Source organism: Bradyrhizobium sp. S3.2.6 (assembly GCF_040546885.1).
GTDB lineage: Bacteria > Pseudomonadota > Alphaproteobacteria > Rhizobiales > Xanthobacteraceae > Bradyrhizobium > Bradyrhizobium cytisi.
Genome location: NZ_JBEPOS010000001.1, coordinates 735,696 through 848,609, shown reverse-complemented (window position 1 = coordinate 848,609; position 112,914 = coordinate 735,696). Strand labels below are relative to the sequence as shown.

General features: G+C 63.7%; 106 protein-coding genes and 1 tRNA gene (1 of these 107 cut by a window edge). 49 read left to right on the top strand and 58 right to left on the bottom strand.

Annotation, left to right across the window (positions count from 1 at the left end; genetic code table 11):
• Positions 1-85: 85 nt before the first annotated feature.
• The 5 genes from ABID58_RS03935 to ABID58_RS03915 all read left to right on the top strand — a co-directional run bounded on the left by ABID58_RS03935 (position 86) and on the right by ABID58_RS03915 (position 4,077).
• Complete coding sequence (locus ABID58_RS03935) at positions 86-1,057, top strand: ABC transporter permease (RefSeq protein ID WP_354031591.1); 972 nt, start codon at positions 86-88, stop codon at positions 1,055-1,057.
• Positions 1,054-1,893 carry an ABC transporter permease gene (locus ABID58_RS03930; RefSeq protein ID WP_354031590.1) on the top strand — a complete coding sequence of 280 codons (840 nt, stop codon included), beginning with the start codon at positions 1,054-1,056 and terminating at the stop codon, positions 1,891-1,893. The genes ABID58_RS03935 and ABID58_RS03930 overlap by 4 nt, the downstream gene beginning before the upstream one ends.
• Before the next feature lie 2 nt (positions 1,894-1,895).
• A complete protein-coding gene (locus ABID58_RS03925; RefSeq protein WP_354031677.1) occupies positions 1,896-3,515 on the top strand; it encodes an ABC transporter ATP-binding protein in 1,620 nt (539 codons plus the stop codon).
• Between the two features lie 191 nt (positions 3,516-3,706).
• Positions 3,707-3,871 (top strand): hypothetical protein, encoded by a 165-nt coding sequence (locus tag ABID58_RS03920; RefSeq protein ID WP_354031588.1) that lies wholly within the window; start codon positions 3,707-3,709, stop codon positions 3,869-3,871.
• A complete protein-coding gene (locus ABID58_RS03915) occupies positions 3,868-4,077 on the top strand; it encodes a hypothetical protein (RefSeq protein WP_148754375.1) in 210 nt (69 codons plus the stop codon). Before ABID58_RS03920 ends, ABID58_RS03915 begins: the two co-directional genes overlap by 4 nt.
• An 84-nt stretch (positions 4,078-4,161) precedes the next feature.
• Here ABID58_RS03915 and ABID58_RS03910 read toward each other — a convergent pair whose 3' ends face one another.
• Positions 4,162-4,455, bottom strand: coding sequence for a hypothetical protein (locus ABID58_RS03910; protein ID WP_187435218.1), 294 nt, complete (start codon positions 4,453-4,455; stop codon positions 4,162-4,164).
• A 229-nt stretch (positions 4,456-4,684) separates the two neighbouring features.
• Here ABID58_RS03910 and ABID58_RS03905 point away from each other — a divergent pair, with 229 nt between their 5' ends.
• The 6 genes from ABID58_RS03905 (at position 4,685) to ABID58_RS03880 (ending at position 14,847) form a co-directional block, all read left to right on the top strand.
• Positions 4,685-5,005, top strand: a complete 321-nt coding sequence (locus tag ABID58_RS03905) for a hypothetical protein (RefSeq protein WP_148754377.1) — start codon at positions 4,685-4,687, stop codon at positions 5,003-5,005.
• Positions 5,006-5,228: 223 nt separating this feature from the next.
• A complete protein-coding gene (locus ABID58_RS03900) occupies positions 5,229-5,954 on the top strand; it encodes an outer membrane protein (protein WP_354031587.1) in 726 nt (241 codons plus the stop codon).
• Between the two features lie 177 nt (positions 5,955-6,131).
• A complete protein-coding gene (locus ABID58_RS03895) occupies positions 6,132-8,273 on the top strand; it encodes a methyl-accepting chemotaxis protein (RefSeq protein ID WP_354031586.1) in 2,142 nt (713 codons plus the stop codon).
• A 133-nt stretch (positions 8,274-8,406) separates the two neighbouring features.
• A complete protein-coding gene (locus ABID58_RS03890) occupies positions 8,407-9,468 on the top strand; it encodes an MBL fold metallo-hydrolase (RefSeq protein ID WP_354031585.1) in 1,062 nt (353 codons plus the stop codon).
• Between the two features lie 335 nt (positions 9,469-9,803).
• Entirely contained in the window at positions 9,804-11,033 is a 1,230-nt protein-coding gene (gene hemA / locus ABID58_RS03885; RefSeq protein WP_354031584.1) for a 5-aminolevulinate synthase, read from the top strand.
• A gap of 304 nt (positions 11,034-11,337) precedes the next feature.
• Positions 11,338-14,847, top strand: a complete 3,510-nt coding sequence (locus tag ABID58_RS03880; RefSeq protein ID WP_354031583.1) for a PAS domain-containing hybrid sensor histidine kinase/response regulator — start codon at positions 11,338-11,340, stop codon at positions 14,845-14,847.
• A gap of 81 nt (positions 14,848-14,928) precedes the next feature.
• On the opposite strand, the gene ABID58_RS03875 is transcribed toward ABID58_RS03880, so the two are convergent.
• Complete coding sequence (locus ABID58_RS03875) at positions 14,929-15,960, bottom strand: alpha/beta fold hydrolase (protein ID WP_354031582.1); 1,032 nt, start codon at positions 15,958-15,960, stop codon at positions 14,929-14,931.
• Positions 15,961-16,882: 922 nt separating this feature from the next.
• Positions 16,883-17,554 (bottom strand): response regulator, encoded by a 672-nt coding sequence (locus tag ABID58_RS03870; protein ID WP_148754384.1) that lies wholly within the window; start codon positions 17,552-17,554, stop codon positions 16,883-16,885.
• 304 nt (positions 17,555-17,858) lie between these two features.
• Here ABID58_RS03870 and ABID58_RS03865 point away from each other — a divergent pair, with 304 nt between their 5' ends.
• A complete protein-coding gene (locus ABID58_RS03865; RefSeq protein ID WP_354031581.1) occupies positions 17,859-19,562 on the top strand; it encodes an MFS transporter in 1,704 nt (567 codons plus the stop codon).
• A gap of 68 nt (positions 19,563-19,630) precedes the next feature.
• On the opposite strand, the gene ABID58_RS03860 is transcribed toward ABID58_RS03865, so the two are convergent.
• Positions 19,631-20,104 carry a secondary thiamine-phosphate synthase enzyme YjbQ gene (locus ABID58_RS03860; protein ID WP_354031580.1) on the bottom strand — a complete coding sequence of 158 codons (474 nt, stop codon included), beginning with the start codon at positions 20,102-20,104 and terminating at the stop codon, positions 19,631-19,633.
• 146 nt (positions 20,105-20,250) lie between these two features.
• On the bottom strand, positions 20,251-20,769 hold the full coding sequence (locus ABID58_RS03855; RefSeq protein ID WP_354031579.1) for a hypothetical protein: 519 nt from the start codon (positions 20,767-20,769) through the stop codon (positions 20,251-20,253).
• A gap of 385 nt (positions 20,770-21,154) precedes the next feature.
• Between ABID58_RS03855 and ABID58_RS03850 the strand changes: the two genes are divergently transcribed.
• The 5 genes from ABID58_RS03850 to ABID58_RS03830 all read left to right on the top strand — a co-directional run bounded on the left by ABID58_RS03850 (position 21,155) and on the right by ABID58_RS03830 (position 23,790).
• A complete protein-coding gene (locus ABID58_RS03850) occupies positions 21,155-21,529 on the top strand; it encodes an AtpZ/AtpI family protein (protein ID WP_354031578.1) in 375 nt (124 codons plus the stop codon).
• A gap of 112 nt (positions 21,530-21,641) precedes the next feature.
• Entirely contained in the window at positions 21,642-22,391 is a 750-nt protein-coding gene (locus ABID58_RS03845) for a F0F1 ATP synthase subunit A (protein ID WP_148754389.1), read from the top strand.
• Between the two features lie 53 nt (positions 22,392-22,444).
• Entirely contained in the window at positions 22,445-22,675 is a 231-nt protein-coding gene (locus ABID58_RS03840) for a F0F1 ATP synthase subunit C (RefSeq protein WP_007599451.1), read from the top strand.
• 60 nt (positions 22,676-22,735) lie between these two features.
• On the top strand, positions 22,736-23,299 hold the full coding sequence (locus ABID58_RS03835) for a F0F1 ATP synthase subunit B (RefSeq protein ID WP_354031577.1): 564 nt from the start codon (positions 22,736-22,738) through the stop codon (positions 23,297-23,299).
• A gap of 5 nt (positions 23,300-23,304) precedes the next feature.
• Positions 23,305-23,790: a F0F1 ATP synthase subunit B family protein gene (locus ABID58_RS03830; RefSeq protein ID WP_354031576.1), complete on the top strand. Its 486-nt coding sequence runs from the start codon at positions 23,305-23,307 to the stop codon at positions 23,788-23,790.
• A 200-nt stretch (positions 23,791-23,990) separates the two neighbouring features.
• Here ABID58_RS03830 and ABID58_RS03825 read toward each other — a convergent pair whose 3' ends face one another.
• From ABID58_RS03825 to ABID58_RS03805, 5 genes are all read right to left on the bottom strand, one after another.
• The gene (locus ABID58_RS03825; RefSeq protein WP_148754392.1) at positions 23,991-24,644 is read right to left on the bottom strand and encodes a hypothetical protein; all 654 of its coding nucleotides are present in this window, start codon (positions 24,642-24,644) and stop codon (positions 23,991-23,993) included.
• Positions 24,645-24,802: 158 nt separating this feature from the next.
• Complete coding sequence (locus ABID58_RS03820; RefSeq protein WP_148754393.1) at positions 24,803-25,390, bottom strand: GNAT family N-acetyltransferase; 588 nt, start codon at positions 25,388-25,390, stop codon at positions 24,803-24,805.
• A 41-nt stretch (positions 25,391-25,431) separates the two neighbouring features.
• A complete protein-coding gene (locus ABID58_RS03815; protein ID WP_354031575.1) occupies positions 25,432-26,721 on the bottom strand; it encodes a M16 family metallopeptidase in 1,290 nt (429 codons plus the stop codon).
• Positions 26,718-28,136, bottom strand: a complete 1,419-nt coding sequence (gene thrC, locus ABID58_RS03810) for a threonine synthase (protein WP_354031574.1) — start codon at positions 28,134-28,136, stop codon at positions 26,718-26,720. The genes ABID58_RS03815 and thrC overlap by 4 nt, the downstream gene beginning before the upstream one ends.
• Before the next feature lie 529 nt (positions 28,137-28,665).
• Positions 28,666-29,310: a response regulator transcription factor gene (locus ABID58_RS03805; RefSeq protein WP_148754398.1), complete on the bottom strand. Its 645-nt coding sequence runs from the start codon at positions 29,308-29,310 to the stop codon at positions 28,666-28,668.
• 87 nt (positions 29,311-29,397) lie between these two features.
• On the opposite strand from ABID58_RS03805, the gene ABID58_RS03800 reads away from it, so the two are divergent.
• The gene (locus ABID58_RS03800) at positions 29,398-30,735 is read left to right on the top strand and encodes a histidine kinase (protein WP_148754399.1); all 1,338 of its coding nucleotides are present in this window, start codon (positions 29,398-29,400) and stop codon (positions 30,733-30,735) included.
• Here the strand turns inward: ABID58_RS03800 and ABID58_RS03795 are convergent.
• The 9 genes from ABID58_RS03795 to coxB all read right to left on the bottom strand — a co-directional run bounded on the left by ABID58_RS03795 (position 30,732) and on the right by coxB (position 37,814).
• The gene (locus tag ABID58_RS03795; RefSeq protein ID WP_148754400.1) at positions 30,732-31,097 is read right to left on the bottom strand and encodes a nuclear transport factor 2 family protein; all 366 of its coding nucleotides are present in this window, start codon (positions 31,095-31,097) and stop codon (positions 30,732-30,734) included. The genes ABID58_RS03800 and ABID58_RS03795 overlap by 4 nt on opposite strands.
• Positions 31,098-31,205: 108 nt before the next feature.
• On the bottom strand, positions 31,206-31,970 hold the full coding sequence (locus tag ABID58_RS03790) for an SURF1 family protein (protein ID WP_354031573.1): 765 nt from the start codon (positions 31,968-31,970) through the stop codon (positions 31,206-31,208).
• A complete protein-coding gene (locus ABID58_RS03785; RefSeq protein WP_354031572.1) occupies positions 31,967-32,368 on the bottom strand; it encodes a DUF983 domain-containing protein in 402 nt (133 codons plus the stop codon). Before ABID58_RS03785 ends, ABID58_RS03790 begins: the two co-directional genes overlap by 4 nt.
• Before the next feature lie 97 nt (positions 32,369-32,465).
• Positions 32,466-33,362, bottom strand: a complete 897-nt coding sequence (locus tag ABID58_RS03780; RefSeq protein ID WP_148754403.1) for a cytochrome c oxidase subunit 3 — start codon at positions 33,360-33,362, stop codon at positions 32,466-32,468.
• Between the two features lie 63 nt (positions 33,363-33,425).
• Positions 33,426-34,073 carry a cytochrome c oxidase assembly protein gene (locus tag ABID58_RS03775; protein WP_148754404.1) on the bottom strand — a complete coding sequence of 216 codons (648 nt, stop codon included), beginning with the start codon at positions 34,071-34,073 and terminating at the stop codon, positions 33,426-33,428.
• Positions 34,074-34,078: 5 nt separating this feature from the next.
• Complete coding sequence (locus ABID58_RS03770) at positions 34,079-34,243, bottom strand: cytochrome c oxidase system small membrane protein (RefSeq protein ID WP_148754405.1); 165 nt, start codon at positions 34,241-34,243, stop codon at positions 34,079-34,081.
• Positions 34,244-34,250: 7 nt separating this feature from the next.
• Complete coding sequence (locus ABID58_RS03765) at positions 34,251-35,195, bottom strand: heme o synthase (protein WP_148754406.1); 945 nt, start codon at positions 35,193-35,195, stop codon at positions 34,251-34,253.
• A 60-nt stretch (positions 35,196-35,255) separates the two neighbouring features.
• Positions 35,256-36,872 carry a cytochrome c oxidase subunit I gene (gene ctaD / locus ABID58_RS03760; protein ID WP_148754407.1) on the bottom strand — a complete coding sequence of 539 codons (1,617 nt, stop codon included), beginning with the start codon at positions 36,870-36,872 and terminating at the stop codon, positions 35,256-35,258.
• Positions 36,873-36,959: 87 nt separating this feature from the next.
• Positions 36,960-37,814 carry a cytochrome c oxidase subunit II gene (gene coxB, locus ABID58_RS03755; protein WP_148754408.1) on the bottom strand — a complete coding sequence of 285 codons (855 nt, stop codon included), beginning with the start codon at positions 37,812-37,814 and terminating at the stop codon, positions 36,960-36,962.
• 448 nt (positions 37,815-38,262) lie between these two features.
• Between coxB and ABID58_RS03750 the strand changes: the two genes are divergently transcribed.
• Complete coding sequence (locus ABID58_RS03750) at positions 38,263-38,796, top strand: invasion associated locus B family protein (protein WP_502916374.1); 534 nt, start codon at positions 38,263-38,265, stop codon at positions 38,794-38,796.
• Between the two features lie 272 nt (positions 38,797-39,068).
• Here ABID58_RS03750 and ABID58_RS03745 read toward each other — a convergent pair whose 3' ends face one another.
• Positions 39,069-39,293 carry a DUF433 domain-containing protein gene (locus tag ABID58_RS03745; protein WP_148754410.1) on the bottom strand — a complete coding sequence of 75 codons (225 nt, stop codon included), beginning with the start codon at positions 39,291-39,293 and terminating at the stop codon, positions 39,069-39,071.
• Positions 39,294-39,556: 263 nt separating this feature from the next.
• Here ABID58_RS03745 and tldD point away from each other — a divergent pair, with 263 nt between their 5' ends.
• Genes tldD through ABID58_RS03730 form a run of 3 tightly spaced genes read left to right on the top strand, consistent with a single transcriptional unit; the run spans position 39,557 to position 42,119 of the window.
• A complete protein-coding gene (gene tldD / locus ABID58_RS03740; RefSeq protein WP_148754411.1) occupies positions 39,557-40,984 on the top strand; it encodes a metalloprotease TldD in 1,428 nt (475 codons plus the stop codon).
• Entirely contained in the window at positions 40,981-41,757 is a 777-nt protein-coding gene (gene lepB / locus ABID58_RS03735) for a signal peptidase I (RefSeq protein ID WP_148754412.1), read from the top strand. The genes tldD and lepB overlap by 4 nt, the downstream gene beginning before the upstream one ends.
• A gap of 23 nt (positions 41,758-41,780) precedes the next feature.
• Positions 41,781-42,119, top strand: coding sequence for an MmcQ/YjbR family DNA-binding protein (locus ABID58_RS03730; RefSeq protein ID WP_354031570.1), 339 nt, complete (start codon positions 41,781-41,783; stop codon positions 42,117-42,119).
• Positions 42,120-42,225: 106 nt separating this feature from the next.
• On the opposite strand, the gene ABID58_RS03725 is transcribed toward ABID58_RS03730, so the two are convergent.
• The 3 genes from ABID58_RS03725 to ABID58_RS03715 all read right to left on the bottom strand — a co-directional run bounded on the left by ABID58_RS03725 (position 42,226) and on the right by ABID58_RS03715 (position 44,942).
• Positions 42,226-42,804, bottom strand: coding sequence for a PAN domain-containing protein (locus tag ABID58_RS03725; protein ID WP_354031569.1), 579 nt, complete (start codon positions 42,802-42,804; stop codon positions 42,226-42,228).
• 166 nt (positions 42,805-42,970) lie between these two features.
• Positions 42,971-44,341 (bottom strand): glutamate--cysteine ligase, encoded by a 1,371-nt coding sequence (locus tag ABID58_RS03720; protein ID WP_354031568.1) that lies wholly within the window; start codon positions 44,339-44,341, stop codon positions 42,971-42,973.
• 103 nt (positions 44,342-44,444) lie between these two features.
• Positions 44,445-44,942: a MarR family winged helix-turn-helix transcriptional regulator gene (locus ABID58_RS03715; RefSeq protein ID WP_128968787.1), complete on the bottom strand. Its 498-nt coding sequence runs from the start codon at positions 44,940-44,942 to the stop codon at positions 44,445-44,447.
• A gap of 126 nt (positions 44,943-45,068) precedes the next feature.
• Between ABID58_RS03715 and gstA the strand changes: the two genes are divergently transcribed.
• Complete coding sequence (gstA, locus tag ABID58_RS03710) at positions 45,069-45,683, top strand: glutathione transferase GstA (RefSeq protein ID WP_354031567.1); 615 nt, start codon at positions 45,069-45,071, stop codon at positions 45,681-45,683.
• A gap of 231 nt (positions 45,684-45,914) precedes the next feature.
• Positions 45,915-46,223: a hypothetical protein gene (locus ABID58_RS03705; protein WP_354031566.1), complete on the top strand. Its 309-nt coding sequence runs from the start codon at positions 45,915-45,917 to the stop codon at positions 46,221-46,223.
• A gap of 453 nt (positions 46,224-46,676) precedes the next feature.
• On the opposite strand, the gene ABID58_RS03700 is transcribed toward ABID58_RS03705, so the two are convergent.
• The 4 genes from ABID58_RS03700 to ABID58_RS03685 form a co-directional block, all read right to left on the bottom strand.
• Complete coding sequence (locus ABID58_RS03700) at positions 46,677-48,893, bottom strand: FAD-dependent oxidoreductase (RefSeq protein WP_354031565.1); 2,217 nt, start codon at positions 48,891-48,893, stop codon at positions 46,677-46,679.
• Positions 48,894-48,912: 19 nt separating this feature from the next.
• A complete protein-coding gene (locus ABID58_RS03695; protein ID WP_354031564.1) occupies positions 48,913-50,121 on the bottom strand; it encodes an acetyl-CoA C-acetyltransferase in 1,209 nt (402 codons plus the stop codon).
• A gap of 70 nt (positions 50,122-50,191) precedes the next feature.
• Positions 50,192-51,982: an acyl-CoA dehydrogenase C-terminal domain-containing protein gene (locus tag ABID58_RS03690; RefSeq protein WP_354031563.1), complete on the bottom strand. Its 1,791-nt coding sequence runs from the start codon at positions 51,980-51,982 to the stop codon at positions 50,192-50,194.
• A gap of 38 nt (positions 51,983-52,020) precedes the next feature.
• Positions 52,021-52,407 (bottom strand): nuclear transport factor 2 family protein, encoded by a 387-nt coding sequence (locus ABID58_RS03685; protein ID WP_148754422.1) that lies wholly within the window; start codon positions 52,405-52,407, stop codon positions 52,021-52,023.
• A 204-nt stretch (positions 52,408-52,611) separates the two neighbouring features.
• Between ABID58_RS03685 and ABID58_RS03680 the strand changes: the two genes are divergently transcribed.
• The 4 genes from ABID58_RS03680 (at position 52,612) to ABID58_RS03665 (ending at position 59,060) form a co-directional block, all read left to right on the top strand.
• Positions 52,612-53,199, top strand: a complete 588-nt coding sequence (locus ABID58_RS03680; RefSeq protein ID WP_354031562.1) for a PadR family transcriptional regulator — start codon at positions 52,612-52,614, stop codon at positions 53,197-53,199.
• Between the two features lie 358 nt (positions 53,200-53,557).
• The gene (locus tag ABID58_RS03675; protein ID WP_354031561.1) at positions 53,558-57,067 is read left to right on the top strand and encodes a hypothetical protein; all 3,510 of its coding nucleotides are present in this window, start codon (positions 53,558-53,560) and stop codon (positions 57,065-57,067) included.
• Between the two features lie 308 nt (positions 57,068-57,375).
• Positions 57,376-58,293, top strand: coding sequence for a sulfite exporter TauE/SafE family protein (locus ABID58_RS03670; RefSeq protein WP_148754425.1), 918 nt, complete (start codon positions 57,376-57,378; stop codon positions 58,291-58,293).
• Entirely contained in the window at positions 58,290-59,060 is a 771-nt protein-coding gene (locus tag ABID58_RS03665) for a TIGR02186 family protein (RefSeq protein WP_148754427.1), read from the top strand. Before ABID58_RS03670 ends, ABID58_RS03665 begins: the two co-directional genes overlap by 4 nt.
• 140 nt (positions 59,061-59,200) lie before the next feature.
• Here ABID58_RS03665 and ABID58_RS03660 read toward each other — a convergent pair whose 3' ends face one another.
• Entirely contained in the window at positions 59,201-59,974 is a 774-nt protein-coding gene (locus tag ABID58_RS03660) for an MBL fold metallo-hydrolase (protein ID WP_354031560.1), read from the bottom strand.
• A 13-nt stretch (positions 59,975-59,987) separates the two neighbouring features.
• Positions 59,988-60,896, bottom strand: a complete 909-nt coding sequence (locus ABID58_RS03655; protein WP_354031559.1) for a DMT family transporter — start codon at positions 60,894-60,896, stop codon at positions 59,988-59,990.
• Positions 60,897-60,994: 98 nt separating this feature from the next.
• On the opposite strand from ABID58_RS03655, the gene ABID58_RS03650 reads away from it, so the two are divergent.
• Positions 60,995-61,855 (top strand): LysR family transcriptional regulator, encoded by an 861-nt coding sequence (locus tag ABID58_RS03650; protein WP_354031558.1) that lies wholly within the window; start codon positions 60,995-60,997, stop codon positions 61,853-61,855.
• 114 nt (positions 61,856-61,969) lie between these two features.
• Here the strand turns inward: ABID58_RS03650 and pdeM are convergent, their stop codons facing one another.
• From pdeM to ABID58_RS03630, 4 genes are all read right to left on the bottom strand, one after another.
• Positions 61,970-62,668 (bottom strand): ligase-associated DNA damage response endonuclease PdeM, encoded by a 699-nt coding sequence (gene pdeM, locus ABID58_RS03645; RefSeq protein WP_354031557.1) that lies wholly within the window; start codon positions 62,666-62,668, stop codon positions 61,970-61,972.
• A 155-nt stretch (positions 62,669-62,823) separates the two neighbouring features.
• Positions 62,824-65,388, bottom strand: a complete 2,565-nt coding sequence (locus tag ABID58_RS03640; protein ID WP_354031556.1) for a ligase-associated DNA damage response DEXH box helicase — start codon at positions 65,386-65,388, stop codon at positions 62,824-62,826.
• Between the two features lie 50 nt (positions 65,389-65,438).
• On the bottom strand, positions 65,439-66,668 hold the full coding sequence (locus tag ABID58_RS03635; RefSeq protein WP_354031555.1) for an ABC transporter substrate-binding protein: 1,230 nt from the start codon (positions 66,666-66,668) through the stop codon (positions 65,439-65,441).
• 118 nt (positions 66,669-66,786) lie between these two features.
• Positions 66,787-67,713 (bottom strand): class I SAM-dependent DNA methyltransferase, encoded by a 927-nt coding sequence (locus tag ABID58_RS03630; protein ID WP_354031554.1) that lies wholly within the window; start codon positions 67,711-67,713, stop codon positions 66,787-66,789.
• Between the two features lie 64 nt (positions 67,714-67,777).
• Between ABID58_RS03630 and ABID58_RS03625 the strand changes: the two genes are divergently transcribed.
• The 5 genes from ABID58_RS03625 (at position 67,778) to ABID58_RS03605 (ending at position 73,118) form a co-directional block, all read left to right on the top strand.
• Positions 67,778-68,815 carry a ligase-associated DNA damage response exonuclease gene (locus tag ABID58_RS03625; RefSeq protein ID WP_148754513.1) on the top strand — a complete coding sequence of 346 codons (1,038 nt, stop codon included), beginning with the start codon at positions 67,778-67,780 and terminating at the stop codon, positions 68,813-68,815.
• Positions 68,812-70,470, top strand: a complete 1,659-nt coding sequence (locus ABID58_RS03620) for a cisplatin damage response ATP-dependent DNA ligase (protein ID WP_354031553.1) — start codon at positions 68,812-68,814, stop codon at positions 70,468-70,470. The genes ABID58_RS03625 and ABID58_RS03620 overlap by 4 nt, the downstream gene beginning before the upstream one ends.
• 205 nt (positions 70,471-70,675) lie before the next feature.
• Positions 70,676-70,978 carry a DUF6460 domain-containing protein gene (locus ABID58_RS03615; RefSeq protein ID WP_148754443.1) on the top strand — a complete coding sequence of 101 codons (303 nt, stop codon included), beginning with the start codon at positions 70,676-70,678 and terminating at the stop codon, positions 70,976-70,978.
• A 78-nt stretch (positions 70,979-71,056) separates the two neighbouring features.
• Positions 71,057-71,791 carry an MBL fold metallo-hydrolase gene (locus ABID58_RS03610; protein ID WP_354031552.1) on the top strand — a complete coding sequence of 245 codons (735 nt, stop codon included), beginning with the start codon at positions 71,057-71,059 and terminating at the stop codon, positions 71,789-71,791.
• 1 nt (position 71,792) lies between these two features.
• Positions 71,793-73,118 carry an MATE family efflux transporter gene (locus ABID58_RS03605; RefSeq protein ID WP_354031551.1) on the top strand — a complete coding sequence of 442 codons (1,326 nt, stop codon included), beginning with the start codon at positions 71,793-71,795 and terminating at the stop codon, positions 73,116-73,118.
• 130 nt (positions 73,119-73,248) lie between these two features.
• Here the strand turns inward: ABID58_RS03605 and ABID58_RS03600 are convergent, their stop codons facing one another.
• Together ABID58_RS03600 and ABID58_RS03595 are read right to left on the bottom strand one after the other, a co-directional pair.
• Positions 73,249-74,346 (bottom strand): quinone-dependent dihydroorotate dehydrogenase, encoded by a 1,098-nt coding sequence (locus ABID58_RS03600; RefSeq protein ID WP_148754449.1) that lies wholly within the window; start codon positions 74,344-74,346, stop codon positions 73,249-73,251.
• Positions 74,343-74,687: a DUF952 domain-containing protein gene (locus ABID58_RS03595; protein WP_148754451.1), complete on the bottom strand. Its 345-nt coding sequence runs from the start codon at positions 74,685-74,687 to the stop codon at positions 74,343-74,345. The genes ABID58_RS03600 and ABID58_RS03595 overlap by 4 nt, the downstream gene beginning before the upstream one ends.
• A 282-nt stretch (positions 74,688-74,969) precedes the next feature.
• Between ABID58_RS03595 and ABID58_RS03590 the strand changes: the two genes are divergently transcribed.
• Positions 74,970-75,623, top strand: a complete 654-nt coding sequence (locus tag ABID58_RS03590; protein ID WP_148754453.1) for a S24 family peptidase — start codon at positions 74,970-74,972, stop codon at positions 75,621-75,623.
• Positions 75,624-75,749: 126 nt separating this feature from the next.
• Here ABID58_RS03590 and ABID58_RS03585 read toward each other — a convergent pair whose 3' ends face one another.
• The 5 genes from ABID58_RS03585 to ABID58_RS03565 all read right to left on the bottom strand — a co-directional run bounded on the left by ABID58_RS03585 (position 75,750) and on the right by ABID58_RS03565 (position 80,134).
• Entirely contained in the window at positions 75,750-77,393 is a 1,644-nt protein-coding gene (locus ABID58_RS03585) for a lysine--tRNA ligase (RefSeq protein ID WP_354031550.1), read from the bottom strand.
• A 185-nt stretch (positions 77,394-77,578) separates the two neighbouring features.
• Positions 77,579-78,490, bottom strand: coding sequence for a transporter substrate-binding domain-containing protein (locus tag ABID58_RS03580; protein WP_354031676.1), 912 nt, complete (start codon positions 78,488-78,490; stop codon positions 77,579-77,581).
• A 205-nt stretch (positions 78,491-78,695) separates the two neighbouring features.
• Positions 78,696-79,286 carry an SCO family protein gene (locus ABID58_RS03575; RefSeq protein WP_148754456.1) on the bottom strand — a complete coding sequence of 197 codons (591 nt, stop codon included), beginning with the start codon at positions 79,284-79,286 and terminating at the stop codon, positions 78,696-78,698.
• A gap of 24 nt (positions 79,287-79,310) precedes the next feature.
• Complete coding sequence (locus ABID58_RS03570) at positions 79,311-79,505, bottom strand: hypothetical protein (protein ID WP_354031549.1); 195 nt, start codon at positions 79,503-79,505, stop codon at positions 79,311-79,313.
• Between the two features lie 107 nt (positions 79,506-79,612).
• Positions 79,613-80,134, bottom strand: a complete 522-nt coding sequence (locus tag ABID58_RS03565) for a Clp protease/crotonase-like domain-containing protein (protein WP_354031548.1) — start codon at positions 80,132-80,134, stop codon at positions 79,613-79,615.
• A 251-nt stretch (positions 80,135-80,385) separates the two neighbouring features.
• Here ABID58_RS03565 and ABID58_RS03560 point away from each other — a divergent pair, with 251 nt between their 5' ends.
• From ABID58_RS03560 to ABID58_RS03550, 3 genes are all read left to right on the top strand, one after another.
• A complete protein-coding gene (locus ABID58_RS03560; RefSeq protein WP_354031547.1) occupies positions 80,386-82,059 on the top strand; it encodes an FAD-binding dehydrogenase in 1,674 nt (557 codons plus the stop codon).
• Between the two features lie 99 nt (positions 82,060-82,158).
• Positions 82,159-82,509 (top strand): RidA family protein, encoded by a 351-nt coding sequence (locus ABID58_RS03555; RefSeq protein WP_148754464.1) that lies wholly within the window; start codon positions 82,159-82,161, stop codon positions 82,507-82,509.
• A 154-nt stretch (positions 82,510-82,663) separates the two neighbouring features.
• Complete coding sequence (locus ABID58_RS03550) at positions 82,664-83,029, top strand: nuclear transport factor 2 family protein (RefSeq protein WP_354031546.1); 366 nt, start codon at positions 82,664-82,666, stop codon at positions 83,027-83,029.
• Positions 83,030-83,123: 94 nt separating this feature from the next.
• Here the strand turns inward: ABID58_RS03550 and ABID58_RS03545 are convergent, their stop codons facing one another.
• From ABID58_RS03545 to ABID58_RS03490, 12 genes are all read right to left on the bottom strand, one after another.
• On the bottom strand, positions 83,124-83,972 hold the full coding sequence (locus ABID58_RS03545; protein WP_354031545.1) for an amidohydrolase family protein: 849 nt from the start codon (positions 83,970-83,972) through the stop codon (positions 83,124-83,126).
• A 3-nt stretch (positions 83,973-83,975) separates the two neighbouring features.
• Positions 83,976-84,953 carry an aldo/keto reductase gene (locus tag ABID58_RS03540; RefSeq protein ID WP_354031544.1) on the bottom strand — a complete coding sequence of 326 codons (978 nt, stop codon included), beginning with the start codon at positions 84,951-84,953 and terminating at the stop codon, positions 83,976-83,978.
• An 88-nt stretch (positions 84,954-85,041) separates the two neighbouring features.
• Complete coding sequence (locus tag ABID58_RS03535; protein ID WP_148754471.1) at positions 85,042-85,974, bottom strand: sugar-binding protein; 933 nt, start codon at positions 85,972-85,974, stop codon at positions 85,042-85,044.
• A gap of 93 nt (positions 85,975-86,067) precedes the next feature.
• Positions 86,068-87,138 carry an ABC transporter permease gene (locus tag ABID58_RS03530; RefSeq protein WP_187435226.1) on the bottom strand — a complete coding sequence of 357 codons (1,071 nt, stop codon included), beginning with the start codon at positions 87,136-87,138 and terminating at the stop codon, positions 86,068-86,070.
• Positions 87,138-87,896, bottom strand: a complete 759-nt coding sequence (locus ABID58_RS03525) for an ATP-binding cassette domain-containing protein (RefSeq protein WP_148754475.1) — start codon at positions 87,894-87,896, stop codon at positions 87,138-87,140. Before ABID58_RS03525 ends, ABID58_RS03530 begins: the two co-directional genes overlap by 1 nt.
• An 8-nt stretch (positions 87,897-87,904) precedes the next feature.
• Entirely contained in the window at positions 87,905-89,227 is a 1,323-nt protein-coding gene (gene xylA, locus ABID58_RS03520; protein ID WP_354031543.1) for a xylose isomerase, read from the bottom strand.
• A complete protein-coding gene (xylB, locus tag ABID58_RS03515; protein WP_354031542.1) occupies positions 89,228-90,682 on the bottom strand; it encodes a xylulokinase in 1,455 nt (484 codons plus the stop codon).
• Between the two features lie 125 nt (positions 90,683-90,807).
• Complete coding sequence (locus tag ABID58_RS03510; protein ID WP_354031541.1) at positions 90,808-91,851, bottom strand: LacI family DNA-binding transcriptional regulator; 1,044 nt, start codon at positions 91,849-91,851, stop codon at positions 90,808-90,810.
• 87 nt (positions 91,852-91,938) lie between these two features.
• Positions 91,939-92,403 (bottom strand): GNAT family N-acetyltransferase, encoded by a 465-nt coding sequence (locus ABID58_RS03505; RefSeq protein ID WP_354031540.1) that lies wholly within the window; start codon positions 92,401-92,403, stop codon positions 91,939-91,941.
• A gap of 10 nt (positions 92,404-92,413) precedes the next feature.
• Entirely contained in the window at positions 92,414-92,995 is a 582-nt protein-coding gene (locus ABID58_RS03500) for a helix-turn-helix domain-containing protein (protein ID WP_354031539.1), read from the bottom strand.
• Between the two features lie 163 nt (positions 92,996-93,158).
• On the bottom strand, positions 93,159-96,269 hold the full coding sequence (locus ABID58_RS03495; protein ID WP_354031538.1) for a VCBS domain-containing protein: 3,111 nt from the start codon (positions 96,267-96,269) through the stop codon (positions 93,159-93,161).
• Positions 96,270-96,666: 397 nt separating this feature from the next.
• Positions 96,667-96,740: transfer RNA gene (locus tag ABID58_RS03490), tRNA-Gly, on the bottom strand.
• A gap of 238 nt (positions 96,741-96,978) precedes the next feature.
• Here ABID58_RS03490 and ABID58_RS03485 point away from each other — a divergent pair.
• On the top strand, positions 96,979-97,860 hold the full coding sequence (locus tag ABID58_RS03485; protein ID WP_354031537.1) for a DUF3800 domain-containing protein: 882 nt from the start codon (positions 96,979-96,981) through the stop codon (positions 97,858-97,860).
• A gap of 169 nt (positions 97,861-98,029) precedes the next feature.
• Positions 98,030-99,145, top strand: a complete 1,116-nt coding sequence (locus tag ABID58_RS03480) for a hypothetical protein (RefSeq protein WP_354031536.1) — start codon at positions 98,030-98,032, stop codon at positions 99,143-99,145.
• Positions 99,146-99,154: 9 nt separating this feature from the next.
• Here ABID58_RS03480 and ABID58_RS03475 read toward each other — a convergent pair whose 3' ends face one another.
• On the bottom strand, positions 99,155-100,276 hold the full coding sequence (locus ABID58_RS03475) for an adenylate/guanylate cyclase domain-containing protein (RefSeq protein WP_354031535.1): 1,122 nt from the start codon (positions 100,274-100,276) through the stop codon (positions 99,155-99,157).
• Positions 100,277-100,282: 6 nt separating this feature from the next.
• Positions 100,283-100,843, bottom strand: coding sequence for a Pycsar system effector family protein (locus ABID58_RS03470; RefSeq protein ID WP_354031534.1), 561 nt, complete (start codon positions 100,841-100,843; stop codon positions 100,283-100,285).
• 179 nt (positions 100,844-101,022) lie between these two features.
• Between ABID58_RS03470 and ABID58_RS03465 the strand changes: the two genes are divergently transcribed.
• On the top strand, positions 101,023-101,994 hold the full coding sequence (locus ABID58_RS03465; RefSeq protein ID WP_354031533.1) for a DUF4238 domain-containing protein: 972 nt from the start codon (positions 101,023-101,025) through the stop codon (positions 101,992-101,994).
• A gap of 67 nt (positions 101,995-102,061) precedes the next feature.
• On the opposite strand, the gene ABID58_RS03460 is transcribed toward ABID58_RS03465, so the two are convergent.
• A complete protein-coding gene (locus tag ABID58_RS03460) occupies positions 102,062-102,235 on the bottom strand; it encodes a hypothetical protein (protein WP_354031532.1) in 174 nt (57 codons plus the stop codon).
• Positions 102,236-103,227: 992 nt separating this feature from the next.
• Entirely contained in the window at positions 103,228-104,880 is a 1,653-nt protein-coding gene (locus ABID58_RS03455) for a recombinase family protein (protein WP_354031531.1), read from the bottom strand.
• Positions 104,881-105,255: 375 nt separating this feature from the next.
• Between ABID58_RS03455 and ABID58_RS03450 the strand changes: the two genes are divergently transcribed.
• The 6 genes from ABID58_RS03450 to ABID58_RS03425 all read left to right on the top strand — a co-directional run bounded on the left by ABID58_RS03450 (position 105,256) and on the right by ABID58_RS03425 (position 109,660).
• Entirely contained in the window at positions 105,256-106,065 is an 810-nt protein-coding gene (locus ABID58_RS03450) for a hypothetical protein (RefSeq protein WP_354031530.1), read from the top strand.
• Between the two features lie 615 nt (positions 106,066-106,680).
• Positions 106,681-107,280, top strand: coding sequence for a hypothetical protein (locus ABID58_RS03445; protein ID WP_354031529.1), 600 nt, complete (start codon positions 106,681-106,683; stop codon positions 107,278-107,280).
• 155 nt (positions 107,281-107,435) lie between these two features.
• Positions 107,436-107,726, top strand: a complete 291-nt coding sequence (locus ABID58_RS03440; RefSeq protein ID WP_354031528.1) for a hypothetical protein — start codon at positions 107,436-107,438, stop codon at positions 107,724-107,726.
• Positions 107,727-107,775: 49 nt separating this feature from the next.
• The gene (locus tag ABID58_RS03435) at positions 107,776-108,276 is read left to right on the top strand and encodes a hypothetical protein (protein ID WP_354031527.1); all 501 of its coding nucleotides are present in this window, start codon (positions 107,776-107,778) and stop codon (positions 108,274-108,276) included.
• Entirely contained in the window at positions 108,273-109,208 is a 936-nt protein-coding gene (locus ABID58_RS03430; protein ID WP_354031526.1) for a hypothetical protein, read from the top strand. The genes ABID58_RS03435 and ABID58_RS03430 overlap by 4 nt, the downstream gene beginning before the upstream one ends.
• 2 nt (positions 109,209-109,210) lie before the next feature.
• Positions 109,211-109,660 (top strand): hypothetical protein, encoded by a 450-nt coding sequence (locus ABID58_RS03425; RefSeq protein WP_354031525.1) that lies wholly within the window; start codon positions 109,211-109,213, stop codon positions 109,658-109,660.
• Positions 109,661-110,463: 803 nt separating this feature from the next.
• Here ABID58_RS03425 and ABID58_RS03420 read toward each other — a convergent pair.
• The gene (locus ABID58_RS03420) at positions 110,464-110,715 is read right to left on the bottom strand and encodes a hypothetical protein (RefSeq protein ID WP_354031524.1); all 252 of its coding nucleotides are present in this window, start codon (positions 110,713-110,715) and stop codon (positions 110,464-110,466) included.
• Positions 110,716-110,930: 215 nt separating this feature from the next.
• Here ABID58_RS03420 and ABID58_RS03415 point away from each other — a divergent pair, with 215 nt between their 5' ends.
• A complete protein-coding gene (locus ABID58_RS03415; RefSeq protein WP_354031523.1) occupies positions 110,931-111,161 on the top strand; it encodes a hypothetical protein in 231 nt (76 codons plus the stop codon).
• Positions 111,158-112,669 (top strand): DNA primase family protein, encoded by a 1,512-nt coding sequence (locus tag ABID58_RS03410; protein ID WP_354031522.1) that lies wholly within the window; start codon positions 111,158-111,160, stop codon positions 112,667-112,669. Before ABID58_RS03415 ends, ABID58_RS03410 begins: the two co-directional genes overlap by 4 nt.
• 17 nt (positions 112,670-112,686) lie before the next feature.
• Here the strand turns inward: ABID58_RS03410 and ABID58_RS03405 are convergent, their stop codons facing one another.
• Positions 112,687-112,914, bottom strand: the final stretch of a protein-coding gene (locus tag ABID58_RS03405; protein WP_354031521.1) for an integrase arm-type DNA-binding domain-containing protein. 1,188 nt of this gene lie beyond the right edge of the window; the window shows 228 of its 1,416 coding nt (coding positions 1,189-1,416); the start codon falls outside the window, past its right edge — the gene reads right to left on this strand; its stop codon occupies positions 112,687-112,689.

Below are 112,914 nucleotides of genomic sequence, written 5' to 3'. Positions count from 1 at the left end.
CACCCCAACCCTCTCCCCGCACGCAGGGCGAGGCAGCCCACCGCCACCGCGGCTCCAGGTCACGTTACAAGATATGACTCCCTAGATGCTCTCTTTCGTCGCTCAGCGTGTCGTGAAGGGCGTGATCGTCCTGCTCGCGATCGTCGTCCTCAATTTCTTCCTGATCCGGCTTGCGCCCGGCGACCCCGCGGTCGTGATGGCCGGCGAGGCCGGCGCCAGCGACCAGGTCTTCGTCCAGCAGCTGCGGGAAAAATTCGGCCTCGACAAGCCGCTGCCCGAGCAGCTCTTCATCTACGTCAAGGGCATCGCAACCCTCGACCTCGGCTTCTCCTTCCGCCAGCAGGCGCCGGTGTCGAAGTTGATCCTGGAGCGGCTGCCGGCAACGCTGTTGTTGACGCTGACCGCGTTCGCGATCTCGCTCGCGCTCGGGGTCCTGTTCGGCACTTTCGCCGCCCGCTTCGCCGGAACCTTCCTCGACACCGCCATCACCATCTTTGCGCTGATCTTCTACGCCATGCCGATCTTCTGGGTCGCGCTGATGGGAATCCTGCTGTTCTCGGTCGCGGTCGACTGGCTGCCGAGCTTCGGTTACGAGACGGTCGGCGCCAACCTCACCGGCCTCGCCCATCTCATCGATGTCGCAAAGCACCTGATCATGCCGGCGATGACGCTCGGCCTGTTCTTCATGGCGACCTATACCCGCATGACGCGCGCCTCGATGCTGGAGGTGAAGCGGCTCGACTTCGTCAAGACCGCGCGCGCCAAGGGCCTTTCCGACGCCGTGATCCAGCGCCGCCATGTGCTGCGCAACGCGCTGCTCCCCGTCGTCACGCTCGCCGGCGTCCATGCCGGCACACTGATCGGCGGCGCCGTCATCACGGAGACCGTATTCGCTTGGCCCGGCATCGGGCGTCTGATGTACGACGCGCTGCTGCAGCGTGACTACAATCTGCTGCTCGGCGTGTTCGTGACCTGCTCGGTCATGGTGCTGATCTTCAACCTCATCACCGACCTGGTCTATCGCCTGGTCGACCCACGCATCGAATTCGCCGCATGAAACAGTTCTGGAAATCGATGCTGAAGAGCCCGAGCGGCGTCATCGGGCTCGTCATCCTGCTGCTTGCGATCTCGATTGCGGTGTTCGGGCCGTTGCTGTTCCCGAACTCGCCCTGGCGCATGGTGCAACGGCCGTTCCTGCCGCCGTTCACGCTCGCGACCGTACCGCTGGGCACCGACGCACTTGGCCGCGACGTATTCGCCGGCATGATCTTTGGCGCACGCGTCTCGCTGCTGGTCGGTCTCGTCTCGACGCTGGTCGCACTGGTCGTCGGCGTGCCGATCGGCGCCATGGCCGGCTATTTCGGCGGCAAGGTCGATGACGCGCTGATGCGCTTCACCGAGTTCTTCCAGACCATTCCGAGCTTCGCGCTCGCGATCGTGCTGGTGGCAATCCTGCAGCCGTCGATCTACTCGATCGTGGCCTCGATCGCAGTGGTGAGCTGGCCGCCTGTCGCGCGCCTTGTCCGCGGCGAGGTGCTGTCGCTGCGCACGCGCGAATATGTCCAGGCCGCCGTGGTCACCGGACAGAGCAACACCTGGATCATCCTGCGCGAGATTCTGCCCAACGCGCTGTCGCCGGTGATCGTGCTGGCCTCGCTTATGGTGGCAACCGCGATCCTGCTGGAATCCTCGCTGTCCTTCCTCGGGTTGGGCGACCCCAATCTGATCTCCTGGGGCTACATGGTCGGCGCCGGCCGCACCGTGATCCGCCAGGCCTGGTGGATCACGGTATTTCCCGGCGTCGCGATCCTGATCTCGGTGCTCGGGCTCAACCTGATTGGCGAAGGCCTCAACGACGCGCTCAATCCGCGCCTGTCGCGGGATGGACGCTGATGATGACCGCCCCGCCCGCCGTCTCCATCAAGAACTTGCGGATCGCGCTGCCCAAGGGCGCCGAGCGTCCCTTCGCCGTCGACGGCGTCTCGCTGGATTTGCGACCCGGCAAGATCGTCTGCGTGGTCGGCGAGTCCGGCTCCGGCAAGTCGATGTGCGCGCATGCGCTGATGGGGCTGCTGCCGGATACGGTGAGCGTCACCTCCGGCGAGATCCAGTTCGAAGGCCGCGACCTGCTCAAGCTCGACGATGACAGGTGGCGCGACCTGCGCGGCCGTCGTCTCGCGATGATCTTTCAGGAGCCGATGACCGCGCTCAATCCTTTGATGCGGATCGGCGATCAGATGGCGGAGATGTTCGAGGCCCACGGCCTGCTCACGCCGAGAGAGCGACGCGCGAAGGCGCTGTCGCTGGCGCGCGAGGTCGGCCTGCCCGACCCCGAGCGCATCGTGCGCGCCTATCCGCACCAGCTCTCCGGCGGCCAGCGCCAGCGCGCCATGATCGCGATGGCGCTCGCGCTCGAGCCGGCCGTGCTGGTCGCCGACGAGCCGACCACCGCGCTCGATGTCACGACGCAGGCACAGATCCTGAAACTGATCCGCAATCTCCAGCGCAGCCGCAACATGGCGGTGATGTTCATCACTCATGACTTTGGTGTCGTCGCCGATATCGCCGACCAGGTCGTGGTGCTCCGGCATGGCAAGGTCGTGGAGGAAGGCCCCGCCGCGACCGTCTTCAACGAGCCAAAGCACGATTACACCAAGGCACTGCTCGCCGCCGTGCCGTCGATGCACCCGCCGGCGCGCGCGCCCCTCGACGATCAGGCCCGAGCCGTCGAAGTGATCGGGCTCGACAAGACCTACGTCACCTCGGGCGGCTGGTTTCGCGAAGACCGTCGCGTCGATGCCGCGCGCGCGGTGAACTTCAACATCCTCAAGGGCGAGACGCTCGGCCTCGTTGGCGAATCCGGCTCCGGCAAATCGTCGGTGGCGCGGCTGGTGATGCGGTTGATCGAGGCCGATCGCGGCACGGTGCGGATCGGCGACACCGATCTCACGCAACTCTCAGGCAAGGCGCTGCGCGCCGAACGCCATCGCATCCAGATGATCTTTCAGGATCCGTTCGCTTCGCTCAACCCGCGCCGCAAGATCGGCCACATCATCGCCGACGGCCCGATCGCGGCCGGCGCTGATTCGAAGGCCGCATTCGACCGCGCTCGCGATCTCCTCAAGATGGTCGGCCTGGACGCCGGGGCGCTCGAGCGCTATCCGCATGAATTCTCCGGCGGCCAGCGCCAGCGCATCGGCATTGCGCGCGCGCTCGCGCTCGAACCCGAGATCATCGTCGCCGACGAAGCCGTCTCCGCACTCGACGTCTCGGTGCAGGCGCAGGTGCTGAGGCTGCTCGAAGACCTCAAGGCGCGCCTTGGGCTCTCGATGCTGTTCATCACCCACGATCTCCGCGTCGCCGCCCAGATCTGCGACCGCATAGCGGTGATGCAGCGTGGCGTCATCGTCGAGCTGAAGCCGACCGCGCAGCTCTTCGCCGCGCCCGAGCATCCCTATACGCGCGAGCTGCTCGCGGCGGTGCCGGGGCAGAAGGAGCGCGCGCCGGCAGCGTGACGCGGACGGTATTCGGTTCGGCTCCGGACAATTGGACCGAATCGAACCGAATCCGCAGCGCCGACGCAGTCACGCGCTTTTTATTCCTCGTGACCGCCCGCGCAGCTTCAAAGCTGGAGACGGCCTCCTACATCGAATTGGAATGATCTCCATCATCTCATGGTGGATTTGCCGATAGATTTGGAGCCGACATGGGCCAGGTTATTCAGTTCGTTTCAAAATCCGAGCGCGAACGCGTTCGCCTCATCCAGGAAGCACGCGCGATCTATGACAGCATCTTCCCGCCGGCTGATCCGGTAAGCGAGCGGCAGGACAAGGCGGCGATCGGCCGCGACGGCGTGAGTAGCCTCTCGTGATCAAGATCATCGCAGTGCTCTGCAGTCTCTCGACTCCGGGAAATTGCCACGAGCAGATTGTCACCACGTCTGACCTCGCCGAGATCTCGATGCGGTCCTGCATGATGGGCGCACCGCAGCTTGCCGAATGGATGAACCAGCATCCGGCCGAGCGGCTGGCGGGATGGCGCTGCGTGATGGGTCAACAGGGCGGCAGAGGCACCTAGCGCCGCTCTCAAATGATACTCCCGTTGCTGGGCTTGATCAGGCAACGCGCGGCGCGGAAGGCTGACGCGCGCGGCAGTCAGGCCCTATCGCATCGGCGGATTGGTGTTGCTCCAGGTCGGGGCTGCGTTGGTGACGCCGACCGACGGCCAGTTATATGTCCCGATCGAGGGTGCCGTCACCGTCCCGACAGACTGGCCGGATGTCCCATAATAGGTCCTCGGCTGCGCCGCAGTCGCTCCGGGGCCGCTATTGGTCGGTGCCATCACGCCCGTGGCATAATGTCGGCTCGACCTGTGCTTTTTCGCTTCAGCCGCGAACGGCGCGGCAAGCAGTCCGGTCGTGATGAGTGCGGCTATGACGAGCCTGGTCGTTGTCATGACTGATCCCTTCATTCGCTCCGCGCCTGCTGCGCCATATGTTCATTCATCAAAGAATTCCCATAGGCCCCCGTTCATAACTCCGTGTGCGCGGAAACGTGCCGTAGCGCCATGACGCCGCACAATCAGCGCCGCCTGGGCCGGCACGCCGAACGACCATGGCTGCCTTCGGATGGACCCGAATCAGCATTAGTGCATTGGCTTCAGCAGTCTCCCGAATGCGAGCAGCATGACCGGCCCCGAATTGAAGCAACTCCGCGCCGACCTTTCCGACGCCATAGAGCGCGAGCTCACCGCGGTCGACATGGCGAAACTGTGTGCCTTGCCGGAGAAGGGCGGTGCCGACACGATCCGGCGTTGGGAGGTGAGCGGGCCGACGCTGGCCGCGACCAAGGTGCTGCGCGTGCTCGCGATGGCAAGCGAGCGCTATCCGATCCTGGAGAAGTTCGACATCTTCGATCGCCACGACGTGCGCGTGGAGGACCGACCAGCGAAGCGCGCGGCCTTCCGCGCGCAGATGCGCGACGAGGTGCTGCGGCGTCTTGGTTAACAAGACGCGCGTGCAGGTTACCGGACGGCGCTCGGATTAAGCCTTCCTTCACCACTTCTTAAGCCGGCATTAATCACGAAAATCATTTAGCGCCCAATAAGTTAGGTTGGGCGCCGATGTGCCATGCATGTGACAGCATTTTCGTCAAAAGCCAGCTATCTGCAAAACCAACGACGGCGCGGAAAGCGCGCCTGCCGGGAACATAAGTGCTGGAGTTTGGACTATGAAGAAGATTCTGTTTGCGACCGTGGCGCTGCTCGTGGTGGGCGCGGCTGCGCCGGCGATCGGTGCCGATCTCGGCGCCCGCCCCTATTACAGCAAGGCTGCGCCGGCCTATGCCGCGCCGATCTACAACTGGACCGGCTTCTATATCGGCGCGCATATCGGCGGCGCGTTCTCCAGCGACAACAATTTCAACGGCCTCTCCACCGGCAACAACGGCAACGGCCGTTTCCTCGGTGGTCTGCAGGCTGGTGCAGACTGGCAGTTCAACCCGAGCTGGGTGATCGGTGCTGAAGCTCAGTATTCCTGGCTCTCCGGCAATGTCGGCGCAGTGTTCCCGGGCGGCGTGGCCTACACCAACGACCAGCGCGGCCTCGGCTCGATCACCGGCCGCGTCGGCTACACCTGGGGCCCGGGCCTGCTCTACGTGAAGGGCGGCTACGCCTATTCGGACAACAACGAGAAGGTGACGATCGGCGGCGTGCCGACCGGCTTCATCATCGCCGGCGATCACCGCAACGGCTACACCGTCGGCGCCGGCCTCGAGTACATGTTCGCGCCGAACTGGTCGGCCAAGGCCGAGTACCAGTATTACAATTTCGGCGACGCGCACTTCACCGCGGGTCCGCTGGTCGGCACCGGCAACTTCACTACCGACGACCACACCTTCAAGGCCGGCCTCAACTACCGCTTCAACTGGGCGAGCCCGATGGTCGCGCGCTACTGATCGCGCCTTCAAAAAATCCCTTCGCTATCGAGGGCCGGCACCGCTGCCGGCCCTTCCTTTTTCGCTCTGCGGAACTTGCCAAGCGTGCCAAGCAATTGTGCAACTTGCGATTTTTTAACCCGCGCCGAGGATACTGCGCAGCGAAAATAAGAGATTACGGGCGTGGGGGAATTTTCGATGGCGATCCGTCTGAGCTTGGGCCGATTGAAGCCGCGTTTCAAAATGCCGAAATGGGGCCTGCGCGGCAGCCTGTTTGCGGCCTTTGCCGTGATCGCGGGCATGGGCCTCGTGATCGCCGCCGGCGCCGGCTTCGTGTTCAACCATCTCGGCACCACCATGATGGATCTGAGCGGTCGCGACATCCCGCGCCTGTCCGCGAGCCTGCAGCTCTCCTCGCAGAGCGCGACGCTGGCAGCGCAAGGACCGGGCCTGCTCGCATCTCCAAGTGATGATGCGCTGAACGAGCGCACCAAGAACGTGGAGGACATCCAGCACCTCGCGATGGCCAAGCTCGGCGAGATCATCGAGCTCGGCGCCGACAAGCAGGTCGCCAGCGCGCTCGGCGAAACCGTCAAGAGCATCGATGAAGCCACCAAGAGCCTGGTGTCGGCGGCGAAGGAGCGTCTCGACACGATTGCGCTGCATAACAAGCAATATGAGGCGCTGCGCAAGGCGCAGCTCGCCTTCGTCGGCGCTGCCAACCCCGCAATGCTGGATACCCAGACACGGCTGAGCGCAATCCTGGCATCGACAAACGTGTCGGCAGACGACGCCATGGAGGCCGTCCGCTCCGTCGGTCAGATCAGCACGGTGCTTGCCAACGGAAATCTGATGGCCGCTGACATGATGGCCGCCTTGTCCGCCAACTCCAGCGATACGCTGGAGACGATCGAACACGAATTCAAGGCGGTCCGCGACCGCGTCAAGTGGAACCTGGAGGACCTGCCCGACACTCCCGCAACCACTGCGGTGAAGGTCGCAATGCAGAAATTGCAGACGTTCGGCGAGGGCAAGACCGGCGTGTTCAAGATTCGCCAGAAGGAGCTCGACGCCATCGACTACGGCCAGACCATCCTGGACGAGACCCGCAAGCTCAATGTCGGTCTCGGCATCAGCGTGCAGCAGCTCGTCGACGGCGTGCAGAAGGAGACCAATGCGTCGACCTTCCAGGCGCGCCAGGAGATCTCGCTCGCCACCACCGCAATGCTGGCCCTGGGCGGGCTCACCCTGATCGGCTCGGCGCTGTTCGTCTGGCTCTATGTCGGCCGCAACATCCTGCGCCGCATCCGTGAGCTTCAGCGCGCCATGCAGCTGCTCTCGGCCGGCGACCTCGACACCGAGATCGTCCGCTCCCGTCAGAACGACGAGATCGGCGCGATGAAGGAAACGCTGACGGTGTTCCGCGACAGCATGATCGAAGCCCGGGCTCTTGCGAGCGAGCAGGACAAGGATCGTGTCATCAAGGCCGAGCGCGCGGCGCAAATGGAGGCGAAGATCGCGGAGTTCGAGGGCACGGTGCGCACCGCGCTCGACAATCTCGCGCAATCGGCCAATTCGATGCAGTCGACCGCGCAGAGCATGTCCAACACCGCGGATCAGTCCAACGCGCTGGTGAACGCAGTCGCCTCCGCGGCCGAGGAGACCTCGGTCAACGTGCAGACCGTATCGTCAGGCACCGAGCAGCTGTCGTCCTCGATCGAGGAGATCAGCAAGCAGGTCGTGACCTCGGCCGCGATCGCCAAGAAGGCGGTCGACGAGGCCGGCGCCACCGACGCCACCGTGCAGAGCCTTGCCGACAGCGCAAGCCGCATCAGCGTCGTGGTCGACCTGATCCAGACGATTGCGTCGCAGACCAATCTGCTCGCGCTCAACGCCACCATCGAGGCGGCGCGCGCGGGCGAGGCAGGCCGCGGCTTTGCGGTGGTCGCCTCCGAGGTAAAGAGCCTCGCCAGCCAGACCGCAAAGGCGACGGAGGAGATCCGCACCCAGATCGCCAGCATGCAGCAGGTCACGACCTCCGCCGTCGGCGCCATCCAGGGCATCGGCCGGATCATCGGCGAGATCGACAACGTCACCACGACGATCGCGGCTGCGGTCGAGGAACAGGGCGCTGCGACCCGCGAGATCGCCCGCAACATCCAGCATGCGGCCGGCGGCACCAGTGAGGTCTCCAGCAACATCGTCGGCGTCTCCACCGCTTCGGCCGAGGCCGGCGCCGCGGCCACCGAAGTGCTGAGTGCATCGGACGCCCTCCGCCGCGAAGCCGATATGCTGCGCGGAGAGATCGACGCGTTCCTCAACAACATGCGGGCGGCGTAAGGACGCCGTCCCTTAGCCCGGATCGAGCCCGTAATCCGGGCTACGGAAAACCGCGCGGAATGACCGCCATGCGGACGGGCCGCGGGTTCTTTTTCGGCTGGCGCCCCGCCCGCGCTGGGTTTAAGCGGATAGCATGAACGCAAAAACCGACACCGTGCCGTCCTCCGCCGAGGCCCTACGCTATCCCTGGGAACAGCATCCCGGCCCCGAAGAGGTCGTGGAAGTCAGGCCCGGCGTGTTGTGGGCACGGCTGAAGCTGCCGTTCCGCCTCAACCATGTGAACATCTATCTGCTCGCCGATGGCGACGGCTATGCGATGGTCGATGCCGGCTTCGGCAACGAGGAGACGATCGAGGCCTGGACAAAACTGTTCGAAGGGCCGCTGAAGGGCGTCCACATCACGCGTCTCATCGTCACCCACTCGCACCCCGATCATGTCGGCCTCGCCGGGTGGATCGTCGAGCGGTTCAACTGTCCGCTGGTGATGTCGCAGGTCGAATATCTGCAATCGGTCTATCACCAGAACCGCGGCACCGAAGAGCGGCGCGAAGCGCAGCGGCTGTTCTTCCGCCGTCACGGCATGGATGAATCGCTCACCGAAAAGCTGCTCGGCCGCGGCCAGGACTATCTCAAGCGCGTTTCGGTGCTGCCGCCGTCCTACCGCCGCATCTCGCATGGCGACGAGGTCGTGATCGGCTCGCGCCGCTTCAAGGTGATCACCGGCGGCGGGCATGCGCTCGACCAGGTGATGCTGTATTGCGCAGACGACAAGCTGTTCCTCTCCGCCGACCAGGTGCTGAGCAAGATCTCGCCCAATGTCAGCGTGTGGGCGGTCGAGCCCGACCAGAATTCGCTCGGCGAATATCTGGCCTCGCTTGCGAGCCTCACCACCACCCTGCCCTATGATCTGCTGGTGCTGCCCGGCCATGGCGTGCCGTTCTACGGATTGAAGACCCGCATCAAGCAGCTCGCCGATCACCACGAGGAGCGCTGCCGCCTGATCGCGGAAGCCTGCCGCGAGGTGCCGCAGACCTCACGCGCCCTGGTGCCTGTGGTGTTCAACAAGCACGTGCTGGACGAGCACCAGATGGGCTTCGCCGCCGGCGAGCTCGTCGCCCACGTCAACTATATGATTGTCGAGGGCCGGCTGACCGCCGAGACCAGAGACGGCGTGCTCCAGTTCAGGACGACGTGAGCGGTGTCACAGCCTCGCCCCGCTTGCGGGGAGAGGCCGACGCGCGAATGCGCGGCGGGTGAGGGGGACTCTCCGCGCGTCCAATTCTCACCGTCCCCGTGGAGACCCCCCTCACCCCACCCTCTCCCCGCAAGCGGGGCGAGGGAGCAGCCGGATGCTGCAGAGCAGCATCAAAGGTCGCGCGGACTTGATCGGGATCAAGCTTCAAATCGCATGATAGGGCATTTTGCCCAAATGCCCGTCACGCCCAAATGTGGGATAGCGCATAGACACTAGAGTTGGAAAAGCTCTAAGTAGATGCGCCCTTTTGGTCAGTTCCGTCTCAGGTTGCACCGATGGATTACGCCCAGTTCTTCAGTTCCGCCCTCGATCGCCTCCACACCGAGCGGCGCTACCGCGTGTTCGCCGACCTCGAGCGTATCGCCGGCCGGTTCCCGCATGCGCTCTGGCACTCGCCGAAGGGCAAGCGCGACGTCGTGATCTGGTGCTCCAACGATTACCTCGGCATGGGCCAGCACCCGAAGGTGGTCGGCGCCATGGTCGAGACCGCAACCCGCGTCGGCACCGGTGCAGGCGGCACCCGCAACATCGCCGGCACGCATCATCCGCTGGTGCAGCTCGAGGCCGAGCTCGCCGACCTCCACGGCAAGGAAGCCGCGCTGCTGTTCACCTCGGGTTACGTCTCGAACCAGACCGGCATCGCCACCATCGCAAAGCTCATTCCGAACTGCCTGATCCTGTCGGACGAGCTCAACCACAATTCGATGATCGAGGGCATCCGCCAGTCCGGCTGCGAGCGGCAAGTGTTCCGCCACAACGATCTCGGCGACCTCGAAGCGCTCCTGAAGGCCGCCGGTCCGAACCGGCCGAAGCTGATCGCCTGCGAGAGCCTCTATTCCATGGACGGCGACGTCGCCCCGCTCGCAAAGATCTGCGACCTCGCCGAGAAGTACGGCGCGATGACCTATGTCGACGAGGTTCACGCCGTCGGCATGTACGGCCCGCGCGGCGGCGGCATTGCCGAGCGTGACGGCGTCATGCATCGCATCGACATCCTCGAAGGCACGCTGGCCAAGGCGTTCGGCTGCCTCGGCGGCTATATCGCGGCCAACGGCCAGATCATCGATGCGGTGCGCTCCTATGCCCCGGGCTTCATCTTCACCACCGCGCTGCCGCCGGCGATCTGCTCGGCCGCGACCGCCGCGATCAAGCATCTGAAGACCTCGAGCTGGGAGCGCGAGCGCCACCAGGATCGCGCCGCCCGCGTCAAGGCGATCCTCAATGCCGCCGGCCTGCCGGTGATGTCGAACGACACCCATATCGTGCCGCTGTTCATCGGCGATGCCGAGAAGTGCAAGCGGGCCTCGGATATGCTGCTCGAGGATCACGGCATCTACATCCAGCCGATCAACTATCCGACCGTCGCCAAGGGCACCGAGCGCCTGCGCATCACGCCCTCGCCCTATCATGACGACGGCCTGATCGACCAGCTCGCCGAAGCGCTGCTGCAGGTGTGGGACCGCCTGGATCTGCCGCTGCGCGAGAAGTCGATGGCGGCGGAGTAGGCTCGCTCCCCTTTGCCTCTCCCCGCTTGCGGGGAGAGGCCGGATCGCATCGCCAGATGCGATCCGGGTGAGGGGGAGTCTCCGCGAGTCCAACTCTGACCGTCCCCGCGGAGAGCCCCCCTCACCCCACCCTCTCCCCGCAAGCGGGGCGAGGCAGCGCAAGCAGCTCACCCCGCGACTTAACGACAACCTCAGTTCCCGCCGCCACCCGGCATTTCGCTGTCGCCTCTGGCTGCCCAACGCGCTAGATTTGCAGGGAAAATGAGATCGGGCGCTACCGCGCCATGGGAGAAGCACGCTCGCCATGCTGCACGACTGGGGCGTGATCGCTGCCGCGTTCGGCTACATCGGCTTCCTCTTCCTGGTGGCGAGCCATGGCGACCGCCGCTCGCCGGCCGGCCGCGGCCGCGCGTCCGGGCTGATCTACCCGCTGTCGCTGGCGATCTACTGCACGTCCTGGACCTTCTTCGGCTCGGTCGGCTTTGCCACCCGCACCTCGACCGACTTCCTCGCGATCTATGTCGGCCCGATCCTGATGATCGGTCTCGGCGCCGGCGTGCTCCGCCGCGTGATCCAGCTTGCGAAGGCGCACAACATCACCTCGATCGCCGACTTCATCGGCGCGCGCTACGGCAAGAGCCAGGCGGTGGCGGCCACCGTGGCGCTGATCGCGATCATCGGCTCGGTGCCCTACATCGCCCTCCAGCTCAAGGCGGTCGCCTCCTCGCTCGAAGTCATCCTGAGCGAGGACCAGGCGTTCTCCCACATCCCGATCCTCGGCGACATGGCGCTGATGGTGACGCTGGCGATGGCAGCCTTCGCGGTGCTGTTCGGCACCCGGCAGACCGACGCCACCGAGCATCAGCACGGCCTGATGCTGGCGGTCGCGACCGAATCCATCATCAAGCTGGTCGCCTTCCTCGCCGCCGGCATCTTCGTCACTTTCTGGATGTTCTCGCCGCACGAATTGATCGAGCGCGCGATGAAGACGCCGGAGGCGGTGCGCGCCATCGACTATTCGCCGTCGATCGGCAACTTTCTCACGATGACGCTGCTGTCGCTGTGCGCGATCATGCTGCTGCCGCGCCAGTTCCATGTCAGCGTGGTGGAGAACTCCTCGGATGCCGAGGTCAGCCGCGCCCGCTGGCTGTTCCCGCTCTATCTCGTCGCCATCAATGTGTTCGTGATCCCGATCGCGCTCGCCGGCCTCGTCACCTTCCCGTTCGGCGCAGTCGACCCTGATATGTACGTGCTGGCATTGCCGATGGAGGGCGGCGCGGGACTGCTCAGCGTCGCCGTCTTCGTCGGCGGCCTGTCGGCGGCAACCGCGATGGTGATTGTCGAGTGCGTTGCGCTATCCATCATGGTCTCCAACGATCTCGTGGTGCCGCTGGTGCTCAAGAGGCGGCCCGACGGCCGTGCCGGCGCCACCGATTTCGGCGACTTCCTGCTGCGCTCACGGCGGCTTGCGATTTTCGCCATCATGGTGATGGCCTATTTCTACTATCGCGCGCTGGGCAACACCCAGCTCGCGGCGATCGGCCTGCTGTCCTTTGCCGCCATCGCACAACTCGCGCCCGCCTTCTTCGGCGGCCTGTTGTGGCGGCGCGCCACCGCTCGCGGCGCCATCGGCGGCATGATGGTCGGCTTCGCCCTATGGCTCTACACACTGTTCGTACCGAGCTTCATGGATTCCTCGACCGCGGGCATTATGCTGCTCCAGCACGGCCCGTTCGGCATCGAGGCGCTGCGGCCGCAGGCGCTGTTCGGCGCCGACCTGCCGCCGCTGATGCATGGCGTGGTCTGGTCGCTCTCGCTCAACATCCTCACCTACGTGCTGCTGTCGCTGGCGCGGCAACCCTCGTCCATCGAGCTGGTGCAGGCCGACCTGTTCGTGCCCAACACGCTCGCGCCCATCGCCCCGAATTTCCGCCGCTGGCGCACCACCATCACGGTGCAGGACATCCAGACCACGGTCGCGCAATATCTCGGGCCCGATCGCGCCCGGCAATCGTTCGAGGCGTTCTCGGCACGGCGCAACATGCGGCTGGAATCCGGCGCACCAGCCGATTTCGAGCTGCTGCAGCACGCCGAGCATCTGATCGCCTCTTCGATCGGGGCTGCGTCCTCACGCCTCGTGATGTCGCTGCTGCTGCGCAAGCGTACGGTCTCCGCGAAAGCCGCGCTGAAGCTGCTCGACGATTCCCATGCGGCACTGCATTTCAACCGCGAGATCCTGCAGACCGCGCTCAACCATGTGCGCCAGGGCATCGCGGTGTTCGACGCCGACTTGCAGCTGATCTGCTCCAACCGGCAGTTCGGCGATCTGCTCAACGTGCCCCCGCATTTCATCCAGTTCGGCACGCCGCTCCGCGAGATCCTGGAGTTCATGGGCGTGAGCGACCCCGCCAATGAGGCTGACCGCGAGGCGATGATCGAGCAGCGGCTCGTGGCCTACACCACCGACAGCGAGCCCTATCTCGAACGCCTGCCGGAACGCCACATGGTGATCGAGGTGCTCACCAACCGCATGCCCGGCGGCGGCTTCGTCATCACCTTCACCGACGTCACGCCGACCTTCGAGGCGGCGGAAGCGCTGGAGCGTGCCAACGCGACGCTGGAGAAGCGCGTGCGCGACCGCACCGAGGAGCTGACGCGGTTGAACTCCGAGCTCGCGCTCGCCAAGAGCAGCGCGGAGGACGCCAGCATCTCCAAGACGCGCTTCCTCGCCGCCGCCAGCCACGACATTCTCCAGCCGCTGAACGCAGCGCGGCTCTATGTCACGAGCCTGGTCGAGCGCCAGCACAGTGGCGAGGAGACGCGGCTGGTCGAGAACATCGACGAATCGCTGCAAGCCATCGAGGAAATCCTCGGCGCGCTGCTCGATATCTCCAGGCTCGATGCCGGCGCGATGACGACCTCGATATCGAGCTTCAAGATGGCCGATCTGATGCGCTCGCTGGAGATCGAGTTCGCACCGATCGCCCGCGCCAAGGGCCTCGATCTCACCTTCGTGCCCTGCTCGCTCCCGGTCGAGTCGGACCGGCTGCTGCTGCGGCGGCTGTTGCAGAATTTGATCTCGAACGCGATCAAGTACACCCCGCGCGGACGCGTGCTGGTCGGTTGCCGCCGCCACGGCCCCTCGCTCAAGATCTGCGTCTACGACACCGGCGTCGGCATCCCCACGGTCAAGCGCGGCGAGATCTTCAAGGAATTCCACCGTCTCGAGCAAGGCGCGCGGATCGCGCGCGGGCTGGGGCTGGGTCTCTCGATCGTCGAGCGGCTGGCGCGCGTGCTCAACCACGGCATCGCCATCGACGCCAATACGAGCGGCGGCTCGTTGTTCTCCGTGACGGTCCCGACCGCGAAGGCCGTGACGCTCACCGCGGCGGTGACCAGCGCAACGCCGCTGGCGCGCACACCAATCGCAGGCGCGCTGATCGTCTGCATCGAGAACGACGCCGCGATCCTCGACGGCATGCGGACTCTGCTGAAGGCCTGGGGCGCGGAGGTGATCGCGGTCGCCGATCCCGAAGGCGCGATCGCCGCGATCGAAGCGGCCGGCCGGCGCGTCACCGGCCTGCTCGTCGACTATCACCTCGACCGCGGCAATGGCGTCGCCGCGATCCGCGACATCCGCCGCCGCTTCGGCGACACCATCCCCGCGATCCTGATTACCGCCGATCGCAGCCCTGCCGTGCAGATGGCCGCACGCGACGAGAGGATCGCGGTGCTGAACAAGCCGGTGAAGCCGGCCTCGCTGCGTGCCTTGCTCGGGCAATGGCGGACGCAGCAGATGGTGGCCGCGGAGTAAAATCCGGGGTCAGCAGCCGGTCGATCCGCTGAGCCCGCGCGACGTCTCGAGCTCAAGCTGGGATTGGTGTCGAATGAGCGCTCACGCACCGCCGTCGGCATCGATGACGGCCTTGGCAAAGGCTTGCGGTGCTTCCTGCGGCAAATTGTGACCGATGCCGCCGGTGATCAGGCGATAATCGTAGCGGCCGGAGAATCTCTTGGCGTAAGCGCTGGGATCGGGGTGCGGCGCGCCGTTGGCGTCGCCCTCCATCGTGATCGTCGGCACGTTGATAACAGGAGTTGCCGCAAGCTTCTTTTCGATCTCCTCGTACTTCGCCTCGCCCTTGGCGAGGCCGAGCCGCCAGCGGTAATTGTGGATCGTGATCGCGACGTGATCCTTGTTCTCGAAGGCCTTCGCACTGCGATCGAAGGTGGCGTCGTCGAATTTCCACTGCGGCGAGGCCAGCTTCCAGATCAGCTTTGCGAAATCATGCGTGTACTTCTCGTAGCCGGCGCGGCCGCGCTCGGTCGCGAAATAGAACTGATACCACCATTGCAGCTCGGCCGCAGGCGGCAGCGGCGCGTTGCCGGCAGCCTGGCTCGAGATCAGATAACCGCTGACCGAGACCAGCGCGCGACAGCGCTCCGGCCACAGCGCCGCAATGATATCGGCGGTGCGCGCGCCCCAGTCGAAGCCGGCAACGACCGCCTTCTTGATGTCGAGCGCATCCATCAATGCGATGATGTCGACGGCGAGCGCGGCCGGCTCGCCGTTGCGCAGCGTCTGGGCGGAGAGAAAATGCGTCGAGCCATAGCCGCGCAAATAGGGGATGACGACGCGATAGCCGGCCTGCGCCAGGATCGGCGCGACATCGACGAAGCTGTGGATGTCGTAGGGCCAGCCGTGGAGCAGGATCGCCACCGGGCCGGTCGCGGGACCGGCTTCGGCGTAGCCGACATTGAGGACGCCGGCATTGATCTGCTTGATCGTGCCGAAAGATGCGCCGGTTGCGGACGATGGCGTCGTCTCCGTTTCGGCGCGTGCAAGGTCGATCACACCGAGGCCGATAGCAACGGTCCCGGCGGCGACGCCGAGGAACTGGCGGCGATGCTGGTCGACAATCTGTGTCATGATCTCTTGCCTCGTTGATGGTTGTCGGAATCGTCAGATCAGGTCGACGGTGACGTCGGTGTCCGGGCCGTGTGGAGCGGTTTTTCCGTTTGACTCATGAGCGTCTCCTTGCCGTCACGCAACTGACTATCAGGGGCCAGCGCAGCGAGGCAATCCAGATTTCCTCCGCGGCGGCAGACTGGATTGCTTCGCTGCGCTCGCAATGACGGAGCAAGGGGTGAGGCCATCGCTCCCCAACTCACATCTCAAACAGCAGATACGCCTTCGCCTTCTCGCGGCGCAATCCGCCCGAGTTTTGCTTCCGCTTCTCGCCCTTCAAACAAAGGGCGCAGGGAAGGCCGGGTGCTGACCTCGCACCCACGGTCCGCTGTGCGCGGGTAGCGCAAAAAGAATTGCACAGCGGCATACAGGTGAAGCCGAACACACGACCTTCCCTGCGCAGTGGTTGGACGGCTTATGCCGTGCTCTCCCGGGAGCCGAGTTCCTTCTGGCCTCCCTTCGCCCGACGGAATTCGCCGACACCGCGCCGGTTGACGCCAATGCCGCCTCCGCAAGACTTGACCGTAGCGACGACGGTCAGGACCACACGGTTTTGCCGTACGCAAGCAGTCCTGCTTCGGCCCAAGAGGGCCTGGCAGGACAAAGCGCCGTTCGTACAACGCGGCTTGCAAGTCGCTCACGGGGCTCGGCTCAATCCACTGCCCCACCCTGCCACCCGCATCCGCGACGGCGCCGCTCAGCGTCCACCGCAGCCCGATCCGCGGCTCGTGACGACGTACGACCGCCCCTTTTCGCCGGATCAGGATGGGCGACACATACGACAAATCCGAATTTCGGTAAAGTGGAATATTTTGGTACGCAGCGATTGACCCAGCGATGGGGTATTTTGCCCGTCGGGCAGCGCAAGCGCTGGTAGCAAGGCCTACCCCGTCGGCGTGCCCTGCTTCCACTGGCCGCCGGCGATCCGGGCGGCGGCGATCACTGCCTGGGTCCGGCTCTCGACCCCGAGCTTTTGCAGGATGGCCGAGACATGCGCCTTGATGGTCGCCTCGGAGACGCCGAGCTCGTAGGCGATCTGCTTGTTGAGCAATCCCTCCGACAGCATCATCAGGACCCGCACCTGCTGCGGCGTCAGCGTCACCAGGCGGTCGCGCAGGCGCGTCATGTCGGGGTCGGCGGCGGCCGTCAGGTCGGTATCGGCGGGAACCCAGACGTCGCCTTCCATGACCTTGCGGATGGCATCGCGCAGCGTCTCGACGCCGAATCGCTTCGGGATGAAGCCGGAGGCGCCGAAATCGAGCGAACGCCGGATCGTGGCGCTGTCGTCGGAGGCCGAGACGATCACCACCGGGATCGCCGGATATTGCGCGCGCAGATAGATCAGGCCGGAGAAGCCGGAGATGCCTGGCATCGAGAGGTCGAGCAGGACCAGGTCGACGTCGGAGGTCTGCTCCAGAAGCTTGGTCAGATCCTCGAACGACCCGGCCTCGTCGATCTTCGCCGTGCTCAGGACACTGGCCACCGCCTGCCGCAGCGCATCGCGGAACAGCGGATGGTCATCGGCAATGACGAGATGGGTGGAGGGAGCGCTCATCGATCTCTTGCTGTCGTTCACAACCGGGCCAGTAGTCCGGACCGGCGCAATGGTCAATTCTTCCCCGGCCGGCCGTGGCATGCAAGGGCACATTATTCCTTTGCGGAAAAGGGGTTAATCCGCAGCCGTGCGCCGCGCCGCGGCACTTTACTTCCACACCGTCAGTTGCGCGTCAGTGCGCAAGGCCAAAAGTCGTATTGGGGCGGGTTTCACACCGATGTTACCTTGGGGCAAGACCCAGGTTGATCCGGCATGCCCGGACAGCCGGGACGCGAGGAAACGAAATTCGGGGAGCGCATTCACGATGTCCACACTGGCTGCAACGTCGGCACGGTCGACCGGCATGACGAAGGATGAGAGGTTCGTCATCCTCGCATCGTCGCTCGGCACCGTCTTCGAATGGTACGACTTCTATCTCTATGGATCGCTGGCCAGCATCATCGGCACGCAGTTCTTCACCATCGCCGGCGCCGACGGCAAGCCGATGTTCGACCAGGCCACGCGCGACATCTTCGCGCTGCTGGCCTTTGCGGCAGGCTTCCTGGTCCGTCCGTTCGGCGCGATCGTGTTCGGCCGCGTCGGCGACATCGTCGGCCGCAAATACACCTTCCTCGTCACCATCCTGATCATGGGTCTGTCGACCTTCATCGTCGGCCTGCTGCCGGGTGCCGCCCAGATCGGCATCGCGGCCCCGATCATCCTGATCGGTCTGCGCCTGCTGCAGGGTCTCGCGCTCGGTGGTGAATATGGCGGTGCAGCGACCTACGTCGCCGAGCATGCGCCGCAGGGCAAGCGCGGCTACTACACCTCGTTCATCCAGACCACCGCGACGCTCGGCCTGTTCCTGTCGCTGCTGGTGATCCTGTTCACCCGCTCCGCGACCGGCGAGGCTGCCTTTGCCGGCGCACCCGGCTCCTATTGGGGCGGCTGGCGCATTCCGTTCCTGGTATCGGTCGCGTTGCTCGGCATCTCGGTCTGGATCCGTCTGCGCCTGAACGAATCACCGGTGTTCCAGCGCATGAAGGACGAGGGAAAGGGCTCCAAGGCGCCGCTGACCGAAGCCTTCGCCACCTGGAGCAACGCCAAGATCGTGATCCTGGCACTGTTCGGCCTGACCATGGGCCAGGCGGTGATCTGGTACACGGGCCAGTTCTACGCGCTGTTCTTCCTGCAATCGATCCTGAAGGTCGACGGCTATACCGCCAACCTCCTGATCGCCTGGTCGCTGCTGCTCGGCACCGGCTTCTTCCTGGTGTTCGGCGCGCTGTCCGACCGGATCGGCCGCAAGCCGATCATCCTGGCGGGCTGCCTGATCGGCGCACTGACCCTGTTCCCGATCTTCAAGATGATCTCGACCAACGCCAATCCGGCGCTGGAAAAGGCCTATGAGACGGTCAAGGTGCAGGTGGTGGCGGATCCCGCAGGCTGCGGCGATCTGTTCAACCCGGTCGGCACCCGCGTCTTCACGGCGCCTTGCGACACGGCCCGCGCCTTCCTCGCCCTCTCGTCGGTCAAGTACACGACCGTTCCAGGACCGGCGGGCGCGGTGAAGATCGTCGTCAACGACAAGGAAGTGTCCTACACGGACGCCAAGACGTCGAACCCCGCGATCACCGCGGCGACGCAGGCGGCGGGTTACCCGAAGCCGGGTGACGCGGGCATCGTCAAGATGTCGAATCCGTTCGACATCTTCCGTCCGCAGGTGTCGGCCCTGATCGGACTGCTGTTCATCCTCGTGATCTACGTCACCATGGTGTATGGCCCGATCGCGGCAATGCTGGTCGAACTGTTCCCGACCCGCATCCGCTACACCTCGATGTCGCTGCCCTATCACATCGGCAACGGCTGGTTTGGCGGCCTCTTGCCGGCGACCGCCTTCGCGATCACCGCGTCGACCGGCGATATCTACTCCGGTCTGTGGTACCCGGTCGGCTTCGCGTTGATCACGGCCGTGGTCGGCTTCTTCTTCGTCCCCGAGACGAAGGATGTCGACATCACCAAGATATAGTCGCATCGCACGACGCTGACGAAACAGCCGGCCGCGGAGCGATCCGCGGCCGGTTTTCTTTTAAGCACTTACTGATTGCCGCCGATGAATTGCAGCACGATTTCGCGGCGATGCGGGCGCGCGCGGTGCTCGACCAGATAGATCGCCTGCCAGGTGCCGAGCGCGGGCTTGCCGTTGAGGACGGGGATCTGAAGCGACGTCTGCGTCAGCATGGTCTTGACGTGCGCAGGCATGTCGTCGGGTCCTTCGGTATCATGAGTCCAGGGCACGTTTTCAGGCGCGAGCCGCGAGAGCGCGGTGGTGAGATCAACGAGCACCGAGGGATCGGCGTTTTCCTGGATCGTCAGCGAGGCTGAGGTGTGACGGATGAACAGCGTCAGCGCGCCGTCGTGGGCGCGCGCCTCAGTGACGAATTTCGCGACCTCGCTGGTGAGATCGGTGAAGCCGCGACCCGGCGTCTGCACGGAGAGCAATGACGATACGATCGTGGTGGCTTGCACTGACGATGGCGCCGAGCGCGTGACGGATTTGGCTGATGACATGACTCTCTTTCGACTCCGAAAGCTGTCGTAGGGTGGGCAAAGGCGCGCGCTTGCGCGCCGTGCCCACCATTCCCCGTGAATTGGTGGGCACGCTTCGCTTTGCCCGCCCTACGACAGCTCAACGCGTGGGTAGCGCGATGGGGTCCTCAAATCTTCCCCGACACGTCCTTCTGCACGCGATTGGCCATATCGATCAGCCGGCGCCACGCCTTTTCCAGGAACGACATCGCGCGGTCGAGGTCCTGGTCGCTCGGCAGCGGGATCTCAAGCTTGCGGTCGCCCTCGGCGACCTTCGGCTCGCCCTTCTTCAGGGAATCGGATTTCGGCAGCGCCTCGTCGATCTTGCCGGAGACGGTCGGACCGGCGGCGAGCTGCCCCTTCAGCGTCTCGACCTCGGCCTGGAGCCGGCCGATCTCGGCATCGAGCGCGGAGCGCTCGTCGGGCACGGCGTAACAGGCCCAGCCGGCGCCATTCCTGCTGCAGGTCGAGACCGTGCCGGTGCGGGTGTCGAGCCGCAGCACACCCTCGGGGATCGGCGTCATGCTGTAGCGGCCGTTTTCGCCGTCCGGTGCGGATTGCGCGGCAACCGGGCCGCCGCTGGCCATCGCCACCGCAACGATCGCCACGGCACACCATGATGTTGTGGATGACTTCGCCGGTCTCATCGCGCTCTCCGCCACGCCGCGCAGGTGGCACATCCTCGAATTCTACACCCGGGCGGGCGACGGCGCACCGCCTGCCCGCTCGAATCCGCTGCCGAAAACCGCATCCGCGAGATCAACGATGGCGGCGCCCCCTTTGATCCCGACAGCCGCGACGAAATGTCAGTCATATCGGTGGATCGCGCGGAGAGCTGCTGCGGTGCGGCGTCACGCTGTGTGCAGCGCTGGCGTGCAGGGAAATATCGCCAGATAAATCAAATAGATAAGTGAAGACGACGCGATCGTGACTTGGCTTGACTTGATTATGAGCGGTCAGTATGGTCCGCGCGGCTTTTGAGGGTGGCGGGCGTAATTTCCATTCAACCGCAGCGTTTCTGGTCTTCGTGGCATGGCTCAAGACACGGGACACGACGGGAATGGAAATCGCGATAGATCGCCCGAGGAAGCTGCGCTTTCCGAACGGCTCGGAAGTCTTGATAAGCGGTTGTCCGAACTTCGCGACCGCCACGTCAAGACCGAGCAACCCGCAGGTGACGGTGGAGACGGAGCGGCCAGAGCCTCGGCGATGGCGCTTGGTTTCCGGTTATCCTCCGAGTTGATCGCCGGGGTCATCGTCGGAGCGGGGATTGGCTGGGGTTTCGACCGCTTGCTGTCGACGTCGCCTTTCGGATTTATCGTGTTCACGCTGCTGGGCTTCGTGGCCGGCGTGGTGAATGTGGTGAGAACGGCGGGCGCGGGTCAGAACAGGCGCGGTGGTTCTTGAAGCCGATCCGAGCAGGAGAGGAATTTTCGCGCCGGCTTCGCCGGTGCGGGCCGGCCCGGCCGGCAGACCGAGACACGCCGGCTAGCCCGGCAGACCAAGAGATGCCGCGCCGATGAAAATCGATCCGATCCACCAGTTCAACATCGAGCCTCTCTTCACGATCGGCCATATCGGCAATCAAACGATCGCCTTCACCAATTCATCGCTCTACATGCTGGTGGCAGTGGCGATCATCTCGCTCCTGATGCTTGCCAGCGGCACGCAGCTGGTTCCCGGGCGCCTCCAGTCGGTCGCCGAAATCTCCTACGAGTTCGTCGCCTCGACCATCCGTTCGACGGCCGGCTCGGAAGGCATGAAGTTCTTCCCGCTGATCTTCTCGCTGTTCATGTTCATCTGCGTCTCGAACCTGATCGGCATCATTCCCTACACCTTCACGATCTCGAGCCATCTGATCGTGACGGCAGCGCTTGCGCTCCTGGTCTTCTTCACGGTCCTGATCTACGGCGTCGCCAAGAACGGCCTGAAATTCTTCTCGATCTTCGTGCCTCACGGTGTCCCTGGCTACATCCTGCCGCTGGTGATGTTCATCGAGATCCTGTCGTTCTTCCTGCGGCCGGTCTCCCACAGCGTCCGTCTGTTCGCCAACATGCTGGCCGGCCACATCGCGCTGAAGGTGTTCGCGGGCTTCGTTGCCATGCTCGGCTTCTCGCTCGGCGCGCTGGGCTGGTTCGGCGGCGTGCTGCCGCTGGCGCTCACGGTCGCACTGTACGCTCTCGAGATCCTGGTCGCGTTCCTGCAAGCCTATGTGTTTGCGATCCTGACCTGCATCTACCTCAACGACGCCATTCATCCGGGACACTGAGCGGTCCGGGGAATTTCCACCCAAAACCCAATCTTTCCTCCAAGGAGTCTAAAATGGATCCGGCAGCAGCAAAACTTATCGGCGCGGGCATCGCATGCATCGGCATGGGCGGCGCAGGCGTCGGCGTGGGCGTGATCTTCGGCAACTACCTCGCCGCAGCCGTTCGCAACCCGTCGGCTGCTCAGGGCCAGTTCGGCAACCTGATCTTCGGCTTCGCCGTGACCGAAGCGCTCGGCATTTTCTCGCTGCTGATCGCACTGCTGCTGCTGTTCGTTCCGCTCTGAGGACGATTTTTCGCGCCGCTTCGACCGAAGCAGCGCGCATGACAGCAACAGGAGAACTCCATGGCTGAGAGTCATGGCGGGGCGAAAAGTCCGGCGGCGGGCGCCCACACCGAGACCGAAGGCGGTCACGGTGGCGGTTTTCCGCCGTTCGAGAGCAGCACCTATGCTTCGCAGCTGGTGTCGCTCGCGATCTTCTTCGTCGTGCTTTACGTGATCGTGTCCAAGCTCGCTCTGCCGAAGGTCGGCGGTGCGATCGAAGCGCGTCAGAACAAGATCGAGGGTGACCTCACCGAGGCGCAGAAGCTGAAGGATCAGTCCGACGCAGCGCTGAAGGCCTATGAAGGCGAGCTCGCTTCGGCGCGTTCGCGGGCGCAGGCGATCGGCAACGAGTCCCGCGACAAGGCGAATGCGCAGGCGGACGCCGAGCGCAAGGCGCTGGAAGAGCAGCTGGCGGGCAAGCTCGCCGAGGCGGAGAAGACCATCGCCTCGACCCGCGCGACCGCCATGACCAACGTCCGCGGCATCGCGGCCGATGCGGCAGGCACCATCGTGCAGCAGCTCACCGGCGTCGTTCCGGATGCGGCGTCGGTCAATGCCGCCGTTGATGCGTCCTTGAAGGGTTAGTCGATATGTTCTTCGATCCTGAAACCTGGGTCGCCGTCGCTTTCGTGATCCTGATGATCGTGTTCGGCTATCTCGGGGTCTTCCAGAAGGCGATGGCTGCGCTCGACCATCGCGCCGATCGCATCAAGGCCGAGCTCGACGACGCGACGCGCCTCAAGCAGGAAGCAGCCAAGGTGCTCGCCGACTACAAGGCGCGCACCGCCTCGGCCGAACGCGAGGCCGCCGACATCATCGCCAATGCAAGGTCCGAAGCCGAGCGCATCGCAACCGAGGCCAAGGCAAAGGTGGAAGACTTCGTCGCCCGCCGTACCAAGACCGCGGAGAGCAAGATCGCGCTCGCCGAGGCCCAGGCGGTGGCCGATGTTCGCGCCGCAGCCGCGGAGGCTGCGGTGCAAGCCGCTTCCACGATCCTGTCGCAGTCGGTCAAGGGCAAGGTCGCCGACGATCTGCTCGCCAAGGGCATCACCGAGGTTCGCCAGAAGCTGAACTGAGGGCAAGAGCCTCACAAATCAAAAAGCCGGCGCTGAGCGCCGGCTTTTTTGTTGGGCAAGGTTGTATCCACGAATGAGCTGTCATCGCCCGATTTAGTCGGGCGATCCAGTACTCCGAGACGGTTGTGATCGATCGATCGGCCGCAGTGTACTGGATGCCCCGCGTTCGCGGGGCATGACGGCTGAAACTGTCTCGCGATTTACTTCTTCTTCCCGCGCGCTCTCGGCTCGGGCGCGAGCGCCTGCGGGTCGAAGCCGACATAGAAGATGTAGGAATCGGCGACTGCAGCTGAAGGCACCGGGTAGGACAGGTCCTCGGCGACGAAGGTAAAGGGCACGCTGCCGCCCTCCGACATCTCGACCGTGGTCCGGTAGGCCTTCGAGGCGATCACCTTTTCGCCGACGCCGCCCTGCACCACGGCGACGCGGAGCGGCACCTCGACGCTATTCGGCGCGCCCGCGGGGCCGGCGATGACGCGGCCCTGGATGCCGATACGCGCGGTGATCTCACTTCCGTTGCGGACGCATTCGCGCGCCATCTTGGTGATCGAGGCCTGGAAGCGCACATCGTTGCCGACGGCCGGCTTGCCTGTCGCCCCGACCCCGTAGGTGGACGCTCCGGCGCGCACCGTGATCTGCGGGCAATCGATGTCGTCATCGGCCGCCGGTTGGCCCGGCGCGGGCGCCGGCTTGGGCTGAGCGGGCTCGTCGGATTTGCCGCCGAACAGGCTCTTGAAACGGTCGGTCAGCGACTGCGCCGCGACCGGCGACACGGACGCGAATGACACCGACAGCGCCAGCGCGATCACCGGACCCCGCCGCAGCGCATTCCGCAATGATCGAAGCTCTTTCATGAACGGCAGTACTCCATAACAACGTTCCGGCAACAACATCCCGGCCGATCGGCCGGCCAGCGGGTTATATCGTCAAAATCGGCGATCCCAAGGCGAGAAGACAAGGCGAGAAAACACGGCAGGAAAAAAGGTGATCCCGGCGCGCGAGCAAGCCCGGCTCAGCGGCGGAAATCCTCGTGCAGCAGGCCGAACAGGAGATGGTCCTGCCAGACCCCGTTGATGCAGAGATACCGGCGTGCCAGTCCCTCGCGCGAGAAGCCGCACTTCTCCAGCACCCGGATCGACGGCGCATTGGTGGGGATGCAGGCGGCCTCGACCCGGTGCAGATTAAGCTCGCCAAACAGGGTCGGCAGCAGTACCCGCAGCGCCGCGGTCATGTAGCCGCGATGGGTGTGGGGCTGGCCGACCCAGTAGCCGATGGTGCCGGCCTGAACGATGCCGCGCCGGACATTGGCGAGCGTGATGCCGCCGACCATGGCGCCGTCGAGCTCGCGGAAGATCAGAAAGGGATAGGAGCGGTCCGCGGCGATATCCTCGGAATAGCGGCGCAGCCGGCGGCGGAAGCCGGACCGGGTCAGGTCGTCCGACGGCCAGATCGGCTCCCACGGCGTCAAATAATCACGGCTGGTCTCGCGCAGATGCGCCCACTGCAGGAAATCCGACATCTGCGGCGCCCGCAGCAACAGCCCGTTGCCGCGGGGGGCGAGAGCAGCAGGTCCACTGGATGGCAGGCGAAAGAGGGCCATGGTGATGCTTCCCGGGGCGCGGGGCGCTGGTTGTGCGGCTCCTAGTGCAGCCGCGCCTTGGCGCGCGCCTTTGTCAATCCTTCCGCAAAAGACACCGCCGTGTCCAGACCCCTGCCGCTGCCCAATGCCACCACCGCAGGGCGGCTGCGCGAAAGCAGTGCACGCGCCGCATCGCGGGTCGATTCGACACTGACGGCATCGATCCGGGCCACGAGCTCCTGCACCGTCTGCGGCCGGCCATAGGCCAGCACGTGCCGGGCGAGCTGCTCGGCGCGCGACGAGCAGCTCTCCAGCGCCATTAGAAGGCCCGCCTTCATCTGCGCCTTGGCGCGGGCGATCTCGGCCTCGGTCAGGGTCTCGACCGAATCATTCATGATGTCGACCACGACCTCCATCATCTCCGGCGCGTCGGCGGGATCGGTGCCGGTGTAGAGGCCGAAGAAACCGGTGTCGGTATAGGGCGCGTGGAACGAGTAGATCGAGTAGCAGAGGCCGCGTTTTTCGCGCACCTCCTGGAACAGCCGCGACGACATTCCGCCGCCGAGGATGTTGGTGAAGACCTGGAGCGAGAACAGCGACAAATCCGTCTGCGGCACGCCTTCCAGCGCCAGCGTCAGATGCGCCTGCTCGAGCTCGCGATGCACGACCTTGGCGCCGCCTTTGCCGAACTGAGCTGCCTGCGGCTTCGGCCCCGGCGCCGCGTCAAAGCTCGCAAAGCGCCTCTCGGCCTCGGCGACGACCTGCTCGTGATCGACGGCGCCGGCGGCCGCCACCACCATGTCGGGCCCGCGGTAATGCGTCGAGAGATAGTCGCGCAGCGAGTCGCGGTTGAAGGCGCGCAGGGTCTTGGCGGTGCCGAGCAGCGAGCGGCCCATCGGCTGGTCGGGATAGCAGAGCTCATTGAGATGCTCGAACACGACGTCGTCGGGCGTGTCCTGGGCCGCGCCGATCTCCTGCACGATGACGTTCTTCTCGCGCTCGAGCTCTTCGGGCTCGAAGGCGGGGTTGGCCAGAATGTCGGCAAGCACGTCGAGCGCGAGCGGCACGTCGGCCTTCATCACCCGGGCATAATAGGACGTGGTCTCGGTCGAGGTGCCGGCATTGAGGTCGCCGCCGACCGCCTCGATCTCCTCGACGATCTCACGCGAGGAGCGCCCCGTCGTACCCTTGAACGCCATGTGCTCGAGCAGATGCGAGATACCGTGCTCGTTCGGCTTCTCGTCGCGGCCGCCAACGCCGGCCCAGACGCCGAGCGCGGCGGTCTCGAGATGGGGCATGTTGTCGGTGACGACGGTCAGGCCGGAGGCAAGCTTGGAGATCTCGACGCTCATCCGGCAACTCCCTGTTTTGCGGCACGGCTGACCGACAGCACGAACCGCTCGACCTCGGCCTGATCGTTCTTCATGACCTTCATATGTTCGGATCTGGTCATGAGACCGTCGAGCCAGGCCGGCAGTTGCGGCCGCTGGCCGCAGGCCGCATCCACGGCATCAGGGAATTTGGCCGGATGCGCGGTCGAGAGCACGATGTTAGGCACGGTCGTGTCGGTGGTGTCGCGATCGGCGACCGCGAGCGCCACGGCCGTATGGGGATCGACGAGCTCGCCGGCCTCGCGCCAGGCGGCGCGGATCGCAGCCGCGGTTTCGGTCTCGTCGGCGCGGCCGGCGTCGAATTCTTCGCGGATCGCGGCGAGCGTGGCGTCGGGCAGAACGAAGCGGCCCGATTGCTTCAGCGAATCCATCAGCCGGCGCACGCCGGCCGCATCGCGCTTGCCGGCTTCGAACAGCAGCCGCTCGAAATTCGACGAGATCTGGATGTCCATCGACGGCGAGGCGGTGGCGTGCACCTCGCGCACCTCGTAGATGCCGGTCTTGAGCGTGCGGGCGAGGATGTCATTGACGTTGGCGGCGATGCGCAAGGTTCGCACGGGAAGACCCATGCGCTTGGCGACGTAGCCTGCAAAAATATCGCCGAAATTGCCGGTCGGCACCATGAAATCCACCGCGCGCGCCGGTGCGCCGGCGGCGACTGCGGAGGTGAAATAATAGACCACCTGCGCGACGATGCGGGCCCAGTTGATGGAATTGACGCCGGACAGCGAGGTCGCGTCGCGGAAGCGGTGGTTGTTGAACATCCCCTTCACGAGCGCCTGGCAGTCGTCGAAATTGCCCTCGATGGCAAGCGCGTGGACATTGGCGGCCCCCGTCGTCGTCATCATGCGCTGCTGCACCTCGGAGATGCGCTTGTGCGGAAACAGCACGATGAGATCGACATTCTCCAGACCCGCGAAGGCCTCGACCGCGGCGCCGCCGGTGTCGCCGGAGGTCGCGACCACGATGGTGGTGCGCTGGCCGCGCTTGGCCAGCACATGGTCCATCAGCCGCGAGATCAGCTGCATCGCCACGTCCTTGAAGGCGAGCGTCGGACCGTGGAACAGCTCCAGCACGAATTGATGCGGCGACATCTGGCGCAGCGGCACCACGGCCGGATGACGGAAGGTGGCATAGGCCTCGTTCGCCATGCGGCCGAGGTCGGCGTCGGAAATCTCCCCGCCCACGAAGGGACGGATGACGTCGACCGCGACCTCCCAATAGGGGCGGCCGAAGAAGCCGGCGATGGTCTCGACCGAGAGCTGCGGCCAGGTCGCCGGCACATACAGGCCGCCGTCGCGGGCAAGCCCCGTCAGCATCACGTCGCAGAAGCCAAGCTCAGGGGCCTCGCCCCGGGTCGAGATATAACGAGTCAAACTGCCCTCCAAAGGCCGGCCCGACCTGAATCCGGGGCCTTAAGCCTTTGATTTCACGATGTTCCTAGTTCACAGCCAGAGGCTTTGCGGCACCATAGAATGTTTTGCAGGGTCGCACCATGCCCAACGGAAAAGGGCTGCGGCGATGCCGCAGCCCTCTCTTGGAAGGTCTGTCGTTGATGTGTGCAGACCCGGTTTTCCGCGTTGGGACGCCTGCCCCGAAAATCGTTCGTTCGAGCTATCGTCACCTGTCACGTAATCGTCAAGGAGAAAAACGGCGCGCAACGCCGAATGTTCCAGTTTTTCCCGATATGCCGCGGCGAGCCGACGATCAGACTGCCTGACGTCCGGGCTCCGTTGCCGCTTTTTCCCGAATCAATGCGCCGGATCAGGAACGAACGTCTCGCCGGCCCATTGTGTCGGCGGATGGTATCAGCCGTCGTCCACGCATTGCCCGGACGCGCGGCGCCGCCGATCCGTCGGCCGAGCCGGCTGCGTCCTGGAGCAGCCGGTTCGGCCCCTGACGGTGTCAGTTCATCCCGATTTCCACCGCGATCCGGATCAGGTCCGAGTGGTTCTTGGCCCCTAGCTTCTGCTTGAGCAGGGACGTGGTGTTGGCGACGGTCTTGTAGGAGATGCCGAGCGCCTCGGCGACCTCGACGATCTTGTTGCCGCGCCCGAGCAGGCGGAGAATCTCGAGCTCCCGCGGCGTCATCTGCGAGGCCGGATTGGCCTTGATCGCGGCACCGGAGAACGTCACGGCCTCCGCAAGCTGTGGCGAGATGAAGTTGTCGCCTGCGACCACCTTGCGCACGGCCTTGAGCAGGATCCGGGGATCGTCACCCTTGGAGACATAGCCCTGCGCCCCCAGCTCCACCGCGCGCACCACGAAGGCCGGATCATCGTTCATGCTGAACATGATGATCTTGGCGTCCGGATCGTCCTTGCGGATCCGGCGCATCAGCTCGAAGCCCGAGACGTCAGGCAGGCTGATATCGATCACGGTCACGTCGGGCCGCTTGCTGACATAGGCGCGATGGCCTGATTTCGCGTCGGTCGCCTCGTCGATTCGGATCGAATGGTCGGAGGCGAAAAGGGTGCGGCAACCGGACAGCACCACGGGATGGTCGTCGACAATCAGGACCTTGGTCGCCGGCTTGGCGGTATCTTGCATCGCGCGCTCTCTTGTTTTCTGGACTCATAGACCGGCGGGAACAAATGGAAAGAGAAAATCCCGCCAATGCGCGTTAGAATTGACCTAATGTGGCACCGACTTTCGTTCAGGACCCAGCTGTTTCTGCCTCTCGGCATGAGCTTTGTTGCCGCGCTGGCGATGGGCGGCGTGCTGCTCCAGACCTTCGCGGCCGGCCAATTGGCGGACGAGAATGAGCCTGGTCGACGCTCGACCCAGGCCGTCGCTGTCGCGCTCAACAGCACCCTGAGCGTGTCAGACAATCCGCGGAAGATGCTCGACGCATTTGTCAGTTCTTTGGGCACCGCCTCTGATATCCAATTCCGACCGGTGGAAGCGGGTGCCTCGCCTCCCGTGCGGAACGGCCTGCAGGATGTGCATGGTGTTCCGCAATGGTTTGTGGACCTGATTGCCATCCCCGACATAGACGCGGCGTCCCCCGTCATCATCGACGGCAGGCACATCGGCGATATTGTGTTCATGCCCGACCTGTCGGCCGACCTCTTTGAGAAATGGATCGGCTTTCTGGCACTGACGAGCCTCGTCGCAGTGCTGATGGTGCTGACCGGAACGATCGCCCATCTTTTTGCAGGATCCGCGCTACGGCCCCTGCAAAATCTCGGCGCAGGTCTGACCCGTATCCGGAGCGGCGATTATGCTACGCCGATTCCGGTCTCAGGCCCGCCGGAAATCCGGCAGAGCTGCGAGGAAGCCAATGCGCTCGCTGCAACGCTCGCGCAATTAAGCCAGGACAATCGCGACCTGTTGCACCGCTTGGTGTCGCTCCAGGACAACGAGCGGCGCGATCTCGCTCGCGAGCTGCATGACGAGCTCGGCCCGCTGCTGTTCAGCATCCGTGCCGGCACGATCGCGCTGAGCGAGGCCTCGCTGCAGACAGGAAATCCCGGCAACTCCGTGCAGGAGGTGATGCGATCGGTCGAGGCACTGCAGCAAACCAACCGCCGCATCCTCGACCGGCTGCGGCCGCTCTACATCGAGGAATTGGGGCTCGAGGCCAGCGTGCAGACACTACTCCGGAATTTTCGCAGGCAGGCGCCGCATATCGGCCTCACCGCAACGATCGATCCTGATCTCAACGGGATCGACGGGCCGCTGGCCCAAACCGTCTACCGCGTGATCCAGGAGACCTTGACCAACGTGCTGCGCCACGCCGGAGCACGCAACGCCCATGTGGAGACGGCGATTGCCGGCGATATGCTCGCGGTCGAGGTCTCCGACGATGGTAGCGGCTTTCCCGCCGACAATGTCTTCGGCCGCGGCCTGACCGGCATGCATGAACGCGTGCGCGCGCTCAGCGGATCGCTGTCACTGCTGCGCGCGGACGATCGAACCTATGTGCGCTGCCGCCTTCCGCTCGGCGAAATCCGCGACCCGGTCTCAGGCTAGCACGCGCCGCAATCGTGCGAGCCCTGCGGCGCCGGCTTGCACAGCATGCTATGGATCTTGCCTTCCGCGCTGAAGCGGAACGTAGCGCGGATATGCAGCGCGCCCGCGACGGAATATTCCAGATCGATGCCGTTGTGCGCGGGATGGATCTCCTCCAGGCCGAAGCCCGCCGAGGAGAAGGCACTGAGTTTTGGTCCCCAATAGGTTTCGAGCTCGCGCCGGCCGCGATAGAGATGCGTGCCGTTGCACGCGCATTCCACCTCGCCATCGTCGGCATAGAGGTCGAGCAGCGTCGCGAGGTCGCCCCTGCGGCAGGCATCCACCCAATCGACAACAAGTCCCATCTGATCGAAATCGCGCACGCCAGCAATCCTGTTTGCCGCGGAAAAAATCAGAAACGGCTTAAGATCACCCTCGTGAATATGCGCTGAATAATAAAGCCCGGACGATTCCGGGTTCCCACCGGGAACCTACGGGTTTGCGCCGCTCTGCCGTCGTCCCCTCACCCAGACGCCGAATGCAATCAGCACGGCGCCTGCAAGCGCGAACCAGGTGATGGCGTATTGCAGATGGTCGTCTTTCAAATTCACGTCCAGCGGCCCGGGACGTGGAATGTTGTTCTCGGGCGCCGGCTGTTCGAGATCGACGTAGAACGGCGCGGTCGTGCCCCAGCCGAGCGCGCTTGCGATCGCCGGATGATCGCGCACGAACCATAGCCGCTTGTCCCGGTTTGCGGCCGGCGTGAGCCAGCCTGGCTCTTCCGGGAAGCGCAGATAGCCGGTGAGCGCGACCGGCGCACCGGTCACGAGCTTCTTCACGGCGCGATCCTCGACGCTGCGCTCCTGCATCGTGTTCTCGACGAAGCCCGCATCGATCACGACGATCTCGCCGCCCGGCAGCCGCGCCGGCAGGAAGGCCCAGGTGCCGGGGCCAGAGGCATCCTTGCGCACGGCGGAGCCCGACGAATAGACCATCGCATCCGGCGCGGCGGCATAAGTCGCCGTGAAGCTGACGCGGCGAAATTCGTCGCGCGCGGGCGTCAGCGCCGCCCATTGCGCCGGCGGCGGCAGCGCGATCGGCGCCGCCGCGAGACGCTCGGTGAGTGCGGCGATCAGCTCGTGCTTGGCGGTGCGGCGCTGCAATTGCCAGACACCGAGCGCGACGAAGGCCGCGGTCAGCAGCAGCGTGAACAGCGTGAAGCCGGCCACGCGGGGCGTGCGCGCAGGCTCGCTCATTTCGCGCGGTCGACCAGCCGGCCAGGTGCTGCCTTGTGGTGGAATTGCAGCGCGATCAGCAGCGATTTCATGGAGCGCAGTGGCAGAAGCGTGGTTGCGAGGATCAGCGGCAGCCACAGCACTGCATGCAGCCAGTACGGCGGCTGGTACTTGACCTCGACGACGAGCGCGCAGCCGACCACGATCGCGCCGGCCAGCATGATGATGAAGATCGCCGGACCGTCGCCGGCGTCGATGAAGGCGTAGTCGAGGCCACAGCGGTTACAGGATGGCGCGAGCGTGAGGAAGCCTGCATAGAGCTTGCCCACACCGCAACGCGGGCATTTGCACGCGAGCCCGCGCAGGGCGCTTTGCAGGACGGCGGGCTGGGGCTCGGGAGTTCCGGCAGGTTCGTTCATGACGCGCAAGTCTATCACAGTTTCAGTTGGGCCTCGGCCGCCGGAAAACAAAAGGGCGGCCCTGCCGGCCGCCCTCTCCAGATCGATTGGCTACGGCTCAGTGCGCGCCGTGGGCCATGGTCTCGGCGCCGTGTCCCCAGACATAGATGCACAGGAACAGGAACAGCCACACCACGTCGACGAAGTGCCAGTACCAGGCAGCGAACTCGAAGCCGAGATGCTGCGTCGGCGAGAAGTGACCGGCATAGGCGCGGAACAGGCAGACCAGCAGGAAGATGGTGCCGACCAGCACATGGAAACCGTGGAAGCCGGTCGCCATGAAGAAGGTCGCGCCGTAGACGTTGCCGCCGAACGAGAACGCCGCGTGGCTGTACTCATAGGCCTGCACGCAGGTGAAGGTCGCGCCCAGGAGGACGGTGAGGATCAGGCCATACTTCAGGCCCTGGCGATCGTTCTCGAGCAGCGCATGATGCGCCCAGGTGACCGTGGTACCGGAGGTGAGCAGGATCAGCGTGTTCAGCAGCGGCAGATGCCAGGGATCGAAGGTCTCGATGCCGTGCGGCGGCCAGGTGCCCGGCACCGAGCAGGCGCCGGCCGCAGTGCCGAGGCCGCAGCCGAACACGGCGTCACGGGTGGCGTGGACGGCATCGGCGGGAAACAGCGCTGCGTTGAAATAAGCCCAGAACCAGGCAACAAAGAACATCACCTCGGAGGCGATGAACAGGATCATGCCGTAGCGATGGCTGATCTGCACGACCCTGGTATGGTCGCCCTTGTACTGGGCTTCCTTGATCACATCGCCCCACCAGCTCGCCATGGTGTAGAGCACGCCGACGGTGCCGACACCGAAGATGATCGGCGCGGCCGAGACCATGTGGTGCATCCAGGTGATCGCGCCGACCGCCATGATGAAGGCCGAGACGGAGCCGACCGCCGGCCACGGAGAAGGATCGACCAGGTGGTAGTCGTGATGCTTGCCTTGCGCGGTAGCCATTGCGGTCTATCTCCTCAATCCCGTGCCTGTCCGGCACCTATCCCCTTAGTCCAACCCTGAGCGTCAACCCGGCGGCTGGAGATTTCCCTTGCGTTTGTTGTCATCGCCGGACGCGAGCGGCTTCACCACCGGATCCTTCACCGGATAGAACGTGTAGGACAGCGTGATGGTGCCGAGCCCGTCATTGTCGTGGTCGTCGACGATCGACGGATCGACGTAGAACACCACGGGCATCTCGCGCTTCTCGCCGGGCGCCATGGTCTGCTCGGTGAAGCAGAAGCAGTTGATCTTCTGGAAATAGGATCCGACCGTCAGCGGCGCGACGTTGTAGGCGGCTTGCCCTGCGGTGGTCCGCGCGGCCTGGTTGGTCACGGTGTAATAGATCGTGGTGACCTGGCCGATATTGACCTCGACCTCGGTCTGCTCCGGCTCGAACTTCCAGGGCAGGCCCGGCGCGACGTTGGAATCGAAACGCACCACGATCTTGCGTGCGATCGGGCCGGTGGCAGGCGCCGAGGTCGCGACCTGGGTCGTGCCGTTGAAGCCGGTGGCGCGGCAGAACCAGTTGTAGAACGGCACCGCCGCATAGGACGCGCCGACCATCAGCGCGACCACGCCGCCGCAGATCGAGGCGACCAGGGCGTCGCGCCCCAAACCACGGCGCACCGCCTTTGGGGTCACGTCCTGCGATATGGCCGGCTCTCGATCCATCTCTCTCACATTGGCCGCACTAGAACCGCCGGTCCCTTGACCATGGTGACGGCGAAAAACAGGATGACGAGCACACCGAGCGCGAGCGCGATCGCGATCGAGCGCTGACGACGGCTCTTCTTCTGCGCCTCGGTGAGGACGATTCCATCTGGCTCTGGTTTGTCAGCCATTCCTGCCTCATGCGCCCCCAACCATCGGAGCAAGCGCCCGGTACACGACCTCGGCCAGCAAGGTCGCGAACAGCGCGAACAGATACAGGATCGAGAAGGCAAACAGCTTTCGCGTCGCGCGCAACGACTGGCTGCGCTCACGACGGAGATAGACGTTGATGGCGAGCACCAGCATGCCGGCGCCGAGCACCAGCGAGGTCACGCCGTAGATGGCGTCGAAATAGCCGAGCGCCCAGGGCGCGGCAGCCACTGCGATCAGCACGATGGTGTAGAGCAGGATCTGGAGACGGGTCGCATCGGGGCCGGCGACATTGGGCAGCATTGGAATGCCGGCGCGCGCGTAATCGTCGGAGCGGAACAGCGCCAGCGCCCAGAAGTGCGGCGGCGTCCAGAAGAAGATGATGGCGAACAGCAGCAGCGGCTCGACGTCGACCGTGCCTGTTACCGCGGCCCAGGCCACCACCGGCGGCAGCGCACCGGCGGCGCCGCCGATCACGATGTTCTGCGCGGTCCGGCGCTTCAGGCCCATCGTGTAGATGACCACGTAGAAGAAGATGGTGAAGGCAAGCAGCGCGCCCGCGATCCAGTTGACGAGGATGCCGAGCGTCATCACCGAGAAGAAGGCGAGCGTCATGCCGAACGCCATCGCCTCGGGCCGGGTGATGCGGCCGCGCGGGATCGGGCGGTTCGCGGTGCGCGACATCTTGGCGTCGATGTCGCCCTCAAGCGCCATGTTGAGCGCGCCGGAAGCGCCGGCGCCGACCGCGATGCAGAGCAGCGAGGTGATCGCGAGCACCCAGTGGAAGTGTCCCGGCGCCATCGCCATCCCGACCAGCGCGGTGAAGATCACGAGCGACATCACCCGCGGCTTCAGCAGCGCGAGGTAATCGCCAACCTCCGCCTCGGAGATGCGGGGATTGATGTCGATGGCGTTCTGGTCGAGGACGGACACTAATTTCACTCGCTTCGTGATAGAGCCGCGGCGCCCGTCTCGGGCGCCGCGGGAGCTGGCTTACTGCACGCGGGGCAGCACTTCGAACTGATGGAAGGGCGGCGGCGAGGGCAGCGTCCACTCCAGCGTGGTGGCGCCCGCACCCCAGGGATTGTCGCCCGCCGGGACCTTCTTCATGAAGGCGTCGAACACGCAATAGAGGAAGATCAGCACGCCGAATCCGGAGATGTAGGAGCCGATCGACGAGATCAGGTTCCAGCCCGCGAACGCATCCGGATAATCGACATAGCGGCGCGGCATGCCCGACAGGCCGAGGAAGTGCTGCGGGAAGAACACCAGGTTGACGCCGACGAAGGTGAACCAGAAGTGCGCCTTGGCCAGCGTCTCGTTGTACATGTAGCCCGACATCTTCGGGAACCAGTAGTACCAGCCGGCGAAGATCGCGAACACCGCGCCGAGCGACAGCACGTAGTGGAAGTGCGCGACGACGTAGTAGGTCTCCTGGAGCACGCGATCGACACCGGCATTCGCCAGCACGACGCCGGTGACGCCGCCGACCGTGAACAGGAAGATGAAGCCCACCGCCCAGATCATCGGGGCGCGGAAATCGATCGAGCCGCCCCACATCGTGGCGATCCAGGAGAATATCTTCACGCCGGTCGGAACCGCGATCACCATCGTGGCGGCGACGAAATAGGCCTGCGTCGCACTGGACATGCCGACCGTGTACATGTGGTGCGCCCACACCACGAAGCCGATGCCGCCGATCGCGACCATGGCGTAGGCCATGCCGAGATAGCCGAACACCGGCTTGCGCGAGAAGGTCGAGACGATCTGGCTGATCATGCCGAAGCCGGGCAGGATCAGGATGTACACTTCGGGGTGACCGAAGAACCAGAACAGATGCTGGAACAGCACGGGGTCGCCGCCGCCGTCGGGCGCGAAGAACGTCGTGCCGAAATTGCGGTCGGTGAGCAGCATGGTGATCGCACCGGCGAGAACCGGCAGCGACAACAGCAGCAGGAACACCGTCACCAGGATCGACCACACGAACAGCGGCATCTTGTGCAGGGTCATGCCCGGCGCGCGCATGTTGAAGATCGTGGTGATGAAGTTGATGGCGCCGAGGATCGACGAGGCACCCGCCAGATGCAGCGACAGGATCGCGAAGTCGACGGCCGGGCCCGGGTGACCGGTGCTCGACAGCGGCACATACATGGTCCAGCCGGCGCCGACGCCGTTCGCGCCGGGCTCGCCCTCGACGAAGGTCGACATCAGCAGCAGACCGAAGGAGGCCGGCAGCAGCCAGAACGAGATGTTGTTCATGCGCGGGAACGCCATATCAGGCGCACCGATCATCAGCGGCACGAACCAGTTGCCGAAACCGCCGATCATCGCGGGCATGACCATGAAGAAGATCATGATCAGGCCGTGCGAGGTCACGAACACGTTATAGGTGTGCGTCTCGTGGAATATCTGCACGCCCGGAAACATCAACTCGGCACGGATCGCGATCGACATCGCGGCACCGATGACGCCGGCGATGACCGCGAAGATCAGGTACATCGTGCCGATGTCCTTGTGGTTGGTCGAATAGACGTAGCGCCGCCATCCGGTGGGATGGGCGTGCTCGTGGTCATGCGCGTGATCGCCGTGTGCCGCTGCGCTGGTTGCCATTTTCAAATCCTGCCTTGCGTCCCATTCGGACCTTGGGAGGTCCCGCCCTTTATGTCGCCTTCAGTCCCTCAAGCCGTCGCCCGGCGCTTACTGCGTCGGGCCGGCTGCGGAGGCGAAAGTGCTGGTGCCGCCGCTCGCATATTTTTTCTTCGCCGATTCAACCCAGGAGGCGAACTCCTGGTCGTTCACCACGCGAATGGCGATCGGCATGAAGGCATGGTCCTTGCCGCACAATTCCGAGCACTGGCCGTAGAACATGCCGGTCTTGGTGGCCTTGAACCAGGTCTCGTTCAACCGGCCCGGGATGGCGTCGATCTTGACGCCGAAAGCCGGCATCGCAAAGGCGTGGATAACGTCGGCGCCGGTGACCTGGACGCGGATCACCTTGTTGACCGGCACCACCATCTCGTTGTCGACGCCGAGCAGCCGGGGCTGCTTGTCCTGGGCCATCAGCGAATCGAATTCGAACTTGCCGTTGTCCGGATAGGCGTAGGACCAGTACCACTGCTTGCCGGTGGCCTTGATGGTCAGGTCCGCCTTCGGCACATCGAGCTCAAGGAACAGCAGGCGGAACGACGGCACGGCGATGCCGACCAGAATGAGCACCGGGACCAGGGTCCACGCCACCTCGATCAGCGTGTTGTGGGTGGTCCGCGACGGCACCGGATTGGCCTTCGAATTGAACTTCACCACCACGATCACGAGCAGCGCCAGCACGAACAGCGTGATCGCGATGATCAGCACGGACAAGAAGTCGTGAAACCAGACGATATTGTCCATCACCGGCGACCCGGAGGCCTGGAGGTGCCATTCCCACGGCGCCGGCTGCCCGAGCTCGGCGAATGCCGCGCCGCCCGTCGCCAGCGTGATGCCAGCCGCCACCAAGGCGATGGTGGCCAATCCCAGCAAATGCCGGCCCACCCGACTCTTCGACATCCTCATGCCGCTCGCGCTCCCCTTACGAAATCACCCCAGGTGCATTGCCCTATTTCCGGGAAATGCTTATTCGACCCGCCCGTCCGACAAACCGCCGCTCAAGAATACCTCTAAGAGGAATTGGGGCCAGATCGCTCAAACGCCGAAATCAAGCCTCTCAAACCATAATTCTTGATCTATCGCAATGCAGTCTTGAGGCCTCTCCGTCTGCCATCACCCGCAAGATATTTCCCAGCAACATCAGACAAAAATACCATTTCCCGGGATGCCGCGGCTTGACAGCTGAATTGCCCGCGGTAGGCACTGGCGGACAGTTGCGCAGGAACCTGATTCGTGCCGGCGATGGCGGGCCAGGGCGGCGCGGGATTTGCTTGGGAATTGCCTTCAAGACGCCGTCATTGCCGTATCAGTCCACCAGCGCGAGCGACCCAAGCGAGCAGAGGGACCGACCCCGATGGGGCTTTCGAGATGCATGGCAAGGCCGGTTAACCGCCTTTTGGCGCTGATCAGCCTCCTGGCTGTCGCCCTTTTCCTAGCCCTGCCCACCCTCGCCCATGCGCAGGGCGCGGTGCGCTCCGTCCATGGCGACTGGCAGATCCGCTGCGACACCCCGCCCGGCGCCCAGGCCGAGCAATGCGCCTTGATCCAGAGCGTGGTGGCGGAAGACCGCTCCAACGCCGGCCTCACCGTGATCGTGCTCAAGACCGCCGACCAGAAGAGCCGCCTGATGCGGGTGGTTGCCCCCCTCGGCGTGCTGCTGCCCTCGGGCCTCGGGCTGAAGCTCGACAATCAGGACGTCGGCCGCGCCGGCTTCGTCCGCTGCCTGCCCAATGGCTGCGTCGCCGAGGTCGTCATGGACGACAAGCTGCTCGGCCAGCTCCGCAGCGCCAAGACGGCGACCTTCATCATCTTCGAGACGCCCGAGGAAGGCATCGGCTTCCCGCTCAGCCTGAACGGGCTCGGCGAGGGTTATGACAAGCTGCCGTAGGGCCGCTGCGGATGGCTCAGTAGATCTCGAGGCAAGCCGCGTCGTCGCTTTCGAAGGAAAGGATTGTCTCCGCATGTCGACGGAGCAAATTGGCAATCTCGACCGTCGTTTGATTGCCGGCACGTAGCCAGATCCCTTGGCCTTGGCAAAGTCCCAAAGCACGCGATCGGCAACTTCAGACAACCCCAGGGGCCGGACGTGACTGGACTCCGGAAAGAGATCGACCATCGTTTGACAGAGCTTGAAACTGAGGTTCTGATCGAACAGCAGCTTCATATCGGCGCGGTGATCAACCGCCTCTCGCGATCGGCGGCGTAGGAGAGGCACGCGCGGATGTCATCCTCGGTCAATTCCGGGAAATCGTCGAGAATTTGTGCATGACTCTGGCCGGCAGCTAGCCAACCGAGCACATCTGCCACGGCAATCCGCATGTGGCGAATACAGGGACGGCCCCCGCGCTTGCCTGGCTCGATGGAGATGACGTCCTGATAGTTCATGCTGACAGCATAGCACCGTTCCGCGCTCGTTGCAGCACGATCCCCAACTGCCAGGCACGATCTCGTATCCCCGCGGCAAAGGACGATCAAATGGTGAGATTGCTTCAGCGCCCTCGGCAGAGCAGCCCAGTCCTGGAATTACTTGATTAGCTTCTCGGTCCCGGCTCACATCATGTCGTTTCCGTAATGTGACGGTCCGCCCCTCGCGGAACCAGTCCAAAACCATTATCTTGCCTCACATCCCCCCGATAACGGACGGACGCATGACAAATCCCGCCACAACCTCCCTGCTCGACCGCGCCAATCTCGACCGCGACCAGGTTCGCCATGAGGTCGCGCGCGGCCTTGCCGGTGCCGACGATGGCGAATTGTTCCTGGAATACAGCCAGACCGAAGCGCTGATGTTCGACAATGGGCGGCTGAAGCAGGCGACCTATGACACCTCGCAAGGATTTGGCCTGCGCGCGGTCAAGGACGATGCGGTCGGCTATGCGCATTCCTCCGACGTATCGCTGCCGGCGCTGATTCGTGCCGCCGACGCGGTGGCCGCCGTCCGCGGCGGCTATTCCGGCAGCTTTGCCGCCCCGCCGGCGCATACCAATGTGCGGCTGTATTCCGACGACAATCCGCTGGACGCGCCGGGCTTCGAGACGAAAGTAAAGCTGCTCGCCGAAATCGACGCCTATCTGCGCGACAAGGATGCGCGGGTGCGGCAGGTCAGCGTCAGCCTGGGTGCGACCTGGCAGGTCGTCGAGATCCTGCGTCCCGACGGCGAGAGCTATCGCGACATCAGACCGCTGGTGCGCGTCAACGTCTCCGTCGTCGCCGGCCAGGGCGACCGCCAGGAGAGCGGCAGCAAGGGTTATGGCGGCCGCGCCGGCTATGCCGAATTCATCGAGAGCAAGAACTGGCGCGACGCCGCTGACGGTGCGCTACGCGAAGCGCTGGTCAACCTGGAATCAATTCCCGCCCCTGCCGGCGAGATGGACGTCGTGCTCGGCGCCGGCTGGCCCGGCGTGATGCTGCATGAAGCGGTCGGTCACGGCCTCGAGGGCGACTTCAACCGCAAGAAGACGTCTGCGTTTGCGGGCCTGATGGGCCAGCAGGTCGCGGCCAAGGGTGTCACCGTGGTCGACGACGGCACCATTGCCTCGCGCCGCGGCTCGCTGTCGATCGACGACGAGGGCACGCCGACCAATCGCACCGTGCTGATCGAGGACGGCATCCTGGTCGGCTACATGCAGGACCGCCAGAACGCGCGGTTGATGAACATGAAGCCGACCGGCAACGGCCGCCGCCAGGGCTATGCCCATGTGCCGATGCCGCGCATGACCAACACCTATATGCTCGCGGGCGACCGCGATCCCGCCGAGATTCTCGCTTCGGTGAAGAACGGCGTGTTTGCCGCGAATTTCGGCGGCGGACAGGTCGACATCACCTCGGGCAAATACGTCTTCCAGTGCACCGAGGCCTACAAGATCGAGAACGGCAAGATCGGCGCGCCGCTGAAGGGCGCCATGCTGATCGGCAACGGGCCGACCGACCTGCATCGCATCCGCATGATCGGCAACGATCTCGCGCTCGATACCGGCATCGGCACCTGCGGCAAGAACGGCCAGGGCGTGCCGGTCGGCGTCGGCCAGCCGTCACTATTGATGGAGCGCATTACAGTGGGTGGAACGGGCGCATGAGCGTTGAGAAGGTAACTGTCCCCGCCAAGCGGAAGAGCAGCGGCTGGGCCGGCCAGCTCATGCAGCTCGCCGGCATCGTCGCGGCCGTCTTCATCGCCAAGGGCGCGCTGGCCGAGCCGTTCTACGTGCCGTCGGGCTCGATGGAGCCGACGCTGCTGATCGGCGACGCCCTGCTGGCTTCGAAATTCCCCTATGGCTACGGCACCTCGTCGCTGCCGATCCAGATCAACCTGCCGGAAACCGGCCGCGTCTTCGCGGAGACGCCGAAGCAAGGCGACGTCGTGGTGTTCCGCTGGCCCGGCGACCGCTCGCAGGCCTGGGTCAAGCGCGTCGTGGGTTTGCCCGGTGACCGCATCCAGATGCGACAGGGGCAGCTCTTCATCAACGACCGTCCCGCCGAGCTCAAGCCGGATGGCGTCGGTGCCGCCGAGGACGACAATGGCGGCAGCGAGCCTGCCTACCGCTATGTCGAGACGCTGCCGAACGGCGTCAAGCACCTGATCTTCAAGATGCGCGACAACGGTCCGCTCGACAACACGCAGGAAGTGACGGTGCCGGCCGGACATCTGTTCGTGCTCGGCGATAACAGAGACAACTCGGCCGACAGCCGCGTGCCGCTGCGCTCCGGCGGCGTCGGCCTGCTGCCGGTCGACAATCTCGTCGGCCGTGCCGATGCCGTGCTCGGCTCCTGGGATCTCGGCATGCGCGGCCAGCCGGTGTGGACCTGGCTCTCCGGCTTCCGCCTCGCGCGGTTCTTCACCGCCGTGCGCTGAGCTGACCCCCAGGCGTTGATCCAATGACCTTCGACGACGTCAGAAAATTCGCGCTGACGTGGCCGGAGGTCGAGGACGGCACCTCTTACGGCACGCCGGCGCTGAAAGTGCGCAAGAAGATGCTGGCGCGTCTGAAAGAGGATGGCGACAGCCTGGTGATGCCGGATGTCCCGGTCGACGAGCGTGCGATGCTGGTCGAGAGCCAGCCGAAGATTTTCTATTTCACCGATCACTACCGAGACTATCCGATCGTGCTGATCCGCCTGTCCAAAGCCAGGCGCGCGACCGTGGAGCCGCTTCTGCGCCGGCGTTGGCGCGCGCTGGCATCGAAGGCAGTGCGAACGAAGCATGATGCAGCGTGAGATTCCCTAGGTGGCAAAGCATAGCGTGCCCACCACAAGTAGCGGCGATTGCAGAGAGATGGTGGGCACGGCACTTCACGCCTTTGCCCACCCTACGGCACCTGGGCTACCGCACCACACCCGACGTGAACCCCGCCTTCCGCCGCGGGGGCTTGATGTCCTTTTTCAGGAAGCAGCGCGCTTCGCGGCCCGTATAGCCGGGACGGGCATAGGTGAAGGCGCGGCATTTGTTGTCGGCGGTGCAGGCGGCCTTGCAGACGTCTTCGCCTTCGCCTTCCTTGAGGTCGAAATTGCGCAAGTCCCCGCCGGGGCGGTCGATCGAGGTCTCCACGCCCTCGACGCGCGGCTCGATCACGCCGGCGCCGCGCACGCCGGAGATACAGCAATTGGCGGGCTGTCGCGGCGGCACGGTACTCTTGAGCCAGCACACCGCCGCGGCGCCGTCGATATCGGGATAGCTGAAGCTCCACGATCGACATTTGCGATCGCGCTCGCAGAGCAGCGCGCAATCCTCGGGATCGCCTGACGTCACCGGCGCGTTGAAATAGTCGCCGCCGGGCCGGTCGAACGCCGTCTGGGCGCGCGCAGGCGCGCTCGCAAAGGCGAGCGACAGCAGCGTGACGCAAGCCACGACGCTGGCCAAGGCCTTGGCCCTGGCGGCCCCAGGCAGGCGGCCCTTCCCCATCGGAACAGCTTTCGAGTTATTGACGGCGCTCAGGTTTTTCGGCCGGTCATTTGATCGCCGCAAACCTGTATGGGCGATGAACGGCCTAAAGCCTGATCGTTGGCCTAAAGCATGATCCGGAAAAGTGTGACGCGGGTTTTCCGCGAAGATCATGCTCGAACGCGCGCTAGAACGCGTATTCCGAGTAGGCCGGTTCCACCGAGCCGTTCCAGGCGCCGTTAAACTTCTCGAGCATCTCCTCGGCCGGGGTTCGGCCGGAATCGATGATGCGGTCGAGCGGCTCCAGATGCCGGGTCTCGTCGCGACCGATCGCGTCGATGCGGCCACGGCGACGCAGGCCCGCATGCGCCAGAACGAGGCACTCCTTGGCGATCTCGAACAGATAGCGGTCCTTGATCCGCGCCTTGAAGCCGAAGCGCGGCACGTCGTCGCGCAGAGCCTGGCGCTCAGGCGCGGTCCAGTGCTTCACGAGGTCCCAAGCGGCGTCGAGCGACACGTCGTCATAGAGCAGCCCGGCCCAGAACGCAGACAGCGCCGGCAGACGGCCCCACGGGCCGCCATCGGAGCCGCGCATCTCGAGATAGCGCTTGAGCCGCACTTCCGGGAAGATCGTCGAGAGATGGTTGGCCCAGTCCGACAGGGTGGGACGCTCGCCGGGCAGATTGTTGTTGCGGCCGTCGAAGAAGGCGCGGAACGAGGAGCCCGACACGTCGATGTAATCCTCGCCGCGCTTGACGAAATACATGGGCACGTCGAGCGCATAATCGACATAGCGCTCGAAACCCATGCCGTCCTCGAACGCCCACGGCATCATGCCGGCGCGCGCATTGTCGGTGTCGCGCCAGATCTCGGAGCGGAAGGACAGGAAGCCGTTCGGCTTGCTCTCCGTGAAGGGCGAATTGGCGAACAGAGCGGTCGCGACCGGCTGCAGCGCCAGCGAGACGCGCAGCTTCTTGACCATGTCGGCTTCGGACGAGAAGTCGAGATTGGTCTGCACCGTGCAGGTCCGGTACATCATGTCGAGGCCGTATTGACCGACCTTCGGCATGTAATTGGTCATGATCTTGTAGCGGCCCTTGGGCATCACCGGGATGTCGGTGCGCGACCAGGACGGCGTCATGCCGAGACCAAGAAAGCCGATGCCGAGCGGGGTCGCGATCTCGCGCACCTGCGCCAGATGCGCCATCAGCTCGCTCTGGGTCTGGTGCACGTTCTCGACCGGCGCGCCGGAGAGCTCGAACTGTCCGCCGGGCTCGAGCGAGATCGCGCCGCCGCCGGTGACGTCGTAGAGGCCGATGATGTTGCCCTTCTCCATGATCGGCTCCCAGCCGAGCAGGAGCTTCATGCCTTCGAGCAGTGCGCCGATGCCGCGCGCGCCCTCATAAGGCACCGGACGGTGGCCCTCGAGCGTGAACGGCGTCTTCTCGTGCTCGGTGCCCATACGGAATTCGGACGGGTCCTTGCAACCGGCCTCGAACCACGCAACGAGCTCGTCGCGCGATTGCAGCGGCGTCATATCGATCTGGTCTCGCGCCATATCAAATCAAACTCTAATCAGAAGCGCTTCGATCGAATGCGCGCGGGTGACGGGATGGTCCACGAACCCACCGGGCGCGCGGACGTGCTGGTTTGCCGCGCGGTCATCGCGACGGCGAGGATTCGTTGACGTTGACGACGGGCGGCAGCTTCATCTCGCCGCACGAGCAGCCCAGGCGGTCGAGCAGACCGCTGAGCTTGACGGCATCGGCATCGGACAGCTTCGAGCCGACATATTTCTCGATCGCGGCCGAATAGGCGCCCCACATCCGCTTCTGCAACTCGCGGCCGGCCTCCGTGATCTCGACGAATTGGCCGCGCTTGTCGATCTTGCATTCGCGCCGCGAGGCGAGCCCCTCGTCGACCAGGCGGTCGATCAGGCGCGAGGTGGAGTATTGCGGGATCAGCATCTGCCGCTCGAGCTCCACCGGGCGCAGCTCTCCGCTCGGCGCGCGCGACAATTCGAGCAGCGCGTCGTACCATGCCAGTGGTGGAAACCCGGCCTTCTTCAGATCCTGCTCGACGCAGTCGAGCACACGGCTCTGCACCCGCATCAGGCGGATCCAGGCACTGGTTGCCTCGGTCGATGGTTTGCGTTTCATGGTTCCGCTCAAACTCGTCGCCCGCTTCTTACCCCACTCGATGCACCTGCATCAATCTTGACTATTGCATGCAGGTGCATGTAGGCGTTCTTTCGCCCCAACCAAGCGTCAAGAGGAGGAAATTCCATGAAACTGTATTACTCGCCCGGCGCCTGCTCGCTGTCTCCCCATATCGCGCTCCTGGAGGCCGACCTGCCCTACGAGCTGGTCAAGGTCGATATCCGGGCCAAGAAGCTCGAGAACGGTGAAGACTATCTGAAGGTCAATCCGAAGGGTCAGGTCCCCGCGCTGGGCCTCGACAGCGGCGAGATCGTGACCGAAGGCCCGGTCATTGTCCAGATGATCGCCGACAAGGCCCCGGCCAAGGCACTGGCGCCCGCGCGCGACAGTTCGGAGCGCTACAAGCTGCTCGAATGGCTGAACTTCCTCACCTCCGAGGTGCACAAGAGCTTTGGCCCGCTGTTCGCACCGGCTCTGAACGACGAAGCCAAGGCGTTCTTCAAGGACCGCGTCATGGGCAAGCTGAAGCATATCGACAGCGAGCTCGCCGGCCGCGACTACCTCATGGGCAAGCAGTTCTCGGTCGCCGACGGCTATCTCTTCACGATGCTGACCTGGGGCGACCGGATGAAGTTCGACCTCTCGGCGATGCCCCACCTCACCGCCTACAAGGACCGCGTCGCCGCACGGCCGAAGGTGCAGGAGGCCTTGAAGAAGGAAGGGCTGATCCAGGCTGCTTGAGCCGCGAGAGGGATCAATCTCCCAGGGGCCAGGTCGACGATCCGGCCCTTTTTATTTGCAGGAGCACCGACGCGGGCGGCGAACCCCTTTTCACCGGATCATCGTACCTATCATAAGACTTATGAACTACTGTTCGCGGAACGTAAGTGGTGCTGTCTTGTCAGTACCCGCGAAGCGCGCGAACTTGGCGGAATTGTTGAAGATTATTTGGGACTCTCATCGGAGTTGAACTTGACGATTGCCTTCGTTCTGATCGTGGCAAGTGCGTTGGTGGGAGTAGCGACAGGTTACGTTTTCAGGATCTGGGCGCTGGTTGTGATCTCGCCGTCAATCGCAGTTTTCTTGGCGATAATTCTTCGCATTTACGAATTCGGGATGATCGCCGGTGTGATCGTCATCGCCGTCTGTCTTGCCGTCTGCCAGCTCGCCTATTTCGCTGCAGCCTATTTTCTACATGCGCGCGAGATCTCAACCCATGACGAGGTCGACGGCGAGCCAGGCGAAGCAAGCGAGCAGAAAATCCGCCGAGAGCACAAGTAGCGCCAAAGCTGCCCAGAACAGCGGGCCCTTGCGGCGCAAACGCGCCGGCTTCTGTTGCGGCGAGACGCGGCCGAGCGCAGGCGAAACAGCATATTTCGCGGCGAGATCGCGACCAAGCGCGGTCTTCCGCAACACCAAAGAGTTCATCGAGGACACTTTCTTATTTCGTCTTCAACTTGCCGAGGGAAGCGGCAAATGTCCCACCAGGGTTCGTTACCCGGCCGATCAGCAAGAGTGGTGCCAAGACCGAGCAAAAGAACGGCGCTGTTTTGACGCGCCTATGACAATTGCGCGACAGAACGGCCCCTCAACTCTGGCACGGTTCCTACGCGGAATCTGTGACGGGTTCCACAACCCGGGAACATCGTGACGTAACCGTGATGAGGGGCCTGGACGTGAAAAAGGCCGGATCGATGATCCAGCCTTTCCGTTATGTCCGGTACCGCACTGAGTTCAGGCAGCAGCCGCTTTCTTCGGCGCGAAGCGGCCGTAGAAAGTTTCACCTTTCGCAGCCATGTCCTCGAGAAGCTTCGGCGGCGTGAAGCGCGAGCCGTATTTCGCCTCCAGCTTGTGGCAGAGCTCGACGAACTTCTTCGTGCCCATGAAATCGATGTAGGACAGCGTGCCGCCGGTGAATGGCGCGAAGCCGAAGCCGAGGATCGAGCCGACATCGGCCTCGCGCGGGTCGGTGATGACGTGATCCTCGACCGTGCGCGCGGCCTCCACCGCCTGCACCACCAGGAAGCGCTGCTTCAGCTCCTCGATGACGAGCGTGTCAGGATCGAGCTGCTTCGGCTGCAGCGCGGACAGGCCCGGCCACAGGCTCTTCTGGCCCTTGCCCTTCTCGGGATAGTCGTAGAAGCCCTTGCTGTTCTTGCGGCCGAGGCGGCCCTGCTTCTCGACCATCTCGACCATCAGCTTCTTCTGGTCGGGGTTGATGGCGTTGGGGCCGAGATCGGCTTCGGTCGCCTTCATGATCTTGAGGCCGAGGTCGAGCGCGACTTCGTCCGAGAGCGAGAGTGGGCCGACCGGCATGCCCGCCATCTTGGCGCAGTTCTCGATCATCGCCGGCGGCACGCCTTCCAAAAACATCTCGTTGCCTTCGGCGACGTAGCGGCCGACGCAGCGGTTGGCGAAGAAGCCGCGGCTGTCGTTGACGACGATCGGCGTCTTGCCGATCTGCCGGACGTAATCGAGCGCGGTCGCGAGTGCGACATCGCCGGTGTTCTTGCCCTTGATGATCTCGACCAGCATCATCTTCTCGACCGGCGAGAAGAAGTGAATGCCGACGAACTTGCCCTGGTCCTTGAAGCCCTCGGCGAGCGAGGTGATTGGCAGCGTCGAGGTGTTCGAGGCGAAGATCACGTCGGGCTTGAGATATTCCTGCGCCTTGGCAAAGGTCTCCGCCTTGACCTTGCGGTCCTCGAACACGGCCTCGATCACGAGGTCGACGTCCTTCAACGCGGCATAGTCGGCCGTCGGCGTAATGCGTGCGAGCAGCGCCTCGGCGTCGGTCGGCTTGGCGCGGCCCTTCTTGATCTGGTCTTCGATCACCTTCTGCGCATGCGCCTTCCCCTTGTCGGCGCTCTCCTGGTCGCGGTCGATCAGGACGACGTCGAGGCCCGCCCGCGCCGAGACGTAGCCGACGCTCGCACCCATGAAGCCAGCGCCGATCACGGCGACCTTCTTCACCTTGGTTGCGGGCACGTCCTTCGGACGGCGCGCGCCCTTGTTCAGCTCCTGCATCGACAGGAACAGGCTGCGAATCATCGCAGCCGCTTCCTTCGAGCGCAGCACGGAGGTGAAGTAGCGCGACTCGACGCGAAGCGCCGCGTCGATCGGCAACTGCAGGCCTTCATAGACGCAGCTCATGATCGCGCGCGCGGCCGGATAGTTGTCGTAGGTCTCGCGGCGATAGATGGCGTTGCCGGCCGGGAACATCATCATGCCGGCCTTGGAAAACACGGGACCGCCGGGCAGCTTAAAACCCTTCTCGTCCCAGGGCGCGACGGCCTTGCCGCCGCCCTTGATCCAATCCTTCGCCGCCTTGACGAGATCGGCAGCCGGAACGATGGCGTGAATCAGGTTCAGCGCCTTGGCCTTCTCGATTGTGACCGGATCGCCCTTGAGCAAAATCGTCATGGCGTCCTGCGGCGGCACCAGGCGCGGCACGCGCTGCGTGCCACCGGCGCCGGGGAACAGGCCGACCTTGACCTCGGGCAGGCCGAGGCGCGTCCTGGGATTCTCCGCCGCCACGCGATAGTGGCAGCACAGCGTGATCTCGAAACCGCCGCCGAGCGCGAGGCCGTTGATCGCGGCCGCCCACGGCTTGCCTGACGTTTCGATCGAGCGCAGCACCTGCGAGAAGCGGCGGCTCTGGTCGAACAGCATCTGGTTCGCCGCGGTCTCGCCCTGCTCCCCAAAGACCTTTGCGTAGGCCTGGTTCATGCCTTCGAGCATCGACAGATCGGCACCGGCGCAGAACGCCTCCTTCGCCGAGGTGATGACGACGCCCTTCACCGCGGTGTCAGCGGTGGTTGCCTTGACGATCGCGTCAAGCTCGCTGGTCGAGGTCTCGTCGAGCACGTTCATCGAGCGGCCCGGGATGTCCCAGGTGACGAGCGCGATGCCGTCGGAATCGGTCTCAACCTTGAAGTTCTTGTAGGCCATGTTGGTTGCTCCCCTACCCTTACACGCGCTCGATGATGGTCGCGGTGCCCATGCCGCCGCCGATGCACAGCGTGACCAGGGCGGTGGACTTGTTGGTACGCTCGAGCTCGTCGAGCACGGTGCCCAAAATCATCACACCGGTGGCGCCGAGCGGATGGCCGAGCGCGATGGCGCCGCCATTGACGTTGATCCTGGCGTTGTCGATGTCGAAGGCCTGGATATAGCGCAGCACGACAGAAGCGAAGGCCTCGTTGAGCTCGAACAGGTCGATATCCGACGTCTTCATGCCGGAGCGTGCGAACAGCTTCTCGGTGACGTCGACCGGACCGGTCAGCATCATCGCCGGCTCAGAGCCAATATTGGCAAATGCGCGGATTTTTGCGCGCGGCTTGAGGCCGTACTTCGAGCCCGCTTCCTTACTGCCGACCAAGACGGCGCCGGCGCCGTCAACGATGCCCGACGAGTTGCCGGCATGGTGCACGTAGTTGACGCGCTCGATTTCGGGATGCGACTGTACCGCGACCCCGTCAAAGCCGCCCATCTGCGCCATCATCGTGAACGACGGCTGCAGCTGCGCGAGCGACTGCATCGTCGTCGAGGGCCGCATATGCTCGTCCTTGGCGAGGATGGTGAGGCCGTTGATATCCTTGACCGGCACCACCGACTTGTTGAAGCGGCCTTCGTCCCAGGCCTTGCCGGCGCGCTGCTGGCTCTGCACGGCATAGGCATCGACGTCGTCGCGCGAGAAGCCGTATTTGGTGGCGATCAGATCGGCCGAGACGCCCTGCGGCATGAAGTAGGCAGGCACCGCCATCGACGGATCCATCGGCCAGGCGCCGCCGGAGGCGCCGATGCCGACGCGGCTCATCGATTCGGCACCGCCGCCGATCACGAGCTCATGCTGGCCGCTCATCACCTGCGCGGCCGCAAAGTTCACGGCATCCAAGCCTGAAGCACAGAAGCGGTTGATCTGCACGCCGGGGACGGCCTCGCCGAGACCTGCCTTGAGCGCAGCGAAGCGCGCGATGTCGGAGCCGGCTTCGCCGACCGGATCGACCACGCCGAGGATCACGTCGTCGACGGAATCCTCCGGCAGGTTGTTGCGCTCCTTCAGCGCCTTCAAGGGCACGGTGGCGAGCGCGAGCGCGGTCACTTCGTGCAGCGCGCCGTCAGCCTTGCCGCGGCCGCGCGGGGTGCGGACGTGGTCGTAGATATAGGCATCTGCCATGGGAGCCTCCTGATTGCAGCGATTGGTTACGACCGCGACGCGATCGAGATGATTGGCGAAGCGAAAATTCTCAGAACGCTTCCGCCGGCAGTTCCATGATGGTGGCGCAGCCGGACTGGATGCGCGCGAGATTGGCGGCGGTCTCCGGCAGCATCCGCTCCATGAAGAAACGGCCGGTGACGAGCTTGGTCGAGAGATAGGGCGTCGCCCCGCTCTCGGCAATCTTGGCATTCGTCACCTTCGCCATCTTCGCCCACATGTAACCGAGCGCGACGAAGCCGAAGAGATGGAGATAGTCGGTTGCGGCGGCGCCGGCATTGTCCGGCTTCGCCATCGCGTTCTGCATCAGCCACGTCGTGGCCTGCTGGAGATGGCCGAGCGCAGCCGAGAGCGGAGTGATGAAAGGCTTCAATGCCTCGTCGCCGCCGTTCTCCTTGGCGAAGGCCATGACCTCGCCGAAGAATGCCATGATGGCGCGGCCGCCATCGCGCGGCAGCTTGCGGCCGACGAGGTCGAGCGCCTGGATGCCGTTGGCGCCTTCATAGATCATCGCAATACGCGCATCGCGCACGAACTGCTCCATGCCCTGCTCGGCGATGTAGCCGTGGCCGCCATACATCTGCTGCGCCTGCACCGCGTTGGCGAAGCCGTAATCGGTGAGAAAGCCTTTCAGCACCGGCGTCATCAGGCCCATGTGATCGTCGGCGGCCTGACGGTCCTTCGGATCATCGGAGCGGTGGGCGACGTCGCTCTTCAGCGCGGTCCACATCACGAAGGCGCGCGCGGCCTCATTGAAGGCGCGGATCGAGAGCAGCGTGCGGCGCACGTCGGGATGCACGATGATCGGGTCGGCCGGCTTGTCCGGCGCCTTCACGCCGGTGAGCGAACGGCCCTGGATGCGCTCGCGGGCGTAGGCGACCGCGTTCTGGTAGGCGACCTCGGACTGCGCGAGGCCCTGAACGGCGACGCCGAGGCGGGCCTCGTTCATCATCACGAACATGCCCTGCATGCCCTTGTTCTCCTCGCCGATCAGCCAGCCGGTGGCGCCGTCGTAGTTCATCACGCAGGTCGAATTGCCGTGGATGCCCATCTTGTGCTCGATCGAGCCGCAGACGACGCCGTTGCGAGCGCCGATCGAACCGTCGGCATTCACCAGGAATTTGGGCACCACGAACAGCGACACGCCCTTGATGCCGGCGGGTGCGCCCTCGATGCGGGCGAGCACGAGGTGGATGATGTTCGGGGCGAGGTCATGCTCGCCGGCTGAGATGAAGATCTTGGTGCCGGTGATCTTAAAGCTGCCGTCCGCCTGGCGCACCGCCTTGGTGCGGAGCATGCCGAGATCGGTGCCGCACTGCGGCTCGGTCAGGTTCATGGTGCCGGTCCATTCGCCGGCGACCATCTTCGGCACGTAGGTCTGCTTCTGCTCCGGCGTGCCATGAACGATCAGCGCGGCGGTCGCGCCCATGGTGAGGCCACCATACATCGAGAACGCCATGTTGGCGGAGATCTGGAATTCGTTGACCGCCTGCGAGAGCGTCACCGGCAGGCCCTGGCCGCCGAACTCGGTCGGTGCCGACAGACCAAGCCAGCCGCCCTCGGCCACCTGCTTGAAGGCGTCCTTGAAGCCCTTGGGCGTGGTGACGCTGCCGTCATCGGCGCGCTTGCAGCCTTCGAGATCGCCGACGCGATTGAGCGGCTGGAGCACCTCTTCGGCGAGCTTGGCGGCTTCGCCCAGGATCGCCTCGCGCACGTCGCTCGACGCATCGGAGAAGCCGGCGAGATTGTCGTAGCGGTCGATCTGGAAGACGTCGTTGAGCAGGAAGTTCATGTCTTCGACAGGGGCTTTGTAGATCGGCATGGTGGTCTCCCGGCAAGCCTTGAAGTGATGATGCTGAATTATGATTGAGCAGCGGCGAGCTGCTCCGCCATCAGGCGATGCAGCATGTTGATGGCCTTGAGCGGCCGCACCATCACCTTGAAATTCGTGATCCGACCCTCGGCATCGAAGCTGATGATGTCGACGCCGTTGATCTCGATGCCATCGATCACAGTCTTGAATTCGAGCACGGCGCCGTCGGCGCTGGTCCACTCGCCGACATAGCTGAAGCCGGGACCGCCGAGCACCTTCTCGGCGCTGGCGAGATATTTGAAGGTGATGTCGCGTCCGCGCTGCGGCGAGTGCACGACGGGGCTTTCGAAGATGGCGTCAGGATGCAGCAGGTCCCAGAGCGCTTTCGCATCATGGGACTTCATGAAGGCGTACCAGGAGTCGAGGCCGGTCATTGTCAGGATTGCCTCCCGTGGATCAAAGGCCTTGGCAAGAACTCGAAAACAACCCCATGCACAGTAGCGCGAGGTTGATTCCGCTGCGTTTTCTGGTCGGTTCTTGAGCTCCGACCCAGGGTGGCCGCATATGCACATTGACGCATATGCGTCGATACGCATAAAGTCAAGCTGCTTGGTTAAGGTCACAGGGAGGCAAGTCATATGGCGCTGGGCGACGCAATCCTCGCATGCCTGACGGAACGTCCGATGACGGGCTACGAGCTCGCCAAGACCTTCGATTCCTCGATCGGCTTCTTCTGGAAGGCCGACCACCAGCAGATCTATCGCGAGCTCTCCAAGCTGCGCGACCGCGGCTACATCCAGGGCCGCGAGGTCGTCCAGTCCGGCAAGCCCAATAAGCTCATCTATACGCTTACTCCGGAAGGTCGAACAGCGCTGCGGCACTGGTCCGCGCGACCGAGCACCCCGCCCTCGATCAAGGACGACCTGCTGGTGCGGCTGCATGCGCTCGACAGCATCGACATCGAGCCCATCCGCACCGACCTGATGGACCGCCTGGAGCATCACCGCGACCGGCACGAGAATTACGAGCGGATCCTGAAGAAGCGTTTTCCCGAGGGGACGGCATCTGATGTGCTCGACCTCGGCAATCTGCTGCTGCTCCGCCTCGGCGCGCGGCACGAGCAGATGGTGGCCGATTTCTGCGAGGAAGCGCTCGAGGCGCTGTCGGCGATGAGCGGCAAGAGCACGGTGGTCCCGCTGGACGACGGCAAGCGGGAGAAGGGCTGAGCGGCCCAACGCCGCGCGAGCTCTCGCCATTTCCTCCGCTGTCATCGCCCGCCTTGTGCGCACTTGCGCACTGGAGCGGGCGATCCAGTATTCCAGAGGCGGCGCGGCTAGAGCCGGGGAGCTGCGGCGTACTGGATGCCCCGCTTTCGCGGAGCATGACACCGGTGGCGCCCCCTCTTTCCCGCCGCCCAACTTTAAGACACCGGGACTGCGTTCCTTAACCCGTTATTTACCGTAACAGGAAAAAGTCGGTTTTCGAGGCAGACGACCCGCGCCGAATTCGATTGTCTTACAACCGGGACGCGTGGGGAGACTGGAGGCGCCGGGTGGGGCGCCGGAGTCGGAACCGGACAGAGTCATGAATTCGCGCGTATCGTGGAGTGTTGACGGTATCGATCCGTCCGTCAGGGAGCGGGCCGAAGCTGCTGCGCGTCGCGCCGGCATGTCACTCAACGATTGGCTGAACTCAACGCTCGGCGAGACTGCCCCGCCGAACTTTCGCGGGCCTTACGAGCAGCGTCAGGACGAGCGTCAGAACCTGCGTCCCGATCCGCGCGCGCAGCAGATGCCGAGTCAGGAAAGCCGCGAAGTCGCCGACATCCATCAGCGGCTCGACGCGATCACCCAGCAGATCGAACGGATTTCAAAGCCCGCCGCGCCGCGCCAGGACACGTCACGACAAGACGCTTCACGACAAGACGCTTCGCGACCGGACGTCTCGCGCGAGCAGGGCGTCGCCCGCCAGCTCAACGACGCGATCTCGCGGCTCGATGCCCGCCTGTCGCAGATCTCGCGGCCCCCTCAGGCGCAGCAGGCGCAGCGCGCCGCGCCGGTCGAGACGCGCCAGCACCAGGCCGATGCGGTCGAGCGCGCGGCCGCACAAGTCTATCGCAGCTCGCCGCCCTTGAGCCCCGCGTCGTTCGACGTCGCGGTTGCCGAGATCACCGCACGGCAGAGCGAGCTCGACGGCTTTGCGCCGCGGCAGATGCCGCCGCGCGCCGCGCCGTCGATCGCCCCCTCGGCAGCTCCCTATGCGCCACCGATGGCGCCGCCCGCGCCTGCCTATGCTCCGCCGCCACCGCAGCCGGGGCCGGATTTCTCGTCGCTCGAACGCCATCTGCTCAAGATCACGAACCAGATCGAGTCGCTGCAGCGGCCTGATAATACCGAGCAGGCCATCAACGGCTTCCGCGCCGAGCTCGCCGAGATCCGCAACGCCATCACCGAGGCGATGCCGCGCCGCGCCATCGAATCGATCGAGAACGAGATCCGCTCGCTGCACCGTCGCATCGACGAGACCCGCTCCAACGGCACCGACGGCCAGGTGCTCTCCGGCATCGAGCGCGCGCTCGCCGATATCAAGCAGGTGCTGCGCACGCTGACGCCGGCCGAGCAGCTCACCGGCTATGACGAGGCGATCCGCAATCTCGGCGCCAAGCTCGATCTGATCCTGCGCGCCAATGACGACCCCACGACGGTGCGCCAGCTCGAAGGCGCGATCTCGGCATTGCGCGGCATCGTCTCGAACGTCGCCTCCAACGAAGCGCTGGCACGGCTCTCCGAGGACGTGCAGCTGCTGTCGTCCAAGGTCGACCAGGTCAATCGCTCCTCGGACCGCGGCGACAGCTTTGCGGTGCTGGAGCAGCGCATCGCCGCGCTCACCGCCGCGCTGGAAACGCGCGAGCGGCCGCAACCGGCCGAGAGCACCGAACATCTGGAAGGCGCAATTCGCGCGCTGTCCGACCGTTTCGACCGCATGCAGGTCGGCAACGACTCGGCCTCGACCTTCGCGCATCTCGAGCAGCGGGTCTCCTATCTGCTGGAGCGGATCGAGAGCAATTCCGATTCGCGCGGCGGAAACCTAAGCCGTGTCGAGGACGGGCTGCACGACATTCTGCGCCACCTCGAGCGGCAGCAGGCCACCTATTCCGCGCTCGCGGAGAGCCGAAGCTCGGCGCCGGCTCCCGATTCCGGAATGGTCGATCTCGTCAAGCGCGAGCTGTCCGACATCCGCTACAGCCAGGCCGAAACCAACCGCAGCACGCAGGATTCGCTGGAGGCCGTGCACAACACGCTCGGCCATGTCGTCGATCGTCTCTCAATGATCGAGGGCGATCTGCGCGCGGTGCGCACCGCGCCGCCGGTCCCTGCGCCGATGCCGATGGCTGCGCCCATGCCCGCGCAAGCGTCAATGGCCGCGCCGGTCGAGCCGGCGCAGATGGCGCGCGAGCAGCGGCCGCCGCAGCCGCAGCAACCGAAATACGATCCGAAGCCCGAGCTGCCGAATCCGGCTGCCGCGCAGCAGCCCGCGCACTCGACCTTCGTCGCTGCGCCGCGTGAATTCCATGCTGCCGCGCCCGCGGCGCCGCCGTCGGTGCCGATGGCGCCGGTTCCGCCGCGTGCGATCAGCGAGATCCTCGAGCCGCACACGGCGCCCGCCCGCGCCGCGATCGCGCCCGACCTGCCGCCGGATCATCCGCTCGAGCCCGGCACGCGTCCGAACGGCCGCCCCGCCACGCCGTCCGAGCGCATTGCCGCGTCCGAGAGCGCGATCAGCGAAATCCCCGCCGCGCCGAAGGAACCGGTGTCGTCGTCGAGCTTCATCGCGGCCGCGCGCCGCGCCGCGCAAGCCGCCGCCGCGCAACCGCCGGAGAAGCCGGCCCGCGGCGTCAAGGCCGCGCTCGCGGCCCGCGTCAAGGACAAGGGCCAAGGACAGGGACAAGCACAGGGACAAGCACAGCAAGGCGCCTCGACCATTACCTCGAAGATCCGCTCACTGCTGGTCGGCGCTAGCGTGGTCGTGATCGTGCTCGGCACCTTCAAAATGGCGATGAACCTGCTCGAAGGCGGCAGCGCGCCGCCGTCCCCGCAGGTGATGGAAAATACGTCGAGCCAGCCCGCACCGCAGGCGCCGCCGGTCGAGAGCAAGCCCGCCGCCCCCGAGCAGGTCACGCCGTCGATGACCTCGCCGACGCCGATCGGGAAGCAGTCCCAAAACAATGCGGCGCCGACTGCAACGAACCCCAGTGGAACGGCCTCGGTCGAAATTCCGCCCGCTCCCGCCGTGGCGCCACCCGCGCCCTCCAGCGACGTCACCGGTGCACTGTCGGGCATGAGCCGTGCGCGGCTCGGCATCGTCCAGGTGCCGCCGAGCGAGAAGCTGCCCGACGGCATCGGCGGCCCGGGCCTGCGCACCGCCGCGATGAAGGGCGATGCGACCGCGGCCTATGAGATCGGCGTGCGCTTTGCCGAGGGCAAGGGCGTGGCCGCGAACTACGACGAAGCGGCGAAGTGGTACGACCGCGCGGCGCAGGCCGGCGTGGTGCCCGCGACCTTCCGTCTCGGCACGCTCTACGAAAAGGGCCTGGGCGTGAAGAAAGACGCTGACATCGCCCGCCGCTACTACACGCAGGCCGCCGAGCGCGGCAACGCCAAGGCGATGCACAATCTCGCCGTGCTCGACGCCGACGGCGGCGGACGCGGCGCCAACTACAAGAGCGCGGCGCAGTGGTTCCGCAAGGCCGCCGACCGCGGCGTCGCCGACAGCCAGTTCAACCTCGGCATCCTCTATGCCCGCGGCATCGGCGTCGAGCAGAACCTCGCCGAGTCCTACAAATGGTTCACCCTTGCGGCCGGACAGGGCGACGCGGACGCGGCGACCAAGCGCGACGACGTCGCCAAGCGCCTCGACCCGCAATCGCTCGCCGCTGCCAAGCTCGCGATCCAGACCTTCAGCGCCGAGCCGCAGCCCGACGACGCCGTCAACGTCCAGGGGCCCGCCGGCGGCTGGGACACCGCACCGCAGGCGAACGGCAAACCCGCGCCGAAGCCGGTGGCGACGAAGAAATCGGCGTCGGCTGCGCATTGATCGGTCTAGTACGCTCTCCCCTCTTGTCGTCGCCCGGCTTGACCGGGCGCCCAGTATTCCAGAGACGCCGGTTTGATGCGGAGAAGCCGCGGCGTACTGGATGCCCCGGTCAAGCCGGGGCCTGACAGCGGAGAAGGAGACGAAATCCTCGGCGCGCAGCGAAGCAGCTATCTGATCCCTCTCAGCCCATTCACCACGCGCAAATTTCCCGGTCCCGCCCTGCACCAAATTCCGCTATTGAAGGGCGCGGCATGCCCTTCCTGCGAGCGCTCCGCGAAATCGATCCGTCTCGCCGGTGCGTGGGTCCGATGCAGCTCTACCTTCCGATCGCCGATCTTCCGGTCAACGTGTTCCTGGTGCTGGCGATGGGCGCGGCCGTCGGCTTCGTCTCCGGCATGTTCGGGATCGGCGGCGGCTTCCTGATGACGCCGCTGTTGATCTTCATCGGCATCACGCCGGCGGTCGCGGTCGCCTCCGTCGCGAGCCATATCGCGGCCTCGTCGTTTTCCGGCGCCCTCACCTATTGGCGGCGGCGCGCGATCGATCCGGCGCTGGCGAGCGTATTGCTGTGCGGCGGCGTGACCGGAACGGCATTGGGCGTGTGGACCTTCACGCAGCTCCGCGCGCTCGGCCAGCTCGACCTGATGATCGCGCTCTCTTACGTGGTGCTGCTCGGCACGGTCGGCAGCCTGATGTTCTCCGAGGGCTTGCGCGCGCTGATGCGGACCCGGCGCGGCGCCGTGCCGCCACGGCGAACCCACAACTGGATTCACGGCCTGCCGCTGAAAATGCGGTTCAAGCGCTCGAAGATCTATCTGTCGGTGATCCCAGTGGTCGTCATCGGCATCGTGATCGGCTTCGTCGGCGCGATCATGGGCATCGGCGGCGGCTTCATCCTGGTGCCGATCATGATCTATATCCTGCGGGTGCCGACCTCGACGGTGATCGGGACCTCGATGGTCCTGACGCTCGTCACCATGCTGTTCGCAACCATGCTGCATGCGGCGACCAATCACCTCGTCGACGCCGTGCTGGCGCTGATCCTGATGGTCGGCGGCGTCACCGGCGCGCAATTCGGCGCCCGCGCCGGCCAGAAGATCCGCGGCGAGCAGTTGCGGCTGCTGCTCGGCCTGTTGATCCTATCGGTCGGCGTCCGCTTCGCGGTCGCGCTGGTGATCCGCCCCGAAGACCTCTTCACCATACGTGAGCTGGGAGTGGGCGGATGATGCGTGCGCTCGCTGCGGCTCTCCTCGTCCTGCTGCTCGGCACGTCCGCGCGGGCCGAGCGGCTGATCGTGTCGGTCTCCAACCATCGCGTCACGGTGACGCCGAACTATTCCGGCGAAGAGCTGGTGCTGTTCGGCTCGGTGGAGAAGGATGCCGCCACGCCCGCCGACCGCACGGCTTACGATCTCGTGGTCACCGTGATGGGCCCGCGCGCCGACATGGTGACGCGGCGCAAGGAGCGCACCTTCGGCATCTGGATCAACACCGACTACCGGCAGTTTTTGCAGGTGCCGAGCTATCTGGCGCTGTTCGCCAATCGCCCGTTCGACAGCATCACCTCGCCCGAGATCGCGCGGCGGCAGCAGATCGGGCTCAACAACGTGCTGCTGACCCAGCGCGTCAGCGGCGACTACGCCGACGTGGTGCCGAACGATGCGTTCCGCTCCGCCTTCATCCGCCTGCGCACCCAGCGCGGGCTCTATCGCGAGGATGCGAGCGCGGTGACGTTCCTGACGCCGACGCTGTTCCGCACCGGCATCCCGCTGCCGGCGGAAGTCCCGATCGGCACCTATGAGGTCGAGATCAAGCTGTTCGCGAATGGCGCCTTCGTCGGCAAGACCGAGACTGCGTTCGAGATCGTCAAGGTCGGGTTTGAACAGTTCGTGGCCAATACCGCACGGCAGAACGGGCTGGTCTACGGCCTGGTCACGGCGGCGATGGCGCTGATGACGGGATGGATGGCGTCGATCGTATTTCGGAAGGATTGAGTTAGGCGCGCAAACTGCCACCACGCCGTCATGCCCGGGCTCGTCCCGGGCATCCACGTTCTTACACTCGGCAATAAAGACGTGGATGGCCGGGTCAAGCCCGGCCATGACGACGAGGAGAGCGTTCGCCGCACCTCACATCACGGCGCCTCCACCACCGTCGGCACGCCCGGCTCGAGCAGCCGCAGCCGCGTCCCGAAGCCGAGCACGTCAAAGGTCTTGCGCAGGTCCTCGCCGTTCTGGCGGAAATGCGCCCAGCCTTCGGTATGCACGGGCACGATCATCGCGTCGGGGAAGGCGCGCGCGGTCTCAATGGTGTCGTTGGAGTCCATGGTGAGATGAAACGGCCCGCGCGTTTGCGCCGCGCCCGCGAACGGCAGCACCACGCCGCATTTGAAGCGGCGCGCGACCTCGGCGACGCCGTCGAACCAGGTGGTGTCGCCGCTGATATAGACCGGGCGCGTATCCTTGCGGCTCGACTGCACCACGAAGCCGATGACGTCGCCCGACAGCGGCTCGATGCCGGCCGGGCCGTGGCGCGCCGGCGTCGCGGTGATGGTCAGCGTGTTGCCGTCGTCGTCTTTCAGATGCGCGGTCGCCCAGGGCGCAAGGCCCTCGACATGACCGCCGAGACGCCTGGCGCCGGCCTCAGTCGTCAGCGCGCGCGGTGCTTTGAGCAGATATTCCCGGCCGGAATTGTCGAGATTGTCCGCATGCTGGTCGTGGCTGAGCAGCACGGCATCGATCGGGCCGATCGCATCGGCCTTCATCGCCGGACCGATGGTCTTCTCCAGCTTCACATGCGGCAGCTGATAGGCGCCGGGGGCGTCGAAAGTGGGATCGGTGAGCAGGCGAAAGCCGTCGATCTCGATCAGCGCGGTGGGGCCGCCGATCAGGGTGATGGAAACAGGCATGAGGGACCTCCTCTTACACGACGGGCTTTGCGGGGCGCGTCACCAGGTAAATGCCGAGCGCCACCGGAATGATCCCCAGCAAGTCACGCGCTTCGACGTGCTCGCCCAGCACGAGATACGCGAACAGCATGCCGAGCGGCGGCATCAGGAAATGATAGGCACTGGCCGCGGTCGCGCCACACACTTTCAGGAGATGAAACCAGAGCCAGTAGGCCAGGATCGAGCCGCCAAGCACGAGAAAGGCGAAGGCGCCGATCAGGCTCGGCGTGAAATCGATCGCGTGAACATCGGCGAAGGTGAGCGCGACCGGCGTCAGCACGATGCCGGCGGCGAGATTCTGCACGCCGTTGCCGATCCACAGCGACCCCTTGGGCGCGAGCAGCTTGAACAGGATGGTGCCGGCGACGATCGACGCGAGCGAGGCCAGGGTGAAGAGGATGCCGTGCAGGCTGTCGGTGCCGACCGACAGGCGATGCCAGACAATAAGGGTGACGCCGATGATGCCGAGCAGGAGGCCGCTCGCCTTGCGCCAGGTCATGCCCTCGCCGAGCAAAAGCGCCGCGAGCGCGGCCGTGAACACCGGGTTGGCCGAGACGATCAGGCCGCCGAGGCCGGCGGAGACCGATTGCAGGCCGGTGTAGCCGAGCCCGAGATAGAGCGCGTTGTTGGCGATGCCGAGCACGGCAAAGATCACGGCATCGCGCCACGACAATGACCAGTCGCCGCGGATAGCCGTGGCACCGAGGATCAAGACGCCCGCGAGCGAGAAACGCGCGGCGAGCAGGATGAGCGGCGGGCAATGGGTGACGCCGATCTTGCCGGCGACAAAGGCATAGCTCCAGAGCAGGCAAAACAGTCCGATAGCGAGCGGCAAAGTGTTGAAGCGGCTACGTGGGACGGCGACCGAGGGGGCGAGCGACATGTGGGCATTCTCCTAGGCCCTCGATCTAGGGATCGGGCTTGTCATTTGGAAATTAAATGATTAACTCGCAATCAGTGGCTTTTCGAATGGAGGCAGCCATGCTCGATCTGGAGCTCCTGCGCAGCTTCGTCTCGGTGGTCGAGGCCGGTGGCTTCACCCGCGCCGGCGAGCGCGTCCACCGCACGCAATCGACCGTCAGCCAGCAGATCAAGCGGCTGGAAGAGGATGTCGGTCAGGTGCTGCTGCACCGTGACGGCAAGGATGTGCGCCCCACTGAGGCCGGCGAACGGCTGCTGTCCTATGCGCGGCGTCTGCTCACGCTCGCCGAGGAGGCGCGCGACGTGCTGCGCGACGAAGGCGAAGGCGCGATCCGGCTCGGCATCCCCGAGGATTTTGCGGCGTATCGGCTGGCAAAGCTGCTGGGCGCCTTCTCACGCTCGCATCCGAACCTGCGGCTCGATGTGCGCGCCGACCAGAGCAAGAATCTCGCCCGCGACCTCGAACGCGGCGAGCTCGACCTTGCGCTGTTCAAGCGCGAGGCCGGCGCCAAGGGCGCGATCGCGGTGTGGCCGGAGCGGGTGCACTGGGTCACCAGCAAGAGCCATCCGGTCGATGTCAACGCGTCCTCGGTGCCGCTGATCGGCTTTCCGCCCGGCTGCCTCTACCGCGCCGGCGCGATCCATGCGCTGGAAAGCGCCGGCCGGGCCTGGCACATGTCCTATTCGTCATCGAGCCTCGCCGGCATCCAGGCCGCGGTCGCCGCCGGCATGGGCCTGAGCATCTTGTCGGAGATGTCGATCCAGGCCGACCATCGCATGCTGACGGCGAAGGACGGCTTTGCGCCGATCAACCGCACCGAGGTGGCGCTGATGGCCGCGCCGAACGCGAGCTCCGCGACGCTGCGGCTGGCGGATCGCCTCGCGGAGTTCTGCGAGGACGTGCAGGCGAAGGCGGCGTGAATTTGCGGGATTGGTAGGGTGGGCAAAGGCGCAAAGCGCCGTGCCCACCATCGTTCAGCGAGTGTTGCAGATGGTGGGCACGCTACCGCTTTGCCCACCCTACCAGAGCGCGGCCTAGTAACACCGTGACGCGGCTATCGCGTGCACGCGGCGGTCGCCGAGCAGGTGCGCGACAAAACCGGTCTCCGGAAAGATCTTTGCAAACGCCGCATCGCGGATGCTTAAGCCGCCCGCATAGGCGCCGAAGGCGGGCATCACGGCGCGCATGCCGTCGCTGGCGAAACAACGCCGCTCCATCGAGCGGCCACGCGCGGAGACGCGGGCCTTGGGATGGAGATGGCCGGCGATCTCGCCATGCGCGCCGGTCGGCTCGTGGCGGAAGGTGATCGGACCGATCGCGACTTCATCGGCGACGGTGCCACCGAGATCGCGCGGCAGCATGGGATCGTGATTGCCGGAGATCCAGATCCAGTCGCGCCCGGTCTGGAGCGCTGCGACGGCATCGCGGTCATCCGCGGACAGACGCTCATGCGCGGAACGATCGTGAAAGCTGTCGCCGAGCGCGATGACGGTTTTGGGGTTATGGCGGGAGATGACAGCAGTGAGCCGGCTCAACGTCGCCAGCGTGTCATAGGGCGGCAGCAGCACGCCGCGGGTGGCGAAGCTGGAACCCTTTTCGAGATGCAGATCGGAAACGACCAGCAGGCGCTGCTCGTCCCAGAACAGGGCGCCGGAGAGATCGGCATGGAGAGACACACCAGCAATATCCAGCGCAAGCGTCGAAGTAATCGATAGCGCCACTTGCTCCGTCATGGCCGGGCGTAGCCGTTCGAAGAACGGCGTCGCTTCCGCTCGCCTATGCCCGGCCATCCACGTTCTTGGCGCTGCAAGAAATACGTGGATGCCCGGGTCAAGCCCGGGCATGACGGTGTGGATAGTGTGACGCTCCAAAAATCCATTGTTGCCGCTTACGACATCGCCTCTTTGACCAGCTCGTCGGCGGCCTCGGCCAACAGCTCGTCGCCAGCTTCGCCATAAACTGACTCGCGGCCGATTTCCAGCATCACGGGGACGGCGAGCGGGGAGACGTGGTCGAGTTCCCGGTGGGTGATGCGGCCCTGGATGCGGGTCAGCATGTCGCCGAGGCGGCGCAGATCAAGCAGCCCGGTGGCGGCATCGGCGCGCGCGGCGCGCAGCAGGACGTGGTCGGCCTGATGCTTGCGCAGCACGTCGTAGACGAGATCGGTCGAGAACAGCACCTGGCGGCGGCTCTTCTCCTCGCCGGTGTGGCGGCGCGCGATCAGGCCGGAGATGATCGCGCAATTGCGGAACGTGCGCTTCATCAGCGCGGATTCGGCGAGCCAGGCCTCGAGGTCGTCGCCGAGCATATCAGGGTCGAACAGCGCGTCGAGATCGAGCCTGCCATTCCGGATCATGAACGACATATCGCCGAGCCCCCAGATCGCCACCGCATATTCGTTGGCGACGAAGCCGAGCGGGCGGGCGCGAACGCGCTCCAGCCGGCGCGTCAGCAGCATGCCAAGGGTCTGGTGCGCGAGGCGGCCTTCGAAGGGATAGCAGACGATGTAATGCTTGCTGGCGCGCGGAAAGCTTTCCACCAGCAGCTCGCGCACCGCTGGCACGCGCGAGACGTCCTTCTGCTGAGACAGCCAGTCGCGGACCTGCTCCGGCAGACTCGTCCATGCGCGCCCGTCGTCAAGCAGGCGGCGGACACGCTCGGCGAGATAGGTCGAGAGCGGAAACTTGCCGCCCATATAGGACGGCACCTTGGGGTCCTTGTCATGGGCGCGCGAGACATAGACCTGATCCTCGACCAGGGTTTCGTAGCGGACCACCTCGCCGCTGAACACGAAGGTGTCGCCGGGACTCAGGCCCTCGATGAAGGCCTCCTCGATCTCGCCGAGCAAACGGCCACCGCGCGCGATCACGCCCGTGGAGCCGGCACCACCGCCGCGCGAGCGCACCAGCCGCACCTTCAGCATGTCGTCCTCGACGATGGTGCCGACATTCATCCGGTAGCTCTGCCGCACTTTTGGATTGGCGACGCGCCAGCGGCCCTCCTTGTCCTGCTTGATGCGGGCGAAGCGTTCATAGGTCTTCAGCGCGTAGCCGCCGGACGCGACGAAGTCGACGACGTCGTCGAAATCCTGCCGCGTGAGATCGGCGTAGGGCGCGGCGGTACGCACTTCGTCGTAAAGCTCCCCGGAGAAAAACGGCTCGCCGCAGGCGCAGCCGAGCACGTGCTGGGCCAGCACGTCGAGGGCACCAATGCGCAGGGGCGGCGTGTCCTGCACATTTTCGGCGATGGCGTCGATGGCGACGCGGCACTCCAGCACCTCGAAGCGATTGGCCGGCACCAGCACGGCGCGCGAGGCTTCGTCGAGGCGATGGTTGGCGCGGCCGATCCGCTGCATCAGGCGCGACGCGCCCTTCGGTGCGCCGATATTGACGACGAGGTCGACATCGCCCCAGTCGACCCCGAGATCGAGCGAGGAGGTGCAGACCACGCCGCGCAATCTGCCGGCCGACATGGCGTCCTCGACCTTGCGCCGTTGCGCGACGTCGAGCGAGCCGTGATGCAGCGCGATTGCCAAGTTGTCGTCGTTCATGCTCCAGAGGTTCTGGAACAGCATCTCGGCCTGGCTGCGGGTGTTGACGAAGACCAGCGTGGTCCTGTTCGCCTTGATCAGCTGGTAGATTTCGGGAAGCGCATGGCGCGCGCTGTGGCCGGCCCAGGGCAGGCGCTCGCGTGTATCCAGCATCTCGACCAACGGCGGCGCCGCGCCGCCGGCGATGACGATGTCGGCGGATACGGCTTGGTCTTTCGGTTGCGGCACCAGGAAGCGGGCCAGTGATTCCGGCTCGGCCACGGTCGCCGACAATCCGATCGCGCGCATCTGCGGCGCCAGCCGCCACAGCCGCGCAAGGCCGAGCGACAAGAGATCGCCGCGCTTCGACGTCACCAGCGCATGCAGCTCGTCAAGCACGATGCGCCTGAGCGAGGAGAACAGGAACGGCGCGTCGTCGGACGAGAGCAGCAGCGCGAGCTGCTCGGGCGTCGTCAGCAGAATGTCCGGCGGATAGCGCCGCTGCCGCTGCCGCCGCGACACCGGCGTATCGCCGGTGCGGGTCTCGACCTTGATCGGCAGCGCCATCTCGGCGACGGGCCGTTCCAGATTGCGCGCGATGTCGACGGCGAGTGCCTTCAGCGGCGAGATGTAGAGGGTGTGCAGGCCGCCGCTGCGTTGCACGGCACGGCCGGTGGAGATGACGGATTTCGCGGGAGAGGTCGGCGCGGTGCTCAGCTCCACCAGCGTCGGCAGAAATCCCGCCAGCGTCTTGCCGGCGCCGGTCGGCGCGATCAGCAAGGCCGAGCGGTCCTCGCGCGCCTTCTCCAGCAGTGCGAGCTGATGCTCGCGCGGCGACCAGCCGCGAGCCGCAAACCACTTTTGGAAGCGGTCGGGCAGCAGCGTGGCCGGCTCGGCCGGGATTTTGAGGATGCGGGGCGGCACGGCATCACAGGTAAGCCGTGCCGGTGGGTTCGTCGAGGGGTGGGAAGCCCCTACTCCGACATCGGCTTGTCCGAGATGTCCCAATCCTTGCCGCTGAAGATCGAGATGAACAGCGTCTTCATCGGCGTGTAGTCGTCGGGCGTATAGTCGTAGGTGACGCCGTCGAGGAAGTAGGGCGAGTGGAAGCCCTTGAGCGTCGAGGCCTGCTTCAGCACGTTGGCGCGGGTGAGCTCGTCGCCGCAGCGGCGCAGGATCTCGCCCATGGTGACGGCCTGGCCGTAGCCGGCGAACGCGATGGTATTGTCGGGGTCGATGGTCGGGATGTACCTCTTGCGCAGCTCCTCGAACGCCATCACGTCGGGGTCCTTCTCCCATTTCGGCAGGCCGACCTCCTTGTTGTAGCGGATGGCGACGATGCCGGCGGCGTTCTCCAACCCCGCAGCATTAAGGATCGAGCGGCCGGTCGAGCCGGCCGACAACAGTTGCAGCGGCTTCCAGCCGAGCTCGGCGACCTTGCGGATCGACTGCGACGACGCCTTGCCGGTGGAGATATTGTAGAACACGTCGGCGCCCGACTTGGAGAGATTGATGAGCTGGGAATCGACGGTGGGATCGGTCAGGTCGTAGGTCTGCTCCATGATGACCTGCGCGGTGCCGCCGGCATCGGCCAGCACCTTCTTGAACGGACCGAGGAAGTCGCGGCCGAAATCGTCGTTCTGGTAGAGGATGCCGACCTTGGCATTCGGCTTCACGGCGACGACATGCCGCGCCAGGATGCGCGCCTCGGTCGGATAAAGCGGCAGGCCCGCCATCGTCCACTTGAACTCTTTCGGGTTATTCCACTTCGACGCGCCGGTGTTGAGCAACAGCTGCGGCACGCCCTTGGAGTTCAGGTATTTGTGCACGGCGGTCTGCGGCGCGGTGCCGAGCGAGCCGTAGAGCGCAAGCACCTCCTCCTGCTCGACCAGGCGCCGCGTCGCCTCGACGCATTTCGGTGCGCTGTAGGCGTCGTCCATGGTGAGAAACTTGATCTTGCGCCCGTTGATGCCGCCCTTCTCGTTGAGCATCTGGAAATAGGCCTCGCCGATGCGCCCGAGCACGCCGTAGAGCGAGCCGGGACCGGAATGCGGCACGGTCTGCCCGATCTTGATCTCGCTGTCGCTGGCGCCAGCATCGTATTTCTTCTCGGCAGCCCAGACTGAGGGCGCGGGCAGGACGGACGCGGCAATGGTGGCGAGCGCGGCGGCGCTGACATCGCGCCGCGATGGATTTGTCGTCATTGTTGTCTCTCTCCCTAATGCGCGCATTGTGCTGGCTTCGCGGCACGGCTCGCAAGTAGGAAGTTCGTCGCTGGGCGGCGCAATGACGCTTAAATTGCCGGGTGTTTAGCGCCTAGACTCAAGTTTTCTCGGCGACGACGACGATACCGCGCACCGGCTCGTTGTTCTCGATGCGCGGCGACGCCGGCTCCAGCGTCAGCAGCTTCAGCCCGGCCTTCGCAAGCGCGCCGCGGACATATTCCGCCGCATGGGCATAGCGCAGGCCTTCGCCGAGCACGATGCCGCTGCCGTCATGCGTCTCCAGCGTGAAGGCGAGCACGCCGCCTGACACCAGCACGCGCCTGGCTTCGGTGAGCACCGGCGCAAGGTCCGAGAGATAGACGAACGCGTCCGCGGCGACGACGAGGTTCGCGCTTGCATCGGCCTTGCTGCGCAGGCCCTCTATCATGTCCGCGACCTCGAGCTCGGCATAGAGCGCGGTGGCACGCGCTTCCTTGATCATGCCGGGCGACAGGTCGATGCCGATGAAATGGTCGACCTGTCTGGCGAAGGCCGCTGCCGCGAGTCCCGTGCCGCAACCGAGGTCGACGGCGCGCTTGAACAGGGCCGGCTTGTTCGCGGCGCCGCGGGCGGCCAGCACCGCCTTGAAAATCAGCGACGGGGCGCGATAGCCGAGATCGTTGACCAGCGTGTGCTCGAAGCGCGGCGCATATTGGTCGAACAGCGCCTGCACATAGGCTTTTGGCATCTCCGCCATCTCGGTGTCGCCGAGCCGTATCAGATGCAGGCGGGCGCCGTGCTGGTCCCCGGGATCGCACCGGCGCGCTTCGCGGAACGCCGCAATCGCCTTGTCGCGCTCGCCGAGCTGCTGGCGGATCTCGCCGAGCGTGAACCAGGCCGAGGTGAAGTCAGGCGCAAGCTCGATTGCCTGTTCGATGAGATCGGCGGCGGCGGGCAGATCGCCCTTGAGCTGGAGGTCGCGCGCGAACTCGAAACGGCGGTCGGCCATGAGATCGCCGGAGGTCAGAAACAGGCGGAGCGGCATTGGGAACCAGGAAGCGAAGCGGGTGGCGACTCGAAGATGCGGTGGAGCGACCTATATATCAGGCATGCGGCCGCAAGACATCCTGTTGCCAACTGCTGACGGCCTGTGCTGCAGGCCTGGCAAATTCCATATCGATCCCATCCGCCCGGTCGAGCGGGCCGTGATCACCCACGGCCATTCCGACCATGCCCGCGCCGGCCATGGCGCCGTGCTGGCGACGCAAGAAACGCTGGACATGATGCGGCTGCGCTATGGCGAGAATTTTGCCGGCTCGACACAGACCATCAGCTATGGCGAGGAAATCCGGCTCGGCGACACAAGCGTGAAATTCCACCCGGCCGGTCATGTGCTCGGCTCGGCGCAAATCGCTGTCACATGCAACGGCACCTGCATCGTCGCCTCCGGCGACTACAAGGACGCGCCCGACCCGACCTGCGTACCGTTCGAGCTGGTGCCCTGCGACGTCTTCATCACCGAGGCCACCTTTGGCCTGCCGGTATTTCGCCATGGCGATGCCGCGGACGAGGTGAACAAGCTGCTGGCCTCCGTCGCCTTGTTTCCCGAGCGCGCGCATCTCGTCGGCGCCTATTCGCTCGGCAAAGCCCAGCGCGTCATCGCGCTGCTGCGCCAGGCCGGCTACGACGCGCCGATCTATCTGCATGGCGCGATGGAGTCGATCACGCATTACTACCAGAGCCGCGGCATCGACCTCGGCGAGCTCAGGCCGGTGATGGGCGTGAAGAAGGCGGCGCTCGCCGGCACCATCACGCTCGCACCGCCCTCGGCGACCTCCGACATCTGGACGCGGCGCTTCCCCGATCCCGTCACCGCGTTCGCATCGGGGTGGATGCGCGTGCGTGCCCGCGCGCGGCAGCGCGGCATCGAATTGCCGCTGGTGATCTCCGACCACGCCGATTGGGACGGCCTTACCGCGACGATCACTGCGACCGGCGCCGGCGAGATCTGGGTCACCCACGGCCAGGAAGACGCGCTGGTGCATTGGTGCAAGTCGCGTGGCTTGCGGGCGCAGCCGCTCGATCTCGTCGGCTATGGCGAGGAGGAGGAGAGCGAGACGCCGGTTCAGGGCGAGGCCGAGGCATGAACCGCTTCGCCGAGCTCTTGGACCGTCTCGCCTATGAGCCCGGCCGCAACAACAAGCTGCGCCTGCTCGCGGGCTACTTTCGCGAAGTTGGCGATCCCGACCGCGGCTACGCACTGGCCGCGCTCACCGGCGCGCTCAGCTTCAAGCATGCCAAGCCGGCGCTGATCCGCGATCTCATTGCGTCGCGCACGGATGAGGTGCTGTTCGGGCTGAGTTACGATTATGTCGGCGATCTCTCGGAGACGGTGGCGCTGATGTGGCCGCGGGCGGCCCTGGCCGCCCACAACAACCCGCCTCCCCCGACCCTCACCGAGGTCGTCACCACGCTGCGCACGCTCGGCAAGACCGAATTGCCGAAGCAGCTCGAACGCTGGCTCGACGAGCTTGACGAGACCGGCCGCTGGGCGCTGCTCAAGCTCGTCACCGGCGCGTTGCGCATCGGCATCTCCGCACGCCTGGCGAAGACCGCGGCCGCCGCGCTCGGCGACAAGGACCCGCATGAGGTCGAGCTGATCTGGCCGGGCCTCAGCCCCCCCTATCTCGACCTGTTCGCCTGGCTGGAAGGCCGCGGTGAAAAGCCGGTCAATCGCGATCCCGCGCCGTTCCGCCCCGTGATGCTGGCGCATGCGATCGAGGACGGCGATTTCGCGAGCCTCGATCCCGCCGACTACGTCGCCGAATGGAAATGGGACGGCATCCGCGTGCAGGCGGTGGCCGGCCGCGACGAGCGCGGGCAAATCACGGCGCGACTTTATTCGCGCACCGGCGAGGACATCACCGGGAGCTTTCCGGACCTGGTGCCGTCTTTGCGCCTGCCGGGCGCGATCGACGGCGAGCTGCTGATCCTGCGCGAAGGGCGCGTCCAGAGCTTCAACGTCCTGCAACAACGCCTCAACCGCAAGGTCGTCTCGCCAAGACTGATCAAGGAGTTCCCGATCCACCTTCGCGCTTACGATCTGCTCGGCGACGACGAGAACGATCTGCGCGAGCTGCCGTTCGCCGAACGGCGCGAGCGGCTGGAGACGTTCGTCGCAAAGCTTGGCGATCCCCGCATCGATCTGTCGCCCACCGTCGACTTCGCAAGCTGGGACGCACTCACCGCCGCCCGCGCCGATCCCGCGAGCGCTGGTGCGGGCGCGGATGCCGACGCCGTCGAGGGCGTGATGCTGAAGCGGCGCGACGCGCCCTATCTACCGGGACGGCCGAAAGGGCCGTGGTGGAAGTGGAAGCGGGATCCGCACATCATCGATGCCGTGCTGATGTATGCGCAGCGCGGCCACGGCAAGCGTTCGTCCTATTATTCCGACTATACTTTTGGCGTCTGGACCGAGACCGAGAACGGCGACGAGCTGGTGCCGGTCGGAAAAGCCTATTTCGGCTTCACCGACGAGGAGCTGCTGCAGATCGACCGCTTCGTCCGCCGCAACACCACCGAAAAGTTCGGCCCCGTCCGCCATGTCGTGCACGAGGGCGACAAGGGGCTCGTGCTGGAGGTCGCCTTCGAGGGGCTGCAGCGCTCGCCACGGCACAGATCCGGCGTCGCCATGCGCTTTCCCCGCATCAGCCGGCTGCGCTGGGACAAGCCGCCGCGGGAGGCGGATAGGCTGGAAACGCTTGAAAAGATGTTGAAGGCGGAAGCGGTGGTTGAGGCGTGAATTGCCGCCAAGGCGGAGGTGCCCCCCTCTCCCGCTTTGCAAGCGGGAGAGGTTAGGAGCCCGCGGCACGACCGATTCCCTCGATCTACCTTCCCGGGCCGCCCGAATTAAAACGCGGTAAGCTGATTGACGGTGGGGTCGGGGTTCCCCATGTCCCCCGCCGTGACCTATAATCGGGACGAATCCCCGCGAGGAGTTTTCTGAGATGGCCCACGACGTCAGAGATTTGCCGGCCGGCCGCAGCGATGGCCTGCACCGCTTTCTCGGCGGCTCGCCGCTGGCGGTCGCGTTTCGCCTGGTGCTGCTCTCGATCCTGGTCGGCGTCGTGCTGGCCGCGATCGGCTTCGATCCGTGGAATATCCTCATCAGCATTCGTCTGCTGTTCCAGCGGCTGTGGGATCTCGGCTTCGATGCCGTGAGCTGGCTGTGGCGCTACTTCCTGCTCGGCGCGGTCATCGTGATCCCGATCTGGCTGCTGTCGCGCGTGTTCGGCTCGCCGCGCCGCTAAGTCGTTATTTTTGAGCATGGTCTTGTCGGAAAACCGCTTCACACTTTTCCGGATCATGCTCCAGGGAGTGCGCAGCAGATGCAACTGCGTTTCGTCGGCTGCGGTGATGCCTTCGGCTCGGGCGGCAGGCTCAACACCTGTTTCCACGTTTCAGGGCGCGAAACGAATTTCCTGATCGATTGCGGCGCGTCGGCCCTGCCGGCGCTGAAGCGGCTCGATATCGATCGCAACGACATCGATCTCATCCTGATCACGCATTTCCACGGCGACCATTTTGCCGGCTTGCCCTTCCTTGTGCTCGATGCCCAATTCTCGCGGCGGACGCGGCCGCTCACTATCGCGGGTCCGCAAGGCATCGAGACGCGGCTGACGCAGGTGATGGAAGCGCTGTTCGAGCATTCCTCGAAGACCAAGCAGCGCTTCGCACTGAACATCGTCGAACTCGCCCCCGAACAAAGCCAAAGCTTCGGCCCGGTGAATGTGACGCCCTATCCTGTCGTGCATGGCGAATCCGGCGGGCCCTTCCTCGCCTATCGCGTCGAGGCCGAAGGCCGCACGCTGGCCTACAGCGCAGACACCGAATGGACGGAGACGCTCTTTCCGCTGGCGCACGGCGCGGACCTTTTCATTGCCGAAGCGTATATGTACGACAAGGTGGTCAAGAACCATCTCAGCCTGAAAACCCTGGAACAGCATTTGCCAGCCATCGGCGCAAAACGTCTTGTCCTCACCCATATGAGCGACGACGTGCTGTCGCGTCTCGATGACATCGAACATCTCGCTGCCGAAGACGGCATGGTGCTGGTGTTCTGACATGCACGCGCCCGTTCATCCCAGGGTCGGCTCCGGCCAGGTGTTCGCCATCGCAGGTCCTGCGATGGTCGCGAACCTCACCACGCCCCTGATCGGCGTGGTCTCGACCACCGCAATCGGCCGGCTCGACGATGCCGCGCTGCTCGGCGGCGTCGCGATGGCCTCCGTCATCTTCGACTGCCTGTTCTGGCTGTTCGGCTTCCTGCGCATGAGCACGCTGGCGTTCACCGCGCAGGCGCTCGGCGCGGGCGAGGCCCGCGAGCAGACCGTGATCCTGGTGCGCGGCTTCATTGTCGCCGGCCTGATCGGCGCCGCACTGATTGCGCTGCAATTGCCGTTGGCCGGCGTGCTGTTCGACCTGATGGGCGGCAGCGCGGGCGTGACGCGCGCCGCAAAAACCTATTTCGTGATCCGGATCTGGTCGTCGCCGTTCGCGTTCGCCAACTACGTCATTCTCGGCTGGCTGGTCGGACAGGCCCGCGCCAATCCGGCGCTCGCGCTCCAGGTCGTCATCAACCTCATCAACATGGCGGCGACGATTCTGCTGGTGCTGGTCTACGACACCGGCATTGCGGGTGCGGCGATCGCCGCCCTGCTGTCGGAGGGTATCGGTTTCGTGCTCGGCGTCATCGTCTGCCGGCGCTATGCGTATGGCGGCTTTGCCGTTCCCCGCGCAACGCTGCTCGATCGCGCAAAGCTGATGCGACTGCTGGCGGTCAACTCCGACATCATGATCCGCACCGCGGCGCTGATCACCGTCTTCCTGTTCTTCACCGCCAAAGGCGCGCGCGCCGGCGACGTGACGCTGGCCGCGAACTCCGTGCTCAACAATTTCCTGCTGGTCAGCGCCTTCTTCCTCGACGGCCTCGCCAACGCCGCCCAGCAGCTCTGCGGCCGCACTTTTGGCGCGCGCGACGCCAAGGGCTTTGCCGATTCGACCCGGCTAGTGCTGCTGTGGGGCCTCGGCTTCGCGATCGTCGTCGCAGTGCTGTTCGCGCTGTTCGGGCCGAACCTGATCAACTTCATGACTGCGAGCGAAGACGTCCGCCGCGCCGCGCGCGAATTCCTGGTGTTCATCGTGCTGGCGCCGATCCCCGGCGTATTCGCCTTCGGCTTCGACGGCATCTATGTCGGCGCCACCTGGGCGCGCGAGATGCGAAACCTGATGCTGACCTCGCTCGCGATATTCGCAGGCGTGTGGTGGGCGCTGCAATCCCTGGGCAATGCCGGGCTGTGGTGCGCGCTGATCACGTTCTATGTCGCCCGCGGCGGCTTGCAGGGCGCACGGTATCCGGCGCTGTATCGGGCGACGTTCCCGAAATCGTAGCGATCGTGTCCCGGACGCGCTGCAGCGTGAAACGCTGCTCCGCAGGGCCGGGACCCAGCGGCTTGTGGGCCCCGGCTCTGCAGCGCACCGCTGAAGAAGCGCTGCGCTGCGTCCGGGGCACGAGACCGCGCTACATCCCCGGCCAGTCTTCCGCCGTCAGCGTCGCCGCATCGGCGCCGACGATCTCGGACAGCGAATCCCGCCCCGTGCGCAGCAGCGTCGAGGTCAGATCGCGCTTGATCTCGTCGACGAGGCCGAGGCCCTTGTAGACCAGCGATGAATAGAGCTGGATCAGGCTGGCACCGGCGCGGATTTTTGTCAGCGCCGCACCGCCGGAGTCCACGCCACCGACACCGATCAGCGGGAACGCGCCCTCGACGCGCACATAGGTCTCGGCGACCATGCGCGTCGACAGGCGAAACAGCGGCCGGCCGGACAGGCCGCCCTGCTCCTTCGACCGCATTTCCTCGCGTAGCGTGCTCGGCCGCGCGATGGTCGTGTTCGACACGATCATGCCGTCGACCTTGCGCGAGCGCGCGACCTGCACGACATCGTCGAGCTGGGCAAGGCTGAGATCGGGTGCGATCTTCAGCAGTACCGGCGTATCGCCGGCGCTCTCGCGCACCCGATCGCGCGCATCGATCACGCGTCCGAGGAGATCGTCGAGCAGCGCGCCTTCCTGCAGATTGCGCAGCCCCGGCGTGTTGGGCGAGGACACGTTGACGGTGAAATAGCTCGCAACCGGCGCAAAGGTCTCGATCAGCTTGACGTAGTCGGCGACGCGGTCGGGCGAATCCTTGTTGGCGCCGACATTGACGCCGACGATGCCGCCATGCTGCGCGCGGGCCGCCAGCCGGCGCAGGGCTACTTCCGCGCCGTCATTGTTAAAGCCCATGCGGTTGATGATGGCCTCGTCACGCTCGAGGCGAAACAGTCGCGGCCTCGGATTGCCTGCTTGCGGCTTCGGAGTGACCGAGCCGATCTCGACGAAGCCGAAGCCTAATCGCAGCAGCCCGTCCGGCACTTCCGCACTCTTGTCGAAGCCCGCGGCCATGCCGATCGGGTTGGGAAAGTTCAGCCCGAAGGCGCGCACTGCGAGTTTTGGATCGTCCGGCCGCGGCTTCATCGGCGGCAGGAAGCGCAGTCCCTGGATCGCAAGACGGTGCGCGTCCTCCGGATCGAGCCAGCGCAACACCGGCAGCGAGAAGGCGTCGAAAGCGCGGATCACGGGGCAAGCTCCGGGGTGTCGTGGCTGCCATCGGAGCGCATGTTGAGATTGATCACCGAGAGCACCGCGCCGAGATCGAGCTCGCCATAGAGATGCGGAAACAGCTCGTCATTGCGCGAGCGCTCCCAACGGAGCTCGGCTCCGAGCGCGTCGCCGTCGATCTCGACCAGGAACAGCGCACGCTGGCCGAAATAATGCTTGCGCAAAGTCTCCGGAACCTGGGCGGCGGTCGAGAAATGGATGAATCCATCGCGCTCGTCATCCGCGCTGCCCCGGTACACGCCCTGCCGTTCCGCCTCGCGCCAGGCCGAGGCCGGACAGATTTTGTAGATCTTGACCAATGCTTACTGGAGCCCTTTGAGTCTCTTGGGGTTTTTCGTCTCTTCCGGGTCTGAAAACCCGGGCGCGACCGTAAAGGCCACACCTCTCGAACTCAAGAGTTAGAGCCTATTCCGTTCCGATTTCATCGGAACGGGGCTCTAAATTTGTTTTGACGCGTTTTCTTGACGCGAACCGGTACCCACTTCGCTTGAAAACGCTTTCCTCGTCGCCCCTTGCGCGAAAAACGGAAAACCGGTTGATTTGAGGACAGTTTTCCTGAGTTGCGACGGGCTGGACCTTCCATGGTCAAGCAGGCCAAAGCGCAGAGGATGCTGACCCACGACCAGATCTGGGCCGCGCTGGACCAACTGGCTGCGCGCGCAGGGCTGTCGTCGTCCGGCCTTGCCAAGCGGGCCGGGCTCGATCCCACCACCTTCAACAAGTCCAAGCGCGTCACCTCCGACGGTCGCGCGCGCTGGCCCTCGACCGAATCGATCGCGAAGGCACTGGCGGCCGCGGAGTCCTCGATCGACATTTTCGCCAGGCTGATCGGTGATGATGCTGGCGACGGCCGTGCCGTGCCGCTGCTCGGCTTCGCGCAGGCAGGCTTAAGCGGCGCGTTCGACGAATCCGGCTTTCCGTCCGGCAAGGGCTGGGGCGAGATCGCGCTGCCGAACGCCGAGGACAACCACGCCTTTGCGCTGAAGATTTCCGGCGACGCGCTCGCGCCCGCCTATCGCGACGGCGACGTCATCCTGGTCTCGCCTGGCGCACCGATCCGCAAGGGCGATCGCGTCGTGGTGAAGGCGAAGGCGGGCGAAATGATGCTCGCGATGCTGAAGCGCCGCACGGCGAAGGCGCTGGAATTGCAGCCGCTCGATGCGACGCAGGGAGAGCGGACGATGGCAGCGAGCGATGTTGCATGGATCGCGCGGATTGTGTGGGCGAGCCAGTGAAACTTGCTCCGCTGTCATTCCCCGCGAAAGCGGGGAATCCAGTACGCCGCGAGCTCTCGACTCTATAACGGCTGCCCCTGGAATACTGGATCGTCCGCCTTCGCGGACGATGACACCGTGGATGGTCTACGCACTCCGCGCCAGCGCGCCGTCGATCATGTTGACTGCGTTCTGCACGCCATACACCGCGACGAACGAGCCGAAGCGCGGGCCCTTCTCCTGGCCGAGCAGCACCTGGTAGAGCATGTTGAACCAGTCGAGCGTGACGCCGGGACGACCGTCCTTGCCCTTCTTGACCTTGTCGAGGAACGGCTCGCGGCGGCCGATCTCGTAGACGACGTTCTGGATGTCCTCGGCGGAGGACTCCTGCGGAAGCTGCGACAGCGCATCACGCAGATCCTGCAACGCGGCGCGCTCGACGTCGGTCGGTTGGCGGAACTGCTTCGTCGGCGCGACGAAGTCGCGGTAATAGTTGATGGCGTAGCCGACCATCGCGTCGAGCTTCGGATGCGTCTGCGGGCTCACGCCGGGACGGTAGCGGCCAATAAAACCCCATAGCGTCTCGGCGTTTTCCGCGTTCGATGACGACACCAGCGTCAAGAGCAGCTGGAACGTGACGGGCATGTCGGCCTTCGGCGGATGGCCGTAGTGAATGTGCCAGACCGGATTGCCGAGCTGCTGCTTGTCGTCCTGCCTGGCAAAGCCGTCGCTGAACTGCTGGTAGTCGTCGACATTGCGCGGGATGACGTCGAAATACAGCCGCTTCGCCGCCTTCGGCTCGCGATACATGAACAGCGTCAGCGATTCCGGCGAGGCATAGCGCAGCCATTCGTCGATGGTGAGGCCGTTGCCCTTCGACTTCGAGATCTTCTGGCCTTTCTCGTCGAGGAAGAGCTCGTAATTGAAGCCTTCGGGCGGCGTGCCGCCGAGCGCCTTGGCGATCGCGCCCGAGAGCTTGACCGAGTCGATCAGGTCCTTGCCGGCCATCTCGTAGTCGACGCCGAGCGCGACCCAGCGCATCGCCCAGTCGGCCTTCCACTGGCATTTGACGTTTCCGCCGGTCACCGGCGTCTCGACTTCCTGGTTCGTGTCCGGATCGACATAGGTCACGGTGCCGGCCGCGACGTCGCGGCGGATCATCGGCACCTGCAGCACGATTCCGGTGGTCTTGCTGACGGGGAGGAACGGCGAATAGGTGGCGCGGCGATCGGGCCCGAGCGTCGGCAGGATGATCGCCATCACCTGGTCGTAGGCCGCGAGCATCCTGAGCAGCGTCGCATCGAAGCGGCCGGACTTGTAATAGACGGTCGAGCTTGCGAACTCGTAGTCGAAGCCGAAATGATCGAGGAAGGCGCGCAGGCGTGCGTTGTTGGCGTCACCAAACGACGGATGCTCGTTCGAGAACGGGTCAGGTACCGCGGTGAGCGGCCGCCCCAGATATTGCGCCAGCATGTCCTTGTTGGGCACATTGTCCGGCACCTTGCGCAGGCCGTCCATGTCGTCGGAGAAGGCGAGCAGGCGGGTCTTGATCTTGTCCTCGGTCAGCACACGAAAGGCATGGCGCACCATCGAGGTGCGCGCGACCTCGCCGAACGTGCCGATGTGCGGCAGGCCGGACGGACCATAGCCGGTCTCGAACAGCACCTCGTCCTTCGGGCTTTTCTTGAGCCGCGCGACAATGGCCTTCGCCTGCTCGAACGGCCAGGCGTTGGATTGTTCGGCGAGCGCACGAAGATCGCTCGGGCTCATGTTGGGATCGATAACGGACATCAAGGGGCCTCCGGGCCGCGGAAAATAGCGATTTCCGGGCAGAATGCAATTTTGTGGGGCGGTGTTGCCTCTCACACCGTCATTGCGAGCGTAGCGAAGCAATCCAGACCGTCACTGCGGAAACAGCCTGGATTGCTTCGTCGCAAGAGCTCCTCGCAATGACGGCGGAGGAAGCAGCGACCGGGTTAGAACGGGCTCACCGAAAAATACCGCAGCCACAGATCGGTGTAGCGGCCTTTTTCCCAGACGCGAAACAGGGCCCAGTTCAGGGCCTGGCGCAGCACGTCGTTGCCCTTGCGCACGGCGATGCCGATGCCTTCGCCGAAGAAGCGGCTCTCGACGAAGGGACCGCCGGAGAAGGCGCAGCAATCGCCGGAATCGGTGCCGTTGATCCAGAACGCCAGCGAGATGGCGTCGCCGAAGATGAGATCAACCTCGCCCTTGCGCAAGCCGGCGCGCAAAGCATCGTCATTGGGATAGCCGTGCAACTCGGCGTCGGTGAACATCGCCTTGAGATAGGCCTCATGCGCGGAGCCCGCGATGACGCCGACCTTCTTGCCTTCGAGATATTCGGGCCGGATCTCCGGCATCACCGCATCCTTGCGCGAGGCGAAACGCGCCGGCACGCGGTAATAGGGATCGGTGAAATCGACGCGTGCACGAAGCTGCGGGCTCACCGCCATGGACGCAATGATCGCATCGCCCCGGTTCGAGGTGAGCGCATCGACCAGCGTCTCGAAGCGGCGCATCTGCACGGTGCAGGTGACCTTGACCTCTTCACAAAGCGAGCGGGCGAGATCGACGTTGAAGCCGGCCGGATTGCCGTCGGCGCCGGTGTAGTTGAACGGCGGATAATCGGTCTCGGTCAGGAAGCGGATCACCGTCAGGCGCGACAGGTCGGGCCGCTCCGGGCGCCGCCGCGGGTCCCAGAACCCGGGCACGGCCTGGGGGGCAGCTCGAGGTGCCGCGGGAGGCTGCTTCGACGGTGCCTGGGCGCGAGCGCCCGGCAGGCCCGCGAGCAGGCACGCGGCAACGGCCAGCCCCGTCAGCAAGCCACGGGCAGATTTGGACGATTTCGCCTGTTGCGATGGAGCCATCGGCCGGAAATGAACGAATTTCATTGGGATCGGAGGGCCTTATAGACCATCCGGCCGGGAACGCGAGCGCCGATTGTGACTACGCGGTCGTCATGCCCGGGCTTGTCCCGGGCATCCACGTTCTTGGTGCTGCACGAAAGATCGTGGATGGCCGGGTCAAGCCCGGCCATGACGATGTGGAAGCAGCTTCGCCTGGACGAGGCCTTCAAAGATACCGCTTCAGCTCCGTCGCGGCCTCTTCGGGGCTCCGCTTCAGGTTGAACGGCGAGACGAAACGGCCGTCGCGGTCCATCAGATAGATCAGCGCGGTGTGGTCCATGGTGTAGTCGCCGTCCTTGGTCGGGACCTTCTTGGCATAGACCCGGTAAGAGGTGATCACCTTGGCGGTCTCGGCGGGATCGCCGCTAAGGCCCTCGAGATGCGGATCGAAGCTTGAGAGATAGTCCTTCATGGTCGCGGGTGTATCGCGCTCGGGATCGACCGAGATGAAGACGGCGTTGACCTTGTCGGCATCCTTGCCCATCGCGCGCAGCAGTTCCGACAGCTCGAACAGCGAGGTCGGGCAGACGTCGGGACAATGGGTGTAGCCGAAGAAGATCAGCGTCGGCTTACCCTTGAGGCTGTTGTCGGTGACGGCTTTGCCGTTCTGGTCGGTGAGCTGGAACGGGCCGCCGATCGCGGCCGGCTGCGCCACCTTGCTGACGCCGCCCATGGCCCAGAACAGCACCAGCAGACCGACGACGAGGCTTGAGGCGAAGGCGGTCGCGATTACCAGCGGACGGGCGGTGGAGCTCATGGGCGGAATACTTCCTGTCGCGAATCAGAAGCAGGCGGCAAAGCCGGTCCTGATCATTTCGAAGAACACCTGGGAGCCGTAATGGAACCAGAGCGCGAGCGCGCCGATCACAAGGAGCCCGGCAACACAGGCGCCGGCCAACAACAGCACGGACGGCAGTCGGCCGGCAGTGGGCGAATTGTCCGATACCGGATGTACGGTGTGCAGTGGCTGAGCCATGACAATGACCGGAGCGAAGGCGCCGGTTCCCTGGCCTTCAGATAGGCTTTGGCCCGCCTACGGGCAAGGCGCCGCTGGCGGGCCGGGACCCCGTCATGCTTAGGATATCAGTGAAGGAGCTGACCCCGGGCGGACTCGAGCTGTTCCGCTTGCGGCAGAGGCCGGCGCGACGGCTTGATCGCAGAGGCCTGCGCGTCGAGGTAGCAGGGCTTGTACATGGCCTGGAGCTGCCTGCCCCTCAGGAACAGCATGTGCGGCGTGAGGCCGCCGCGCTGTGAGATCCAGCGCTTCACCTGCGAGGGATACATCGAATAAAGCATGTGGGTCGCCTCAGAGTTGGTCACGGCGCGACCATTGGAGCCGAAATCCCAGGCGGCGTGGAAGCCGAGCGTCGCGTGCGAGGTGACGCAGATGCGGTCGCGCGGGATGGCGCCGAGGACGATGGTGCAGGCGGAAGCGCAGAGGCCGTCGATGATGACGGTGTCGCCTGATTGCCGCAGGTCCTGATATCTGTCGACATAGGTTCCGATCCGGCCGCCGCGGTCATCCGCGATCCGAACCACCGCGTGAGACGCCCCCATGCAAGCGACCAGCACGATCGCCGCAAGCAACCCCGTCAGAAACTTCATTGGCCCCCGCCCCGGTCGTTTGCGAATCTGTGTGTCAGGTGGTGATGCTCGTCTAGCGTCGGTCGACTTCGTGGTTTTGTCTAGGCAGGCGGGCTTACTCAAAACAAATTCAAATCCAGTGTTGCGTCCGCGCTGCACTCAGGCCCGCCTCGATCCCAAAGTGGAACAAGTTAACGATGTCCTACGCGACAAGCCCTTGATCTCAGTTGCAACCGCCGGCTTCAATCCCGGACAACTACAGGGGGGAACTCATGGCCGAGCATTCGACTGAGCAGGCGGACGTCATTGTCGTCGGCGGAGGACTATCGGGACTGGTGGCGGCGACCGAGATTGCCGACGCCGGCAAACGCGTGATCGTGGTCGACCAGGAGGGCGAGCAGTCGCTCGGCGGCCAGGCGTTCTGGTCGTTTGGCGGATTGTTTCTGGTGAACTCCCCGGAGCAGCGCCGGCTCGGCATCAAGGATTCTTTTGACCTCGCGATGCAGGACTGGCTCGGCACCGCCGGCTTCGACCGAGACGAGGACTTCTGGCCGCGCCAATGGGCGGAGGCCTATGTGGCGTTCGCGGCCGGCGAGAAGCGCGGCTGGCTGCGCGCGATGGGGCATCGGATCTTTCCCGTGGTCGGCTGGGCCGAGCGCGGCGGCTATGACGCGATGGGCCACGGCAACTCGGTGCCGCGCTTTCATGTCACCTGGGGCACCGGACCCGGCATCGTCGAGCCGTTCGAGCGCCGCGCGCGCGAAGCCGCCAAGAGCGGTCGGCTGATCTTCCGGTTCCGCCATCGCGTCGACGCGCTCTCGATCACCAACGGTACGGTGGACGGCGTCAGCGGCGCCATTCTCGCGCCGGACAGCGTCGAGCGCGGCAAGAGCTCGTCGCGCAGTGTCGTCGGCGAGTTTGCGCTGAAGGCGCAAGCCGTGATCGTGGCGTCCGGCGGCATCGGCGGCAATCACGATCTGGTGCGCGCGAACTGGCCCAAGCGGCTCGGCGAGCCGCCAAAATTCATGATCTCCGGCGTGCCCGAGCATGTCGACGGCCGCATGATCGGCATCACCGAGGCATCAGGGGCGCGGCTGATCAATCGCGACCGCATGTGGCACTATGTCGAGGGCATCCAGAACTGGTCACCGATCTGGCCGCGCCACGGTATCCGCATCCTGCCAGGCCCCTCCTCGATGTGGTTCGACGCCACGGGCACGCGGCTGCCGGCGCCGCTATTCCCGGGATCCGATACGCTCGGCCAGCTCAAATACATCATGTCCACCGGCTATGATTATTCCTGGTTCGTCCTGACGCAGGCCATCATCAAGAAGGAGTTTGCACTGTCGGGCTCGGAGCAAAATCCGGATCTCACCGGCAAGAGCTGGCGCATGACCTTGCGCCGCGCCACCAACAAGGGCGCGCCGGCGCCGGTCGAGGCATTCAAAAGCCATGGTGTCGACTTCATCGTACGCGACAAGATCGAGGATCTCGTCGCCGCCATGAACAATCTCGCCGGCAACGATTTGCTCAAGCTCGACGAGATCAGGATTCAGATCGAGGCGCGCGACCGCGAGATCGCCAATCCTTACGTCAAGGACGCGCAGGTGATGAACATCCACAATGCGCGACGTTACATCGGTGACAAGCTGATCCGCACCGCGTCGCCCCACCGTATCCTCGATCCCGCGCAGGGGCCGCTGATCGCGGTCAAGCTCAACATCCTCACCCGCAAGACGCTGGGCGGCTTCGAGACCGATCTCGACTCACGCGTGTTCGGCGAGGAAGGGCAGATCATTCCCGGCCTCTACGCGGTGGGCGAGGCCGCCGGCTTCGGCGGCGGCGGCATGCACGGCTATCGCTCGCTGGAGGGCACTTTCCTCGGCGGCTGCCTGTTCTCGGGCCGCAATGCCGGCCGTGCGGCGGCGAAAGCGGTTGGCCGTTGAACGAACGCATGCGTGCCGGGCAACGCATGCGTGCCGGGGGTGGCACAGCGCGAGGTGCTGCGCTAGACAGGGCCGCCATTCCCACCAGGAGATCCCCTAATGAGCATTCAGCGTCTTGAAACCGGCCCGCGCATGAGCCAGGTCGTCGTGCACGGCAACACCGTCTATCTCGCCGGCGTCGTCGCCAGCAATGCGGCCGGCGAAAGCGTGACCAAGCAGACCCAGGACATCCTGAAGACCATCGACGGCCATCTCGCCAAGGCCGGCACCGACAAGTCGAAACTGCTGTCGGCCACGATCTACATCACCGACATGAAGACGTTCCAGGAGATGAACGCCGTGTGGGATGGCTGGGTGTCGCCCGGCAACACCCCGGCCCGCGCCACCGTTGAAGCGAAGCTGGCCGCGCCGCAATACACCGTCGAGATCATGGTGACCGCGGCGAAGTAAGTTCGCGCAAAACCACAGGCGACAGGAGCGCGATGAGACCATCATCGCGCTCCTTTTTTTACGGACGCATGATCTCCGAGGTAATCGATCCCAGCGCGCGAACCTTCGATAGTCAGGTCAGCCGAACCACACGGCGCCATCGAAGGAGAGTCTCATGACCGACCACGTCACGATCGCCCGCCGCTACATCGATCTCTGGAACGAGCCCGCACAAAATCGCCGCCGCGAACTGCTCAGCGAGAACTGGACGGCAGATGCGAGCTATGTCGATCCGCTGATGAAGGGTGACGGCCGGGACGGCATCGATGCCCTGATCGCCGGCGTCCAGCAGCGCTTTCCCGACTTCAAGTTCAGGCTGATCGGCGAGCCCAACGGCTATGGCGACCATGTGCGCTTCAGCTGGGGCCTTGGACCTGATGGCGTCGATAACCCGATCAAGGGCACGGATTTCGCCGTGCTGAAGGATGGCCGCATCAGGAGCATCACGGGATTTCTGGATCAGGTGCCTGCGGGCGTGTGAGCGACGAACGCATCCTCGAGCTCAGTCGTCGTCCCGGCCTGGTGCGCAATTGCGCAAGGGGGGGGCGACATTATTCGCCGGGTGCGCTCTCGGGCTATGGAACCGCCAACCGATACGCCCGGTTCGCATTCACCCCAAACGCCTTGTCGCGGACGCTCGCGCCTAGCTTCGCCAGGCACGCCTCCAGCGCGGCCTTGATCTCGCCGTAGCTACCCGCCAGCAGGCATACCGGCCAGTCGGAGCCAAAGATCAGGCGGTCCTCGCCAAAACTATTCGCGACGTGCTGGACAAACGGAAACAGCCGCTCCGCGTCCCAATCGGTCCACTTCGCTTCCGTCGCGAGCCCCGAGACCTTGCACCAGACGTTGCCGCAGGCCGCGAGCGACGCGATGCGGTCGGACCATTCCGCGCTGCCGCCAACGGCGATCGGCGGTTTTGCGGCGTGGTCGAGCACGAAGCGTGCGTGCGGAAAAGCTTTTGCAGTTGCGATCGCAGCGGGGAGCTCGCGGGTGCGGACGAGGAAGTCGTAGGCGAGATCGCGGGCGAACACCGCCGCGAGTCCGCGCTGGACGTCCGCGCGCAACAGCCAGTCGGGATCGGCCTCGTCGTGGACCTGGTGGCGGATACCGACCAGCTTTGCGCCGCCCGGCAGCGCGCGCAGCCGATCAAGCGTGTCGCCGAGCGCGGCATCGGTCAGATCGGCCCAGCCGACCACGCCCATGACGGAGGGCGTGTCATGCGCGACCCGCAAAAATTCCTCGGTCTCCTCAAGCGCGGAGCGGCACTGCACCACGATGCTTGCGTCGATGCCGTTCGCCTTTAGCAGCGGAGCTAGATCGGCGGGCCCGAAGGCGCGGCGGATCGGCGTGAGCTCAGGCGCATCCATCCAGGGATAGTCGGCGCGCGCGGGATCCCAGAAATGCTGGTGCGCATCGATGAGCATGTCTCACGCTCCGCGCGGCAGCGGCGCCCGCGCGTCGACGAGGTTTTTCGCGCGCAGCTCCTGCCAGAAAGCTGGCGGCACCGTGCGCTCCGACATCGCGATGTTGTCGGCAACCTCCGCGGCGTTGCGCGCGCCCATCACCGCGACCGTCACGGCCGGATGGGCCATGCAGAACTGGAGCGCGGCGGCCTTCAGCTCGGTGCCGTGCTTGCGGCAGAGCTCGTCAAGCGCGAGTGCGCGCGCCACGAGTGCCACGTCGGCGTCCTGATAATTGAACTTCGCGCCGGTGTGCGGATTGGCCAAAATGCCGCTGTTGTAGATGCCGCCGAGCAGGATGCCGATGCCCCTCTGGCGGCAGACCGGAAACAGCGCATCCAGCGCGCCCTGGTCGAGCAGCGTGTAACGGCCAGCGAGCAGGAAGCAGTCGACCGGCACGGCTTCGGCGAAACGTGTGAGCATCTCCGACTGATTCATGCCGGAGCCGATCGCCTTGATGGTGCCGTCGTCGCGCAGGCGCATCAGCGCGCGGAAAGCACCGTTGACGGCCGCGTCATAGTGATCGTCGGGATCATGCACGAGCAGCACGTCGACGCGATCGAGCCCGAGGCGGTCGAGACTTTCCTCGACCGAACGCATCACGCCGTCATAGCTGAAATCGAATTGCGGCCGCAGCGCAGGGGCGCCCTTGTAGTGATCGTCCTCGGTCGAACTGGGATCCGGGCGCAGCAGCCGGCCGACCTTGGTCGAGATCGCAAAGGAGTCCCGCTGCTGCTGGCGCAGGAAAGCGCCCAAACGGCGCTCGGCGAGGCCAAAGCCGTAGAGCGGCGCGGTGTCGTAGAAGCGGATGCCGGCCGACCAGCCGGCCGCGAGCGTCGCTTCTGCATCGGCATCGCTGACCGCCGAAAACAGGCCGCCGAGTGGCGCCGAGCCGAGGCCTATTGCCGTAACATCGAGACCGTTAGCCAACCGCGTACGCTTCATTGCAATATCCTTCCAATCCGCAAAAGCACTCCCTCCCCCGCAAGCGGGAGAGGGAGTGTAGCGCAGGAACGTTGGGCTGGTAACGTTCCTACTTCAACAATTGAGCGACGTTGTCCTTCGTCACCAGGTCGAGGCCGGTGTAGATCACTTCCGGAACCTTCTGGCCCTTCTTGATCGCCAACAGGGTGTCCATAGACTTCTCGCCCATCTCGAACGGACGCTGGCCGGTGAGCGCGTTGGAGTAGCCGTCGCGCAGCAATTCGAGCTGCATCTTCAGCGTATCGGCGACGACGAGCGTGAACTTGCCGGCGTCGATATCCTTCTTGTTCTTGTTGACGAAGGCTTTGTAGCCTTCGGGCGCGAACATCGGCCAGCCGCCGACCGGCACGATCGCACCGAGGTCGGGCGTTGCGGTACGCAAGTCCGACATCTGCTGGATCGCAAGCGCGGAATCGTCATTGCAGAAGGTCGGCGAACCCTGGACCTCGACCCATTTCGAGCCCTTGAGCGCTTCGCGGACACCATCGACACGTTCGGCGAGGTTTTTCGCACCGGGGCCGCCGGAAACCATGGCATATTTGCCGCCATCGGGCCGGAGCTTGAGCAACTGCTTGCCGAGCGCGAGGCCGAAGTCCTTGTTGTTGGTGCCGATATAGGCAAGCCGCTTGGAACCCGGCGCATCCGCGTCAAACGTAATGACGGGAATGCCGGCTGCAGCCGCTGCATCGATCGACTTGGTCATCGCTGCGACGTCGGCAACCGAGATTGCCAACCCATCCACCTTCTGGGTGATGAAGTCCTGGATGATCTGGGCCTGTGTCGCCGGCTCGTGCTCGATCGGCCCCTTGTAGATGCATTCGACATTGCCGAGTTCCTTGGCTCGCTTCAGGCAGCCGTCACGCGCCACATCGAAGAACGGATTGTTCATCGCCTTGGGCACGACGGCGAACTTGTAGGTCTGGGCAAATGCCGGGGTCGCCATCATTGCGATGGTCACGCCGGCCAACAGAAGCTTCTTCATTTCTTCCCTCCACACTTTGTTGCCTATCCATTTGTGATGTGATGCCCCGGCAGGCGGATAGACGATCTTTCGTTGTCCTTCCGGAGTAACTGGTTAAGTCATGCGCGAGCGGATCCGGTCGACCAGCACGGCAAGGATGATGATCACGCCCACCAGCGTCTGCTGCCAGTAGGAGTTGACCTGCGCGAGCACGAGGCCGTTGCGGATCACTTCGAGCAGCACGCAGCCGACGATGGCACCGAGCGGACCGCCGATGCCGCCGGCCAGATTGGCGCCGCCGATCACGGCGGCCGCAATCACGTTGAGCTCGTATGAGGTCGCCATGTTGGCGGGCGCCGAGCCGAGCCAGCCGGAGATGATGATGCCCTGGAGCCCCGCGGCGAGCGCGCAGATCACGTAGACCTCGATCTTCACCCGCACGACCGAGATGCCGGTCAGCTCCGCCGCCTTCTCGTTGCCGCCGAGCGCGAAGACGTGGCGGCCGAAACTGGTGTGATGCAGCACGACCGCCATCACGGCGGCGAGTATCACCAGATAGATGAAGGGAGCGGGCACGCCGAGCACGTCACCCGATGTCAGCGCATAGAAATAATCGGCGTCCGGCCCGCCGGGAAAGCTGCCGCGGCCGTTCGAGACGACATAGGCGAGCCCACGCACGATCGAGAGCATGCCAAGCGTGGTGACGAAGGGTGACAGCCCGAGCACCGCAATGCAGAAGCCGTTGACGAGCCCGACGATCAACGCGGCGCACAGCCCCGCGAGCACCGAGATCACAAGGATCAATCCGGGCACATTGGCGACGGCGGTCTTGCCGTCGGCGGCCAAATGGACGAACACCGATCCCGGCGCCGACAGCTCGATCATGACCATAGAGGTAATCATCGCAGAAAAACACATCATCGAGCCGACGGAGAGATCAATGCCGCCGGTGATGATGACGAAAGTGATTCCGAGCGTGGCAATGGCGATGAAGGAAAAGTTCTTCGCCACGTTCTGCATGTTGCCCTCGGTGAAGAAATAGGGGCTGGCAAAATGCATCACGACCATCAGCACCAGGAGCGCCAGCAGGACGTAGCCGGTCTGGGAGGCGAAGATGCCGCGCCGCCACCATTTGATCTTGCCGACGTTCGAGAACGTGACGGGGGATTCCAGGGGCATCGCCATCACGCCGCCTCCTTCGCGCCGGTGATAAGGGCTGTGACTTCCTCGGGGGAGGTGTCGTGGATCGGCTTGTCGGCCCGCTTCTCGCCGCGGCGCATGACAATGACGCGGTCGCACACCGCAAACACGTCGGGCATGCGGTGCGAGATCAGCATCACGGCGACGCCCTGCTCCTTCAAGCGGTGGATCAGGCTCAACACCTGCTCGACCTGGCGGACCGAGATCGCGGCCGTCGGCTCGTCCATCATGACCAGCCGCGCATTGGAGAGCCGCGTCCGCGCGATCGCAACCGCCTGGCGCTGGCCGCCGGACATCTGCTTGACGAGATCGTCGGGGCGAGTCTCCGAACGCAGCTCGCCGAACAATTCCAGCGCACGCGATGCCATGGCCTTGTGGTCGAGCAAAGCGATGGGGCCGAATTTACGCTTCAGCTCGCGGCCGAGAAACACGTTGGCGGCAGCGGTCAGATTGTCGGCGAGCGCGAGGTCCTGATAGACGACCTCGATACCGACCGCGCGGGCATCGATGGGCCGGCTGAAATGGACCGCATCGCCACCGAAGCGGATTTCGCCATGGCTGGGGCGGAAATTGCCGGCGATGATCTTGACCAGCGTCGACTTGCCGGCGCCGTTGTCGCCCATCAGGCCGACCACTTCGCCCGGGTGGACATGCATATCGACATCATGCAGCGCGCGGATGGCGCCGAACTCCTTGCCGATGCCGGTCAATTCGAGCACCGGTGTTGCGTCAGCACTTGCCATCAGCGACCTCAGATGTAGCGGTTAACGAGAGATTCCAGATATTCCTGCCGTCCCGAGCGCGGCTGCGGGTCGAAGCCGGGACCCATCGCGCGATCGGCGAGATCGGCGAGCGAGCGCTGGCCGGCGAGAATGGCCCGGCCCTCGCCGCCTGCCCATCCACCGTAGCGGTCGGCAAGCGGCGCCGTGAGGGCGCCGGCATCGAGCATGTCGGCAGCAGCGAGGAACGCCCGCGCGCAGGTATCCATCGAGCCGACATGAGCATGGATGAGATCGTCGGGGTCGATCGACTGACGGCGGATCTTGGCGTCGAAATTGAGTCCGCCGGAGGTGAAGCCGCCGCGGTTCAGCATCTCGTGGAACACCAGCGCCAGCTCGCCCACGTTCATCGCGAACTGATCGGTGTCCCAGCCGAGCAGATCGTCGCCGCGGTTGATATCGAGCGAGCCGAACACGCCGAGCGCCTCGGCCAGCGCGACCTCGTGATGGAAGGAGTGTCCGGCGAGGATGGCGTGGTTTTGCTCGATGTTGAGCTTGACGTCCTCGAGCAAATCGTAGCGTGCGAGGAAGCCGTAGCAGGTGGCGACGTCGAAATCATATTGATGCTTGGTCGGCTCCTTCGGCTTCGGCTCGATCAGGATCGGGCCCTTGAAGCCGATCTTGTGCTTGTGCTCGACCACGAGCGAGACGAAGCGGCCGAGCTGGTCGAGCTCGCGCTTGAGATCGGTATTGAGCAGCGTCTCGTAGCCCTCGCGGCCGCCCCACAGCACATAGTTCTGGCCGCCGAGCCGATGCGTCACCTCCAGCGCGGCGCGGACCTGGCCGGCGGCATAGGTGAAGATCTCGGGGTCCGGATTGGTCGCGGCGCCCGCCATGTAACGGCGATGCGTGAACAGGTTTGCCGTACCCCAGAGCAGGCGGACCTTGGCCGATGCCATCTTCGCCTCGAACAGATCGGCGATGGCGTTGAGGTTGGCGACGGATTCGCGGAGCGAGGCACCTTCGGGCGCCGCATCGACGTCGTGGAAGGTGAAGAAGGGCACATCCAGCAGGCGGAACAGCTCGAAGGCGACATCGGCCTTGGCGCGCGCCATCGCCATCGGATCGGAGCCGTGGTGCCAGGGCCGCAGAAACGTCTCGCCGCCGAAGGGATCGCCGCCCGGCCAGCACAGCGAATGCCAGTAGCACACCGCAAAGCGCAAGTGATCTTCCAGCCTGCGGCCGTGGACCATGCGGTCCTTGTCGTACCAGCGGAAGGCGGGCGCATTTCCCGCATCCTTGCCGGCAAAGGCTATGGGTGCGCTGGCATCGAAGAATTTAACTGACGCGTTCACTTAAAGACTCTCCTTCAATGCGGGGTAAAGCTCGCGCCAGCGGCGATAGGCCTCGTCGTAGGCGGACACAGCGGAGGCGCGGGGCACGAAACTGGCAAGCCGACGCGGGCGGGTGCACACTTGCGCGGGATCGTCGCCGGTGGCCGCAAGCCGGCCGAGCCGCGCGGCGCCGAGCGCTGCGCCGACCTCGCCCTCCTCGACGCGGTGCACAGCAATGCCGAGCACGTCCGCGCAGATCTGCGCCCACAGTGGCGAGCGCGAGCCGCCGCCGACCAGATCAAGCTCGGCGATCGCGCCACCCGCCGCGCTCAGCGCCGTCAGATTGTCGCGCGCAGCGAAGGCGACGCCTTCGAGCACGGCCTGGACGATCTGGCTGCGCCCGGTCGCAGCGCGCAAGCCGACGAAGGCGCCGCTCGCGGCGGCATCGTTGTGCGGGGTGCGTTCGCCGTCGAGATAGGGCAGGAATTTGACCGGGCTCGGCCCCTCGACGCGCTCGCCGAGCGGCGCCAGCAGGGCCACTGCAGGAGTCTCCATCACACCTGCGAGCCAGGCGAGCGAGGCGGCCGCTGATAGCATCACGCCCATCTGGTGCCAGAGACCCGGAAGCGCGTGACAGAACGCATGCACCGCCGAGGCCGGCGCCGGCGCAAAGCGATCGGTGACGCGGAACACCACGCCTGAGGTTCCCAATGACAGAAACGCATCGCCGGGCGCGATTGCGCCGAGCCCGATCGCGCTCGCGGCGTTGTCACCGGCGCCGCCGGCGACCATGACGTCCTTCGCCATGCCCCAGCGCTGCGCGAATTCGGACGCGAGCACTGCGCTCGCATTGCTGCCCTCGACGAGCCGCGGCATGTGATGCAGGTCGAGCCCGGCGGCCTTGAGCAGCTCCGCCGACCAGCTGCGCCGGCCGACATCGAGCCACAGCGTGCCGGCGGCGTCCGACATGTCCTCGGCCATCTCGCCGGTGAGCCGATAGCGCACATAGGCCTTTGGCAGCAGCACTTTTGCAACGCGTTCGAAAATGTGAGGCTCGTGCCGCGCCACCCAGAGCAATTTTGGCGCCGTGAAGCCGGGCATCGCCAGATTGCCGGCGATGGCGTGCAGCGAGAGGCAGCGGCGCTCGAGCTCGATACATTCGGCGTGCGAGCGACCATCGTTCCAGAGGATCGCAGGCCGCAGCGGGCGTCCGTCGGCACCGAGCAGCGTCGCGCCATGCATCTGGCCCGACAGCCCGATGCCGCGCACCTGCGTGACCTCGCGCGGATGATGTTGCGCGAGAACGTCGACCGCGCCGATCGCCGCATCGACCCAGGCGTCGGGGTCCTGCTCGGACCACAGCGGCGCGGGATGCGACAGAACGAGCTCGCGCGCTGCCGTCGCGACGACCGCGCCGGTTTCGCTCACGAGCACCGCCTTCACACCGGACGTACCGATGTCCACTCCGAGATACAAACTCGTCCCTCCCTCTTCGTTTGAGCGTGATCTGTTCGGGATCACGCTGCCGCGGTGCACGAATTGACGTCGCGCTTTCCGCCGTCACTCACTTCAAAACACAAGGCACCGCGCGCGCTTTGCGGCTACGGCAGATTGTCCCGCATCAAGATGTCGATGCGGATATTCTCCTGTTCGCTCAAGATCGGCTCGTTGCGTGCGAGCGACAGCAGCACGCGCACGGCGGAACGCGCCTCGTGCCCTGGATTCTGCGAGATCGCGACGTCCAGCGTACCCTGCAGCAGCAGTTTTCGCGTCATCGCCGTGAGATCGTGGGCGATGAACACGATCTGCTTGCCGCGGCCGGCCTCGGTCAGGGCTTTGGCCACGCCTTGCGTGCCGGCGCCGACATTGTAGAGGGCGATGATGTCCGGATGCTTGCCGAGCAGCCGCGATATCAGCTGCTCGGATCGGTCGTCCTCGTCGCGCCCCTCGAGCAGGGGCAGCAAGTCGAGGTGCGAAAATTCCGACGCCATCACCTGGTTGAAGCCAAAAATGCGCTCGGCATGGTCGCGCAGGCCCCGCGATCCCGCGATGATGGCGATCTTGCCGGACTTTTGCCCGACCAGCCGCCCGACCAGCGCGCCGGCGGTGCGGCCTGCGGCGATGTTGTCGATGCCGACATAATGGTGGCGGCGCGACGACGGCACGTCGGAGACCAGCGTCACCACCTTGGTGCCGGCATCGACGAGATCGTTGATCGCAGCGCGCACGCCGGGATGATCCAGCGCCACGACGGCAACGCCGTCGTAGTCGCCCGAGAGCGTCTCGAGCGTTGCAGCGAGCACGGACGGATCGAACACATCCGTATTTACCATCTCGACGCTGAGACGCCGGGCCGATAGCCAGCCGGACATCTCGCCGAGATAGGCCTCGATCTGCTGCATGAACGGGTTCGCCCCCGACGGCATGACGAAGGCAAACCGGCGGACGCGGCCGCGGGCGAGCTCGGCGGCAGCCACGTGCGGCTGAAAGGCATTGCGCGCGATGGTCTCCTGGACGCGGCGGACCGTATCGGACCGCACACCGGGGCGGTTGTGCAGGACGCGATCGACCGTCGCCAGGCTGACACCCGCCTCGCGGGCGATGTCCTTCAGCGTCAGCGCGGCGGAGACGGTCTCTTCGGCCATGCCTGAAGGCTAGCAGAGGTGTTTTGAGGTGCGCAACTCATTTTGAGGGGCAAGACGATCTTTTCGAGCCCCGGTTGCGCCAGGGCGTCAGCGGCCGCTCAGATCGAGTGTCAGAAACAGGCTGTTGGGGTCCTCGACATAGCCCTCGAACGGGCCGCAAGGCACGAAACCGTGCGCCTGATAGAGCGCGTGCGCGGGCTTGAAATAGTCCCACGAGCCGGTCTCGAGGCTCAACCGCTTGATGTCGCGCTTGCGCGCCTCGGCGATGATGTGGCGGAGCATCAGACCACCAAAGCCGCGCCGGCGCGTGGTCTGGAGCGTGTGCATCGACTTCACCTCGCCGTGGTCGGCCGAGAGCGTCTTCAGCGCACCGGTCGCGACCAGCGTCTCGCCGTCCCAGCCGGTCCAGAACGCGACGTCGCTGGCGCGAAGCCCGGCGAGATCGAGCGCATGCGCGCTGCCCGGCGCGGTTTGCGCCCGCGCCGCCGCAACGTGGTGGTCGAGCAGCGCGACGACGCGCGAATCGAAGGTGTCGCCAATGCGGATCTGCATCGTCAGGGTCTCACATCTTCCCGTAGGAGGTGCCGCGCCGCGTGATGATGACGTAGCGCGCATCCTGCTTGGTTTCGTTCTCGAAGGTGACCGCGCGCATGACGTCGAAGTCGAGACAGTCGCCGTCGCGCAGGCGCACCGTCTTGGCGTCGATATGCACGCAGACCGCGCCCTCCAGCATCAGCAGTTGCTGGGTGAAAGCGTTGCGGCCCCAGGGGCTGTAGGACACGCGCGCGCCGGCCGGCAGGTCGACGACGATGATCTCGATGCCGCTCGCCGCATCGGCCGGCGAGGCATGGCGCCGCCGGTAGCCGCTGTCGGGATCGCGCCATTGCGGCTGGTCGGCAAGCCGCGTCAGCCGCTCCGGCGGCTTCTCCGAGAGCGCGACGACGTCGCTGAGCGAGACGTCGAGCGCCGCACAGAGCTTGCTCAGCAGCGCCGCCGTGGCACTGCTCTGCGCCCGCTCCACCCGCCCGATCATGGCCCGGCTGACACCGGAGCGGCTGGCGAGTTCGTTCAAGGTCATGCCGGCCTGCGTCCTCAAGGTCTTCAAGCGCCGACCGATCGCCCTGTCGAGTTTTTGCTGGTCCATGGCCTCATCCGAACATCGCCCGGCACATGGACCGCATCCGCCGGGCGGGAGGAGATTAGGCCGGAGGAGCGGCGCGTGCCGGGAGCGAAGGGCTAATATATTGGAATTTTTGCGCGCCGCGCGGCAAGGTTTGCGGCCTCGGTCAAAGCAAAGCCGGCATTCGCTAAACAAGAAAATCCGACGCCGCGCCGTGGACCTGCGGGATCAGGGATCCAGGTGCTAGGTGAAGCGTCATTGCATGATGGTCCGCATCGGTCAGTGTCAAAACATCGGTCTGATAGTTGAGGGCCACGTTCACCTTGGTATCGAAGCCATCCAGCACCAGCGTCGCGCCTGGCGTATAGTTTGCAATGACACCCGATGTTTGTTTGGCATCGGGCCCGAATACAAATGAATCCCTACCAGTCAGAACGACATTGCTGCTGAGATTACCAGCGACCGCCAGCGTCCCGTCGCTGACGTAGACAGTTCCAGTCCCGCTCAAACCATCGACCTTGAGCACGCCACTATCCAGGACAGTGCCGTTGTTGACGAGGTTGCCTGAGACATCCACCTCACTGCCGGCGCGGACATCGACGAGGCCGTTACTTGTCAAACCGTTCCTGAAGTCGATCGCGCCGCCCTGATCGGCGGTGATCGTAGCAAATCCGTTGAGAACGGCGTCGTCGAAACTGAGCGAGGCGTGCGTGGCTTCGATCAGGCCGTTGTTGGTGACGGAATTGCCGGTGTTCACTTCAAGCGGTTGAGACCCGTTCGCATCGAGCGTGCCGGCGAAGCCGATATTCAAAGTGAGGCCGTGGTCGCCGTTCCCGATCGTGCCGGCGCCATCGATCGTGCCGCCCTCAAGGTCGAGCGTGTGATGCGCACTGCTGTTCAGGATCACAGAGCCCGGATCGAGCTTGACCTCGCCGTTGCCGATGACGACGATGTCACCGGTCAAGACAGTTTTGGTGGCATTGAAGAGCTCGATCTTGCCGCCGTTGTTCAACAGGCCGCCGACGTTCAGAACGCTTCCGGCACTGTCGTCAAACACGGCGCCAGCATTAAGCGTCACGTTGTTGAAGGTGTTGGTGCTGCCTGCAACGGATTCGATAAGCGCGCCGGATGCCGCATCGAGCGAAATCCCGTCGAGATGCACATTGTCGAAGGTGATGGTGCCGCCATGGGCGGCGATCACACCGAGGGAACCGCCGAAGATGATATCGTTCGCGAGCGCGAGGGTCGCCTGGGTTTCGTTCAGCGAACCGAGATCACTGATCAGGCTGTTGCTAATGACACCGGTGCTGCCGGTCTCATGCAGATTCCCGCTCACGCCGATACTGATGGTTGCCCCATCGATCGATGTGAAGCCCGTCGAGCCCGTGACAATCAGAACCCCGCCGGAAGCGGTGTCATTCACGTCAGTGACCGTGATCGCGAGGTTCTTTGTGGTGATTTTCTCCCCGTCGCTGACAGCTACGGTGAGGTCATAGACATTGTCGTGGTTTGCGTCTTTCGGCGCTTCGAAGTCGGGCGCAGACTTGAACGTCACATCGCCTGTCACCGACACGTTGAACAGAGCCGCATCGGCACCGGATAGCGAATAGGTCAGCGCGGGGCTGTCGACGTCGGTCGCCGCGACGCGGTAGGTGACATCAGTGCCATTCTCCGCGAAGGTTGCCGTCGCGCCCGAGCCGATCACGGGCGCATCATCGATTCCTGTCAGCGTCACGGTGACGCTCTGTGTCGCGGAACCGCCGTGACCGTCGTCGAGGGTCAAGGTGAAGGCGTCGGTATGGGTCCGTCCGGCCGCGAGCGGAGCGATGTTGGCGTGAAAGACATCATAGCTCCACGTCACCTTGCCATCGGCATCGTCGACCGTGGCCGTGAGTGTGCCGAGATCGCCGCTTTGCGATGCCACCGAGATCGTGTGAGTGTCGGTCTTGTCCGCGTCGGTAAAAAACGCCGCCCCCGATGTCGAAACATGGGCGGCGCCATTGTCCGTCAGCTTCGCTTCGGTGACGGACGGCGGAGCAATATCCTTCACATATATGTCCTCAGTGCCATTGGTATCGCCCGGCACGAGATTGCTGGCTGAAGATTCGAATACCAACTTGGTGCCATCAGACGAGAACACGGGAGCTTGGCTGTAGCCGTTTGCCTGCGCGCCGCTCGCGTTGGTCGAGACAATCTTGACGGTGCCGGTGATCAGGTCCTTCACATAAATCTCATAGCCATTGACACCCGGCACGAGATTGTCGGCGAAGGAATAGAACGCAATCTTCGTACCATCAGGCGAGAACACGGGTTTCTGGGCTTCGCCGTTGTCCTGCGGAGCTCCGTCGGCGTTGGCCGATACCAACGTGACCACGCCTGTGGTCAGATCTTTGATGACAATGTTGCCGATTCCGATATTGGAACTCCCCGGCACAAGATTATCGGCAAAGGTATAGAACGCCACCTTGGTGCCATCAGGCGAGAACACCGGGTCGTAGCTGCCGCCATTCCCATGAACGCCGCTGGCGCTGTCCGACACCAGTGTGGTGACCCCGGTGGCAAGATCCTTGATGTAGATATCGTTGATGGCGCCACCTCCTGTGGTGGACCCGAACACGATCTTGGTGCCATCGGGCGAGAACGAGGGGGCGAAGGTAAAGCCATTCTGATCCCCGCCGCTGCCGTCTCCCCCGTTGTACGGACTGGCCCCCACGAGCGTTATCGCGCCAGTGGTCAAGTCCTTCACGAAGATGTCGCGCACATGGTCGGTATCGCCCGGCACGAGATTGTCGGCATCGGAATAGAACGCAACCTTGGTGCCGTCAGGCGAGAATATCGGGTTGGTGCTCTGGAAGCCGTCCGCCTGCGCCCCGCTGGCATTGGTCGACACGCGCGTGATGGCGCCGGTCGTCAGGTCCTTCACGAAGATGTCGTAAGCACTATTGGTATCGCCAGGCACCAAATTGTCGGAAGCAGATGCGAACGCCAGCCTGGTACCATCGGGCGAAAAAACCGGCTGGTAGCTCCAGCTATCCCCCTGCACCCCGCTGGCGCTAGTCGACGCGAGCGTGATTGCGCCAGTCGTCAGGTCCTTCACGAAGATGTCGGGTTGACCGTTGGTATCGCCGGGCACCAGATTGTCGGCATAGGATTCGAAGGCCACTTTCGTGCCGTCGGGCGAGAACACGGGCTGGTGACTTTGGCCATCCGCCTGCGCCCCGATTGCGCCGGTCGACACGCGCGTGACGGAACCGTCGCTGCCACCATCGGCGGTGAAAACAGGTGCTGAGTTTGTCATCAATGCCTCCGTTTGCCCGACAACAGGCCGGACCCGAATGTTTGTTCGATGATCAGAAGCAAAAACGCGGGCGCCAATAAGTCCCTGCTGACCAAACTGCCGACCAAAGCAAGCTTATTGCCCCTGAATGACGAACGCTTGATGTGGCTCGACGCATCATCGCGACAACGCTGCGACTAGTGGTGCATGACTTGCGGTATGATCCGAACGACAATGCCCACTCGCGAGCAGGCCATCGAAACTACCGCTTCGATAGGCTACTTTATCTGTCGCGTCTTGGTGCCGCCTAGTTCCTCTGGGGGCCTTGGCCGCAAGGCTCGGCTCAACCTCTACGGTACTTCCGCATAGCAATCGTCGCCAAAGATCCAGCGAAGTGCACCAAGTTCCGGCAAAGTGTTGGAGCGGGCGAAGGGAATCGAACCCTCGTATGCAGCTTGGGAAGCTGCCGTTCTACCATTGAACTACGCCCGCAAATCGCTTTTGATTCAATTACTTAGATCGATTTGCGATTTTTGATCATGTGGCCATTGTGTGGCCGCCAACTTACCCCACCATACCGTGCCGACTGGCGGGATCAAGTCGTCCCCGCCACCTTGGTACTCGCCAGCATCCTCGGTGTGCTACCATCTGGGCACAACCAAGATTCGCGAATCGCGGCGGATGTAGCGTTGCTGCATCCCCTTTTCGACGCCCCGGGGAGTTTCTTTTCTTGAGTGCTGAAGCTGACGAAGCCACCGGGGCGCCCGGTAAAATTCCTTTGATCCACCTGTACATTGACGAAACGGGTTCACGGCATCTCGACCGTCCCGGTGCTCAGGCGAAGCACGGCTTCGACTGGTTCGCCATAGGCGGCCTTTTGGTAGATCAGGAGCACGAAGATGGTACGAAGCAACGCTTGCAGACGTTTCTCGCGCGTTGGCCGCAGATCAGGAGTCCGCTGCACTTCACCGACATGAGGGCGGAGAAGAAGGGGTTTTCATGGCTTGGTCGCGTAGGGGACGAGACAAGAACGCGATTCTGGTCCGAATATAAAATGTTGCTTGCTGCGGCCCCCGTCGCCGGCACAGCGTGCGTGATTGATCGGCCGGGCTACGCCGCCCGGGGCTACGGAAAACGTATCGGCGAGGAAAAATGGCTTCTCTGCCGGAGTGCTTTCGACATCATATTAGAGCGCGCAGCCAAGTACGCTAAGCACAGAGGTCGTCGGCTGCGTGTTTACTACGAACGAGCTGATCCAGATACGGACGCGCGCGTCGAGGACTACTTTCGAAATATCAAGGCGAAGGGGCTCGCGTTCGACGAGAAAAACTCGGCGAAATACAATCCGATGAAGCCAGACGAGTTTGCACATCTCCTGTTGGACATAACGGGGAAAGACAAATCGAATAAGATGATGCAGGTGGCGGACACCTATCTCTATTCGATCACCCGCGGAAGCTATGAGCGGAAATTCGACATTTACCGCCGTCTCCTTGAGAGCGGACGACTGGTCACGTCGCAAGTGCCGGGCGCAATGGCGGCCAACCTTGGGATCAAGACGTACTGCTTTGAGCTAGTTGCGGCAGCCAGAAACAACAAAAGCCGGGTTTGACCCCGACTTTCGTGCGGCCCCCATACGGAAGACCTCTAGGCATAGCCTGCCTCTTCAATACACGAATCATGTATAAGTTCAACAGGAACTTGGCGCACCGCCAGCGCGGTAACGATTTAGAAAGAATCGCGCCTCTCGCGACGCAATCAATCAGTTGAGCAGCTCAAATATGGGCCTTGTTGCGAGGGCAATACGTTGGCTCTGGAAGCGCTGGTCTGATTACCAGAGCGTCGTAGCGATTCTGGATATCCTAGACCTGAAAACAGCCATCGGCGGCTTGCTGGGTTTCATCGGCATGACGCTGTTCGGTGCGACCAATATGCAATGGTCGCCCCCTGCGGTCATTTTGGCTGGTCTCGTCGCAGGCGCGCTTGTCTCTGTGATCCTTGTAGCGACTCGTCTTTGGTGGGCATTGGGATCGCGAGCTGAGACGAGCGTAGCCAAGTCGCTCGACCCGACCACCTCTCCTGCCGCTCACGATGGCGACATCGATGCTCGTGCCGCATTCTTTCGTATCCTAGACGGCAGCCAGTGGCGAGCTGATCAAGATGCAAAGACCGATACGAAAAACCTAGTTTACGACTGGCGAGAGGTACGGCTGTCGATCGAAATACACAGGCTTCTGCGTAACGGGCGGCTTGCTTCATGGGGCGAAGAATGCTTGCCCGGAACGAATTCAACGCCAGAGAAGCCAATCCCGCCGGAAGTCTGGGACCGCGTCGCAATCCACTTTGATAGATCGTCGGCTCCCCGCACGGCTGCTCACTTCAAAGGACGCACGAGCCGCGAACTGGGCAACATGGCGTGGGTCGCCGTAAAATTTTCCAGCGAGCAAATTTTCGGCCTATTCCCGATGAGGCCGGCATCGCCGATCGATCGAATTTCGATGGTCGAATTGTTAAAGATTGCAACAGAGCTTGGATGGAATTTCACGGATCAACATAGCTTAGAGCTTATTGATCTACAGGACGCGATCAGGCAGGGAGCACTTGATGGCCGCGTCACCGTCTGGGGCAAGCGCAACAGATGGCCGAATGCTCCTCAGCTAATGCGAAAGGAAGTGCTCGAAAAGATTTCCCCGGATCACTTCAAAGAATTCATGGTCAATATTTTTGGAGCGCTGGAGAAAGACAACTTTCACGTTTACACGTGGCATATGCAACCATCGGGGGCAGCCGAAAGGAGTTACCTCGACCTAAACGTAAGCCGAGTTGAAGCAACCCAATGGTTGTCAACCGATGCAGCAGAATTCAAGGGACGAACGACGACACAAAATCGCGTCTAGAGCCGAGCACTATTTCAGCTGCGGAAAAATGACGTCACCACCGAACACGTCGCCCGCGTATCCAGAGACCTGAACATCAACCTTCTTAAATAGGGGCTGCTGGACTATTTTGCTGTTGGGCTTCGCCTTCCTAAAGCCGTGCCACACCGCCGCCGTTATCAAGATGGCAGGAGTTGCTTCCCGAACATTTTTCGTTTCGGAAGAGAGATAGAAGCTGGCGAAGTCAGCCCGCTTGTGGACCATTCGCGATTGCGAGTAATCAACCTCGACCTGCGACAGAAAGCTCTCGAAGCTTTCATCTCTCCATTGCCACTCACCAACCGTCTGGGGCGTCGCTCCGATAGCTTGTTGCAAAGCATTGCTGAGGGGAGTCGGCTGGAAGAACGAGCTTAGAGCGCCGTAAGAAGGCGGCTCTACGAGCGAGCTCAACGGGTTGGAATTTAATCCGAACGGAGCACTAAGGTTAGCACCAAGCAGCCCACCCAGAGGGGGCTGCCCGCGATAGGCCACGCGGACGTTCGGTATTGTTACGCTCTCCTCAGGTTTGTTTGCTGCATCGGTTAGCTTCGACGCGACGTTTGCCGGCCGACCGAGCCAGACGAGATTACGATAGTTGGCTTGCTCACTGCCGTGTTTTCGAATTCCGGTCTTCGTCGCGAGCATCCGGCCATAGTCGATCCCGATTCCGAATTTGACCTCATTCGCCTTGAAATGCTTGTTTATGATGTACTGCGAGACAGTGTTCATCGCGACGCCGCAACTCACTGCGTTGTTGAAGCAGTCTTCGGTATCAAACAAGACCATTACCCGGTCGCCGATGATGCCGCGCACATGGCCCCGGTAGTGACGTGCAGTTCGGGTCATCGCTCGCACGAAAGCAGAATAGAGCTTGGCTACCGTGGGAGCCTTGTGGGCGAAGCTTAAGACGGTCGATCCTCGCATGTCGATGTAGAGAACGCACGTTTGAATGAGCTTTGCGCCCTGGGTGCCGGCATCGAGATTTGGGAACGTAATGGCCGCGTCCCCAGAGTGCGGGACAAAGTCTGTTTCTGTGATGTCAATAGAGAAGCTGCTGTCTAGTATCGAAGCGACTTCTTCTGACAATTCGTCCCTAAGGTCTTCGAGCGCCATGGCGACCTATTTTGTCCAGAGATTGAAGTACGTCATCCAAGCTGCTGTGCCGGCGAGGCCAAAAACAGCAAAGATGACCAGAGTCGCCCCCATATAGAACAGGATAAACTTCCGCTTGGTGATGGAGCTGTTAGCCGCAACCTGGACCGCAAGGTCAGCTATGTAGCTATCGGAGATGTCCTCCCCATCATCAGCGGTATAGCGAGCCGAGAAGGTGCTGCCAAAGGAGCCTGCATCTAGCTCCGCAATGTCGCCGAAGTAGATAAGGCTGCCTCGACCGTCAGAACTGCGATGAAAAGAGCGCATGCTCAGTCTCGGCAAGAACGAGTACAGTGACGCCAGTGCAGCAACAGCAAACAGCAAGAGGCAGACTGCGACAGCAGCGCGAGGACCTGTCTGATTGAAACGACTGCTTGACAGCAGATTGACAAGAGCTAGCGACCACGCCGAAGCGAAGGTGAGGAGGGCAGCATTCTTAGTCTCGGCAAATTTCAGGAAGTCGATCGTTCGCGAGAGCGTGCTCGACAGGGCATCATGCAGGGTCTTCTTCTGATCTGGCGTCTGCATCAGAGTAGTCCATCGGTGTGACCGCACGGCAGAGCCAGCGAATCGGTTAGGTTGCAGAGTTAGATGTTAACGATTCTTGCGGGCGCAAGACAGGGCGCAAGCCATAAAGGTTTTCCCAGACCTGCGATTGGCCCACCGTTTCGCGGGGAATCAGATATTCTGCCGCGAGGAGCGGAGCCATGAGCGCTGAGAATCAGCACTGGGTGCCCAAGCTGTTACTCAAGAATTTTGCCGACGCCGGCAGGGTCTACTGCTTCGATATCCATAGCGGCGAGGTGACCAAGCCTCCGCCGAAGTTCGCCGCATGCGAACCGGGCTTCAATGATTTCGAGATCGACGGAAAGCGAGTTTCATTCGAAGACAAATTCGAGAAAATCGAAACTAAGGCCGCGCCTATTCTCAGGCGGATCGTAGCGGGGCGAAACTTGGCAGGTCTGTCTGCACTTGCTCGCCGCCATGTCGCCCGCTTCATTGCCGCTCAGAGCTTTCGGACGAAGGCCTTCTATGAGGGCTTGACAGATAAGCCTTCTCGCGCCGACTTCGGGACTGTTTTCAAGTACATGTGGCATAGCCTGTTTGTGACAGCGCAGGAGATCGCAAGTCGCCACTGGGCGCTGATGGTGATCGACGGCGATGATGGGTTTTACCTCGGTGATAACCCGGTCGTGCTACAGCGGACGTACGAGCCCAAGAACGGAAAGGACTTGGGCTTTGATGTTGTCGGCGTAGAAGCGTTTCTGCCGCTCTCACCCGTCTGCGCACTGTATCTGGCGTGTCCCACTATCAGCCGGATGATCATCAACAGCTACGAGCAGGCAATGACTGTGCACCGCATGGCGCGGGTCGCGATCTTTTCAGCCAGGGGAATCGGACGCGCCGACTTGCTGGAAACGCAGGCAACGCTACGTCGCACTGGGCAGCTTTACAGTGCCTTCACTGAGGGCACGCCGCTCGCGGCTACCTCGGCAAACATCGAGAACTTGAACTATCTTCAGTGTAGTTGGTCGCTCAACAAAGTGCATTCAAACCGCAAAGACTTTGCTTTTGCGCGGAAAGTGTTTCGTCAATCGCCGCAATACCGCGAGGCGGTGCGAACCTCTCTGCTTGAGAAAGGGCGCATTTTATTGCCGGCTGAAGACAGCGACGGTTAGAGCCGTGTGACCATCTCTTATTCTGGAAGCAGGATGATACGCGTCGACCTGCGGCGCGCCGCGACCTCTAGGGCGCGCTCGCACGTATCCTTGAAAGCCTCTGTTCCGGCATACGCAGCTCGTGATCCTTGGCAGTCGCCAGCGGTGACACGATGCGGAAGACCCAATAGCCGCGGCCGGCCGGCTTGCGACCGTGGCGCTCGAAGTATCGGCTGACATCGATACGGATATCGTCAGCCATGGGATTCTGCTTAGATGAGGATCGGGACGTGAGCCCAAAACTTTTCGATTTATTTCCGGCTCTTCTATTTTTCAGAAACCGACTTTCAAGCCTAATAGCGAGTGCGTCCGAAGGCCCATAACGTTTCGGCCACTCCCCGCGATTCAGTGCCCTACCCGGTAGCTCGATCCACCCACTTCCCCATCCCTCCGCTCGCGCCACGCGTCGGCCGGCCCGAGCCTGCACCGCGCGAGATCGCTGTTCGTTCGCGTCAGCGCTTCCTTCACCATGATCTTGCCCAAGCCGGAGGCAACATGGCCGAACGTGGTTAAGCGGTTTCGCATAGCACCCGTTATGGAATCTTTTCGGGCTCGCGCAAGCCGCGTGCCAGCCTGTTTGGTGGGCAAACGCATGGCTCTGGCGAAACAGCCCAAGCCATGTGCCCAGCGCATTAGGGATTCGTTAACGCTCGCCCCGGTTGAGGTCGTGTGTACACGAACGATCAAAAACGGCGAGATTCGGCTACACCGAAGCTCGCCTAGGCCTTCGGATTGACCGAAGTGCGGCCTTTGACTGAAATTCTTCGGAGACGGTTAAGGTTAATAGAGATGGTTAACGGCCCCGATTTCCATCCGATCGGTCTCAGGTTGGAGCATTAAATCAAAAGGCGGCGACTCCATTTGCTCCACCCCAAGCCAATCTCGCCGCGCTCGCGAGACGAATGCCTTTTGATTAAATGGGAAAAACCCTTATCGAGTGAGGTAAGTGAGGCATCTAGACTAAGCTACGCGTACGAGCGGGAAATACATGTCTACATGGGCTCAAATGCCTTACTTGCCTTACTCACCCTCCGTCCGCCATTTGATCAAAACTCAATAGCTTGCGCACGGCTCGCGGCTCGCTAGGCTCCCGCCTCCATGGCACAGAATCGACGACCGGCGAGAGCAAGGCTTGCGCCAAAGAGCTTCGTCGCTCGACCTGCGAGCGTTGTGATCCACTGTATTCTGTCCCACCTAACGAACGCGCCGAGCGCCTTTCGACTTTCTCGGCTTTGCCGCGGGAACGCGCGGCAGCGCCTCAACGTCTCGCGAAGGCTTTTCCTTGCCGATGCGCTCGATTAGGAACCGCGACAGCGCTTCGAACGTGTCAAAGCGCTTTATCGTGTGGTCCTTATAGACCTCCTTCGAGAACCAGAACATGCGACGGCTGAAGGTGAGCCACGTCGAGGGCATCAAGACGTAGTCGAAGATTGCTTCGTTCTTCTCGTCCAGCCGGACCGCGACAACCCATCCCTTCGGCCACCTCACGCGGTAGTGCAGCGTCCAGCGCAGGGGCCGGTTTTCGTAGTTGCGGCATCTTGCGACCCGAAAGACGACATTCACGGCATTATCGATTCGAAGACATTCCGTCGAAGCGTTGAGGGTGGCATGACGACCAAGTCTCTCGAAGGCGTCTCGAAGCCGCGCAGCATTGCCAAGCTGCAGTGTGACCCATCGTTGATGCGCGGCGTACTTGTCAAACCAGCCTTGATTGCCGTTGTACCCGATGAGCCGATAGATGTTCCGCAACGAGCCGAAGTGCACAAAATACGAAGACATGGATGGCAGGCCAGAACTTGAATTGATGATCGTTTTACTGAGCCTTCCTTTCTTCATCAGGACCTTGCGAAGGCGAAGCAACATTTCTTCTTCGGGAATGCTGACACGCTCGTCGCCCATGATCTTTTGCACGCGCCGGAATACGTCGCGCTGGATGATGGGCTCGATGGCATCCTCATTTCTGATCCAGAGCTCCCTTGGGTTGCGCGTGACCTTGGCGCCAAGCTTCCTGCTTTTGCGATTGTAGGTCAAAACGCCAATATAGGCTTCGTTCCGGAGAAGCTCGCCGACCGCTTTTCCAAGCCACGGTTTCCCCTGGCTATTCATGATCCCTCGCCGGTTGAGCTCTCGGGCAATGGTCGCCTGCGATTGGTGACGGAGATACTCGTGGAAAATCCATTTCACGATTTCGACTTGATCGGGTGCCCCAAGGACGAGCTTGACGTGGTCGGTGAGCAAAGATTTGCGCTGCCCGACAGTCAAAATACCCTTCGGCCTGCATTGATCGTCGACAAGACGTCGTTGCAGCGCGTAAGCGGTAGGGCCGCCCATTTTGAAGCCGCAACGCGTCAGTCGGATAGACCCTGCAAAAACTTTGGCGGAGAGTTCCCGACTGAACTCAGCCGCCATCACTCTCTTAATGTTCTTCATGATGCTGGCGAGAAGGCTTCCGTCATTGTCGAATTGCTCCGCGCAATAAGCGACCTTGACGCCCGCCTTGCGGCAGACGAACTCGTAGTGCGCGCTCTCGTCGACATCCTGAAAGCGTCCCCACCGGCTCACGTCGAAGACAAGCAGATGAGCGAAGTCAGCGCGCCCCGATTGCACGTCCTCGACCAGTTCGGTAAGGCCAAGTCGGTTTTCGATCTTGAGGCCGCTCTCGCCCTCGTCACGATAGGTACGGACAATCGTTAGCTTGTGAAGTTCGGCGTAGGTCGCGATGACCACTGCCTGATTCTCAATGGAGTATTGCTGGTAGTCGGTCGACATGCGGACATACTGCGCCGCCCGTAGAGCTTTTTGCGACTGAGGCAGACGGTTCGCATGCACGACAAGGGCGTTCGCCATGTTGCCTCCAGGCGGCGATATCGTGTCGCGCCCTTTGGTACATCTCGAACCATTTAGGCGCGTCATGAGGTCCCCGCCACCGAAAAGTGTATTCGGAAACGGTCAACTTCTATGTCGTATTTCTTGAAAACACGATGCGGCCTGCGAAGCGCGCTGCATCATGGGCTTGTCCGCTTCTGTGAACCTGAGCGGACAGTCATGGCGCAAGGCGCGGCGGTGCAGTCTTTCGGTGTACCCTCTGCGTGCGCTACTTTTCGCCGACCTGGTTGCCGATCATTCGGGAGTTCAAAGCTCACATAGACCTTGTACTCGCGCGATAGTTGAGCTCTGATCGTCACGGTCTGCATGACATTCCTTGGGTAGGGGGAGATAGTCGTGGCGTGGCAGGGCGCAAATGGCTTGATCGCAGCGATCGCGATTGCAACCGTCCTTGTTGCGGTTGGACAGTTTCTAGATAAGTACCACATCTCATCGCGAGCCAAGGAAAAGGCCCGACTGATGTTGGTACGTTGGTTTGTAGCTTTAGACGATCTCACGATCCCCGACCTGCCTCGGAAGTTGTTGATTGTGGTGCTGCGACCGGACAAACGATTAAGCCTCATACTCCTTTTTGTACTCTACGCTCTCTACCTGCCATTCTGCCTGATCTTGCTGGTTAGCTTTCTGCTGGAAGGTGGACTGCTCGGCATAGCTATAATATTCATGATAATGAGCGCTCCATATGTCCTTTTCGAACCAGACGTCGATCTGTGGAAGAGGCTTGTTGTGGCTGCATTTCTTCTGTTCTTCTTCCTCATAGTTCCCGCGCTCTGCTTTATGATCCTCCGCATTCCGTTCCGCAGACTGTACAACAGCGACAAAGCGTTGATTAGATTCTTAAGCCCATTTGCAGCCGGCGCAATCTTAGTGATTGCGATTGCGGCCATGCTTGTCGCACTCTCTCTGTTTGACGCCGAGGACGTTGCCACATCGAGTCTCATACTAGCGACGACCTTACCGGTGATGTTCTTGGTGTTTTTGACATTTGCGCTGTTGGTCGTGAAGCTGTTCGTCCAGTTGACCCGAAAGACTGCGATGGTTGTGTTTCAGGCAGCATCCGATCCACAAAACTCACCTTTTAGCTATGCCGCTGGATTTCTTGGGCTGATCGTTGTTGCCGTGAAATTCTTTGTGGGAGAGAAGTAGGTGCCTATCCGGGCGAATGTCCTGCGGTCCGGCGGATTCATATGCGGCGCCTTTCCTTCGTCGCAACCATGTCGGCTTTTGGCCCCTTAGCGGACCTGCCCGGGTTGCTGGCTCATGCCGGGTTTACGCCGAAGCGGACATTCCGTTTTGTGGCGGATCGAGGCATCGTAGCAGCTCCGCTTCTACACCTTCGATCCCATCGAGCTCCACTCGCGACAAAAGATCGAGCGTGACCACCGACGGCAGACATGCCGGCCTTTTTTTGTGGATTCTCTTTTAAATGCAGAGGGATTTGAGCATCTCGTTCGTCGAATTTTTCGACCCCTAATTGCCAGTTGTTTAATTTCGCATTCGGCGCGAGAATCTTGGCACACAACGTGAGCAGATCGCCAATGGCGCAAGCCGCAACCAACGCCGTCGCCGTTTCGCAGGTTGAAGCTGCACGGATGCTGCGGATCAATCGCCGAAAGATCGCGGCGGCTGTTCGCAGTGGTGAGTTGCCCTTGCATCAATTGGCGGGCTCTTGCGCTAGCCGGATTCTCGTCTCGGCTCTGGAAAACTGGGTCAAGTCGTGGCCGCGGAAGCCACGGGTCCGGTTGAGAAAGGAAGAGACCGATGTCCAATGATTTTCGCGATGCCGTCTTAGAATGCGAGCCGTTGCTGCAAAAGGCGGCCGTGCGGCCTTCGGCCGTAGCGGAGTTTCGTGAACTGTATGCGCCGCTCTTCAGGTGCACGTTCGATCCCGCCACGGGCAAAAACGAGCTGCTCTACAGTGGCGACGATCCGGACTTTCGAGGCCTGATCCTCGAAGAAGCCGTGCCCATGCTGAAAGAGCTCAAGCCGCATTACTTCTACTCTGAAGACCTTATCGACGATGCAGAGGCGGCGTTCGGAGCGAAGCCATCGCTCGCGGCCCGCGGCAAGTTGATGAAGGAAATCGGAGAGCCAGCCTATTACGACATGGCTCAGCGGTGGGGCAGCGATGGCGTCAGCCTCAAGCCCGGCGCTCGTCCCGATGCCGCAACGAGAACAGAGAAGGATGGGAGTCCGCGTTCTCACTCCGAAAAGAGGGTGTCGGAGAACAATCCGTGGTCTAGCGGCCACTGGAACATCACGCGACAGGGCGAAGTCGTGAAGGCGCTGGGTCTCGTGGCAGCTCAGGGCATCGCTAAAGCCGCGGGCTCCTACGTCGGGGCCACGAAGCCGGTCCGCTAGGAATCCAACCGAAGGTAATGCCGGAGCCTGTTCGCGAATCATTCTGCTTCAGCGGAGACTAACCCATGGTGGTCCGCTGATAGGGCGCCCGTTGACGATCTCCAGTCTTAGACGGGCGCCCGCCCTTGCTCCTCCGATCACAAAGGCAGTTTGCAATGTTTAACATCATGGATCAGGTCGGCCGCCTACGCCGCGACATCACAGCCGAAGAGCTGGCTACGCTTCCCGAAGCCGAGAAGGAAATCGTCCCGCGCTACATCGCCGCTGCACTCGATGCGGAGGAGGCGTCTGATCTTGTACGCGAGAAAGAGCGCGCTCTTCGGCAATGCTACGGGAACGAAGATGAAATTATCAGGGCCTCGCAAGGCGCCGACAAGCCGTCCCACATTGACGCGTTGAAAGCCGTCATCGCCGCAAACCGGCACAAACTTGGGGCGGCCGGGTGAGTCGTTGGAGACTTCGCATCCGACCGCCTCGTGTTCTAAGGAGTCCATCATGCCCGATCTCTCGAAGCTCAATGACAAAAAACCGTCGCACTGGACGGACAGCGGAGAACCTTCGCTCGCGGCCGTCAAGGCCATCGCCGGCCGCGCTGTGACGCGTGAAGAGGTGCGGGCCATCGGTCGCATGCGCGGGCAAGCTTCCGCCGCAAAGTCCACGCGCAATTCCACGGTTGAACTCGCGGAGGCCCGCCTCGCCACGGCGGCGGCCATCCAGCAGCTCGCCGCCGCGAAAGCAGCGATGAAGGAAAAGAATGCTGCATTCGCGGCGGCACTAGCCGAATTGCAGCGCGTCTCGCCGCTGCCTTCTGTTGAGGATGGAATTCGCGAACATCTTCGCCGAACGGCTGTGCACGAAGCGGCCGGTAACGTGGTTCAACCGGTTGAACCGAAGTTTGCCTCCAAATTGGATGCAGTGTTGTCCGGCGCTCCGCGCCGCGGCGGCGGTCGCGATGTCACGGGTAACACGCGGCGGGTGCGGAGCATCCGCGCATGAAGCGCGAGCCTGAGTTGCTTCAAACACTTGTAGACGCAATCGCCGAGTTCGGCTCGATTAAGAACGCTTGCGGCGTCTGTGGCGTGAGCAACGGCGCCTTCTTCAATTGGTGCAAGCAATCCGCTTTGGACGGTGGTGAAGAATTCATGGTTTCGATCGGCGAGGAGCCGATGCTCTTCCACGAAGCTGTGAAGATGGCTCAGCGACAAGTGTCATTTGAGATACTGGAGAATTTCCGGCTCCGGCTTCTCCGAGGGACCGACGAGGTGGCGCGATTCCAAGGCAAGACCGTATTTCGCAGAGACCCCGCTCTCGACCATTTATCCGATCGGGATTTGGAGGACCTCGGAATCACGACACGATATCTTCGCGATACCGCCGGGGAGTTCATCCCTGAGGTCATCCATCACGAGCCCAGTGTCCAAGGTGTGCTCGCCTTTTTGGCCGCGGAGTTTCCCAGGCAGTGGGGAGCTAAGAGCACCGTGGAGATTAATCAGCGGTCGACCGGGGTTCAGGTTGTGAAGCATCAGTATGCACAGCCGAAACCATTGGCGGTGCCCGTACACGAGGTCACGCCCGTTGCTGCGATCGAGGCGCCAATCGTTGATGTCGAGCCTGATGACCTCAGCGATATTCTTGGCGAAGAGCCGGTCACAGAATCCGCCGAGTCGTTGGCAGTCGCCGAAAGCGTCAAAGCGCCGCCGGTCGCCGAGCCAGTTGCGGCTCCGCCAGTCACCGGGCCGGCAGTACCGGTGAAACCGCTCACCGACCTCACCCGTGATCTGCTCGATCGGCTCGCACGGCGGCCGGGCGCCGATCGTGCGGCACCCGTCATGACGCAGCCGGTCTTCCGCCCTGAAGCTGACGACCTCGACCCCCGACGAACAGGCGCTGGATCGGGGCCGCCCCCAGGCGCCATCAAGGTGGTCTAGCGATGGGCGATGACATCTTTGCAGATTTGGCGGGAGGCGGGGCGGACGACGGTCCGCTCAGCAATGCCACGTCCGCAGCCTCTGCTTCGGTGTGTGTGCTCGTGGTTCCGGAGAAGGCGCCATGGGGCCGTGCGCTGCATGCGGAAGAGGCGGCCTATTTGAAGTCCGCTCATATTCCTCAGGCCATTTTTGAGAGTGTCAACCTCGATACGGGCGAAACCATTTTCGAGAACGAAATGGAGTTCCGGCGTGCGATGGATTCGCTCGTGCCTGTGAACATCGACGCCGCCTTGACATGGTGCGGCGAGCGCGTCGGCGCCGTCTACGAAGCGCACCGCGACGAGATCGAAGCAGCCCATATAGGCGAGGTGCCTCAGGCGCCCGGTGCTGATGCTGTGCAGCCACGCGCCCGGATGCCTCACACAACGGGTCGACAGGGTCGAGGGTCGTAAATGATCGGTGCCTTTGACATGCCATGGACAGCGCGAGAGCACGAGTTGGTGTGTGCGATCCTACGTACGGACCGAGTTCTACGCAGGGACCGCGCGGGCCTCCCGGAGGAACGCGTTGCCGCGGCCCGGCTGTTCGTGACCGAATTTCTCAATTGGTATGCCGGAATTTCCGCCGATCTGGCCCTCGATGCGTACCGTGCGGGCTATTTGACCGTCAAATCCGCGCAGTCCGCCGGCATCGTTCCACCGGAAGCGCACTGGAGATGCGCGCGCCGACTCGCTGGAGTCGTTTGCGGTGCTCCGGAGCTATCTGGTGCCGGGGCGCGGATCGCCTCCCAGCGACTCTCAAAATAGCTCTGGGGGGCCTTCTGGTGGATCCAACTTACGCTGCGAAGTTTAAAAAGGTTCCTTCGAGCCTCGAAGATAAATCGAACGAACTTTAGAGCCCACTGTGCTATTGTTCAAATGCTTGATCGCCGAAGCCGGACATGGGTCCGCGCGTGCTGCATCCTCCGCAGCTAGGGACAGATCAGCTTCCAAATGAAAACCCAGAATCAAAAAGGCCGCCGGGCTCTCGACTTCCCGACGACCTTTGAATGAGTGCACGACGACCTTGCCGGGTCCCGTGCGCGATGAACGCGAAGTGACCGCATCCATGTCTTCCAACTACAAAATCTCAGAATCAGCGTCAACGACGATCACTGCGAAGTTCGAAAAATCTTCGCGGTGCGCGCTCGCATGCGTATGTGTCAACCCAGCTGGTCCCCCACGGCACAACAGCGAAGGGGACTGCTATGGCTAGTTCAATATCTATCGCTAGGCTTCGAGCCGAGCTTGATGATCTCGAAAGCAGGATCAATGCCGGCGATACAAAGTCCGTCACGAGCCTGATGCATCATCGCGCGAGCAACGAGTATTTCGGGGCGCTCCGAGACCGAAGCTTCAAAGACTTTAGGCGCATCGAGGACGGCCCGTATAGCCAGGGGCGTTATGCTGCCGCGCATCGCCTCGCCGCCAAAACAAAGAGCCACCTCGCGGCGATCGAAGACCTCCATGATCTCGGCGTTTGCTCGGCTCGCGAGCGCTGCGAAGCGGCTGCGGCCGAAGAGCGCGCTGGAATGATCTATCAGGCTCTCGCTGAAAAGCGATCATGGCTTCGGGAAGGTAGGGGCCACCGCGGCAAGCGGCGCGTCGTGTCAGATGGCTGCGTCCGCACCGGCCGATACAAGACCGTCGACGGCGTTCGGATTCCGATCGTGAGGGATGTGCGATGATGTTCACAGCCTTCATGCAAACACGCAATGTCACGAACTCGCCGCGTGGCGCCTTCCTCGCCGAGATGAAGACCCTGATCAACGCTGGGGTCTTTCCGCCCGCTAGAGAGTGGTCGGAGCTGTATCGGTTTCTGAGCCGCCGCCACGCGTCTGACGAAACCATCTCGCTCGCCCGCCAGCTTTGGCGCGAATACAGAAAACTCGAATCTGCCGGAGCTGCCGCATGACGCAGGCCATCATGATCCAGCCGCACGATCCCGGCAGCACGGCCAAGCTGTTTCGAGACATGCGCCGACCCACGTTGATCAACCACCAAGACGAATGGTTGATTTGGAATGCCGCGGCCTATACGTCCGTCGTCGACGACACGATCCAGTCCGAGGTCCGCAGCTTCCTCGAAGCCTGCTCGGTCAAACGCATCAAGGAAATCAGCGGCGATACCGTAGAAGAGGTCGCGATCTTTCGCCCGAAGCGGAACGATGTCGACGAGGTCTATAAAGCACTCAAGGATAATTTCCATGTCCCTCCCGAGACGATGGAGCCGCCCTGCTGGCTTGACGGTAAGGATCAGCAATATGCCGGCCTCGATCCGCGCAATCTGATCTCGTGCAAAAACGGGCTTGTTGATATCGCAACGCGCGAGCTGTACCCGGCTACTCCGCAGTTTTTCACGCGAACAAGCCTCGACATCGAGTTCAACCCGAATGCTTCGCGGCCAGATCGCTTCCTTCGCTTTCTCGCCGAAGTAACTGCCGAGCGTCAGCCGCTGATGGACCTGTTGCAGGAGATGACCGGTTACCTCGTCAGCGGCGACACATCATTGCAGAAGGTCTTTTTCTTCCGAGGCAAGCGCCGTGCCGGTAAGGGCACGATCCTTCGGACGTTGGAGGAGCTGATTGGTAGGAAGAATGTCGCGACCCCGACCATTCGCAATCTGCCCAGTCAATTCGGGATGCACAGCTTGATCGGGAAGCCGCTTGCTGCGATCAGCGATATGAATTGCGACAATGCTAATGCATTGAGCGAAGCCGGTAGCGTGATCAACGGCATCTCCGGCGAAGATACCCAGACGATTCCGAGAAAATTCCATACCGACTGGATCGGGAGGCTGGGGGCGCGCTTTCTCCTGATCAGCAACCGCATGCCCAACTTCGGAACGAACACCGATGCGTTGGCCGCGAGGCTGCTGATCGTTCCCTTTGATGTCTCATTCGAAGGCCGCGAGGACTTCGATCTGGACAGCAAGCTTCACGCTGAGCTTTCCGGAATTCTGAACTGGGCGCTTGACGGGCTAGACACACTCAAACGCCGCGGGCGCTTCACCGAGCCGGAAGACAGTAAGGTTTCGAAGCGCAATCTTTTGCTGCAATCCAACCCTGTGCACGGGTTCGTCGCCGAATGCTGCAAGGTGGAAGCGGGGGCGGAGACAGATAAGGACGTCCTGTACGATGCATTCAAAACGTTCTGCCGTCGAAGCGGATTCAACATCACGAAGACGAAGCCAAAGTTCAGCCAAGACCTCTACGATCTCTTCAACCTCGATGATCGACGACGCAACACCGATGACGGTCAGGAGCCCGTTTACACAGGCATTCGGTTGAGCGACGAGCTGCTGGCGGATTACTTCATGGTCGACCGTGACCTCGTCGAGTTGGGCCTTGGCCCTTTCCACTCGCTGAAGGTCGACAAGCGCGGCTGGCCGATGCCTCGTGATGGCGGGTCTGATTTTATGTGAATGATACGCCTTTCCGTCTAGCGCTTTCGGGCCCGCTCGCGGCGGCTCCTGATCGAAGCACGCTGAGCGCGGGCAAGCGCCTTTGCTGCATCCTCCGTACGGTTCTTGGTCGCCTCGGCCGATTGTGCAAGGGCCGCCTCCATCTCCGCTTTAAGCGTGCGGCCATTGAGGCCAAGCAGCTCTATCAGGCGCTTGCTCATGCGGTTCTGCTCCTCACGCATCTTCGGGCCGTTGGCGAGGATCAG

Bases quoted from the DNA above. Each gene is read 5' to 3' on its own strand.
- ABID58_RS03935 (WP_354031591.1), top strand. From the start codon at position 86: ATGCTCTCTTTCGTCGCTCAGCGTGTCGTGAAGGGCGTGATCGTCCTG.
- ABID58_RS03825 (WP_148754392.1), bottom strand. From the start codon at position 24,644: ATGAAAGAGCTTCGATCATTGCGGAATGCGCTGCGGCGGGGTCCGGTG.
- ABID58_RS03820 (WP_148754393.1), bottom strand. From the start codon at position 25,390: ATGGCCCTCTTTCGCCTGCCATCCAGTGGACCTGCTGCTCTCGCCCCC.
- ABID58_RS03900 (WP_354031587.1), top strand. From the start codon at position 5,229: ATGAAGAAGATTCTGTTTGCGACCGTGGCGCTGCTCGTGGTGGGCGCG.
- ABID58_RS03555 (WP_148754464.1), top strand. From the start codon at position 82,159: ATGAGCATTCAGCGTCTTGAAACCGGCCCGCGCATGAGCCAGGTCGTC.
- ABID58_RS03790 (WP_354031573.1), bottom strand. From the start codon at position 31,970: ATGAGCGAGCCTGCGCGCACGCCCCGCGTGGCCGGCTTCACGCTGTTC.
- ABID58_RS03875 (WP_354031582.1), bottom strand. From the start codon at position 15,960: ATGACACAGATTGTCGACCAGCATCGCCGCCAGTTCCTCGGCGTCGCC.
- ABID58_RS03880 (WP_354031583.1), top strand. From the start codon at position 11,338: ATGCTGCACGACTGGGGCGTGATCGCTGCCGCGTTCGGCTACATCGGC.
- coxB (WP_148754408.1), bottom strand. From the start codon at position 37,814: ATGAGGATGTCGAAGAGTCGGGTGGGCCGGCATTTGCTGGGATTGGCC.
- ABID58_RS03845 (WP_148754389.1), top strand. From the start codon at position 21,642: ATGAAAATCGATCCGATCCACCAGTTCAACATCGAGCCTCTCTTCACG.
- ABID58_RS03720 (WP_354031568.1), bottom strand. From the start codon at position 44,341: ATGGCGCGAGACCAGATCGATATGACGCCGCTGCAATCGCGCGACGAG.
- ABID58_RS03715 (WP_128968787.1), bottom strand. From the start codon at position 44,942: ATGAAACGCAAACCATCGACCGAGGCAACCAGTGCCTGGATCCGCCTG.
- ABID58_RS03865 (WP_354031581.1), top strand. From the start codon at position 17,859: ATGTCCACACTGGCTGCAACGTCGGCACGGTCGACCGGCATGACGAAG.
- ABID58_RS03610 (WP_354031552.1), top strand. From the start codon at position 71,057: ATGCAACTGCGTTTCGTCGGCTGCGGTGATGCCTTCGGCTCGGGCGGC.
- ABID58_RS03730 (WP_354031570.1), top strand. From the start codon at position 41,781: ATGACCTTCGACGACGTCAGAAAATTCGCGCTGACGTGGCCGGAGGTC.
- ABID58_RS03700 (WP_354031565.1), bottom strand. From the start codon at position 48,893: ATGGCCTACAAGAACTTCAAGGTTGAGACCGATTCCGACGGCATCGCG.
- ABID58_RS03805 (WP_148754398.1), bottom strand. From the start codon at position 29,310: ATGCAAGATACCGCCAAGCCGGCGACCAAGGTCCTGATTGTCGACGAC.
- ABID58_RS03930 (WP_354031590.1), top strand. From the start codon at position 1,054: ATGAAACAGTTCTGGAAATCGATGCTGAAGAGCCCGAGCGGCGTCATC.
- ABID58_RS03580 (WP_354031676.1), bottom strand. From the start codon at position 78,490: ATGGCTCCATCGCAACAGGCGAAATCGTCCAAATCTGCCCGTGGCTTG.
- ABID58_RS03775 (WP_148754404.1), bottom strand. From the start codon at position 34,073: ATGGATCGAGAGCCGGCCATATCGCAGGACGTGACCCCAAAGGCGGTG.
- ABID58_RS03465 (WP_354031533.1), top strand. From the start codon at position 101,023: ATGAGCGCTGAGAATCAGCACTGGGTGCCCAAGCTGTTACTCAAGAAT.
- ABID58_RS03630 (WP_354031554.1), bottom strand. From the start codon at position 67,713: ATGCCGCTCCGCCTGTTTCTGACCTCCGGCGATCTCATGGCCGACCGC.
- ABID58_RS03620 (WP_354031553.1), top strand. From the start codon at position 68,812: ATGAACCGCTTCGCCGAGCTCTTGGACCGTCTCGCCTATGAGCCCGGC.
- ABID58_RS03745 (WP_148754410.1), bottom strand. From the start codon at position 39,293: ATGAACTATCAGGACGTCATCTCCATCGAGCCAGGCAAGCGCGGGGGC.
- ABID58_RS03800 (WP_148754399.1), top strand. From the start codon at position 29,398: ATGTGGCACCGACTTTCGTTCAGGACCCAGCTGTTTCTGCCTCTCGGC.
- ABID58_RS03690 (WP_354031563.1), bottom strand. From the start codon at position 51,982: ATGCCGATCTACAAAGCCCCTGTCGAAGACATGAACTTCCTGCTCAAC.
- ABID58_RS03440 (WP_354031528.1), top strand. From the start codon at position 107,436: ATGTTTAACATCATGGATCAGGTCGGCCGCCTACGCCGCGACATCACA.
- ABID58_RS03625 (WP_148754513.1), top strand. From the start codon at position 67,778: ATGCGGCCGCAAGACATCCTGTTGCCAACTGCTGACGGCCTGTGCTGC.
- ABID58_RS03585 (WP_354031550.1), bottom strand. From the start codon at position 77,393: ATGTCCGTTATCGATCCCAACATGAGCCCGAGCGATCTTCGTGCGCTC.
- ABID58_RS03815 (WP_354031575.1), bottom strand. From the start codon at position 26,721: ATGAGCGTCGAGATCTCCAAGCTTGCCTCCGGCCTGACCGTCGTCACC.
- ABID58_RS03695 (WP_354031564.1), bottom strand. From the start codon at position 50,121: ATGGCAGATGCCTATATCTACGACCACGTCCGCACCCCGCGCGGCCGC.
- ABID58_RS03650 (WP_354031558.1), top strand. From the start codon at position 60,995: ATGCTCGATCTGGAGCTCCTGCGCAGCTTCGTCTCGGTGGTCGAGGCC.
- ABID58_RS03905 (WP_148754377.1), top strand. From the start codon at position 4,685: ATGACCGGCCCCGAATTGAAGCAACTCCGCGCCGACCTTTCCGACGCC.
- ABID58_RS03750 (WP_502916374.1), top strand. From the start codon at position 38,263: ATGGGGCTTTCGAGATGCATGGCAAGGCCGGTTAACCGCCTTTTGGCG.
- ABID58_RS03890 (WP_354031585.1), top strand. From the start codon at position 8,407: ATGAACGCAAAAACCGACACCGTGCCGTCCTCCGCCGAGGCCCTACGC.
- ABID58_RS03660 (WP_354031560.1), bottom strand. From the start codon at position 59,974: ATGCCTGTTTCCATCACCCTGATCGGCGGCCCCACCGCGCTGATCGAG.
- ABID58_RS03505 (WP_354031540.1), bottom strand. From the start codon at position 92,403: ATGCAGATCCGCATTGGCGACACCTTCGATTCGCGCGTCGTCGCGCTG.
- ABID58_RS03605 (WP_354031551.1), top strand. From the start codon at position 71,793: ATGCACGCGCCCGTTCATCCCAGGGTCGGCTCCGGCCAGGTGTTCGCC.
- ABID58_RS03895 (WP_354031586.1), top strand. From the start codon at position 6,132: ATGGCGATCCGTCTGAGCTTGGGCCGATTGAAGCCGCGTTTCAAAATG.
- ABID58_RS03570 (WP_354031549.1), bottom strand. From the start codon at position 79,505: ATGGCTCAGCCACTGCACACCGTACATCCGGTATCGGACAATTCGCCC.
- ABID58_RS03550 (WP_354031546.1), top strand. From the start codon at position 82,664: ATGACCGACCACGTCACGATCGCCCGCCGCTACATCGATCTCTGGAAC.
- ABID58_RS03670 (WP_148754425.1), top strand. From the start codon at position 57,376: ATGCAGCTCTACCTTCCGATCGCCGATCTTCCGGTCAACGTGTTCCTG.
- ABID58_RS03785 (WP_354031572.1), bottom strand. From the start codon at position 32,368: ATGAACGAACCTGCCGGAACTCCCGAGCCCCAGCCCGCCGTCCTGCAA.
- ABID58_RS03675 (WP_354031561.1), top strand. From the start codon at position 53,558: ATGAATTCGCGCGTATCGTGGAGTGTTGACGGTATCGATCCGTCCGTC.
- ABID58_RS03545 (WP_354031545.1), bottom strand. From the start codon at position 83,972: ATGCTCATCGATGCGCACCAGCATTTCTGGGATCCCGCGCGCGCCGAC.
- ABID58_RS03425 (WP_354031525.1), top strand. From the start codon at position 109,211: ATGGGCGATGACATCTTTGCAGATTTGGCGGGAGGCGGGGCGGACGAC.
- ABID58_RS03470 (WP_354031534.1), bottom strand. From the start codon at position 100,843: ATGCAGACGCCAGATCAGAAGAAGACCCTGCATGATGCCCTGTCGAGC.
- pdeM (WP_354031557.1), bottom strand. From the start codon at position 62,668: ATGACGGAGCAAGTGGCGCTATCGATTACTTCGACGCTTGCGCTGGAT.
- ABID58_RS03560 (WP_354031547.1), top strand. From the start codon at position 80,386: ATGGCCGAGCATTCGACTGAGCAGGCGGACGTCATTGTCGTCGGCGGA.
- ABID58_RS03430 (WP_354031526.1), top strand. From the start codon at position 108,273: ATGAAGCGCGAGCCTGAGTTGCTTCAAACACTTGTAGACGCAATCGCC.
- ABID58_RS03535 (WP_148754471.1), bottom strand. From the start codon at position 85,974: ATGAAGAAGCTTCTGTTGGCCGGCGTGACCATCGCAATGATGGCGACC.
- ABID58_RS03780 (WP_148754403.1), bottom strand. From the start codon at position 33,362: ATGGCTACCGCGCAAGGCAAGCATCACGACTACCACCTGGTCGATCCT.
- ABID58_RS03530 (WP_187435226.1), bottom strand. From the start codon at position 87,138: ATGGCGATGCCCCTGGAATCCCCCGTCACGTTCTCGAACGTCGGCAAG.
- ABID58_RS03860 (WP_354031580.1), bottom strand. From the start codon at position 20,104: ATGTCATCAGCCAAATCCGTCACGCGCTCGGCGCCATCGTCAGTGCAA.
- ABID58_RS03480 (WP_354031536.1), top strand. From the start codon at position 98,030: ATGGGCCTTGTTGCGAGGGCAATACGTTGGCTCTGGAAGCGCTGGTCT.
- hemA (WP_354031584.1), top strand. From the start codon at position 9,804: ATGGATTACGCCCAGTTCTTCAGTTCCGCCCTCGATCGCCTCCACACC.
- ABID58_RS03590 (WP_148754453.1), top strand. From the start codon at position 74,970: ATGGTCAAGCAGGCCAAAGCGCAGAGGATGCTGACCCACGACCAGATC.
- ABID58_RS03510 (WP_354031541.1), bottom strand. From the start codon at position 91,851: ATGGCCGAAGAGACCGTCTCCGCCGCGCTGACGCTGAAGGACATCGCC.
- ABID58_RS03420 (WP_354031524.1), bottom strand. From the start codon at position 110,715: ATGGAGGTCTTCGATCGCCGCGAGGTGGCTCTTTGTTTTGGCGGCGAG.
- ABID58_RS03725 (WP_354031569.1), bottom strand. From the start codon at position 42,804: ATGGGGAAGGGCCGCCTGCCTGGGGCCGCCAGGGCCAAGGCCTTGGCC.
- ABID58_RS03830 (WP_354031576.1), top strand. From the start codon at position 23,305: ATGTTCTTCGATCCTGAAACCTGGGTCGCCGTCGCTTTCGTGATCCTG.
- ctaD (WP_148754407.1), bottom strand. From the start codon at position 36,872: ATGGCAACCAGCGCAGCGGCACACGGCGATCACGCGCATGACCACGAG.
- ABID58_RS03920 (WP_354031588.1), top strand. From the start codon at position 3,707: ATGGGCCAGGTTATTCAGTTCGTTTCAAAATCCGAGCGCGAACGCGTT.
- gstA (WP_354031567.1), top strand. From the start codon at position 45,069: ATGAAACTGTATTACTCGCCCGGCGCCTGCTCGCTGTCTCCCCATATC.
- lepB (WP_148754412.1), top strand. From the start codon at position 40,981: ATGAGCGTTGAGAAGGTAACTGTCCCCGCCAAGCGGAAGAGCAGCGGC.
- ABID58_RS03500 (WP_354031539.1), bottom strand. From the start codon at position 92,995: ATGGACCAGCAAAAACTCGACAGGGCGATCGGTCGGCGCTTGAAGACC.
- ABID58_RS03840 (WP_007599451.1), top strand. From the start codon at position 22,445: ATGGATCCGGCAGCAGCAAAACTTATCGGCGCGGGCATCGCATGCATC.
- ABID58_RS03835 (WP_354031577.1), top strand. From the start codon at position 22,736: ATGGCTGAGAGTCATGGCGGGGCGAAAAGTCCGGCGGCGGGCGCCCAC.
- ABID58_RS03410 (WP_354031522.1), top strand. From the start codon at position 111,158: ATGACGCAGGCCATCATGATCCAGCCGCACGATCCCGGCAGCACGGCC.
- ABID58_RS03540 (WP_354031544.1), bottom strand. From the start codon at position 84,953: ATGAAGCGTACGCGGTTGGCTAACGGTCTCGATGTTACGGCAATAGGC.
- ABID58_RS03635 (WP_354031555.1), bottom strand. From the start codon at position 66,668: ATGACGACAAATCCATCGCGGCGCGATGTCAGCGCCGCCGCGCTCGCC.
- ABID58_RS03680 (WP_354031562.1), top strand. From the start codon at position 52,612: ATGGCGCTGGGCGACGCAATCCTCGCATGCCTGACGGAACGTCCGATG.
- ABID58_RS03415 (WP_354031523.1), top strand. From the start codon at position 110,931: ATGATGTTCACAGCCTTCATGCAAACACGCAATGTCACGAACTCGCCG.
- ABID58_RS03525 (WP_148754475.1), bottom strand. From the start codon at position 87,896: ATGGCAAGTGCTGACGCAACACCGGTGCTCGAATTGACCGGCATCGGC.
- ABID58_RS03435 (WP_354031527.1), top strand. From the start codon at position 107,776: ATGCCCGATCTCTCGAAGCTCAATGACAAAAAACCGTCGCACTGGACG.
- ABID58_RS03575 (WP_148754456.1), bottom strand. From the start codon at position 79,286: ATGAGCTCCACCGCCCGTCCGCTGGTAATCGCGACCGCCTTCGCCTCA.
- ABID58_RS03495 (WP_354031538.1), bottom strand. From the start codon at position 96,269: ATGACAAACTCAGCACCTGTTTTCACCGCCGATGGTGGCAGCGACGGT.
- ABID58_RS03460 (WP_354031532.1), bottom strand. From the start codon at position 102,235: ATGGCTGACGATATCCGTATCGATGTCAGCCGATACTTCGAGCGCCAC.
- ABID58_RS03770 (WP_148754405.1), bottom strand. From the start codon at position 34,243: ATGGCTGACAAACCAGAGCCAGATGGAATCGTCCTCACCGAGGCGCAG.
- tldD (WP_148754411.1), top strand. From the start codon at position 39,557: ATGACAAATCCCGCCACAACCTCCCTGCTCGACCGCGCCAATCTCGAC.
- ABID58_RS03445 (WP_354031529.1), top strand. From the start codon at position 106,681: ATGTCCAATGATTTTCGCGATGCCGTCTTAGAATGCGAGCCGTTGCTG.
- ABID58_RS03685 (WP_148754422.1), bottom strand. From the start codon at position 52,407: ATGACCGGCCTCGACTCCTGGTACGCCTTCATGAAGTCCCATGATGCG.
- ABID58_RS03565 (WP_354031548.1), bottom strand. From the start codon at position 80,134: ATGAAGTTTCTGACGGGGTTGCTTGCGGCGATCGTGCTGGTCGCTTGC.
- ABID58_RS03475 (WP_354031535.1), bottom strand. From the start codon at position 100,276: ATGGCGCTCGAAGACCTTAGGGACGAATTGTCAGAAGAAGTCGCTTCG.
- ABID58_RS03665 (WP_148754427.1), top strand. From the start codon at position 58,290: ATGATGCGTGCGCTCGCTGCGGCTCTCCTCGTCCTGCTGCTCGGCACG.
- ABID58_RS03870 (WP_148754384.1), bottom strand. From the start codon at position 17,554: ATGAGCGCTCCCTCCACCCATCTCGTCATTGCCGATGACCATCCGCTG.
- ABID58_RS03855 (WP_354031579.1), bottom strand. From the start codon at position 20,769: ATGAGACCGGCGAAGTCATCCACAACATCATGGTGTGCCGTGGCGATC.
- ABID58_RS03615 (WP_148754443.1), top strand. From the start codon at position 70,676: ATGGCCCACGACGTCAGAGATTTGCCGGCCGGCCGCAGCGATGGCCTG.
- ABID58_RS03655 (WP_354031559.1), bottom strand. From the start codon at position 60,896: ATGTCGCTCGCCCCCTCGGTCGCCGTCCCACGTAGCCGCTTCAACACT.
- ABID58_RS03850 (WP_354031578.1), top strand. From the start codon at position 21,155: ATGGCTCAAGACACGGGACACGACGGGAATGGAAATCGCGATAGATCG.
- ABID58_RS03455 (WP_354031531.1), bottom strand. From the start codon at position 104,880: ATGGCGAACGCCCTTGTCGTGCATGCGAACCGTCTGCCTCAGTCGCAA.
- ABID58_RS03925 (WP_354031677.1), top strand. From the start codon at position 1,896: ATGACCGCCCCGCCCGCCGTCTCCATCAAGAACTTGCGGATCGCGCTG.
- ABID58_RS03910 (WP_187435218.1), bottom strand. From the start codon at position 4,455: ATGACAACGACCAGGCTCGTCATAGCCGCACTCATCACGACCGGACTG.